This is a genomic window from Pseudonocardia autotrophica (genome assembly GCF_003945385.1).
Lineage (GTDB): Bacteria > Actinomycetota > Actinomycetes > Mycobacteriales > Pseudonocardiaceae > Pseudonocardia > Pseudonocardia autotrophica.
In genome coordinates this window covers 4,501,442-4,616,784 of record NZ_AP018920.1, presented here as the reverse complement: position 1 = coordinate 4,616,784, position 115,343 = coordinate 4,501,442, and the positions used below count along the sequence as shown (strand labels likewise).

The window sequence follows — 115,343 nt, the reverse complement described above, 5'->3', positions numbered from 1 at the left end:
TTCGCACGGGGTCGGACTTCGTGCGGATGCAGCGAACCCGTGCGAACGATGCTCGGTCGCGTGGCCGGTCCCGTGGTGGGGCGCCTCCCCGTGTCGGGTGGCTGCCGGTGCAGCGTCGCAGCGTCCGCACCGGTCGACTGCGTCCGCACCGGTTGGCTGTGTTTGGGCAGGTCGACGGCGTCCGCACGGGTTCGCTGCGCTCGCACGAGATCCGACCCCGTGCGAGCGCAGCGAACCCGTGCGAACACTGCCCGTGCCCGTGCCCGTGCCCGTGCCCGTGCCCGTGCCCGTGCCCGCTGCTGGGGCGGGGCTGCGCGGAGCCGGCGCCCGAGGCTCGGCAGGGCACCCGCCGGTGTGGGTTTGGCCTCTGCGGCGACTCCCGGAGGCGTTCCGGTCGCTATCCTCGACCGCCGCCGTCGCACGGGAGCCGGGGGCTCGCCGGACCGGGCAGGCATCGCCCGGGAACGGTAGGCAGCGCCGGGGAGGGCACACCGCGGCCGGGAGAGGAACGTCGTTGAGCGCGCAGCACGAGCAGTACCTGGTCGGCCTGGACCTGTCCGGCCGTCGTGTCGTCGTGGTCGGTGGAGGACAGGTCGCCCAGCGGCGGGTCGCCCGGCTGATCGCGGTCGGGGCGCTGGTCGAGGTGGTGTCCCCCGAGGTCACCCCGGCCGTCGAGGGGATGGTCTCGGCCGGTGAGATCACCTGGACCGCCCGCCGCTACGCCGAGGGTGATCTCACCGGCGCCTGGTACGTGATCGCCGCGACCGACGACGCCGCGGTGAACGAGACGGTCACCGCCGATGCGGAGCGGGATCGGGTGTTCTGCGTCCGCGCCGACGACGGCTCGCGGGGCACCGCCGTCACTCCGGCGACCGGGGCGCACGACGGGCTGACCGTCGGCGTGCTGGCCCGCGGCGCGCACCGCCGCTCGTCCGCGGTCCGGACGGCGCTGGTCGAGGCGTTGCAGTCCGGCGTCGTCGACGAGAACGCCGAGCCGCCGCAGCCGGGCGTCGCGCTGGTCGGTGGTGGCCCGGGCGACCCGGAGCTGATCACCGTTCGCGGGCGTCGGCTGCTGTCGCGGGCCCAGGTCGTCGTCACCGACCGGCTCGGTCCCCGTGACCTGATGGACGAGCTCTCGCCCGATGTCGAGGTCATCGACGCCTCCAAGATCCCCTACGGCCGTGCCATGGCCCAGGAGAAGATCAACGAGCTGCTGGTGGAGCACGCCAGGGCCGGGAAGTTCGTGGTGCGCCTCAAGGGCGGCGACCCGTTCGTCTACGGGCGCGGGTTCGAGGAGGTCCAGGCCTGCGCCGCGGCGGGGGTGCCGGTCACCGTCGTCCCGGGCATCACCAGCGCGTTCGCCGCGCCCGCTGTCGCCGGTACTCCGGTGACCCACCGGGGGGTGGCGCACGAGATCGTCGTCGTGTCCGGGCACGTCGCCCCGGAGGATCCGCGCAGCCTCACCGACTGGGCCGCGCTCGGCCGGATGACCGGCACGATCGTGCTGATGATGGCGGTGGAGCGGCTCGCCCGGTTCGCCGAGGTCCTCGTCGAGCACGGCCGCGACCCGCAGACCCCGGTGCTGATCGTGCAGGACGGCACCACCCGGATCCAGCGCACGGTGCGCGCGACGCTGGAGACGGCCGGGCGGGTCGCCGCCGAGGAGGACGTCAACCCGCCCGCGATCGTGGTGATCGGCCCGGTCGCAGGTCTGGAGGCACCCGTCGGGTCGTGACGGCCCGCACCGGCACAGTGCGTTCGGTGCGCGCCCGGCACGGTGCGTTCGGTGCGTGCCCGGCACGGTGCGTTCGGCGTGTGCCCGGCACGGTGCGGTCGGCGCCGGGCCGGCAGGGTGTGATCGGCGCCTGACCGGTACAGCGTGATCTGTGCTGGACGGGCGCGGTGTGTTCGGTGCCGAACCGGCAGGGTGTGTTCGGCGTCTGACCGGCCCCGGCCGGGCGGGGCCCCACCCCTCGGGCAGGCGTCACCGTCACCCGTTGTTGACCCCCCGACCGGCACGTGATGGGCTGACCGGGACGACGGTGCAGGAAGCCGGTGCGAGTCCGGCGCGGTCCCGCCACTGTCATCGGGGAGCGCTCCCCACCCCGTAGCCACTGCCCGGCAAGGGCGGGAAGGCGGGGGAGCGCGACGATCCGGAAGCCAGGAGACTGGCCGTCGTCGCAGGAGTTTCCACTGTTGAGGGCGCGGACCCTCGAGGAGGACATAGCGATGAGCGTCGACCCGCGCCCCGCACTGGTCGTACTCGGCACCGAGCAGGGCGGGCCTGCGGTCGGCTCCGGGGGCGAGGATCTGCTCGCGGAGGCCGACACCGTCTTCGCCTTCCCGGGCGAGCCCGAGTCGGTGGCCCTGTTCTACGCCGAGGCGTGGCGGGTGGAGCGGATCTCCCCGCGTGACGGCGTCGCCCGGCTCACCGGATGGGCCGCGGGTGGGCCCGCCGCGAACGGGGTGCTGCTGGTGGCCGGGGACCCGACCGCGGACGTCGCACTGATCGCGGTGCTCGACGGCCTCGCCCGCACGGCCCCCGATCTCGACGTCCGGGTCGTCGCGGGCACCCGGGTCGCCCCGCCGCATCGCAGTCCGCTGATCGGCTGAGACCCGGCCCGGGCGGCTGAGACCCGACCCGGGCGGTCGGCCAGTCGGTCAGTCGGTCAGTCGGCCGGGCGCCAGCTCCGGAGCGGATCGGCACGGGTCAGCTGCGGATCGGTGGCATCCAGCGTGCGGGTACGACCGGGGCCGGTCAGCGCGGTCTCGAACCGGACGGTGACCCGGCCGTGTCCGGCGCCCTGTACCCAGCCGTGGCCGTGCTCGGGATGGGTGGCGTCGTCACCGGCCCGCCACGGCCGGTCGGCGTCGTCGGCCGGTGGGTCGGGGCGCTCCTCGGCCGTCGCCGGGGGGATCACGTGCTCCTCGACGGCCACCGGTGCGCCGGCATGCCCCCGCAGCTCGGCCCCCGGGTCTCCTGCTCCCGGGCTCACCGCCGCCGGGCTCCCGGTTCCCGGCACCCCGGCGACCGCCGGTTCGGCCGGGGCCGCCCGCCACCCCTGTGCCGAGGGCACCGCGTCGAACAGGGCCAGCGGCGGCTCGTCGCCGAATCCCGACACCGACACCCCGAGCAGCCGCACCCCTCCCTCACCCACCGCGGTGTCGGTGAGCCGGCGGGCCACCGCGACGAGCGTGGCGAGATCCCGGCTGGGGAACGGTGTCGTCTCCGACCGGGTGTGGGTCACGAAGTCCCCGGTGCGGGCCTTGACCGTCACCGTGCGCGCGGCGCGGCCGTCGGCGACCAGCCTGCGGTGCACGGCAACGCAGATCGACTCGACGGCCGTGTGCACCGCGGACATCGCGGTCAGGTCGGTGTCGAACGTGGTCTCGGCGCTGATCTGTTTCGCGGCGCCGCGCGGGGCGACCGGCCGGTCGTCGATCCCGCGGGCGAGGCGGTGCAGCTCGGTGCCCATCGCCGAGCCGAGCACCCCGGTGACCTCGCGGCCGTCCATCGCGGCGAGCTGGCCGACCGTCTCGATGCCGATCCGGCGCAGCGCCTCGCCGGACACCGGCCCGATGCCCCACAGCGAGCGCACCGGCAGCGGGCCCAGCACGTCGTCCTGATCGGCGTGCGCGACGACCCGCAATCCGTCCGGCTTCGCCAGCTCGGACGCGATCTTGGCGATCTGCTTGCCGGATCCGGCGCCGACCGACGCGGGCAGCCCGGTCCGCTCCCGGACCGCAGCACGCAGCCGGGTACCGAACTCGCGCACCGTCTCCGGGGAGGCGCCGGCCAGTACCGGGGGCTCGATGAAGGCCTCGTCCACCGAGACGGGTTCGAGCACCGGCGAGAACTCGGCGAGGACGCCCATCACCTCGTCGGAGATCGCCTTGTACAGCGGGAAGCGGGGCGGCAGCACGGTCGCGTGCGGGCAGCGCCGCCGCGCCTGCCCCATCGGCATCGCCGAGCGGGCCCCGAACACCCGCGCCTGGTAGCTGGCCCCCGCGACGACGCCGCGCGGCCCCGCCCCGCCTACCAGCACCGGCCGGTCGGCCAGGGTGGGCCGGGTCAGCTGCTCGACGGCGGCGAAGAACGCATCCATGTCGAGGTGCAGCACCCAGCGCGCTCCGGCCGCGCCCGGCCGGTCCGGCGAGCTCACCCGCCCATGGTGCCCCGGACCACCGACAGGACCGCATCGCCGTCCGCGACCGTGATCGGCGGCACGTCGGTGCCCGCCCCGGCGACGGCGCCGGGATGGTCCGGGTGCGGGGTGTCGACGTCGGCGAGCCACCACGATCCGGTGGCCTCCGGCCAGTGCAGCACCCGCGCCGGGGTGCCGGGGGAGGACAGCGTGATCGCGTCCATCGGAGCGGACAGTCCGTCACCGGTGGCCTTGAGCAGGGCCTCCTTGCGGGTCCAGGTGACCAGGAACCCGGCCGGGCCGGGCACTCCGAGCTCGCGTTCGGCGGGGGAGAGGGCGTGCCGGGCGAGCCCGTCCAGCCCGGACAGCTCGCGATGCTGCTCGACGTCGACGCCCACCGGGCCGGGGCCAAGCGCCACCCCGACCAGCGCGCCGGAGTGGGTCAGCGAGAAACCAGGGGCGTCCCCGTGCCCGGCGAGACGGGGCTTGCCGTGCGGCTTCCCGCAGCGGCAGGTGCGGTCCATGTCGATCGACGCCGGATCGGTGTCCAGGTGCGTCGCCAGCACGAGCCGGGCCAGCGCGTGCGCGGCCAGGTAGCGGGCCCGGTCCTCGGCACGGCGCAGCGCCGACATCCGTTCACGCTCGTGCGAGTCGAGCAGTGTCACGAGATCGGGCCGATCACCGGGATCGGTCGGGGCGGCCCACCAGACGGTCACGGTCACGGCGTCCACCCTCGCACGTGACGGGCGGCCACGGTTCGCCGAACCCGGAGGATCACGCTGTGCGTGTGTCCGGTCCGGCGAACCGTGGCCACGGTCGGGCTCAGCCGGTGCGGCGGGCGGCGAAGTCCGTGCGGACGTGCACGGGCTTCACGTGCGGCGCCGGGCCGGAGCTGCGCGGTGCGGCCGCACCGGTGGCGGTGCCATCGGTGGGCCGGCCGCGGCGCGCGGCGCGGCGCTCGGCCCGGTTGGCCGGCTGCGGTGCCTGGTCGGTGGTGGACGGTCGGGGCGGGGTGGTGCGCACAAGGGCCTCCTGCGGGATCGGTGTCGGCACGGGTCGGAACGGACCGAGGGGCCGGTGACGGTCGGAGCAGGCATGCCGGTGCGACGCGCAGCATCGGTTCCGGGCCTGCGTGCACGAGAGGTCACGGGCCGGCGGGGGCGCGGACGGTCGTCCGCGGGCCGCTCAGAGGAACCGGATCAGCATGACGACGACGGTAGACAGCGGCCGCCCGGGGCGCCACCGGTTTTTCGCGGCTACCGTCGCGCCGGTGGAATCGCATGACACGGACCTGGTGGTGATCGGCGGCGGGATCGCCGGTGTCTCGGTGGCCTACGAGCTGGCCGCGCACGACCGCGTCCTGTTGCTGGAGGCGGAGGTGGACATGCCGGTGCACTCCACCGCACGGTCCGCGGCGACCTACATCCCCGGCCACGGGTCCGGCCCGTTCCGCGCGCTGATCGACGCCTCCGGCCCGCGGTTCGCCGCGCTGCAGACCGAGCTGGACACCCCACCGCTGCTGTCCGCGCGCCCGGTGCTGCACCTCGGGGACGACGACGAGGGTGCCGCCGGGATCGTCGCGATGCTGGCGGAGCAGCGCGGTGAGCCGAACGCGCCGGTCGCACTGGACCCGGTGCAGGCGTGCCGGTACGCACCCGTGCTGCGCCGCCCGCCCCGGGCCGCCGCCTGGACCTCCGGCTCGGCCGACATCGACGCGATCGCCCTGCACGACGGCTACCGGCGCGGCCTGCGCGCCCGCAGCGGCACCGTGCTGCGCGGCGCCAGGGTGTCCGCGATCTCCCGGGACGGCAGCGGCTGGCTGGTGCGCACGGCGGCCGGGCACCGGGTGCGCGCCGCGGCCGTCGTCGACGCGGCCGGGTCCTGGGCCGACGAGGTCGCCGCACTCGCCGGGGTGCCCCGGGCCGGGCTCACCCCGCTGCGCCGGACGATCGCGGCCTGCCCGGTGCCGGACCCGTCCGTACTGCGGGTGGACGGCAGCCCGCTCCCGCTGATCGCGGACGCCGCCGAACGCTGGTACCTCAAGCCGGAGGCCGACACGGTCCTGGTCTCGCCGGCCGACCGGACCCCGCAGGCACCCGGCGACGCCCGGCCCGACGAGCTGGACGTCGCGCTCGGGCTGGACCGGATCGGCGAGGTGACGACGCTGGGGCTGCGCTCGGTGCGGACCGCATGGGCCGGGCTGCGGACGTTCGCCCCGGACCGGGCCCCGGTGCTGGGGGAGTGGCCCGATCATCCCGGGTTCCACTTCGTCGCCGGCCAGGGTGGATCCGGTATCGAGTCGGCTCCGGCGCTGGCCGCGCTGGCAGCGTCGATGATCGTCGGGCGGCCGGCGCCCGCCGATGTCGCGCTCGATCCCGCTGTGTGCTCGGTCACTCGTCTCCGGTGACGTAAGCGCGCGCTTACGTCGCGCTGGCACGATGGGGCCCATGGCGCTGACCACCACCGGCACCGAGCAGCACGACCTGTTCTCGGGCACCTTCTGGCAGAACCCGCATCCCGCCTACGCGGCACTCCGTGCCGAGGATCCGGTACGCAAGCTCGCGCTGCCGGACGGGCCGGTCTGGCTGCTCACCCGCTACGCCGACGTGCGCGAGGCGTTCGTCGATCCGCGCCTGTCGAAGGACTGGCGCCACACGCTGCCCGAGGACCAGCGGGCGGACATGCCGGCCACGCCGACGCCGATGATGATCCTGATGGATCCGCCGGATCACACCCGGCTGCGCAAGCTGGTCGGCAGGTCGTTCACCGTCCGCCGGATGAACGAGCTGGAGCCGCGGATCACCGAGATCGCCGACGGCCTGCTCGCCGGCCTGCCCACCGACGGCCCGGTCGACCTGATGCGCGAGTACGCGTTCCAGATCCCGGTACAGGTGATCTGCGAGCTGCTCGGGGTGCCCGCCGAGGACCGCGACGACTTCTCCGCGTGGTCGTCGGTGCTGGTCGACGACTCGCCGGCCGACGACAAGAACGCGGCCATGGGCAAGCTGCACGGCTACCTGTCCGACCTGCTGGAGCGCAAGCGCACCGAGCCCGACGACGCGCTGTTGTCGTCGCTGCTGGCGGTGTCCGACGAGGACGGCGACCGGCTCTCCCAGGAGGAGCTCGTCGCGATGGCGATGCTGCTGCTGATCGCCGGGCACGAGACGACGGTCAACCTGATCGGCAACGGCGTCCTCGCCCTGCTCACGCACCCCGACCAGCGGAAGCTGCTGGCCGAGGACCCGTCGCTGATCAGCTCGGCGGTCGAGGAGTTCCTGCGGTTCGACTCTCCCGTCTCGCAGGCCCCGATCCGGTTCACCGCGGAGGACGTCACCTACTCCGGCGTGACCATCCCGGCCGGCGAGATGGTCATGCTCGGGCTGGCCGCCGCCAACCGGGACGCCGACTGGATGCCCGAGCCGGACCGGCTCGACATCACCCGGGACGCCTCCGGCGGGGTGTTCTTCGGGCACGGCATCCACTTCTGCCTCGGTGCCCAGCTGGCCCGGCTGGAGGGCCGGGTCGCGATCGGACGGCTGTTCGCCGATCGCCCGGAGCTGGCGCTCGCGGTCGGCCTCGACGAGCTGGTCTACCGGGAGTCGACGCTGGTCCGGGGGCTGTCGAGGATGCCGGTGACGATGGGGCCGCGCAGCGCCTGATCCCGTTCGCGGACGGGCCGGGCGGCCCGTCCGCGAGTACGGTCAGCCGCTCAGTGGTGCCCCGGTCTTCTCCCGCACCTCGTCGGCGGTGACGCCGGGAGCGGTCTCGACCAGCGCGAGGCCGCCCGGGGTGACGTCGATGACGGCGAGATCGGTGACGATCCGGGTGACGCAGCCCAGCCCGGTGATGGGCAGGCTGCACGACTCGACGATCTTGGGCGTGCCGTCGCGGGACACGTGGTCCATCATCACGATGACGGTGCGGGCGCCGTGCACGAGGTCCATCGCGCCGCCCATCCCCTTGATCATCTTCCCGGGCACGGCCCAGTTGGCGAGATCGCCGTTGGCGGCGACCTGCATGCCGCCGAGCACGGCGACGTCGAGCTTCCCGGCGCGGATCTGGGCGAAGCTGTCCGAGGAGCCGAAGTAGGCGGCGCCGTCGTTGACGGTGACGGTCTCCTTGCCCGCGTTGATCAGGTCGGGATCGACCTCGTCGTCGGCCGGGTAGGGGCCGACGCCGAGGATCCCGTTCTCCGAGTGCAGGATCACCGTGCGGTCGGCCGGGATGTGCCCCGGGACCAGGGTGGGCATGCCGATGCCGAGATTGACGTACGAGCCGTCGGGCAGCTCGTCGGCGACCCGGGCGGCCATCTCGTCGCGTGTCAAGGCCATGACTACCTCACCGTCCGGAACTCGACCGGCTTCTCGACGCCGGGTACGTGGAGCACCCGCTGGACGTGGATGCCGGGGGTGTGCACGTGATCGGGATCGAGCTCGCCCGGCTCCACCAGGTGCTCGACCTGGGCGATCGTGACCCGCCCGGCCGCGGCGGCGTCCGGGTTGAAGTTCCGCGCGGAACGCCGGTAGACCAGGTTGCCGTGCCGGTCGCCCTTCCAGGCGTGCACCAGGCCGAAGTCCGGGGTCAGCGCGCGCTCGAGGACGTAGGAGACGCCGTCGAACTCGCGGACCTCCTTGGCCGGTGACATCACCGCGACCGACCCGTCGGATGCGTAGCGCCACGGCAGCCCGCCGTCGGCGACCAGGGTGCCGACCCCGGCAGGGGTGAAGAACGCCGGGATCCCGGCCCCGCCGGCACGCAGCCGTTCGGCCAGGGTGCCCTGCGGGGTGAGTTCGAGTTCCAGTTCGCCGCCCAGGTACTGGCGGGCGAACTCCTTGTTGTTGCCGACGTAGGAGCCGATCGTGCGCCGGATCCGGCCGGCCGCGAGCAGGGTGCCCAGGCCGAACCCGTCGACGCCGAGATTGTTCGAGATCGTCTCCAGGTCGGTCGCGCCCTGCTCCAGCAGCGCTGCGATCAGCACCGTCGGAACCCCGGACATGCCGAACCCGCCGACCGCCAGCGACGCGCCGTCGCCGATGTCGGCGACCGCCTCCGCAGCGGATGTCACCACCTTGTCCATCACGCACCTCCGTCGAGAGCCACGCTACCGCTACGTTCGTCTTACGTACAAATGTTCGTTCTGCGAACACAGCTCGGCATGCGAGCGGACCCCTCGCGGGCCGACACCGGCGAGAGGTCCGTTCGTGCGGGTGGGATCAGCCGGCGACCGGATCGGAGTGCTCGTCGCCGACCGTGATCTCTCCGTCGGTCACGACGTCGGCGTACACCCCCGCACACGCCCACACCCCGCCGATCTGCGGGATCTCGATCCGGTTGTGCTTCGCGATCGTGCGCAGAGTGTCGGCGTCCCGCTCGAGGTCGCCCTGGGCGAGCGTGGTCATCACGCACCGCATGGTGGCGAACGAGTACCGCACCCGGACCCCGCCGATCAGCGACTCCCGGCCCGGCCAGTCGTTCTCGACGAACCCGGTGTCGGCCCCGCGCAGCACGACGTTCGGCCGGTACCTGCGCGCGTCGAAGCCGGCGTCCGGGGCGAGCTCGCGCAGCCGGTCCAGGGTGGACTCGGTGAGCACGTGCAGCGTCGAGAGGTCGAAGAAGGTGCCGGGCGCACCGAACATCGAGACGTCGAACCGGCTCACCCGCTCGCCGGTCGCCTCGTGCCGGGCGGTGGTGCCCTCGATCAGCTGCTCGGGTGCCAGCTGGTCGATGGGCAGGCCCTCGATCTCCGGCCACACCTCCTCGAACTGGCTGCCCTCGGGCGGCTCGGCGATCAGCCGCACCTCCCGGCCGAGCGCGCTGGAGAGCGCGGTGTCGATCCCGGCGTCGTCGGAACGCAGCATCGACCCGTCCGGGAACCGGATCTCGACCTCGGGCAGCGGCCGTCCCGGTTCCGGATCGGCGGCGAACCGGGCGGAGAAGTCCAGCAGCCCGGCCCACAGTCGCGGGACCTTGGCGCTGGCGACGGTGCCGGACTCGACGTCGTACACGGCCAGCGCGCGGTCCCCGAGCAGGCCGCGCGCGGTCACGGCGGCCCGGTCGAGGCTCTCGCCGAGCATGGATTTCACGGGGTACCGGTGCAGGGAGACGACGCTCATGGCGGTGTGTCTACCGGTCACGAACCGGGCCCGACCAGGAGTTCCTCAGCCGAGGAGAGCAGTGCGCAGTTCGTCCGCGGATGCGTACACCGTGGTGGCTCCCGCGGCCTCCAGTTCGCCCGGCTCGGCGTAGCCCCAGCCCGCGCCGACGCAGCGCAGGCCGTGCTCGGCCGCGCCCTCGACGTCGTGCAGCCGGTCGCCGACCATCAACGGCTCGTCGGCACCGGTCGGCCCGCCGAGCCGGCGCAGCGCCTCGGCGACGACCGCGCCCTTGGTCGGACGGTCCGCGGTGCGGGTGTCGCCGACGATCTCGGCGAACAGGTCGGTCCAGCCGTGGTGGGCCAGGATCTTGCGCGCCGAGGGCTCGGCCTTGCTGGTCGCGAGCGCCATCGTCACGCCGGCCCCGGACAGCGCGCGCAGCAGCTCCTCGATGCCGGGGTAGGGCGTGGAGTCCAGGCAACCGCCCTCGTCGCCGTAGATCCGCCGGTAGAGAGGCAGCACGCGGGCGGTGCCCTCGTCGCCCAGGATCGGCGGCAGCGAGCGGTAGAGCGGCGGGCCCAGCAGGTGGGTGCCCAGTGCGGATTCGGGTACCTCCAGGCCCGCCTCGTCGATGGCGCGGCGCATCGAGCCGAGGATGCCGGGGGCGGAGTCGACGAGGGTGCCGTCGAGATCGAGCAGGATGTGGGTCAGCACGCCCCCATTGTCCCTGTGCGGAGTCCGTACACTCGTCCGCATGTCGAACAGTCTCTTCGGGCCGCTGTCCGGCACCGCGCGCGTCGACACCCTGCTCGACGACGCGGCCTGGATCGCGGCGCTGCTGGAGGTCGAGCTGGCGCTCTCGGCCGTCGCGGCCGAGCAGGGAGCCGTCGACCCGGACGACGCCGACGGCGTCGAGCGGGCCGTCGCCGCCGTCGCCGGGGTCGATCCGGCCGCGCTGGCGGCCGAGTCGGTCGAGGGAGGCAACCCGGTGATCCCGCTGGTCAAGCGCCTGAAGGCGGCCGCGGCGCGGATCCAGCCGGGCGCCGAGCGCGCGGTGCACCCCGGCGCGACCAGCCAGGACGTGCTGGACACCGCGCTGATGCTGCTCACCCGCCGTGCCGGGCACCGGATCGCCGAGGACCTCGCCGCCTGCGCCGACGCCGCCGCCGCGCTCGCCGCCGCGCACCGGGACACCCCGTGTGCGGCCCGCACGCTCGGCCAGCAGGCGTTGCCGAGCACCTTCGGCCTGGTCGCCGCCAACTGGTGCGCCGGGCTGGACCGGGCCGGTGGCCGGCTGTCGATGCTGCTCGCCGAGCTGCCCGTGCAGTTCGGCGGTGCCGCCGGCACCCTCGCCGCCTCGCACCCGCACGGCCCGGCCGTCGCCGACGCGCTGGCGACCCGGCTCGGGCTCGCCGGGCAGGGCGTTCCGTGGCACACCGAACGGACCCGGATCGGCGAGCTCGCCGGGGCGCTGGGCGTCGCCGCCGGGGCCTGCGGCAAGCCGGCGACCGACGTCGTGGCGCTGTCCGGGACCGAGCTCGGGGAGGTGTCCGAGGCCGCACCGGGCGACTCGTCGTCGATGCCGCACAAGCGCAACCCGGCCGCCGCGGTGACCGCGCGCGGCGCGGCCCGGCGGGCACCGGGCCTGGTCGCGACGCTGCTGGCGAACGCCGATCACGAGTTCCAGCGGGCCGCCGGTGCCTGGCACGCCGAGTGGGGGACGCTCACCGAGCTGCTGCGGGTGACCGCCGGTGCCGCCGCCCGGCTGCGGGTCTGCCTGAGCGGGTTGCAGGTGCATCCCGAGGCGATGGCCCGCAATCTCGCGCTGGCCGCCGGCACCCAGGGCACCGGCAGCGGGCACGCCGCCGAGCTGGTGGACCGGGTGCTCGCCGGGCGGGCCGGGTGAGCGAGGAGCGCCGCGAGCAGGTCCGCTCGCTGGCCCGCGGGCTCGCCGTCATCCGGTCCTTCGACGCCGAACGGCCACAGCAGACACTCTCCGACGTCGCGCGGTCCACCGGTCTGACCCGCGCCGCCGCCCGCCGGTTCCTGCTCACCCTGGTCGAGGAGGGCTACGTCCGCACCGACGGCAGGCTCTTCGCACTGACCCCGCGGGTGCTGGAGCTGGGCTGGTCCTACCTGTCCGCGATGGGACTGCCCGAGGTCGCGGCGCCGCACCTGGAACGCCTGGTCGCGACCGTCCGGGACTCGGCATCGGTGTCGGTGCTCGACGGCGACCCGGCATCGGGCTACGACGTCGTCTACGTCGCGCGGGTGCCCACCTCCCGGATCATGACGGTGACGATCACCATCGGCACCCGGTTCCCGGCGTACGCGACGTCGATGGGCCGGGTGCTGCTCGCGGCGCTCCCGCAACCCACCCTGGACAGCTACCTCGACGGGCTGCGGCCGGAGACGCTGACCGAGCACACGGTGGCCGGCGCCGATCCGCTGCGTGCCGAGCTGGACCGGGTGCGCGGCGACGGGCACTGCGTCGTCGACCAGGAGCTGGAGGCCGGGCTGCGGTCGATCGCGGTGCCGGTGCACGACCGTTCCGGACGGGTGACGGCGGCGGCGAACGTCTCCACCCACGCCTCCCGCCGGGACGCCGCCGCGCTGCGCTCCGAGGTCCTCCCGGAGCTGCGGGCCTGCGCGGCCGCGATCGAGCTGGACCTGCGCGCATCGGGCTGAGGCGCGGCGGCCGGGGGAACATCGGGGCGGCGACGCCGGTTGGCCACGACGAGATGGTCACGTGGCACGAGCGCACGAGCATTGCGGAGGCATGGTGAGCGGACGTCTGCACCTGGCGGTCGAACTCGGCGCTGCGGGCCGGCACCCCGGCGGGTGGCGGCTCGGGACCGACGCGGAGCGGCGCATCGGCACCGACGCGGAGCGGCGCATCGGCACCGACGCGGAGCGGCGCATCGGCACCGACGCGGAGCGGCGCATCGGCACCGACGCGGAGCGGCGCATCGGCACCGACCCGGAACGTCTCTTCGGCGCCGAGCACCACGTCGAGCTGGTGCGCACCGCGGCCCGCGGCGGACTGGACCTGGTCGCGCTGCCGGACTCGCTGCTCCCACCGTCGGACGACCCGGCGTCGCTGCCCGGGACGCTCGACGCCGTCGGCATCGCCGCCCGGGTCGCGCCGGTCGTGCCGGGGATCGGGATCGTGCCGACCGTGACGGTCACCCACACCGAGCCGTTCCACCTGTCGAAGGCGATCGCCACACTCGACTTCGTCGCGACCGGACGGGCCGGCTGGCAGCCCGAGGTGTCCAGGACCCTGGCCGAGGCCGAGCTGTTCGGCCGCACCTCCGACCCACGCGAGCCCGGCTCGTTGTGGCGGGAGGCGGGCGAGGTCGCCGAGGTGGTCGCCCGGCTCTGGGACTCGTGGGAGGACGACGCCGAGATCCGGGACGCCGCGACCGGCCGGTTCGCCGACCGGGAGAAGCTGCACCACATCGACTTCACCGGCGAGTTCTTCTCGGTGACCGGGCCGTCGATCACGCCGCGGCCGCCGCAGGGCCACCCGCTGACGGTGCTGCGCGGCGACGAGCCGGCGGCGCTGGCGGTGGCCGGCCGGTACGCCGACGTCGTCCGGGTCCGCGCCGACGGCATCGCCGCCGCCGCCGAGGCCCGGGACCGGGTGCGCACCGCCGTCGCCGACGCGGGCCGCGATCCCGAGCAGGTGGCGGTGCTGCTCGACGTCGAGACACTGCTCGGGCCCGGCGCCGCGGACCGGCTGGCCGAGCTGGATCGGCTCGCCCCCGCCGGGGCGGACATCTCGGCGTCGACGCTGCGGCACGTCGGCGACCCGGCGGAGCTGGCCGGGCTGCTGCGCGACGCCGCCGAGGAGCGCGCCGCCGACGGGTTCGTGCTGGTCCCGCTGGCGCTGCCGACCGGCGTCGGCGAGATCGTGGACGGCCTGCTGCCCGCGCTCGGCGACGCCTGGGCCCCCGCGCCCTACGACGGCACCCTGCGCGACCGGTTCGGCCTGGGCCGACCGGCGAACCGGTACACCTCCCCGGTGGCCTGACCGGCAGACTCCGCGGGGTGCGAGTGCTCACCGCGGATGACAGCCTGCGTGCCCTGCTGGCCCGCCAGCTCCTGCTCGAACGGGCCGAGCTCCCGGTGCCGCGCGCCCTGGAGCGGCTGTGCGGGCTGCAGACCCAGCACGCGCCGTCGGGTTATCTCGGTCTGCACGCCCGGCTGACCGGGTTCGACCGCGCCGAGCTCACGGCGATGCTGCACGACGGCCGGGTCGTGCAGGCGTGGGCGATGCGCTCGACGATCCACATGCTCGCCCGGCGCGACCACCCGGCGTTCACCGCGGCGGTCCGTGCCGAGCAGCGGGCGGACTGGCTGCGGCTGCGCCGCGAGCTCACCGCGGACGACATGGCGGCGGCCGCCACCGCCGTCGCGGAGCTGCTCGCCGACGGTCCGCTGCGGCAGGCGGAGATCACCGCCGGGCTCACCGCCCGGGCGCTGCCCGCGGGCGCCTTCCCGGGCGTGCAGCACTGGATCGACCTGGTCCGGGTCCCACCGGCCGGCACGTGGGACTCGCCACGGGCGCACGTCTACGGCCTCGCCCCGGCCGGGCGCACCCTGGCGGAACCCGATCCCGCCGCGGCCCGCGCCGAGCTGGCGGGTCGCTATCTGCGGGCGTTCGGCCCGGCCTCGGCCCCGGACGTCGCCCGGTTCGCCGGCTGGCCGGTCGGGGTCGCCAGGGCCGCGCTGGCCGGGTCGGCACCGCGCCGGTTCACCGGCGAGGACGGCGCCGAGCTGTTCGACGTCGCCCGGGCGCCGCTGCCCGATCGGGGCACCCCGCTGCCGGTGCGCTTCCTCGGCCCGTTCGACGCGGTGCTGCTGCTGGGGCACGCCGCCCGCGCCCGGATCCTGCCGCGCGAGCACCGCCACCACGTCTTCGCCACCACCCGGCCGCGGTCGGCGCCGACCTTCCTGCTCGACGGGCGGGTCGCCGGCACCTGGACCCATCGGGACGGGCGGATCGAGACGGTCCCGTTCGCGGAGCTGCGTGCCGCCGACGCGCGCGCGGTGGCCGAGGAGGCCGAGCGGCTGGCTGCCTGGCACGCCTCCTGAGGGGCGGACCGGCCGGATCCCGACGGTCGACGGCAGGATCTCGCTGGACCGGGCGTTCCTGCCGTCCTACCGTCGGTTCATGCTGCGCAGCGTCTCGGTGCTCGTGCTCGACGAGCTCGCCGTCTTCGAGTTCGGGGTGCTCTGCGAGGTCTTCGGGCTGGACCGCTCGGACGACGGCCTGCCGGTCCTGGACTGGGCGGTCTGCGGGATGGCGGCCGGTCGGCCGGTCACCACCGGAAACGGTTTCACGATCACCCCGGAGCACGGTCTCGACGCGCTGCCCGGTGCCGACCTGGTCTGCGTCGCCGCGACCGCGCTGCGCGAGTTCCCGCCCGCCGCGCTGGACGCGTTGCGCGAGGCCCGCGCCCGCGGCGCGACGATCATGTCGGTCTGCTCGGGGGTGTTCGTGCTCGGCGCCGCCGGGCTGCTCGCCGGCCGGCGCTGCACGGTGCACTGGAAGCACGCCGCCGAGCTGCGCGTCGCCCATCCCGAGGCGCTGGTCGAGGACGACGCGCTCTACGTCGACGACGGCGACCTGGTTACCGGTGCCGGCACCGCAGCGGGGATCGACGCCTGCCTGCACCTGGTCCGCCGCGAGCTCGGCGGCGCCGTCGCCAACGGCATCGCCCGCCGGATGGTCGTCCCGCCGCAGCGCGAGGGCGGGCAGCGCCAGTTCGTCGAGCTGCCGGTGCCCGAGTGCACCGCGGACTCGCTCGCCCCGGTGCTCGCCTGGCTGCTGGAGCACCTCGACGCCGAACACAGCGTGGCCGCGCTCGCCCGGCGGGCGGCGATGTCCGAGCGGACCTTCGCCCGCCGCTTCGTCGAGGAGACCGGCACCACCCCGCACCGGTGGATCTCCGCGCAGCGGGTGCTGCACGCACGCACCCTGCTGGAGGAGACGGAGCTGGGGATGGACGCCGTCGCCGCCCGCACCGGGTTCGGCACCGCGGCCCTGTTGCGGCACCATTTCCGGCGTGCGCTGGGGGTCTCGCCCGCGGACTACCGGAGCACCTTCCGGTGCAACCGCGACGAGCAGCAGCCCGCGTGACCGACCGCACAGCCGTGCGCGGTCCTGCGAAACGTGTCCGTATCGCACGATGACGGGATGACCGGACCGGCTTCGACGTCCACCACCACCCGGGAGCGGATGCGCCGCGCCCCGGTCGAGACCGGACTGGGCATGGCGCCCGATCCGGCGTCCACCCGCGAGGACATCCGGCTGCGGCTGCCGCTGCACGACGGTGTCCGCGACGCGGGCGGGCGGGTGCTGCCGCTGCTGCCGGCGCTGCTCGCCGACTCCGGCATCGGCTACCTGGTGTTCTCGACCGGGAAGCTGACCGCCGGCGCGCCCACGGTGGAACTGCGCCTCGATCTCGCCGCGACGCCCGCGCCGCACGCCGCCTGGCTCACCGCCGGGCTGACCCTGCTGCACCTCGACGACGAGATCGGTGTCGGCCGGGCCGAGATCCGCGACGACACCGGTGTCCTGGTCGCCCACGCCGTCGTCAGCATGGCGGTCACCGGTGTCCCGGACCGGCCGGGCGGGCTCGCCCGGGCCGGCGGGCCGATCGATCCGAGCGCCGGCGGTTCCCGGGACGGCGCCGCCGGCACCGGCCTCGGTACAAGCAACGGCCTCGGTGCAGCCACAGCCACAGCCACAGCCACAGCCACCGACACAGCCACAGCCACAGCCACCGACACAGACACAGACACAGACACCGATTTCCGCTCGGCGCTCCCGCCGTTCGACCCGCAGCGGCTGCGGCCCGATCGCCTGGAGTTCGATGGCGCCGACGCGGTGTTCACCCCCGGGCCGTCCACGGTGAACCTCAACGGCACCACCCACGGGGCGGTGCTGAGCGGGTTCGCGGCCGCCGCGCAGGCCGCGCACCTGGGGGAGCCGGCGGCTCGGCCGTTGTCGCTGACCGTCGAGTTCCTGCGCCCGGTGCACGTCGACGTCGCGCTGCGGGCGCGCACCACGACCGTCCGCGACGGCAGACGGTTCTGGGCGATGCGCACCGAGCTGCTGCTGCCCGACGGGCGCGCCGCGGTCCGCGCGACAGGATCGGGACTGCGGCCCGGTTCGTGATCGCCCGGACGGCGGACGGCTGTTAGCGTCGTCACCACCCGTTCACGGAGGTGCGATCGTGACGTCCGCGCAGGTGCCCACCCCCCGCCCGTACCGGGTGGCGGTGATCGGCTCCGGCCCGTCCGGGCTGTACACGGCGGAGGCCCTGCTGGAGGGGGATCCGGGCATCCACGTCGACATCATCGACCGGTTGCCCGCCCCGTACGGCCTCGTCCGTTACGGCGTCGCCCCGGACCATCTGAAGATGAAGTCGGTGATCCGGGCGCTGGTCACCACGTTCGACGACGCCGACCGGGTCCGCTTCCTCGGCAACGTGCACGTGGGGGAGGGCGGCATCCCGGGGGAGGCGCTGCGCGAGCACTACCACGCCGTCGTGCACGCGACCGGCAGCGCGGTGGATCGCGATCTCGGTGTGCCGGGGGAGGAGCTGACCGGCTCGGTCGGGTCCGGTGCGTTCGTGTCCTGGTACTGCGGGCATCCGGACGCGAGCGGCCCCGGCCCGGCGCTGGACCGGCCCGGGGTGGTGGTGGTCGGCGCCGGGAACGTCGCGATCGACGTCGCCCGGGTGCTCGCCCGCCCGGCCGAGGACCTGGCCGCCACCGACACCCACGACGCGGTGCTCGACGAGCTGCGCGGCAGCGCCGTCACCGATGTGCACGTGCTCGTGCGCCGCGGCCCGCAGCACGTCAAGTTCACCCCGGCCGAGCTGCGCGCACTCGCCAAGCTCGACGACGTCGAGATCCGGGTGCACGACGACGGCCTGCTCGCCGCGGGCGTCCCGGAGCCCGAGGAACGGCGGATGCGGCAGGTCGTGGAGACCCTCACCGAGTGGGCCGGCACCCCGCCGGGGGCGGGCGGCCGTCGCCGGCTGCACCTGCGCTTCCTGCGCTCCCCGGTCCGGCTGCTCGGCGCCGACGGTCGGATCACCGGCGTCGAGGTCGAGCGCAACGAGATCACCGCCGACGACCGGATCCGCGGTACCGGTGAGACCGAGGTGCTCGACGCCGGCCTGGTCGTACGGGCGATCGGCTACCGCGGCGAACCGATCGGCGGCCTGCCGTTCGACGCGGCGACCGGCACCGTGCCGCACGCGGCCGGCCGGGTCGTGCTCGGCGGCGAACCGCTGCGCGGCAGCTACGTGGCGGGCTGGATCAAGCGCGGTCCGACCGGCGTGATCGGCACGAACAAGGGCGACGGCGCGGAGACCGCGGGGTCGGTGCTGGCGGACCTGCCCGATCTCGGGACACCGCCCCGCCCGGGCGGTGACGCGGTGCCGGACCGGTTGCGCGAGTACGGGATCGAGCCGGTGCTGTGGGAGGACTGGCTCCGCCTCGACGCCGCCGAGATCGGGCTGGGCGCGCGCCGCGGGGGTACCGACCGGGTGAAGATCGCCGACCGGGCGCTGATGCTCGACGCCGCCCGCGGGACGGGTGCCCGCTCCTCCTGATCCCGCTCACCCCGGCGGGGCGCCCCCGGCGGGCGGCAGCAGCGGCTGCAGCCGCAGGCGGAGCGACCGTTGCAGCAGTACGGGCCAGGCGTGCACGGTCAGGCCGCCGAGCAGGACCCACAGCACGCCCCATCCGTACCCGGCCGTCGCGGCCGTGACGGTGAGTCCGACGTGGACCGCGAATCCCGCGGTGTGCGCGACGAGGCTCCCGGACCGCCCGGTCGAGCGCCGGGAGGGCGGCGCGTGTCCCGTCGCAGCCAGGCCTCGGGTGTGCGCCGGGTGAGCGGCTCACCCAGCACGGCGCCGAGCGGGAGCGTCCAGGTGGTGGCGACCGGGGCGAACAGCGGATGATCCGGCCCGATCACGACCCAGAACACGGCCGGCACCGCCGCCACCACGACGGATCCGGCGACGGCCAGGAGGTCCCTGGTGGTCGGGGAGGGGACCTCCGGCGGAGCGGCGCTCAGTACGGGTCGACAGCGAGGACGCCGGGGAGTGCGAGCATCCGGCTCTCGAACTCGTCGGCCTCGGCCGGCGTCATCGACATGGTGCAGGTGACCGAGCTGTACGCGACGCCCTCGCGGACGTCGACGGAGAACTCCCGCAGCGTGCGGCCACAGGTCTGCAGTGCCGTCGCGAGCTGCATGACGCCGTCGATCCCGTCGCCGGTGACGACGGTGTGCCGGCGCGGCATCCGGGCGGCGATGTCCGCGGGGCCACCGGAGGTGGTGGGGAAGCTGAAGGTGGTGGGGCGATCGGCGGTGATGCTCATGATGGAAGGGCTCCGTGCGTTGCGCGAGTGATGATGCTCAGAACGCGAGCCAGGTCTCGACCGTCGTGACAGTGGACGGGAGGGGGTGCGCCTGGATGGGGCGCGGCGCGTCGGCGGCCTGGATCAGCCGACGCGCAGTGCTACTACCGCGGTAATTCGTGCTGCGGGCAGCGCTGCGGCCGGAGCAAGGATGTGCTCGACGGGGCGCATGACGATCACAGTAGCAAGCGGGTGCGGTATGCGCCACACGGGCGCTGCCTCACGGGAGTTCCGATGCGACCCGCCGTACCGCCACTCGCGTGCGGTGTCACCGGACGGGCCGCCTGCCCGGTGCCGCGGTCGGTCGGTCAGTCCAGTCCGATGGCGAAGGCGGCTTCGGTGTCCGCCTTGGAGTACGACCGGAATGCGATGTGCGTGTCCGTGCCGATCACCCCGTCGACCCGGCTGAGCTGGCCGGCGATGATCTCGGCGAGCTGCTCGTGCTCGCGGACCTTCACGATCGCGATGAGATCGACATCGCCGGCGCAGGAGTACACCTCCGCGACCCCGTCGAGATCCGCGATCGCCTGCGCGGTCTCGGGGATCCGGTCGGCAGCGGTGTGCACCAGGACGATCGCGGTGATCACGGCGGGGCTCCCCCTCGGGTCGGGACCGGTGGTCGCGTTCAGGCTAGACGGTGCGGTGACCCGCGCCGAGGCGGCGGCCGCCGGGCCTGGTGCGCCGCTGGTGGCGCACCTCATACTGCTCCGGTGCAGTGGCCGGGAGGCACCGCGTCGTTCATCGGCCGGGAGGCCGAGATGGCGGCCCTCACCCGGCACGCCATGGCCGGTGACGGTGGGCTGACGTTGCTGACGGGGGAGGCCGGATCGGGGAAGTCCCGCCTGCTGGCTGAGCTCGGAGACCGTGCCGAGGCGGCCGGTCTGCGTGTCCTCCGCGGCCGGGCGGTCCCCGGCAGCGGCGCCTTTCGGCCGCTGGCCGAGGCGTTGGTGCGCGCCGCGCCGCCGGCACTCGCGAGGGACGAACGCCTGGCGCCGTTCCGGTCCGTGCTCGCCTGGATGCTCCCGGCGTGGCCGGCCGGGGCGGCGCCGTCGGCTCATCTCGTCGACCCGGCCCTCGTGCTGGGCGAGGCGATCCTCGAGCTGCTCGAGGTCGTCCGGAGTGGCAGTCGGTGCCTGGTCCTCCTCGACGATCTGCACTGGGCGGACGAGGACACGCTGGCGGCACTGCAGTACATCGCGCCGGCGCTGGGCGATGTCCCGGTGCGCATCATCGGTGCCGCCCGCAGTGACGAGCGGCGGCCGGACGGACTCGCCCATCTCCTGACCCGCCGGGAGGCCTCCCACATCGCCGTCCCCCGCATGGAGCGCACCGAACTGGCCGTGCTGGCACGAGTGTGCGCGGGCGACGTGCTCTCCCCGGACCTCGAGTCCTACCTCGTGGATGCGGCCGGCGGGCTGCCGCTGCTCCTCGAGGAGCTGATCGCGCACCTGCTCGGCACCGGAGCGCTGGCCGGCGGACCCGGCGGATGGCGTGCCGTGCGGGACCTCGCCGGCACGGTCCCTCCCGGGTTCGCGGAGATCGTGCACCACAAGGCCGCCCTGCTGGCCCGCGAGCACCGGGAGGTGATCGTCGTCGCGGCGTTGCTCGGGCAGGACATCCGCTGGGAGCTCCTGCCCGCGGCGACCGCGACCGGTCGTGCCCTCGTCGCCGCCTCGATCCGGGCCGGTGCCGAGAGCGGGCTGCTGACCGTCGACGCGGCCGGAACACCACGGTGGAGGCACGCGCTGACCCGGGAGGCCGTGCTCACCCGGCTGTCCGCGCCGGAGCGGGCCGATCTCGCTGCGACGGTCGTCGACCGGCTCGACGGCGCCGGCGCCGTCGAGCGGGAACCTGCTCTGCTCGCCGATCTGCACGCCCGCGCGGGGCGTCCGCACCGCGCCGCCGAGCTGCTCCGTCGGCAGGCCGCGGACCATGTCCGTGCCGGTGCCCTCGCGGCAGCAGCCGACATCCTCGAACGCGCGGTCGTGCTGGCCGCCGGGGACACCGGGCTGGCGGTCGCGGTCCGGGTCGATCACGTCCGGGCCCTCACGTTGACCGCCCGCATCGACGACGCGGTGGCCGGCGGCGATCAGGAGCTGCGCCGGGCCCCCGAGCCCGGCCGGTCGGATCTCGCGGCAGCGCTCGCCGACGCCTGCCTCGCCGCGGAACGGTTCGACGATGCGCAGCGCTACCTGCGCGAGATCGCCGACCCGGCCGGACCCCGCGCCCTGTGCCTGGCGGCGCAGCTCACCCTGGGCCGCGGAGATCCCCGCACGGCGGCCGAGCTGGCCGACCGCGCGGCCGCGGCGGCGGAGCGGACCGATCAGCCGGACCTGCTCTGTGCGTCGCTCGAGGTCGTGGGACGTGCCCGGCGCCGCTCCGACCCGCGCCGCGCGGGGGAGGCGCTGCGTAGCGCACTCCGGACCGCGGAGGAGCACGGGCTCGCCCCGCGCCGGATCCGCGCGCTCTCCGAGCTCGGCGTCGAGGACCTGTTCGAAGCCGGCGACGGGGCAGCGCTGCGGCAGGCCGAGGCACTCGCCGTCGAGGCGGGGATGCTCGGCACCGCGCTGGGACTCGCCCTGCAGCAGACAGCCCTGGCCGCGAGCACCGAGGGCATCGTCGATGCGGCGGCGCGGGCGCAGCGGTGTGCCGACCGGGCGACCCGGCTGCGGCTCGACGGGATGCGTGGGCACGCGTTGATGTGGGTGGCACGAGGTCGCGTCTTCGCGGACCGCCGGGACGAGGCCGGCGCGATCCTGGACGACGCCCTCCGCCTCTCGGTCAGCCCCGTGCACATCCACGCCGCGCGCCACCAGCTGGCAGGTCTGGACGCCTGGCTCGACGACGACACCGATGGCGCGGTCGCCGGGCTGGGGCGCGCCGTCGGCACCCTCCGCGGGGCGCCCGGGGCCAACGCCACCCCGATCTGGGGCGAGTGGGCCCTGCTCGCGACGATCGCGGACCCCGCCGACGGACGGGCGCGCGAGGAGCTCCGGTCGTCGGACGTCGGTGTGCAGGTGATCAACCGGGCGGCCCAGCAGCTGGCCGACGCGGTCGCCGCCCATCACGCGGGAGACGCCGATCTCGCCGCCCGGTTCCTGGCCGACGGCCGCGCTCTCCTGGTCCGAACCCCCTTCCACCGGGCCCTGTTCGAGTCCTTCCTCACCACGGCGGACGGTCTGGTCGACCCGATCGCGACCCTGAACTCCGCGCTCGCCTGGCTGGCCACCACCGATGAGGTCCGTATGGTCCGCCGGTGTCGGGTCCTGCTGCGTCGCGCCGGGGGTGCCGTCCCCCGCCCCGCCCGCGACCGCGGACCGGTCCCCGTGCACCTGCGCGCACGCGGGGTGACCGGCCGTGAGTTCGAGGTGCTCGGTCTCGTCGCCGAGGGCTTGGACAACCCCGGGATCGCGCAGCGCCTGCACCTGTCCCGGCGCACCGTCGAAACCCACGTCGGCAGGCTTCTCGCCAAGACCGGCGAACGGAGCCGGGGGACCCTCTCGCACTGGCTCGCGCCGCGACCCGACTAGATCCGTGAGCCATACGGATTCGCGCGGCCGCGACGCCCGCGATCGTCGTGGCCATGACCTCCACACCGAACAGCAGGACACCCGGCTCCGGACTCGTCGACGCCGGCGACGACGTCCGCATCCACTACGAGGAGCGCGGCACCGGCGACACCGTCCTGCTGGTGCACGCCGGCCTCTACGGGGACTGGTTCGCCCCGCTGCTCCGGGAGCCCGCCCTCGACGGCCACCGGGTCGTCCGCACCCACCGGGCCGGCTACGGCGCGAGCCCGCGGGTGGATCGTCACCTCACGATCGCCGACCACGCCCGGCACTGCGCCGCCGTGCTCGACCGGCTCGGCGCCGACCGGGCCTGGATCGTCGGGCACTCCTCCGGCGGCATCATCGCCCTGCAGGCTGCGCTCGACCGGCCCGATCTCGTCGCGGGACTGATCCTGATCGAGCCCGCTCCCAGCCCGTCCGGTCCCGAGGGAGCCGACCTCGGTGAGCGGGTCGTCGGACCGGCGCTGGCCGCGCTGGGCACCGACGGCGTCGCCGCGGCCGCGACGATCTTCCTCGACGGTGTCTGCGGTGAGCACTGGGCGTCGCTGCCGGTGCTGCGCAACGGCGACGGCGCCCGGGCGCAGCTGATGTCCGATGCGGCCCACTTCTTCGACGACGAGATCCGGGCCGCCATGGAATGGCACCTCGATCCCGGCGATGCCGCCACCCTGGCCCGACCGGTCCTGATCGTGCACGGGGCCCGCAGTCCCGAACGCACCGGCGCCTACGCGGAGACCGCCGCGCTTCTGCGGGACATGCTCCCGGACGCGCGCTGCGTCGAACTCGCCGATCTCGGCCACGCGATGCCGCTGGAGGACCCGGCCGTGGTCGCCGAGCTCGTCCGCGCGACGGTCGCCGGTGGGTCCGGTGCGGCACCGCGACCGTCCCGGCTCGGCACGCACCGGGCGGAGCCACACTGACCGCCGGGCGTCAGCCCGCCGCGAGCTCGGTGGACAGCGCCGCCCAGCGGGCCAGCAGATCGGCGCCGGCACCGGAGTCGATCGCCTGCGCGACCGTGTCCAGCGCGTCGCCGATCGCGGTGGTGAGGTCGTCGCCGATCCCGCGGTGCGCGGCCAGCGCACCGGCGGCGTTGAGCAGTACCGCGTCACGCACCGGCCCGGTCTTCCCGGCCAGCAGGTCGCGCACCACGGCGGCGTTCACGTCGGGGGTGCCGCCGAGCAGGTCCTCGCTCGTCGCCGGGCGCACACCGAGATCTGCCGGGTCCAGCCGATCGCGACGGACCGTGCCGCCGTCGGCGATCCAGACCGAGCTGGACGTGGTCGTGGTCAGCTCGTCCAGGCCGTCGTCGCCGCGGACGACCAGCACCGACTTGCCGCGCCGGGCGAAGACCTCGGCCATCGTCGAGGCGTGCTTCGGGTCGGCGCAGCCGATCAGCCCGGTAGCCGGCTGTGCCGGGTTGGACAGCGGCCCGAGCAGGTTCATCGCGGTCGGAACGCCGAGCTCGCGGCGGACGCCGCCGGCGAAGCGCATGGCCGGATGGAACGCCTGCGCGAAGCAGAACCCGATGCCCAGCTCGGCGACGCACCGCTCGACGGCGGCGGGGCTCAGCTCGATCGCGACGCCCAGCGTCTCCAGCACGTCCGCCGTCCCGGACTGGGACGACGCGGCCCGCCCGCCGTGCTTGACCACCGGCGCACCGGCGGCCGCGACGACGATCGCCGACATCGTGGAGATGTTCACCGTGTGCGCCTGGTCGCCACCGGTACCGACCACGTCGACGGCGCGACCGGGGACGTCCACCCGCAGCGCGTGCGCCAGCATCGCGTCCGCCATGCCGGAGATCTCGGCGGCGGTCTCGCCCTTCGCGCGCAGCGCGATGAGGAAGCCGGCGAGCTGTGCCGGTGTCGCCTCGCCGGAGAACACCCGGCCCATCGCCCAGGTGGCCTCCTCGGCGCTGACGTCCTGGCCGCTCACCAGCCGGCCGATCACGGAGGGCCAGGTGGGTGCGCTCGCGCTCACGCGGTGTGTCCTTCTACTTCTGCGAGGTCAGGGTGCCGGCGCGGTGGTCGCGCAGCACCTGCGCGATCACCTCGGCGGACTCGATCGGGTCGAGCGGGTGCACGAGCACCGCGTCGGCCTCCGACCAGGTGGCCAGCCACCGGTCGTCCCGCCGCCGGACGGTGAGCACGATCGGGGGACAGTCGACGATCTCGTGCCGCAGCTGCTTGGCGACACCCATCCCGCCGGTGGGCTGCGCCTCGCCGTCGAGCACCAGCAGATCGGCCTCGCCGGCGTCGCAGGCCGCGAGCACCTGGCCGATGCCGCTCGCCTCGACGTAGGTCACCCGGCCGACGTCCGGCGCCGGCCGCCGCCCGACCGCGTTGATGATGCCCTCGCGTACCTCGGGACGGTGGCTGTAGACCAGCACCGTGCTGGTGCCGCTCACCGTTCCACCGGCCGCTCCGCCGATCTCTGCCGCTGCTCCGCTCGCCACCCGTCGGATAGTAGTCGGTGTGCCGTGGTGGGCCGGGTGGCCGGGCGTCGGGAACTCCGCGGGGCTCCCGCTCGTCCCACTGTTGCGGTGTGCCCGTGGTGGGCCCGCGGCGTGGCCCGGCTCTCCTCCCGGCGGAGAACCGCTGATCACGGGCACCGTTCGCCGATCGGGACGCTCCGATGGGTATCCCGACAAGCCGTAGAAGTTCGGCTCGGGTCATAATGCCCGGCGTGACGACAGCGGCCCCCCACATCAGCGCGCGGATCCATTCGCTGAACCGCCCGAACCTGGTCAGTATCGGCACCATCGTCTGGCTCGCCAGCGAGCTGATGTTCTTCGCCGGGCTGTTCGCGATGTACTTCACCGCGCGGGCGCAGAACGACGGACCATGGCCTCCCGCGCCCACCCATCTCAACGTCCCGTACGCGTTGATGATCACCACGGTGCTGGTCGCGTCGTCGTTCACCTGCCAGTTCGGCGTGTTCGCCGCCGAGCGGGGCGACGTGTTCGGGCTGCGTCGCTGGTACCTGCTCACGCTGGCGATGGGGACCTTCTTCGTCATCGGCCAGGGGTACGAGTACTACCTCCTGGTCGAGGAGGGCACGACCATCGCGTCCAGTGCGTACGGGTCGGTCTTCTACATGGCGACCGGCTTCCACGGCCTGCACGTCATCGGTGGCCTGGTCGCGTTCGTCTACCTGCTCATCCGGACCAAGCTGAGCAAGTTCACCCCGGCACAGGCCACTGCTGCGATCGTCGTGTCCTACTACTGGCACTTCGTCGACGTGGTGTGGATCGCGCTGTTCGCCGTCATCTACTTCATCCGTTAGCCGGCTGACCCCCATGACCGCACCCGCCACGACGTCGAGGTTGGAAGACCCCCAGCGATGACCGAGAATCCCGAGGGCGCTGACAGCGCAGCCCAGAACCCACCACCGGGCGGCCGGCCCGAGCAGAAGGCCGGACGCCGATCCCGCCCGCACGGCAAGATGCACCGCCGGATCGCGGGTGCCCTTGCCATCGGTCTCAGCCTGGTGACCGTCGGCTTCCTCTACACCGCACTGGCGCCGCAGCCGCAGGTCGCCCAGGCGCAGCCGGACGCCGCGCTGGTCGCGAAGGGTGAGCAGCTCTACAACAACACCTGCATCACCTGCCACGGTGCGAACCTGCAGGGCGAGCAGGACCGCGGGCCGAGCCTGATCGGCGTCGGCGACGCGGCGGTGTACTTCCAGGTGTCGTCGGGCCGGATGCCGATGGCCCGCCAGGAGGCACAGGCCGCCCGCAAGCACCCGCTGCCGATCTTCGACCCGGAGACCGCCGAGGGCCGCGCGAACCTGGAGGCGCTGGGCGCCTACATCCAGGTCAACGGCGGCGGCCCGGTCACCCCGGCCGAGCGGGGCGAGGCGCTGCGCGGTGAGGACCCGGGCCGTGGCGGCACGCTGTACCGGCTGAACTGCGCGTCCTGCCACAACTTCACCGGTGTCGGCGGTGCGCTGTCGTCCGGCAAGTACGCGCCGGCGCTGGCGCCGGCCAGTGAGTCGCAGATCTACACGGCGATGCAGACCGGTCCGCAGAACATGCCGCGGTTCTCCGACCAGCAGCTCACGCCGGAGGAGAAGCGCGACATCATCGCGTACATCAAGTCGGTCAACGAGACCAACGACCCGGGCGGCTACTCCCTGCTGGGCCTCGGCCCGACGGCGGAGGGCGTGTTCGTGTTCGTGTTCGTCATGTCCGGGCTGGTCGGATTCGCGATCTGGTTGGGGGCGAAGAGTTGAGCAGCGAGGTCAGCACCGGGGCGGACAGGCGTCCGACCCGTGAGGAGCTCGACGAGATGTCGCCCGAGCAGCTGGCCCGGTTGGCCGGCGAGCTCGACGAGGTCGAGGTCGTGCACAACACGCCCAAGTTCCCGATCGCGGGGACGCGGGCGGAGAAGCGTGCCGAGCGCACGGTCGCGCTGTGGTTCGTGATCTCGGCGCTGTCCGGGCTCGCGTTCGTGATCGCGTTCATCTGGTGGCCGTGGGAGTACGTGAACGTCGGCGAGCCCGGCTACACGATCTACTCGATGTACACGCCGGTGATCGGCTTCACCTTCGGGTTCGCGATCCTGGCGATGGGTATCGCCGTGATCCAGGCCGTCAAGAAGCTGTTCCCGGACGAGGTCTCGATCCAGCAGCGGCACGACGGTCCCTCCGACGAGCTGGACCGCCGGACCCTGGTCGCCCAGCTCACCGACGCCGGGAACGGCACCACCCTCGGGCGGCGGAAGCTGATCATCCGCAGCGCCGGGCTGGCGGCCACCGTGGTCGGTATCGGCACCGGCGTGGTCGCGCTCGGCGGCATCATCCGGAACCCGTGGGCCGAGGGTGACGAGGCTCCGCTGTGGCACACCGGATGGCGCCCGGAGAACGGCGAGACCGTGTACCTGCGCACCGATACCGGTATCCTCAGTGAGATCGCGCGCGTGCGGCCCGAGGACATGGAGCCCGGATCGATGATGACGGTCTTCCCCTACCGGGAGAGCGAGCGCGGGCACGAGGAGGAGCTGCTGCACGCGCAGCGCGCCTCCGACGCACCGGTCATGCTGATCCGCCTCCGGCCCGGCACCGTGGTCAACGCGCGCCCCGGCCAGGAGGACTTCAACCACGGCGACTTCTACGCCTGGTCGAAGGTGTGCACGCACGTCGGTTGCCCGACGTCGCTGTACCAGGCACAGGACAACCGCATCCTGTGCCCCTGCCACCAGTCGCAGTTCCTGGCGACGGAGGACGCCCGGCCCGTCTTCGGACCGGCGGCCCGCCCGCTGCCTCAGCTGCCGATCACGGTGAACGATGAGGGCTACTTCGTCGCGGTGAGCGACTTCGTCGAGCCCGTCGGACCTGCGTTCTGGGAGAGGCCGAAGACGACATGAGTTCGATCACCACTCCGACGTCATCCCCGGGAGGGGGTGCGTCCAAGGCCGCAGGAGCACTGGACCAGCTCGACCAGCGCTTCCATCCGGCGGCGGGACTGCGTAAGCAGTTCAACAAGGTCTTCCCGACGCACTGGTCGTTCATGCTCGGTGAGGTCGCGCTCTACAGCTTCATCATCCTGTTGCTGTCGGGCACCTACCTCGGGCTGTTCTTCGATCCCTCGATGGAGGAGATCGTCTACAACGGCCCGTACGACCCGCTGCGTGGCGTGCACATGTCGCGGGCCTACGAGTCGGCGCTGGAGATCTCGTTCGAGGTCCGCGGCGGGCTGTTCATGCGCCAGGTCCACCACTGGGCCGCGCTGCTCTTCGTCGCGTCGATGATCATCCACATGCTCCGGGTGTTCTTCACCGGCGCGTTCCGCAAGCCGCGTGAGACGAACTGGATCATCGGCATCGTCCTGATCCTGCTGGGCACCTTCGAGGGCTTCACCGGCTACTCGCTGCCGGACGACCTGCTCTCCGGTGTCGGCCTGCGGATCGCCTCGGGCATCACGCTGACCGTGCCGGTGATGGGCACCTGGGTGCACTGGGCGCTGTTCGGCGGGGAGTTCCCGGGGACGGACATCATCCCGAGGCTCTACATCATCCACGTGCTCGTGCTGCCCGGGATCATCCTCGCGCTGATCGCGGTGCACCTCGGGCTCGTCTGGTACCAGAAGCACACCCAGTTCCCGGGGCCGGGCCGGACCGAGAGCAATGTCGTCGGTGTGCGGATCATGCCGCAGTTCGCGGCGAAGGGCGGCGCCTTCTTCGCCGTCACCGCCGGTGTCATCTGCCTGATCAGCGGCTTGTTCCAGATCAACGGCATCTGGCATCTGGGCCCCTACGACGCCGCGCACATCTCGGCGGGTTCGCAGCCGGACTTCTACATGCTGTGGTCCGAGGGGATGGCCCGGATCTTCCCGCCGTGGGAGTTCTACCTCTTCGACACGTACACGATCCCGTCGGCGTTCATCCCGACGGCGGGCTTCCTTCCGGTGCTGTTCCTGGTGGCGGCCGCCTATCCGGCGATCGAACGCAGATTCACCGGGGACGACGCGATCCACAACCTGCTGCAGCGTCCGCGCGACGTGCCGGTGCGCACGGCGCTCGGCGCGATGGCGGTCTCGTTCTACCTGTGGCTCGTGATGTGCGGGTTCAACGACTGGATCGCGCTGTTCTTCCACATCTCGCTGAACGCGACGACGTGGGCGGGCCGCCTGGGTCTGCTGATCGTGCCGCCGATCGTGTACTGGGTGACCTACCGCTGGTGCCTGGGCCTGCAGAAGTCGGACCGGGCCGTGCTGGAGCACGGCATCGAGACCGGCATCATCAAGCGGCTTCCGCACGGCGAGTTCATCGAGGTGCACCAGCCGCTGGCCGGTCTGGACTCGCACGGGCACCCGATCGAGCTGGAGTACCAGGGCACGTCGGTCCCGAAGCGGATGAACCAGCTGGGCTCGGCCGGCGTGCCGGTCCCCGGTTCATTGCTCACGCCGGACCCCTCGGACGAGACCCGGGCGCTGGCCCAGGCCCGGCACGAGGCACACGAGCGGGAGATCGCCGAGCGCGACGAACGTGCGGCGGCCCGGCGGGAGCTCGAGTCCCGTCGTGAGGAGCTGTCCGGCCGGCCGGACGACGGCGGCCGGCCGCAGCAGCCGGGTGACTGACGGCAGCTGAGCACGTAGTTCGACAGGTACGACCGGAAGGGCCCCGCCATCGGCGGGGCCCTTCCGCGTGCGATCGCCCACGGTGGTGCGCGGGAGCCCGATCCGCGCGGCGCGGTGTAGAACCGCGGCGATCACTGCCTGGATTCGATGAGGCGGCGGGGTCTCTCGGCGACGTGATTCCCGCGGTGCGCCTGGAGCCCGACCGGCGTCGTGGGCCGGCGGACGATGCGGGTCGGGCGGACGCTGTCGGCGGATGGCAGCGGCCTGTTGGCCGCGGCGAGGGTCGGGTGACCGGCTCCACCGGTACCGGCTGCGCGACGTCCCCGCTACCCCGTCCGTGTCCGCGGGCGGGGCGGTTTCTGACCCCAGGGCACCCCGTAGGCTGACCGCCGCCGCTACATCATCGGTGCCTCAAGGCCCCGGCCGCGCAGCGCGACATGGGCTGGGGAGCCGGTCCTGCGCCTTGGGGTCGAACACGTGGAGCCGGTTGGTAGAACAGCGGCTTACTCGGCCCCGGACCGGAGCGCCTCCGCGATCTTCTCAACCTCGGCTAGCTGCCCCGTGGCCACAGCCAGCGCCAGGTCAACGGCGTCATCGTTCGACATCGTGAGCCGGTGCCCGTTGAGCTGGAGGAACGCGTAGGTCGCCGCGAGAGCGGTCCGTTTGTTGCCGTCCACGAGCGCATGGTTCGTTGCGAGGGACTGGAACAGCGCGGCCGCTTTCGTCCAGATGTCCGGGTAGGCGTCCTGACCGAACGCGGTGGCCTGCGGCCGGTGCAGCGCGGACTCGACGAGACCGACGTCCCGGACCGCGACGGCACCACCGACCGCCTGGCCGGCGAAGTAGAGGAACTGCTCGATGGTCAGGTACCGGATCACAGGTCGCGGAGGCGCTCGAGCGCCGGGGTGTAGTCCCGGAGCAGCGCGGCCGCGATCGCCTTGTCCTCGTCGCTGATCCCGCGCACCTCGTCAGTGCCGACCGCGGTCAACCCGGGTGCTGGCGTGCCGCCGTGGAAGCCGACGTCCTGCAGGGCCGGCGTGAACGGGGCGTGCTCGGCGAGCTCCTCGGGTGTGCGGTCGATGTGGGCCATGCCGGTAAGGGTACCGGGAACGGCGACGGCCCCCGCCTACTCGGACAGGGCCAGGTCCGCGAGCTCAGATACATGGACCCGCGTAGATCACTGGTTCATTGCGTGGCTCACGGCGGCTCCTCGCCGGTGCGGTGCGCCGCCTCCTTGGCCCGCTCCGCCCAGGACCGCCACGGGCCGCCGCCGTGGGCGGGCTCGGCCCACGGCGGATCGCTGCGCACCAGCCTGGTCCCGCCGCCGGTGAGCCAGCGGTGCAGCAGCCGCACCTCCTCGGCGTGTGCCCCGCGCAGCGGGCCGGGCTCCGGCAGCACGGTCTGCGCGCTGCGCCGCAGCGACTCGATCTCGGGCATCGGCCGGACCCCGCGCGGCGCGTTCCCGGCGGCGGCCAGCCTGCCGTGCCGGACGACGGCGAGCTCCCAGCCGCCGGCGCCGTCGGGCCGGGCGCCGACCACCTCGTCGAGCTGGGCGAGTGCGGACAGGGTGCCCGCGCGGTCGATCCCGGCGGCGAGATCGGCCAGCCGGTCCCGGGCGCGGCCTGCGGCCTCGTAGAGCCCGGCGGCGGAGCGGGTCTCGACCTCGGCGGCCAGTGCCCGCAGCGGAGCGTCGTCGCGGCCGTCGACCAGGTCGTGCCAGGTCTGCACCGCCGGCCGGTACTCCTCGGCGGGCTGCAGCCCGGCGCACGGGGCGGCGCAGCGCCCCAGCTCGTGCAGGGCGCACGGGGTGGCCGTGGGGTTGCGGGCGGGGATCCGGATCGTGCACCGGCGCAGCGGCACCGCGTCGAGTGCGGCGTCGAGCACCGCGGTGGCGCTGCGCTGTGAGGTGAAGGGCCCGAGTGCCCCGGGGCGTGGGGTGGCGACGACCGAGAGCCGCGGGAACGCCTCCGCGGTGGGCACCACCCACCAGGCCCGGCCGGGATTGCGGGACCGCCGGTTGTAGCGGGGACGATGTGCCGCGATCAGCCGCAGTTCCCGTACCGAGGCCTCCAGCGCGTGCGCGCAGACGACGGTGTCGACCCGCTCGGCCTGGGCGACCATGTCCCGCACCCGGCGCCGGCGCTCACCCGCGGTGAAGTAGGAGCGGACCCGGCGGTGCAGGTCGCCGCTGGTGCCGACGTAGAGCACGTCGCCGCGGGCATCCCGGAACAGGTACACGCCGGGGGCGGCGGGGACGTCGTTCGCGAGGTGCCTGCGCCGCCGCTGGGCGGTGGTCGGGCGGTGCGGTGCGCGGTCGCGCACCAGCTGGAGCAGCTCCTCGATGCTCTGCACGCCGAGATTGCCGATCCGCTCCAGCAGGTGGTGCAGCACCTCGACGGTGGCTCGGGCGTCGGTGAGGGCGCGGTGGTCCGGGGTGGTGGTGCAGCCGAAGTGGGCCGAGAGCGCGCCGAGCCGGACGCTCGGGCACTCGGAGTGGGGGAGCACGGCGCGGGCCAGCCGGGCCGTGCACAGCACCGGCGGTGACGGCCACGGGCGCTCCTGCTGTTGGCACGCGGCCCGCAGGAAACCGGTGTCGAACGGCGCGTTGTGGGCGACCAGTACCGATCCGCGCAGGTGATCGAGCACGCCGGGCAGCACGGCGCCCAGCGGTGGCGCGCCGGCGAGCATCGCATCGGTGATCCCGGTCAGCCGGGACACGTCGGGCGGGACCGGGGTGCCGGGGGCCACCAGGGTGGACAGCTCGGCCAGCCGTTCGCCGCCGCGCACCGAGACCAGCCCGACCTCGGTGATCGCATCCTTGCGGTGGCTGCCACCGGTCGTCTCGAGATCGACGACGCAGAACGTGACGTCGCGCAGCGGGGTGCCCAGCTCGTCGAAGGTGAGCTGCGGGGAGCAGGTGGTCACGGTCGGCACGGTAGCGCCGGGGTCCGACAGTATGTTCGAGTGTGCCGGCCCACGGTCGCCGAACCGCAGCAGGGTCGGGTCCCGCCGATACGGGGAAAATGGTCGATCACGAACGTGGATCCGGGTGGTCGGCCCCCTCAACGCCGATTTCGCGGTGACGTCCGCGGACCTTCGATCGGGCACGGTCGACCGCCGGCGCGGCGCGGGCGACGGCGACCCGGCACGGTCGGGGATAGCCTGGACAGATGGCGCACAACGACGGAGAGCAACCGGAGCCCGCGGGCTGCGGCGGCCCGTCGGGTCCGGAGCCCGCCGACTCCCCGGGCGCCGGCTCGGACTCCCCGGCTTCCCGCGGCGCCGGGTCGGACACTCCGGCCGGCCACGGCGCCTCGGGCGCGTCCGGGAGCGCGGCCGGCTGGCCGCCGCTGACGGCGCCGTTGCGCTCCCGGCTCGCCGAGATCGCCGGAACCGCCCTGGCGGGGATGCCGGCGGCCGACGTCCCCGGTCCGCTGCGCCGGTTCGCCCGGTTCACCCCGGCGAAGCGGGCCCGGCTCGGCGGCCAGGCACTGGTCGCCCGTCTCGAGCAGGATGCGGCGTTCCGGGCGGCTGTGGTCGCCTGGTGGGCCGAGAACCGCGCCGGCGAACTGGAGCTCCCGCCGGAGGAAGCCGGTGCCGGTCATGCGGCGCCCGGGGGCGAACCGGCGGCACCCGGCGGTCCAGCAGGGAACGGACCGGTCGGGAACGGGGCGCCGGGGAACGGGGCTGCCGGAAACGGGGCTGCCGGAAACGGGGCGACCGGGAACGCACCGCCGCTACCCGCCCCGGTCGACAAGCTGGATGCCGCGGCGGTCGCCCTGCTCACCGGCGATCCGCTGGCGGCCCGGCGGGTCGCCGAGGCCGAGCAGACCGGTGACCTGTCCTCGCTGCGGGCCGAGCGCGACGAGGCCATCGCGAAGGTCGACAAGGTCACCGCCGAGCTGGAGCGCGCTCAGGCCGAGCTCGTCGAGGAGCGCGAGCGGGCCCGGTCGGTCGTCGCCGAGCAGCAGGCCGAGTACCAGCAGATGCGCCGCCGGGTCAGCGAGCAGGGGGCCCGCCTGCGCACCGCGCTGGACACGCGGGCCGAGCTGGAGACCGAGGTGGCGGCCCTGCGTGCGGGAGCCGACGAGCGGCTGGCCGCGGCACGTGCGGACGCCGAGCGGGAACGGGAGCGCGCCGACGCCGAGCGCCGGCGGGCGGATGCCGCGGCGCGCGAGGTCGCGGCGGCGCGGCAGGCGGCACGCGAGGCCCGGCGTGGCGACGAGGTGCGCCTGGAGCTGCTGCTCGACACCGTCGGCGGCGCGATCGCCGGGCTGCGCCGCGAACTCGACGTCGGCGCGGGTGGCCCGCGGCCGGCGGATCTCGTGGCCGGCACGGCGACGGCGGACCCCACCGGCGGGGCGGTGAACGGCCGTGCCGGACTGCCGGTGGACGGCCTCGCGGCCCTGGACACGCTGCTCGCGATGCCCTCGGTGCACGTGATCGTCGACGGTTACAACGTCAGCAAGACCGGCTACCCGGACCTGCCGCTGGCCGACCAGCGGACCCGGCTGGTCGGGCAACTCGGGGCGCTGGGTGCGCGCACCGGGGCCGAGATCACCGTGGTGTTCGACGGGGCGGCGGTCAGCGCGGCCCCGCTGCGCGGTGGCCGCGGGGTGCGGGTGCTGTTCAGCGAGGCCGGGGTGATCGCCGACGACGTGATCCGTGATCTCGTCGCGGCCGAGCCGCTCGGCAGGCCGCTGCTCGTCGCGACCTCCGATCAGGAGGTCGTCCGCTCGGTCCGGCGCCGCGGAGCGCACTCGGTGCCCTCCACCGTGCTGTTGCGCCGGCTCCGCGGCTGACGACCGCGCCGCACCCGCGACCGGCCACGGCCCGCCCGGAGCCGGCGAGCGCTCAGCCCACATCGCGCTGCCGGGGCGGCACCACCGGGATCGGCAGCATCGGACGGGCGGGCTGCTCCACCCGCCCGGCCCCGGCCTCGACCAGCCGCAGGTGCGGGATCAGGCCCTGCTCGGCGAGGACCTGCAGCGCGCGGCGCTCCGGCTCGGAGAACTCCAGCGGCGCGCTCGCCGGCGGGCCGGGCTGCTCGAGCCGCGGCAGCGTGCCCGGCAGGTCGACGGGAAGATAGGGGATCGGACGGTCGATCTCGGGCACATCCATGAGCACCCCGATCACACAGTCGCCACAGGCCGTGTCCCGCACCTGGCAACGGTCGCAGTCGACGATCATCGTGCCTCCTTCTGGGGAAGTGGAGTTGGATTCAGCGGAGCAACCGGTCGTCGTTCGATCACGGCGGACGCTAGGGGAGGGGTCCGACAGAAACGGGCCGCGGGACCGCCACGACGGCCCGGCGAAGTTTTTTCGTTGCCGATCCGTAACCGGCGGCGTTCCCGCTCGTTCACCTGAACAGCACGACCTTCTCACCGGCCGTGCCGACGGATGGTCCCCCGCCACCCGGTCGGCCGAGTCGCGGAGCCCACCCCCGAGGGCGACACGACGGACCGGTGCGGAGTGCGGTTCGTCCGCTCCCCGAGAGACCGGACGGCGGCCCGCATCCCCGACGCGTCCCCCGCGTGCGGTGCCGCCGTCCAGGTCCTCCCGGGCGTGCACGACCTGGCCCGGACGCCCGGGATACCGTCGTGGGTGTGCCGCGCACGCTGCTGGTGACCAACGACTTCCCGCCGCGCACCGGCGGTATCCAGAGCTACCTGCACGATCTAGCCCGCGCGCTGCCGTCCGGTGAGCTCGCCGTCTACGCGCCGGACTGGCCCGGAGCGGCGGCCTTCGACGCGCTCGCGCCGTTCCCGGTGCACCGGCATCCGGGCCGGCTGATGCTCCCCGGCCCGGACGTCGCCCGCCGGGCGGCCCGGCTCGCCCGCCGGCACGGCGCCGACACGCTCTGGTTCGGCGCCGCCGCGCCGCTCGGCCTGCTCGGGCCGCAGCTGCGCGAACGGGCCGGGATCAGCCGGGTCGTCGCGAGTACGCACGGGCACGAGGTCGGCTGGTCGATGCTCCCCGGGGCCCGGCAGGCGCTGCGCCGGATCGGGACGGACTCCGACGTCGTCACCACCGTCTCCCGCTGGACCCGGGACCGGATCGCGGCGGCCTTCGGGCCGGACGCCGCGCTGGAGCCGCTGCCGCCACCGGTCGACACCGGCCGGTTCGCGCCGGACCCGGCGGCACGGGCGGAGATCCGGGCCCGGTACGGGCTGGGGGAGGCGCCGGTCGTCGGCTGTGTGTCCCGGTTGATGCCGCGCAAGGGCCAGGACGTGCTGATCGCGGCGCTGCCGTTGCTGCGGCGCCGGGTCCCCGGCACCCGGCTGCTGCTCGTCGGCGGCGGCCCCTACCGGGACCGGCTGCACCGGCTCGCCGCCCGGCACGGGGTGACCGACGCCGTGGTGTTCACCGGCCGGGTCCCGGCCGAGGAACTCGCCGGGCACCACGCGGCGGGTGACGTCTTCGCGCTGCCCTGCCGGACCCATCTCGGCGGGCTGGACGTCGAGGGGCTGGGGATCGCGCTGCTGGAGGCGGCGGCCGGCGGGCTACCGGTGGTCGCGGGCGACTCCGGCGGTGCCCCGGAGACGGTCGAGGAGGGCGTCACCGGTCATGTCGTGCCGGGCCGCGACGTCGCGGCCGTGGTGGACCGGATCGCAGCGCTGCTCGCCGATCCCGCCCGGGCCACGGCGATGGGCCGGGCCGGGCGGGAGCGGGTACGACGGATCTGGGGTGGCCGGGCCCCGGTGGACCGGCTGTACGCCCATCTGGGCGGACGGCCGGCGGCGGATCAGCCCCGCTCGGCGGAGGCTCCGGCGTAGAGCGCCTCGATCTCGCCGGAGTAGGTGTCGACGACGACCTTGCGCTTGACCTTCATGGTCGGCGTCAGCTCACCGCCTGCCTCGCTGAAGTCCGCGGGCAGGATCCGGAACTTGCGGATCTGCTCGGCCCGCGACACCGCCTGGTTGGCCTCCTCGACCGCGGCGGCGATCTCCCCGCGCAGCTCCGGGTCGTCGATCAGGTCCGAGGCGGACCCGCCGGCGCCCTCCGGCTTGCCGTTGCGCTCACGCCAGCCGGGCAGCGCCTCCGGGTCGATGGTGACCAGCGCCGAGATGAACGGCTTCTGGTCGCCGACCACGATGCACTGGCCGACCAGCGGGTGCGCCCGCAGCCGGTCCTCGAGCACCGCCGGGGCGACGTTCTTGCCGCCGGCGGTGACGATGATCTCCTTCTTGCGACCGGTGATGGTCAGGAAGCCCGCGTCGTCGAGCTCGCCGATGTCGCCGGAGTGGAACCAGCCGTCGCTCTCCAGGGACTCCTTCGAGGCGTCCTCGTTGTGCCAGTACCCCTGGAAGACGATGTCGCCGCGGAGCATGACCTCGCCGTCCTCGGCGATCCGGACGGCGCAGCCCGGCACCGGGCGCCCGACCGAGCCGACCCGCTGGGCGTCGAGCGTGTTCAGGGTGATGCCGGCGGTGGTCTCGGTCAGGCCGTAGCCCTCCAGCACCGGCAGTCCGATGCCGCGGAAGAAGTGGCCGAGCCGGGCACCGAGCGGCGCCGAGCCGGACACCGCGGCGGTGACGTTGCCGCCGACCGCGGCCCGGAGCTTGCCGTAGACCAGCTTGTCGAACAGTGCGTGCTTGGCCTTGAGGACGAACCCCGGCCCGCCGGAGTCGATCGCCTCGGAGTAGGCGATCGCGGTGTCGGCGGCGGCGTCGAAGATCCGGGCCTTGCCGTCGTTGTGCGCCCGCAGCCGGGCGCCGTTGTAGACCTTCTCGAACACCCGCGGCACCGCGAGCAGGAAGGTCGGCTTGAACTCGGCCAGATCGGGCAGCAGGTTCTTCACGTCCGGGCTGTGCCCGACCACGGTGCGGGTGGTCAGCGCGCCGCACTGGATGGCCTTGCCGAACACGTGCGCGAGCGGCAGGAACAGCAGCACCGAGCCGCCGTGCGAGAGCAGGTCCGGGATCGTCGAGGCGATCGTGCGGCACTCGCTGAGCAGGTTGCGGTGGGTCAGCTCGCAACCCTTGGGGCGGCCGGTGGTGCCCGAGGTGTAGATCAGCGTGGCGAGGTCGTCGGCGCGCACGGCGTTGCGGCGCTCGTGCACCACGTCGTCGGCGGTGTCCGAACCGAGCCCGCTCAGCTGCTCGATCGCGGACGGGCTGTCCGGCGCCGCTGCCGAGGGGTCGATCTGCCAGATGTGCCGGAGCTCGGGCACGTCGGCCCGGACCTTCTCCACCGACGCGGTGTGCTCGGCCGTCTCGACGACGATCCCGACGGCGCCGGAGTCGGAGAGGATCCAGGAGATCTGGTCCGGCGAGGACGTCTCGTAGATCGGGACGGTCACCCCGCCCGCGGCGAGGATCGCGTAGTCGAACAGGGTCCACTCGTAGCGGGTACGGGACAGCAGTGCGATCCGGTCACCCGCCTGCGTCCCGGCCGCGATCAGGCCGGCGGCGACCCGGGTGACCTGCTCGGCGAACTCGGCGGCCGTGATGTCGCTCCACGCGCCGTCGGCACCCTTGCGGCGGTAGAGGACCTCCGCGGCATGTTGCGCGGCGTTCTCGAAGACGGCATCGGAGACCGACTCGTCGGCACCCACGGACACCGTGGCGGGGACGCTGTACTCACGCACGGGGATCGACCTCCTGGCGGCCTCGACAGGCATAGTGCGGTCGGCTGGCACGCGTGCCGACCTGCTGGGACCCGAACCTACCGCCAAGTAGGGTTCGAGTACATCGACTCGGGCATAACGGATACGGAACGGACCCGTCCGGCCGTATCGACGGCGGCACGGTACCCCTGTCGGTGGACCGTGGGGAGAGTGGCACGCTGATCTCGTGCCGAGCGCGTCACCAGTGCAGTCAGGGGCGGCCGCGCCGCCGTCGGTGGACGTCGTCGACGAGACGTTCCTGGCCGTCCCCCGGGAGCGGGTGGCGGCCGAGTTCGCCGATCCGGGCCGCTGGCCGTCCTACTGGCCGGATCTGAGCCCGCAGATCGCGCACGACCGCGGTCCGGCCGGGATCCGCTGGACCGTCACCGGTGCGCTCACCGGGACGATGGAGGTCTGGTGCGAGCAGGTGCTCGACGGCACCGTGCTGCACTTCTTCCTACGTGCCTCGCCCGAGCCCGCGGCCGGCCCGGGCCGGAGCCGGAGCAGGAGCTGGGGTCGGAGCCGGGCCGAGTCGGACCGGCGGCACCGCGAGTTCAAGGCGCACGCGTTCGCGCTGAAGCGCCGGCTGGAGGCCGGGCGCCGGGCCGGGGTCGCTCCGGACGGGGGTCGCTGAGTGCGGTTGCACGTCGTCTCCGACATCCACGGGAACACCCGCGCACTGGCCCGCGCCGCCGCCGGGGCGGACGGCCTGCTCGTGCTCGGCGACCTGCTGGAGTTCGTCGACTACCGGGACCCGGAGAACGGGATCATCTCCCGGCTGCTCGGCTCCGGGATCGCCGCCGAGTTCGGCCGTATGCGCCGGATCGGCGCCCCCCGCGCCCAGGTGCAGGGCCTGCTCGAACGGTCCTGGAGCCGGTTCGCCGATCCGGCCGCCGCCGTCACCGAGGCCGTCGCCGAGCAGTACGCCGAGATCTTCGGGGTGCTCGGCGCCCTGGACGTCCCGGTCTGGGCGATTCCCGGCAACGTCGACATGCCGCACGCCTGGCCGGACGTCGACGGGGTGGTGCGCGCGGACGGGCGGGTGATCGGGATCGGCGGGCGCCGGATCGGTTTCCTCGGCGGGGTGCCGCTCCCGCCCGGCGTCGACCCGCGCCGGAGCGGGCCGTGGCAGCCGTACTTCCTGCGGCACGAGGACTGGACCGCCCGGCTCGACGCGCTCGGCCCGGCCGACCTGCTCTGCACCCACGTCCCGCCGGACGTCCCGGTGCTGACCTACGACGTCGTCACCCGGCGGGGCGAGATCGCCAGCGCCCCGCTGGCCGCGCGGATCCGCGCCGAACAGCCGACGCACGCGCTGTTCGGGCACGTCCACCAGCCGTTGCACCGGCGTACCCGGATCGGCCGGACGGAGTGCGTCAACGTCGGCCACTTCCGCGCTCTCGAGCAGCCCTGCGTGCTGCACCTGTGAGCACGGGATAGCCTCCCGCCATGGCCGACGCGACCACGTCCTCGATCCACATCGGTGCCCCGCCGGACCAGGTGATGGCGGTGATCGCCGACTTCGCGTCGTACCCGGAGTGGACCGATCAGATCACAGCGGTCGAGATCCTCGACCCGGGCAGCGGTGACCGCGCCTCCCAGGTGCGGTTCTCGATGGACGCCGGCGCGATCAAGGACTCGTACACGCTGGACTACACCTGGGCCGACGACGACCTGTCGGTCTGGTGGACCCTGGTCAAGGGCGGCATCCAGAAGGCGCAGGACGGCGTCTACCGGCTGGAGCCGGAGGGCTCCGGGACGACGGTCACCTACGAGCTGTCCGTCGAGGTCAACTTCCCGATGATCGGGATGCTCCGCCGCAAGGCCGAGAAGGTGATCATCGACGCGGCGCTGAAGGGGCTGAAGCGGCGGGTCGAGAAGGGCTGACGCCCGCTCCGCCGATCCGCTTCGGCGGGTCAGCCGGAGCACGCGCCGCGCCGATCGTTACGCTCCGCGGCGTGCGCGTCGTGCTGTTCACCGGCAAGGGCGGGGTCGGCAAGACCACCCTCGCCGCAGCCACTGCCGCGCTGCTCGCCGGGGCCGGCCGGTCGGCGCTGGTCGTGTCTACCGATCCCGCGCACTCACTGGGCGACGCGCTCGACGCCGAGCTGGGCTCCGACCCCACTCCGGTCGCGGAGAACCTGTGGGCGGCACACATCGAGGCCCGGCACCTCCTCGAGGGCGCCTGGGGTGAGCTGCAGGGGCACCTGCGCACCATGCTGGCCGGTGCCGGGGTGGACGAACTGGTCGCCGACGAGCTGACCGTGCTGCCGGGCGTCGAGGATCTGCTCGCGCTGGTCGAGGTGCAGCGGTTCGCCGACTCCGGGGAGTACGACGTCGTCGTCGTCGACTGCGGGCCGACCGCGGAGACGCTGCGTCTGCTCACCCTGCCCGAGGCACTCTCGGGTTACCTGGAGCGGCTGTTCCCGGCGCACCGTCGGGCGGTCCGCGGGCTGGTCGCGAACCTCGCGGGTGCGAAGAACGACGGTGCGGGCTGGGAGCGCACGGTCGCCGCGCTGGGTGCGCTGGCCGACCAGCTCGCCGGGCTGCGTGCGCTGCTCGCCGACCGCTCCCGGACCTCGATCCGGCTGGTGCTCACCCCGGAGCGGGTGGTCGCCGCGGAGACCCGCCGCACGCTGACCGCGCTCGCGCTGCACGAGCTCCGGGTGGACGCGCTGATGGCGAACCGGGTGATGCCCGGCCCGCCGCGGTCGCTGCGCGGGCCGGCGGCCCGCTGGCTGCGCGAGCGGGCCACCGAGCAGCAGGTGGTGCTGCGCGAGCTGGAGCAGCTCGCCGCGGACGTGCCGGTCACCGCGGTCCGCTACACCGCCGCCGAGCCGACCGGCGTCGGGGCGCTGCGCGAGCTGGCCCGTTCGATCTACGGCGACCGGGATCCGGCCGGGGCGGCCGAGGAGACCGCGCCGCGGCCGCTGATGGAGCTGCGCCGCACCGCGGGACAGGGCGTCTCCGCCGACACCGAGTTCGAGCTGGACGTCGCGCTCCCCGGCGCCGAGGACGCACCGCTGGACCTGGCCCGGGTCGGTGACGACATGGTCGTCGGCATCGGTTTCTCCCGGCGGATGGTCTCGCTGCCCTCGGTCCTGCGGCGCTGCGAGGCCACCGGCGCCCGGCTGGAGGGGACCGGCGCGCAGGCCCGCCTGGTGATCACCTTCGTGCCCGATCCCGGTACCTGGATGACGTCGTGACCGCCGGCTCCTGCGGTGCCCACAGCGGATTCCCGGACGACCTGCGGGAGACCGCGCTGCATCTGCTCGACCGGCTGCGGGGGGCACTCGAGCCGCTCGCCGGTGGCACCGGCCGGCAGCCGGACCCCGGGAGCCCCGGTGCCTGCCCGGCCTGCCCGGTGTGCGCGCTGGTCGCGGTGCTCCGCGGGGAGCGCTCGGAGTTGGCCGAGTCGCTGGCCGTGCACGCGAAGGGGCTGCTCGCCGTGCTGGTGGCGGTGCTGGAGCAGGACGCCGCCCGGGCCCCGGACACGGCGGCGCCACCCGGGCCGGGCAACAACGGGCCGGGTCATGACAGTCACGGCCACGACGGGCACACCCGGAACGGTCAGAGCGGCAGCCGGACCCACGGCGGCCGTTCGGTGCAGCGGATCGTGGTGCACCGGACGTGACCCGCCCCCTCACCGTCGGGGTCGACGTGGGAGGGACCAGCGTGCGGGCCGGGATCGTCGGCGACGACGGCGACGTCCTGGACACCGTCTCGGCTCCCACCCCCGGCACCGACGACGCGCTGGAGGCCGCCATCGCCGGCGCGGTCGACGAGCTGCGCCGCAGGCACCCGGTGTCCGCGGTCGGGCTCGCGCTGGCCGGCTTCGTCGACGCCGGACGCGGCCTGGTCCGCTACGCCCCGCACCTGTCCTGGCGGGACGCCCCGGTCGCGCAGCGGATCTCGGACCGCCTGGGCGGGCTTCCGGTCGTCGTCGAGCACGACGCCAACTCGGCCGCGCTGGCCGAGCGCCGCTACGGGGCCGCGGCGGGCGCGTCCGCCGCGGTGGTGATCGCGCTCGGCACCGGGATCGGCGGGGCCCTGCTGCTCGACGGCGAGCTGTACCGCGGCGCCTACGGCGTCGCGCCCGAGCTGGGGCACCTGCGCGTCGTGCCGGACGGCCGCTCCTGCCCGTGCGGCAAGCGTGGTTGCTGGGAGCGCTACTGCAGCGGCACCGCGCTGGCCGCGACCGCTCTGGAACTGATCTCCGGCGCGCATCCGCCCGGTCCGTCGGCGCTGGTCAGGGAGGCCGCACAGGATCCGGGCCGGATCACCGGCAGGCGGGTCGGTGCGGCGGCCCGGGAGGGCGACCCGATCGCCAAGGCCGCGATGGTCGAGCTGGGCCACTGGCTGGGGGAGGGATTGTCACTGGTCGCCGACGTGTTCGATCCGGACCTGGTGGTGATCGCGGGCGGGGTGTCGGTGTCGGCGCCGCAGTTCCTCGACGCGGCCCGCGAGCACTACGCCCGGATCGCCACCGGCGCCGGCAACCGGCCGCTCGCCCGGATCCGTACCGCGCAGCTCGGCGCCGCCGCGGCGGTCGTGGGTGCTGCGACGCTGGCCCGGGAGGCCTTCGGCTGATCGTGCGCCGTCAGAGCCGCGAGCCGTCGTCGTGCGGATCCGGTCCGCCGTCGCCGGGCTCGCCGGTCCACAGCCGCAGCACCAGCCAGGCCAGGCCGGCCGCCATCAGCACGAGGCCGAGCGGGAGCGGCCAGCTGCCGCCCGCGCCGATCAGCCCCGGTGAGATGCACAGCACAAGGCCCAGCCCGATCAGCCCCCCGCCGACGACGGCGGGTGGGCCCGGCCGTGGCAGCGGCGGCGGCTCGGGCGGGTGGTAGTGGTCGTCGTCCTCGGTCTCGGCCGACGGGCCGGGCCGGTGCACCGGCCGCTCGCCGGGCTGCACCGAGGGTTCGGCCGGTTCGGTGCGCTCGCCGGGCCAGTCGGGGACCGAGCCCTCCTCGCGCCAGTCCGCGATGATGGACTCGAAGTCGTCCTCCGGTCGGTCTCCCCGGCCGCGTGCTGGGTCCATGCCCGTCCTTCCCGGCCGCACCGGCGCATGCCGGATCATCCTGTCACGCTCCGGCACAGCGTTGCACCGGCCCGCCCGGGCGTGGGCACGGCCCCGTTGTGGGGAGTACCGACGGCTCCGTAGGCTGTCGCCGGAAGTCGTAGGGGAGGCAGCGCAGGGTGCTGTACTGGTGGTCCAAGTTCGTGCTGCTCGGCCCGCTGATGCGGGTCTTCTGCCGACCCGAGATCGTGGGTGCCGGAAATGTGCCCGAGAGCGGGGGCGCGATCCTCGCCAGCAACCACCTCGCGGTGGCCGACTCGTTCTTCCTGCCGTTGATGTTGCCGCGGCGGGTCACGTTCCTGGCCAAGCGCGAGTACTTCACCGAGCCCGGGATCCGCGGCTGGTTCAAGAAGCAGTTCTTCAGCGGCGTCGGCCAGGTCCCGGTGGACCGCTCCGGCGGCTCGGCCGCGCGGGCCGCGATGGACACCGCCGTGCGGCTGCTCGGTGAGGGCAAGCTGCTGGGCATCTACCCGGAGGGCACCCGCTCCCCGGACGGGAAGCTCTACAAGGGCAAGACCGGCGTCGCCCGGATGGCCCTCGAGGGCGGCGTCCCGGTGATCCCGGTCGCGATGGTCGGCACGGACAAGGTCAACCCGATCGGCTCGAAGATGTGGCGGCCGCGCAAGGTCCGCATCGTGATCGGCGAGCCGATCGACTTCTCCCGCTACGAGGGCATGGCCGGCGACCGGTTCATCGAGCGGTCGATGACCGACGAGATCATGTACAACCTGATGGAGCTCTCCGGCCAGACCTACGTCGACCTGTACGCCGCGTCGGTCAAGGAGCGCGCGGCGACCGGTGCGCCGGCCCCCGCACCCGCCCGGCCCGGCACCCGCCGTCCGGACGCGAACGTGCCCGACTCCCGCGCCAGCTGAACGGACGGGCACACCGGCGGACCGACCGCGGACCGCGGACCGCTGAGTCCGGTGCCGGGCCCGCGTGCAGGCGCCGCCCGGGTGACCTCTGCCGTACCGTCGGAGACGACGATGCTCCTGCGGCGGCCAGGGCCCGGGGGCGTGGCCCGAGGAGCGCTCGGACATGGGTGACGGTCCCGACCTGATCGGCCGCAGGCTCCGCGAGGTGCGGGCCTGGCGCGGGCTCTCGCTGCGAGCGACCGCCGAGCTGGCCGGGTTGTCCGCGTCGTACCTGTCCCGGATCGAGCGGGGCGAGCGCCCGGTGGAACGACGGTCCACGGTCGAGGCGCTCGCCGGCGCGCTGCGGGTCGCGCCGACCGAGCTGACCGGCCGGCCGGTCGCGCCGCACACGCCCGGTGAGTCCGAGGGGCACGCGGCGGTGGAAGACCTGCGCGGCGCGCTGCGCGACATCGAGCTGGACGCCGTCACGCCGGAGTCGACCGGCGGGCTGCGGACGCTGCCGGAGCTCCGGCACGACGTCGATCGGGCCGCGGCGGCGAGCTTCGCCTGCGACTACCGGTGTCTCGGAGCCGTGCTGCCGGACCTCCTGCCCCGCGTCTGGGCCCACGCCGGGCGGATCGACGGCGCCCGGACGCTGCTGATCGAGTGCCTGTTCCACGCGTTCTACCTGGCCAAGGACCTCGGTTACCGAGACGTCGGGTGGTCGATCGCCGGTCACCTGCACCGGGCGGCCGAGGCGACCGACGACCCGGCGTGGGTGGCGATCGCGGACTACATGCGCGCGGAGGCGATGGTCGGGGCGCACGCCCGGACGCGGGCGCTGGAGGCGGTCGTGCGGTCCGCCGACGCGCTCACCCCGGACGCCGGCCCGGCTGGACAGGCTTACGGAATGCTGCGGCTCTCCGCGGCGCTCCAGTCGGCAGCGACGGGCGCGGTCGACGTCGTGCCGGACTACCTCGCCGAGGCGGCCGACATCTCCAGGCACACGGGCGACGGGAACTTCGGCGGCCAGCACTTCGGCCCGCGCAACGTCGCCGTGTGGCGGGTCGCGATGGCGGTCGAGGTGGGCGAGATCGACCGGGTGCCCGAGCTGGCCGAGGCGGTCGACGTCGAGGCGTTGCCGCTGGGCCGGCGTGCGTGGTTCCTCATGGACGTCGGCCGCGGACTGGCCGCCCAGCGGGGGCGTGAGACCGTCGCCGTCGACACGCTGCGCCAGGCCGAGGAACTCGCGCCGCAGCTCGTGCACGCCAACCCGTTCGTCCGCGAGACCGTTGCCGACCTTCTGCGGCGGGCCCGGCGCGACGCCGGCGGCCGGGAGCTGCGCGGCATCGCCTACCGGATGGGCATGGGCGCGTAGCCGCTGAACCGTTCGCCGCGCTGTCGACAGCGTGGCAACGTGTGTGACCTGCACGTTCCTAACGTGCCCGCCCGTGATGTCCGCCGATGGTGATCCGCTGGTCGCGTTCTTCCTCGCCGAGGGTTACGACCTCGACCGGCTCCGGGCCGAGCACGCTGATGACGGGTCGGGGCGGTGCCGGGCGTGTGGCGGCCCGCAGTCCGGCCGGTTCCGGTGGCCGTGCGACACCCGCCGGGCGGCGGACCGGGCGGTGGAGCGGCAGCGCGCCGACCGTGACACGACGTCGTGACGGCCGGTGTGTGGAGCCTCGGAGGCGTGCTGCGGCGCGGCCGGAGTGTGACCCGCGGGGCGGACCGTGACCAGCGGACGGCCCTGCTGCTCGACGGGCTGGTGACGCTCACGTCGGTGCTCGACGGATTCGCTCACCTGGTGACCGAATCCGAGCTGACGGCGCCGGCCGCGATCGGCGCGGGACGCTACGGCGCCCTGTGCGGGCTCCTGGTCGCCCCGACACCGATGGTCGTGCCGGACGGCGCCCGCTGTGCGCGGTGCGCCGAGCTGCGCGGGCCGGGTGCGCGATGAGCGCTGGTCTTGCAGGTCGGCCCGGCAGCGGCCGGTCGGGGCCGTCCCGGGCACGCGTCGGCGGCCGTCATGCTCGGCACGTACGCTCACCTCTGGCCCGACTCGGACTCGTGACGCTGTGTCGGCGGGTGTCGGCTGCGTCGGGTCCCGAGGACCCCGGTGCGGACTCCCCGCGGACCGTGACGAGTCGCACCACCTATGACCAGCAAAAACAGGACTGGAATGCGCTTCTTCTACGACTGCGAGTTCATCGAGGACGGCACCACGATCGACCTGGTGTCGATCGGTGTCGTCGGCGAGGACGGCCGCGAGTTCTACGCCGTGTCCACCGAGTTCGACCCGGACCGGGCCGGGAAGTGGGTGCGCGCGAACGTGCTGCCCAAGCTCCCCTCACCGGCCGACCGGGCCTGGATGTCACGGTCCCGGATCCGGGACGAGCTGCTGGACTTCTGCACCTCCGCACCGGGCGACGTCGAGCTGTGGGCCTGGATCGCCGCCTACGACCACGTCGCGCTCTGCCAGCTCTGGGGTGCCATGCCCGCCCTGCCCAGGCCGATGCCCCGGTTCACCCGGGAGCTCCGCCAGCGCTGGGAGGACGCCGGCCGGCCGGCGCTGCCCCCGCCGCCGCGGGACGCGCACGACGCGCTCGCCGACGCCCGGCACAACCTGCGCCGGTGGGAGGTCATCGCCGAGACACTCGGCACGGGGGCCGGGGCTCCGGCGCCGACCGCGCAGGCCTAGTCTGGGTGTCGTGAACTGGTCCGTCGACGCACCGATCGACGTCCTCCCGGAGCTGCCGCCGCTGCCCGCGGACCTGCGCTCCGCGCTGGACGACGCCCTCTCCCGCCCCGCCCAGCAGCAGCCCGAGTGGCCTGATCCGTCGCAGGTCGGCGATGTCCGGAAGGTGCTCGAGTCGGTCCCGCCGGTGGTGCTCCCGCCGGAGGTCGACCGGCTGCAGTCGCGGCTCGCCGACGTCGCCAACGGCGAGGCCTTCCTGCTCCAGGGCGGCGACTGCGCCGAGACCTTCGTCGACAACACCGAGCCGCACATCCGGGCGACCATCCGGACGCTGCTGCAGATGGCCGTCGTCCTCACCTACGGCGCGTCGATGCCGGTGGTGAAGGTCGGCCGGATCGCCGGCCAGTACGCCAAGCCGCGCAGCTCCCCGGTCGACGCGTCCGGGCTGCCGTCCTACCGGGGCGACATCGTCAACGGGCTCGCGCCGGACCCGGCGGGCCGGATCCCGGACCCGTCCCGGATGGTCCGCGCCTACGCCAACGCCTCGGCCGCGATGAACCTGGTCCGCGGGCTGACCGCGACCGGCATGGCGGACCTGACCAAGGTGCACGACTGGAACAAGGACTTCGTCCGCACCTCGGCGGCCGGCGTCCGCTACGAGGCGGTGGCCGCCGAGATCGACCGCGCGGTTCGCTTCATGGACGCCTGCGGGGTGCGCGACCACAACCTGCACCAGGTCGAGTTCTACGCCAGCCACGAGGCGCTGCTGCTCGACTACGAGCGGGCGATGCTGCGTCTGGACCTGGAGCGCGACCGGACCGGCGGGGAAGCCCCGAAGCTCTACGACCTGTCCACGCACTTCCTCTGGATCGGTGAGCGCACCCGCCAGCTCGACGGGGCGCACGTCGCGTTCGCGGAGCTGCTGGCGAACCCGATCGGGATGAAGATCGGCCCGACCACGACGCCGGACCAGGCCGTCGAGTACGTCGAGCGGCTCGACCCGCACAACCGTCCCGGCCGGCTGTCGCTGATCTCCCGGATGGGCAACGACAAGGTCCGCGACGTGCTGCCGGCGATCGTCGAGAAGGTCACCGCGTCCGGGCACAAGGTCATCTGGCAGTGCGACCCGATGCACGGCAACACGCACGAGGCGTCCACCGGCTACAAGACCCGGCACTTCGACCGGATCGTCGACGAGGTGCAGGGCTTCTTCGAGGTGCACCGCTCGCTGGGCACGCATCCGGGCGGCATCCACGTCGAGGTCACCGGCGAGGACGTCACCGAGTGCCTGGGCGGCGCGCAGCGGATCTCCGACACCGACCTGGCCGGCCGCTACGAGACCGCCTGCGATCCGCGGCTGAACACCCAGCAGAGTCTCGAGCTGGCGTTCCTGGTCGCGGAGATGCTGCGCGGCTGAGCAATGCGACCTCACATAGGACGGTAGTCCTACCGGTCCTGCTGTCCGGTTCGTCCGTCTAGTCTTCCCCGGGTGACGACCTTTCAGCTGGTGCTGCTGGCATTCGCGGGGATCATGGGCTGGCGGGCCTGGACCGCCTTCGGCACGGCCCGCGCGGGGCACGAGCGGTGGACCAGGGGCCTGGGCGCCACGCAGACCGGGGTCGCCGAGCTCGTCGGCATGGCCGACGCGGTCCGGTCCGATCTCGATCCCGGCGCGTTCCGCAAGGTCGTCGCGCTCGCCGGGACGGTCGAGCCGGTCCCGGACGGCGACGGCGACGGCAGCCGCCCGGCGGGTCTCACCGGGACCCCGTCGGTGTGGTTCCGGGTGCTCGAGGTCCGGCTCTCGCGCGGCAACAAGGGCGAGACCGAGCGTCAGACCGTCGGCGACCGGCGGTGGGACCGGCCTTTCCGGCTGCGTGACGGCGACGCGACGGTGATCGTCGACCCGCGGGACGCACGGGTCGAGGTGCGGGCCGCCGAGCAGCGCCAGGACGCCCACGAGCCCGACCCGTCCGACCGGTGGGACTTCGGGGTCTTCCGGATGCTCGATCCGACGCTGAGCCACGAGCGCACCGAGTGGCGGATCGAGCCGGGCAGCCGGCTCACCGTCATCGGTCAGGCCCGGATCTCCGGCGACGACGTCCGGCTGGCGGCCGCGCCGGAGCAGCCGCTCACGCTGACCAGCACCGACCGCAGCGAGCACCTCGAGGCCGGACGGCGCAACAGCGGCTCGGCGATGCGCGGCGCGGTCGGATACGGGGCGGGAGCGCTGCTCGTGCTCGTGCTCGTCGTCCTGCTCTGATCGCGTCGGCGAGGGGTATCCGGGAGTGGCTCGATCATGGATCGACGACTCCCGGGTGCCCCTCGCCCCGTGCCGGACGGATTCAGAGGACGGTCAGGGTGATGGTGTCGCCGGGCTCGGCCTCGGCACCGGCCGAAGGATCCTGACCGACCACCCGCCCGTTGCGGCTGCTGAACGGGAAGCTGCGATCCAGCTCGACGTCGAAGCCCTGGGACTCCAGCAGCTCCTCGGCTTCCTCGCCGCGCATCCCGATCACGAACGGCACTGCGGTGGCGCCGTCGGTGTCGGCGTCGGGCCGGTCGCTGCTCGGTGGCGGCGGCGGTGGGGCCGGTTCCGGGCCGCGGCTGGTCACCAGGGTCACGGCGGACCCGCCGGGCAGCCGGGTGCCGGCAGCCGGGTCGGTCCGGATCACCGCGCCGCTCGGGACCTCGGAGCTGAACTCCTCGGCGGCCGTCGACCGGACCGGGGCGAGCCCGGCCTGCCGGATCGCCTCCTCGACATCGGCGACGGCGCTGCCGGCCGGCACGTCGGGCACCGTGGGCCGCCCGGTGGACACGACGAGGGTGACCGACGAGCCGCGCAGCACCCGGGTCTCCGGTGCCGGATCGACCGAGGCGACCAGATCGGCGGCGACGTCGTCGTCGGCCTGCTCGGTGACCGACGGGGTCAGGTCGGCCTCCGCGAGCAACGCCGTCGCCCGGTCCCGGTCGAGACCGGTGACGGCGGGCATCGTCGTCCAGCGGCCCGATCCGAGCCACCACGCCCCGGTACCGGCCAGCGCCGCGAGCAGCACCAGCAGCACCATCCAGAGCGTGAAGACCCGGCGGCTGCGGCGCCGGTCGGTGCGCAGATCGGCCCGGGACAGCGACTCGGGTTCGCTCGCCGGGGTGACGGCGGTGCCGTGCGCCCCGATCAGGGCCTGCGCCCTGGTCCCACCCGGGCCGCGCGGCTCCGCGCCGGTCGGCCGGTGCCGCCGGGGCCCGGCGGGCAGGGTCGCGCCGTCGTCGATCGCCGGTGGGCCCGGCGGCCGCGGCACGCCGGTCCGGGGCAGCCCCAGCCGGTCGGCGACCTCCAGCAGCTCCTGGCGGAAGTGCTCGGCGTCGACCGGGCGGTCGTCCGGATCGCGGGCGGTCGCCCGAGCGACCAGCGCGTCCACCGCGGGCGGCAGGCCGGGGACCGTGGCCGACGGCGCCGGAACGTCCTCGTTCACGTGCCGGTAGGCCACCGACAGCGGATTGTCCGCGGTGTAGGGCGGGTGGCCGGTGAGCATCTCGTAGAGCACGACGCCCGCGGCGTAGACGTCGCTGCGGCCGTCCGCGCGGCCGGAGACGACCTGCTCGGGGGAGAGGTAGGCCATCGTCCCCAGGATCATCCCGGCGTGGCTGACGCCCGCCTCGGCCGCCGCGGTGAGCAGCCCGAAGTCGGCGACCTTCACCTCACCGGACGCCGAGATCAGCACGTTCTCCGGTTTCACGTCCCGGTGCACCATGCCGAGCCGGTGTGCGCGGGCCAGCCCGGCCAGCACCGGCTCCAGGACCCGGACCGCGGCCGGCAGGCCGAGCGCGCCGCGGGCCCGCAGCACGTCCCGCAGGGTGCCGCCGTCGACCAGCTCCATCACCACGAACAGGCTCGGCTCGCCGAGCGGCCCGGCCGGGACCGTGCCCCGGTCGTACACCGCGACGACCGCCGGATGGTCGATCCGGGCGGCGAGCCGCGCCTCCCGGTCGAAACGGGTGCGGAACGCGTGGTCCCCGGCCATCCGCGGGTCCATCACCTTGATCGCCACGGCGCGCTCGAGGCGGGTGTCGGTGCCGTGGTAAACGGTGGACATGCCGCCCCGGGCCAGTACCGGACCGACCAGATAACGGTCGTCGAGCAGGGCGGGGCCGGGGCCGTCCGCCATCACCGGACCGGCCCCATCCGGCGTGCCGGGATCGACCGGTCCGGACGGTGCGCTCACGCCGGGAAGGCTACTTCAGCGGCCCTCTACCGCCGTCCGGGTGGGTATGGCACGTCGAGCGCTCACCCGCGGACGGTCCGTGTCCGGCCGGGCGCGACACGGGTCGGGTCCCGGAGTGTGGGGCCCCGGCCCCGGATGTGGAACAGTGTCCGTCTGTGAGCGAGACCCTCCCCGCGGCCGTCACGGAGGAGACGCTGACCGTCTCCGACGTCGCCTCCCGGCTGTCGATCCCCGTATCCCGCGTCCACCAGCTGGTCCGGGAAGGCCATCTCCTGTCGCTGAAGCACGGCGGCGAGGTCGTCGTGCCCGCCGTGTTCCTCGACGGGAACGACGTGGTGCGCGGCCTCAGCGGCACGATCAGCGTGCTACGCGACGGTGGCTACGACAACCGCGAGATCCTGACCTGGCTGTTCACCGAGGACGAGTCGCTGCCCGGCTCGCCGATCGGTGCGATCAGCGCGGGCCGGCACAAGGAGGTCAAGCGCCGCGCCCAGGCGATGGCGTTCTGACCGGAGCCCGCAGCCCGGACCGTTCCCGGGCGAGCTCGAGCCCGCGGGAGAGCACTGCCCGGCCCAGGCCGGGCAGTGCGACGGCGGCACGCCGCCGGTTCGGAACCGCGACCCGCCGGTGCAGGATGTCGTAGCCGGCGTCGGCGATCTCGTCGAGGATCCCCGCGTAGAGCGTGCGCGCCGTGCCGACACACGCTCGGGACACCGGCTCCAGCATCGGGATACCCGGATCCGCGCGCCGGTAGGTGGCCCGGGTGCGGGCGACCAGATGTGCGAGCGCGCGCCGCACCCGGCGATCGCTCCGCCCGGTGCGCCGGGACCAGATCAACAGCTCACGATCGACCCCGAACGCGGCCAGCTCGTCCGCCGGGAGGTAGACGCGGCCACGGTCGAGGTCCTCGCCGACGTCGCGCAGGAAGTTCGTCATCTGGAACGCGACCCCGAGCAGTGCGGCGTGCGGCTCGGCCTCGGCGCGCGGAACGACGGTGCCGAGCACCGGCAGGGTCTGCAGGCCGATCACGGCCGCCGAACCGTGCACGTAGACGGCCAGGTCGGCATCGGTGGCGTAGCCGTCGACCGTGAGGTCCATCCGCATCGAGGTCATGAAGTCGCGGAACAGCGACGGATCCAGCGCATGCCGGCGTGCGGTCTCGGCGACGGCGAGCACCTCGGGCCTGCTCCCCGCCAGCGACGCCCCGTCGAGCGCCGCCGTGAGCTGGGCGTCGAGCTCGTCGAGCCGGATCCGCGGGCGACCGCCGCCCGCGCCGTCGGGATCGTCGACGATCTCGTCGGCGTAGCGGGCGAACCCGTAGAGGGCGTGGATGTCGACCCGCCGCTCCGGCGGCAGCAGCCGGGTCGCGAGGTAGTAGGTACGGCCGTGCTCGGCGTGCAGGGCGCGGCAGGCGGTGTAGGCGGCCCGCAGCTCGGGATCGGTCAGCCCGGCGGCGTCGAGCTCGGCTCGACCCGCCCGCTCAGCCTGAATCCACCGATAGTTCGGGGTGGTTCGGCGTGGTGACGGGAAGAGGGTGCTCCTGAGCAGGACGATTGCGGTTCTCACACCAAGCAACGTTCTGGACAAGGGAGCACCCTCTTGGTGCAAGCATCCCACGCGCTCGACCGGATCCAGGTCAGCGCCGACGACGAGTCGTTGATCAACGATGCCGGGCTGCTGCTGCCGGCCACGTTGGGGCAGCGACTCGGCCTGCCAGGCCTGCTCGACAGCCGGGTCACCGCCGGCGCGAACGCGGGGGACAAGTGCCTGAGCGTGATCCACTCGGCGTTGGCCGGTGGGGACTGCATCGACGACGTGAACGCGCTGCGTGCCGGCGCCACCGAGACAGTGCTCGGCCATCGAGCGGTCGCGGCGTCGACGGTGGGTACGTTCCTGCGGTCGATGAGCTGGGGACACGCCCGCCAACTCGACGCCGTCGCCCGAGCTGTCCTGGCCCGTGCCGCCGGGCTCGGGGCGGTCGAGACGACCCCACCCGACGACGCTGCGGTGGTGGTCGATATCGACGCGACCCTGGTCGAGACCTACGGCTTGGACAAGTCCGGGGCCCGGCAGGTGATGCGCACCGGTCGCCGCGGCTACCACCCGCTGCTCGCGGTGATGGCCGGGACCGGTGACGTGCTGCACGCCCGGCTGCGTCGGGGCCGCACCAACGACTCCAGCGGGGCCGGGTCGTTCCTGGCCGAAACGCTGTCCCGGGTCCGGGCCGCGGGCGCAGGCGGGCCGGTGGTGGTGCGCGCCGACACCGGGTTTTACCTCGCCGACGTGCTCACCGCATGTCGTCGTCACCGGGCGGGGTTCTCCGTCGGCGCCCGCATGATCGGCCGCATGCGCGCCACGATCGCCGCGATCGACGAGTCGCAGTGGACCCCGGTGCCCTACTTCGAGCCCGGCGCCGCGGTCACCGAACTCGGCTGGCGCGTGTTCGACCGCGACCACCGCCGCCGCGACGGGCTCCCCGGGCGACACCGCGGCGCCGGGGTCTGGGTCCGGCTGATCGTGCGCCGCACCCCGACCCCACCGGCGATCCGGGACCGCCGCGCCGCCGCCGGACAGCTGGAGCTGTTTCCCGGCTACGACTACCACCCGTTCATCACCGACCAGTCCGGCGACCCCGTCGAGCTCGACCGGTTCCACCGCGCCCACGCCGAGGTCGAACTGGCCATCCGCGACCTCAAACACGGCCTCGCGCTGAGTCACCTGCCCTCGAAACGGTTCGGCGCGAACCAGGCCTGGCTGGTCCTGCAGACCCTGGCCCACAACCTGGGCCGCTGGAGCGCCCGTCTGGCCGGGCTCGCCGCCACACCCCGCCAGACGATCAAGACCCTGCGCCGGCGCTACCTGCGCGTCGCCGCCCGGCTGAGCTCTCACGCCCGCCGCCACCAGCTACGACTACCCGCCCACTGGCCCTGGGTCCACGCCTTCATCGCAGGCCTACACCGACTTCGCGCCCTGCCAGGACCAGCCGGCTGACCTCCGTCACCGACCCTGACCAGCCACGACCCGAGGACCCGGAAACCCCCACTCCAGGCACCCTCATGCCCACACCCGGAATCGAAGATCAACAACTAGGCGAAGATCAATCCGAAGCAGAACCGGTGGATTCAGGCTCAGTCGCGGTCGCTGGCACCGTCGGGCACCGGTGCGGAGCCGGGCGGGCCGGCCGGGGCACCGGCAGCGGCTGCGGGGGCGTGCGTGACCCGGGTGCGGGCCGGGCGCCGGCCGGAACGCAGGCCGAGCGGATCCGGCCGCAGCAGCGAGACGGCGGCCAGCACACCGGCGGCGGCGCAGAGCAGGAGATAGGGCGGTGCGTAGAGCGCGGTCTCGCCGTCCGGGAAGTAGACGATCATCAGCCAGATCGAGCCGAAGACGACCCACTGCAATCCGCGGGCGCTCCATGCGGTCATCGCGAGGATGCAGAAGCCCCAGCTCAGGTACCACGGCAGCGTCGTCGGGGCGAGCACGGCGGCCAGCGCCAGCGCGATCGCGGCGTTGCGGATCGCGATCGTCCCGCCGTCACGGGCCAGCCACCAGAGCCCCACGATGAGCAGGCCCAGCACGCCGGCGCCGATCGCCCGGAAGACCTCGACGAACGCCTGCTGGTTGAGGCCGTCGACGAACATCCCGACAATGGCGTGCGTGACCTGGCCGGCACCGGTCGACCAGGACAGCCAGTTCACGATCATCGACGGCGCGCTGAGCGCCGGCAGCCAGCCCAGCCCGTAGCCGGTGGCCCAGGTGCAGGCGCCGAACACCGCGACGAACACCGCGACCGACGGGAACCCGGCCCGCAGCAGCCGGGACCAGAACGACCCGGTGAGCTTCGCGGCCCAGATCAGCACCAGGAACGGCAGGATCAGGCCGGCGGACGCCTTGACCGCCATCGCGAGTGAGGCGACGACGATCGCCCACACGAACCGGTCCCGCAACGCGAGCAGCGCGGCGAGCGGTAGCAGCCCGACGACCAGCAGATCGTTGTGCACCCCGCCGACCATGTGCACGACCATCACCGGGTTCGCGACCGCGATCCACAGTGCGACCGCCGGTCGCCCGCCGAGCCGCCGGGTCAGCGCCGGCAGCACCGCCACCAGCAGCACCAGGCCGCTGACCAGCATCAGCCGCATCGCGATGACGCCGAGCAGCACGTTCTGGCCGATCAGCAGCACGATGCCCTGCGCCAGCAGGATGAACAGCGGACCGTACGGGGCCGGAGTGTCCTGCCAGAAGAAGTGGACGTTGTCGGTGAAGATCCCGCCCATGGTGTCCGGGCCGAACCGGTACGGGTCGTACCCGGCCAGCGGCAGCGCGCCCTGGGCGAGATAGCTGTACGGGTCCCGGGTGAACAGCGGCGGGGTGACCAGCATCGGGATCATCCAGATACCGGCCGAGGTCAGCACCGCGCGCCCGCCGACCCGGTGGGCCAGGACGTCGCGGCCCAGCCGCACCCATGCCCACACCATCAGGACCAGGCCGGTGTAGACGACGATCCCGGCGATCATCGCCCCGTGGCCGTACCGCCAGAAGGACAGCGATGAGTTGCCGAGGATCGGATCGCGCACCGGGATCCCGCCGGCGCCCGGGGCGCCGAGGAACATCAGCACGGTGCCGGCGAGTCCGAGCAGCACGGTGGACCGTGGCGGAGCGCCCAACCGGGCGGCGAGGGCGGCCCAGCGGGACCGCGGGGACCCGTTGCGCGGGTCGCTCGGGTCACCGGCCGCGGTCACCGTCTCCGGTGCCGCAGGGCGGGGTATCGGGGGCGAGGGCTGGGCGGTCATCGTGGCCGGAATGATTCCACGTGTGGCTCAGCGGGCGACCCGCGACCCCGCACCCGGACCGACCCGCTCGGACGATTGCGGCCCGGTGATCCGTTCCGCCGCCAGCCGGCCGGAGATCAGTACCGGAGGGATCCCCACGCCGGGTGTGGTGCCGCAGCCGGCGAGCACGGCGTTGGACACGCCCCGCACCAGGTTCCGCGGCCGGAACGGCCCGGTCTGCGCGAGCGTGTGCGATGCGGAGAAGGGGGTCCCCGCGGCCATCCCGGCGGCGGCCCAGTCGTGCGGGGTCCACAGCCTGGTCCAGCTCGGGGTGACACCCGGGTCGGCCAGGCCGCGGTCGACGAGCACCCCGAACAGCTCCTCGGCGTAGGCCGGGCCGATCCGGTCCCAGTCGATGCCCGGTGCGACGACGGTGTTCGGGCACGGCGCGAGCACGCTCATCAGCTCCCGGCCGGCGGGCTGCAGCCCGGGATCGGTCAGGCCGGGCCGGGTGACGAGCAACGACGGATCGCTCATCAGTCGTCCGCGGTCGATGATCTCGCGGAACGTGCCCTCCCAGGACCCGCCGAACGAGATCGTGTGGTGGTGCTTCGCGACGCCGGGGGCCGGCGCGGGCATCCCGGCGTGCACGACGACCGCGCTGGGCGACCAGCGCAGCCCCAGCGGGCGGCGCGGCGCCCCGCCGAGCAGGTCGTAGGCGGCGGGCAGCTCCGGGGTGAGGACGACCGCGTCACAGGCGGTCTCGATCTCCTCGCCACCGTCGGCCGGTACCGACCGGACCGCCGTGACGCGGTCACCGGAGCGGACCAGCCGGGTCACCCGGTGGCCGTAGCGGATGTCGGCTCCGGCGTCGGACGCCGCACCGGCCAGTGCGCTGCCCATGGCGCGCATGCCTCCGCGCGGGAACCACACCCCGGCGATGGTGTCCATGTAGGCGATCACGCCGTAGGCCCCGAGCGCCCGCTGCGGGGCGACGCCGGCGTACAGCGCCTGGAAGGAGAAGATCCGGCGGAGCCGCTCGTCGGGCAGGAACCGCTCGATGCGCCGCCCGAGGCGGCCGAACCCGCCGAGTGCGACCAGCCGGGCCAGGTCCGGGCCGACCAGGGAGAACGGTGAGTCGAGATTGGCGTCGATGAAGGAGCCCATCTCGGCCCGGTACAGATCGGTCAGCCAGCGCCGCAGCCGCCGGTAGCCCTGTGCGGAGTCGGGCCCGCAGGTCTGGCGGATCTCGTGTTCCATCGCCGCGGCGTCGGTGTGCACCGCGATCGCCGATCCGTCGGCGAACTCGGCCCGGTACGCCGGGTCGAGCCGCACCAGGTCGAGCCGGTTCGCGGTCGTCTCGCCGACCGCGGCGAAGGCCGAGTCCAGCAGCTCCGGCATGGTCAGCACGGTCGGCCCGGTGTCGAGCCGGTATGCACCGTGCTCGTCGGTGACGTCGAGCCGGCCGGCCCGCCCGCCCGGGAACTCCTCCCGCTCCAGCAGCGTCACCCGGCGGCCGGCGCCGAGCAGATGCAGCGTGGTGGACAGCCCGGCCAGCCCGGCCCCGACGACGACCACGTGGTCGGTGCGGCCGGGCAGCGTCCGCACGCTGCTCACCAGGCCCGCCGGGTGGCCCGCTCGGCCAGCTCGAACAGCCGGGCCCTGGCGGGCTCCAGCACCGGCGCCGCGTCCAGCGCGTCCAGCGCGGATCCGGTCAGCGCGGCGATCCGCTGCTCGACGACCTGCACCGCGCCCAGCTCGGACAGCGCCGCCCGCACCCGGTCGAGTTCCTCGCCGGCGAGCCCCGGGTCGCCGAGCGCGCGGGTGATCACCTCGTGCGCGGCCCGGTCACCGCGCTGCTCGGCACGCTGCAGGGCGGCGGCGACGAGCAGGGTCCGCTTGCCCTCACGCAGGTCGTCGCCCGCGGGCTTGCCGGTCACCCGTGGGTCGCCGAACACGCCCAGCAGGTCGTCGCGCAGCTGGAACGCGACGCCGATGTCGGCGCCGTAGCGGCGGTAGGCCCCGAGCACCGGCGCCTCGGCGCCGGCGATCGCCGCGCCCAGGTGCAGCGGCCGCTCCACGGTGTACGCCGCGGTCTTGAACCGGTCGATCTTCAGGGCGGTCGCCTCCGCCGCGTCGCCCGAGGCCTGGGCCAGCACGTCGAGGTACTGCCCGGACAGCACCTCGGTGCGCATCGCCCGCCACGGCTCGCCGGCCCGCGCGTGCGCGCCCTCCGGCAGCGCCGCGGAGTGGAACATGTCGTCGGCCCATACCTGGGCCAGGTCGCCGACCAGGATCGCGACCGCGGCACCGAACCGGGCCGGTGGCCCCGACCACCCGTTCGACGCGTGCACGCGGGCGAACTCGACGTGCACCGTCGGCCGGCCCCGGCGGGTGGACGAAGCATCCATCAGGTCGTCGTGCACGAGCGCGCAGGCCTGCACGAGCTCCAGCGCGGCGATCGCGCTCAGGACGCCCTGGGCGTGCTCGTCCTGCGGGTCGCCGCCCGCGCCCCGCCAGCCCCACCAGGCGAAGGTGGGGCGCAGCCGCTTCCCGCCGCCGAGCACGAACCCGGCCAGCGCGTCGGCTGCCTGGGCCACGGCCGGATCGATGCCCAGCACATCCGTCCGGCGCCGGTCGAGGTAACCGGCCAGCACCCGCTCGACGTGCTGGGGCAGTGCGTCGTCGAGCGGGACGGGCCCGGCGGTCGTGATGTCGCCGGAGTCGAGCGGGGCGGAGGTGGGGGCAGCGGGATCGACCACGCCGTCAGGCTAACGGTGGCCACCGACACCCACCCGGCGACCGCAGGTGGGAGCGGTGCGGGGTGCCGCTCGGGCTGCCGGCGGTGCTTCGGGGGCCCACAATGCGAGGCTCGCACCGTAAGGTCGTCCGGGTGACGACGACCTCTGCATCCACGGTGACCGAACGGATCAGCGTCGACCGCCCCTTCTTCGCGGTGGAGTTCTTCCCGCCGAAGGACGACCAGGGCGAGGCGGACCTGTGGCGGGCGATCCGCAGACTCGAGGTCCTGGACCCGGCCTACGTGTCGGTGACCTACGGCGCGGGCGGCTCCAGCCGGGACCGCACCGTGCGCACCGTCGAGCGGATCGCGACCGACACGACGCTGTGCTCGATGGCGCACCTCACGGCGGTGTCGCACTCGGTGGACGAGCTGCGGCACGTGATCGGCTCGCTCGCGGCGGCCGGTGTCCGCAACATCATGGCGCTGCGCGGGGACCCGCCCGGGGACCCGCTGGGTGAGTGGATCAGCCACCCGGAGGGGCTGGAGTACGCCGACGAGCTCGTGTCGCTGATCAAGCGGTCCGGGCCGTTCTGTGTCGGTGTCGCGGCGTTCCCCTACGGGCACCCCCGCTCGGCCGACCTGGCGGCCGACACCGATCGCCTGGTCGGGAAGTTCCGGGCCGGCGCCGAGTTCGCGGTGACCCAGCTGTTCCTCGAGCCCGACGGCTTCCTGCGGCTGCGCGACCGGGTCGCCGCGGCCGGGTTCGAGCAGCCCATCCTTCCCGGGATCATGCCGTTGACCTCGGAGAAGACCTTCCACAAGGGGCCGGAGCTCTCCGGCTCGCCGCTGCCGGAGGCGCTCGTCGAGCGGCTCTCCCGGTACTCGGGGGACGCGAAGGCGTTCCGCGCGGCGGGGATGGAGGTGACCGGGGAGCTCTGCGAGCGGCTGATCGCCGAGGGCGTGTCCGGGATCCACTTCTACTCGCTGAACCGGTCGACGGCGACCACCGAGCTGATCGAGCGGCTCGGGCTCGCCGAGCAGCGCGGCACCGCCCGCGGTGGGCGGGTGCCCGCACAGCCGGCGACCGCCTGACCTGCCGGCGGCGGATCCGGTTCCGGGTCCGCCGCCGTCCCGGCACGAGCCGCCCGGCTCAGCGCCGGATCGCCGGGTTCCGGTCCCGCCTGGCGAGGAACACCACGGCACCGGCGGCGACCGCCACCAGGCCGGCCAGCAGCAGCGACCAGCCGACCACGGACGGCGCGTTCGGGTCGGTGGACACCACCGAGGCGTTCAGCTGGGAGACCTCGCCGGGTGCGAACGTCCAGGTGACCGTCCCGCCGTCGGCCTCGCCGTCGGTCTCCACGACCTCGCCGGGGAAGCTCATCGCGAGCCGGACGTCGGAGCGGTCCACCGGCATCGTCGTCAGGTCGGCCCGCCCGCGCACCGCGATCCGCTCACCCACCCGGCGCATCTCCAGGCCGGCCCTGGCCGCGGCCGTTCCGCCGAGCCCTGCGAGTTCGGAGACCTCGGGGAACGTCAGATCCTCGAACGACGCCTTCGAGCCGACGAACCCGTCCTCGTCGTAGGGGGCGAGGTCGACCCTGCCCTCCAGGGCCGGGGGCACCGTGACCTCCGGGCCGCTGCCGTCCGGGGTCGCGATGACGATGGTGCCGTCGACGGTGTCGTCGGGCTGGACGGCCAGCGCGACCTGGATCCGCGCACACCCGGTCAGGGCGAGCAGGGTGAGCACCGCGAGCAGCACCGCGGCCTTCGTGCGCCGCCGGCGCGGAACGGTGGAGCTGCGGGGGAGCGGCATGCCGGACATCGTGCCACCCGGGGGTGGCCGCCCCGGCGTCACTCCGGGTCGTGTCCCGGGTGAGTCGTCGCCGGACCGGACGGCGCGAGCGGAAGCTCCCGGCCCAGCACCGCGAACGGACGCGGATCGCCGGTGAACAGGTGCTCGCGCAGCACGTCCCGGAAGCCGGCGCGGCGGTACAGGCGCCAGGCCCGGCCGGGCGGCTCGGGGCCGTACTCCGGGGTGGAGAGCAGCATCCGGGACCGCGCGGCGTCGCGGGCCAGCGCCCGGAGCAGCGACTCCCCGATACCGGTGCCCTGAGCCCTGGGGTGCACATGCAGCTCGGTGAGCTCGAAGTAGTCGGTCAGCCAGTCCGGGCCGACCCCGTCGGGATCACCCCGGCGGGCCCGCAGACCGCGCCGGACCTCCTCGAACCACCACTGGCCGGGGCCGCCCCAGTAGCCGTAGCCGATCCCGCGCAGCCGGTTCCGCTCGTCCACCCAGCCGACGGAGCGCCAGCCCGGTCGGTACGAGTGCTCCAGCCACAGCGAGCGACGCTGCCGGGCGGTCGACCGTGGGTAGCCCATCGCGGTGACGTAGACGTCGATGGCGTCGGTCAGCCGATCGGCGAAGTCGCTGCGGCTGAGCCCGACCAGGCGGGGCCGCGCGGGTGCGGCGGTCACCGCGGGCCCCTCTCGCCGCGGCGGGCCGCGGGGCCGGCGTCCGCGGCGGGACGGGTGGAGGCACGCATGACCCCATCACATCACGCTCCGGACGCTCCCGCGGCCCGGGTGTACCCGACCGTGGCCGGACCGTCACCGCGGCCGGCCGGGCCACCCGCTCGTCGGACTTGACTGTCGATCGAACACGCGTTCTACTGGACATCGTCGAACGCGCGTTCGACCTCCGGGTGCCCGGTGCGGGATGGGGGAAGCATTCCGTCGCCGGGCGCCCGGGAACCGATGCCGGTGAGCGGGGGCCGAGGCCCGCTCGACCGGGAAGGGGCGTGGTGGGAGTGGGTGGCTTCTCGCGATTGTTCCGTGCGCGGCAGCCGGCGGCCGTCGATGTGCGCTGGCAGAACGGTGAACCGGTCGAGTTCCAGCGGCGCCCGTCGCGCCGCGGTGAGCGGTTCCTGGTCACCGGGGTGCGTGACCAGTGGGTCGAGGAGTCGCCGTGGCCGTTCCCGTCACCGATGCCGATCGGCGGTGACCGGTTGAGCTGCTGGCGGGTGCAGGCGCGGTCGGTGGAGGAGCCGCTCGAGCCGCCACGCGAGGTGGTCCTCCGGATGCGGGCCGGGCCGGGGGTATGGGACCTCGTACAGGTGAACGACTGACGGATGCGGGTGGGGACGGATGGAGGTACCGCGATGAGCACGACGATGGAACTGGACCTGTGGCTGCCGGCCGCGCGGGACGGCCGGGACCCGGAGCCGGAGGCCCGGGCGGAACACCCGGCCGGCTCCCCACCCGTCCCGGCGTCCCGTGTCTGCCGCACGGGTGGGCGCGACGCCGGTGCCTGTGTACCGAGGGGCGGTGTCCCGAGGGCCCGTGTCTCGGGGGGCCGTGGCGCGGCGGCGGCCGGTGGAGCGGGAGCGCCCCCGTCCCGGGATGCGCTCGCGCTGCTCCGGCAGGCCGCCGAGCAGCTGGCGGAGGCCCATCGCGAGCCGGATCCGATGCGCCGCTACCCGGCTGCCTACCTGGCGGCGCTGCGGGCCGGGGCGGCGGTGCTCGCGATGCGGGCCCGGCCGCGTCCGCGCCGGGGCGCACCGCGGGACGTGTGGCGGCTGCTGGCCGAGGTCGCGCCGGAGCTGGAGGAGTGGGCCTCGTACTTCGCGTCCTGCTCGCGGGTCCGGGCCGCGGCCGAGGCCGGGATCGAACGGCTGGTGGATCGGCGCGGCGCGGACGATCTGCTGCGCCAGGCCGAGCAGTTCGTCGAGCGCGTGCAGCTGCTGCTGCCGCGCTGAGCGAGGGTCAGGCCGATGCGGCGGGGCGGTCGCGGGAGCCGCTGCGCAGCACGCGCCCCAGGAGAGAGGTGAACACGGCGGAGATCTCGCGGGCCCCCGGGGTGTCCCAGGCCTGGATCGGGAGGCAGGCACCCTGCGCCTGCTGCACCGCGGACCGGTCCGGCAGCACGCTGTTGAACACCAGCGTGCCGAAGAGTTCGCGGAGCTCGGAGATGCGGAAGTCGTGCTCGGTGTTGCGCGGGCGGACCCGGTTCACCAGCACGCCGAGCGGCTGGAGCCGGTCGTTGGAGCGCTCGCGCTCGGTCTGCACCGCGTCGAAGGCCCGCTGCACGCCGGACACCGAGAACATCGTCGGGTCGGTCACCAGGATCGCGCGGTCCGCGGCGGACAGCGCACTGCGGGTCAGCTGTCCGAGTGAGGGCGGGCAGTCCACGATCACCAGCCGGTAGCGCTCCTCGACCAGACCGTGCGGCTCGTCGGCCGGGTCGGTGATCAGCTCACCGGCCAGCCGCTGGAGCGCCCGGTCCAGGCGGTGCAGCTGGGCGGGGCCCGGGTCCGGATGGTTGTGCCGCTCGGTCTGCTCCGCGCCGACCAGCACGTCGAGGCCCTCGCCCCAGGCCGAAGGGGCGATCGCCCGCTCGACGACGGCGCGCCGCGGCTCGTCGAGCACGTCGGCGACCGTGGCGGTGGTCGGCTCCGGGTCCAGCGCGGTCGTGGCGTTCGCCTGTGGATCGAGATCCACCACGAGGGTGGAGACGCCGTGCCGCTGCGCGGCGCCGGCCAGACCGAGTGCCACCGTGGTCTTACCGACGCCGCCCTTGAGACTCAGAGTGGCGACGACCTGCACCGGTTCAACGTACCGTGTCGTTCCGCGGTGGTGTGTCGCGGAGGGTGTCCGGCCGGGCCGGTGGCGGCCCCGGCGTATGCGCGGGTGGTGGCCGAGCCGGTGACCACTAGGCTGCGGGCGTGGGATCGCCGACACGGGAGCAGGCCGGAGCAGCGCGCGGTGCCGCCGTGTTCCGGGTGTTGGACAGGGAGATCGAGCGGGTTCGCCGGGAGACCGGCGCCGCGCCCCGGGTGCTGGACGTGGGCGGGGGGAGCGGGACCTGGGCGGTGCCGCTGGCCACCGCGGGCTGCGCCGTCACCGTCGTGGACACCAGCCCGAACGCGCTGGCCACGTTGGCCCGCCGGGCGCGCGAGGCGGGTGTCACCGACCGGATCAGCCCGGTGAACGGTGACGTGGACACGCTCGCCGACGTGGTGCCCGCCGACGGTGCCGATCTCGTGCTCGGGCACGGGTTGCTGGAGGTCGTCGACGACCCGGGCCGGGTGCTCACCGCGCTGGCGTCGGCGGCGGCGCCCGGTGGCGCCGTGTCCGTGCTGACGGTCGGCCGTTACGGCGCCTTCATCGGCCGGGTCGCCAGCGGCCGGCTCGCCGAGGCCCGGCAGCTGCTGATCGACCCGGACGGGCGGACCGGCCCGGAGGACCGGCTGCTCCGCCGGTTCGACGCGGGACTGCTGCGTGAGCTCACCGCGGACACCGGCCGGCTGGACGTCGAGGTGCTCCAGGGCGACGGCACCCTGGAGACGTGGTTGCCCGGCCCCGGCCAGGACGCCGAACCGGCCGGAAGGGACGAGCGTGACGAACTGGACGCGCTTGCGTCGGCGGTTCCCGCCCTGGGTGAGGTCGCTCCGCGGTTGCATCTGCTCGCTCGACGGTTCTGAATCCGGATTCTGCGGCTTCCCGGCGACAATCCGACGGCCCCGCCCGGCCAGCGGACGGTCGCCGACGGTGACCGTCCTCCCGTCGTCCACCTGCGGATCCGCGGCCGTCCGGGTGGCGTTGTCCCCACGAGGGTGACCGGCGACACGCCGCGCCACGCCGCCCGCTCGACGATCAGCGGTGCAGGTTGCCCGGTCCGGGTGGTCGCAGCACGATTCGCCTCGTACTCTTATGGCCAGACGCCCAGGTGGGGCGCCCGTCGTGCCGATCGGGGCCGGGAAGTCCGGGTCGGGGCGACCTACCGTCCGATTTCGTGTTCCGGAGGTGAAGGCATGCCGCTCTCCGAGCACGAGCAGCGCCTGCTCGAACAGATCGAACGGGCCCTCTACCAGGAGGACCCGAAGTTCGCCTCTTCTGTGAGCGGCACCCGGATGAGCAAGCCTGCTCGCCGGCGCCGGATCCAGGGGGCCGTCGTCTTCGTGCTGGGCCTCGTCCTGCTCGTGGCAGGGATTCCGTTCCAGGCGTTGTACCTGGGCGACATCCCGGTGCTCAGCGTTGTCGGATTCCTCGCCATGCTGGGTGGTGCGCTGCTCGCGGTGACCTCCATCGGCGCCAGGGGCAAGGACGCCGCCGCAGCCGAGGGAGGTGCCGAGTCGCCCAAGGATCCCAAGTCCGGTGGCGACAACGGCGGCTTCACCGGCCGGATGGAGGAGCGCTTCCGGCGTCGCTTCGAGCAGGAGTGACCCCACCGATACCCCACGACGGCGGGGCGGGACATCAGCACGATGTCCCGCCCCGCCGTCGTCGTGTGCTGGGTGATCGGCGCCTGGTGGTCGATCGGTGCCGCCGGCGGCACCGATCCACCACCGGCCGCTGATCATGGCGGGGGCCCGGCCGGCTCCGCCTGCTCGGCTGGTCCGCTGCTACGCCGCCCCGCTGTGGTCGTGTGGTGGGTGATCGGCGCCTGGTGGTGGTTCGGTGCCGCGGGTGGCACCGATCCACCACCGGCCGCTGATCACCGCCGACCCGGCCAGCCCGGCTGGCGCGGCCGGTCCGGCTGGCTCCCGCCCGCCCGGCTCAGTCCCGGGCGGCCGCCGGATCGGCCTGGTCGGCCTCGGCGGCACGGCCCCGCCCGGCCGACGGCACCACTGACGGCGGCAGCATCCGGGAACGCAGCGAGGCGCCGCCGGCGGCGATCGCCGTCCGGACCTCGTCGACCAGGCCGTCGAGGGTCTCCGGCCCGGGGAGCACCCCGCCGTACCAGCTCGCCTCCACCCGCTCGGCGAGCTCGGCGAGCGCCTCGGCCGGGCGCCCGCTCAGATCGTGCCGGTCGGTGATCCGGGCGGCGGCCGCGCGGACGGTGTCCTCGGGCGGCACCGGGACACCGTGGTCCCGGGACGCGGCCAGGATCTCCTCCCACGCGGCCGCGGCGGCACCCGTCCCACCGGCGCGGGCGATCCCGGCCCGGCGGGCGTACTGGCGCCGCCGCCACAGCCCGGGCGACAGCGCGAGCAGCACCAGCCCGGCCACCAGCGCCGCGACGACGATCAGTGGGCCCCACAGTGAACCGGTCCCGGCCGTCGTCCCCGGCTGTGCCTCGGCCGGCGGCGGGGGCTCGGGTGCGGCGTCCCCGCCGTCCGCCGGGGGAGCGGGAGCGGGTTCCGGCGCGGGCTGCTCCTGCGCCGGGGTGCCGCCGTCCTGCTCCTGCGCCTGCTGGACGTAGCCGGGCTCGATGGTCTGTCCGTCGGTCAGCGGTGTCGGGTCGAACGTCATCCAGCCGTAGCCGGGGAACCAGGCCTCGACCCAGGCGTGCGCGTTCTCGGTGGAGATCGTGCGGCCGTCCGCCCCGTCGGTGCCCGCGGTGAATCCGACCGCCACCCGGGCCGGTATGTCGACGGCCCGCAGCATCACCGCCATGGCCGAGGCGTACTGCTCGCAGTAGCCGGTCCGCCCGACGGTCAGGAAGTCGACCAGCGCGTCGTCGCCGGCGCCCGGCGCGGTCGCGAGGCTGTAGCTGAACAGCGAGTCCGGGCCGGTGAAGTGGTTCTCGATCGCCATCGCCCGGTCGAACGGGTTCGCCGCGGCCGCGCTGACGTCCCGCGCGATCTGCGCCACCCGCGGATCGACGCCGGTGGCATCGAGATAGGCGCTGTCGACGGTGACCGGCCCGGAGGCGGTGCGCAGCTGCTCGGCGGAGGGCTCGGGCAGGCGCATGGACTGCGACCACCCGTCCTCCTCGCGCGGGCGTTCGCTGTAGGCGATGCCGCCCTCCGCGTCGTAGGCCCAGCCGTCCGGGCCGACGTCGATCGCGGTCGGATCCCCGAACACCGGCAGCCAGTAGTCGCGGAACCCCAGGTTCTCCACCTGGACCGTCTGCTCGGTCGCCGGCCCCGTGGTGGACGGCGGGAGCGGACCGGTCAGCGGGATGCCGGGCCGTGGCCTGCCCGCGGTCCAGCCCTCCTGCGGCACGTAGGTCTGCAGGGTCAGCGCGCGCAGGTAGGAGGGGTTCTCCATGCCGCGGACCCGGAACAGCTCGCGCGGCTCGCTGCGGGTCAGCTGACCGCGCAGCGAGGTGAACGGGCTCAGCCCGATCGACCCGTCGGCGCCGCCACCGGCACCGGCGCCCCCGGCCGCGTCGAACCGGCCCGCGGTGCCGACGGCGGTCGTGGCGGTCCCGACCAGCAGCGCCCCGGCGACCGCGACGGCGACCACCGCCACGCCCGCCGGAGCCTGCCGCAGCCGGTCCGGCCGCAGGAGCAGCAGCACACCGAACCCGGCGGCCGCGGCGACCAGCGACCACCACGGCAACAGATCGGACTGCAGCGCGACCGGCACCGCGAACACCACGAGCAGCGGCACACCGGCCGCGGCGGGTGCGCCGATCGTCACCGCGAGCCCGAACACCGCGATCGTCAGCGCGCCGAACCCGAGCGTGACCAGCAGCAGGATCTCGGGCGTCGCGGCGACCGGTGGGATCCCGGCGTCGATCTGGGTGCCCGCGCCACCGAGCAGGGTGGCCAGCTCGTCGAGCGCCGCCGGGCCCGGCAGCACACCGAACACACCGCTGCCGGTGAACAGGCCGGTGCCGAGCAGCACCAGCGCGACCAGCTGACCCGGTGCGGCGAGCCACGGCCGGACCGCCAGCAGCAGCCCGCCGGTGGCGGCGGTCACCACGACCGCGAGTGCGGCGTACCCGAGCCAGCCGAGGCCTTCGACGACCGCGCCGGTGGCCGAACCGGCGAGCAGCACCGCGAGCCCGGACGCCGCGGGCCCCAGCAGGGCACTCCCCGGCGGTGGGGCGGGCGGGCTCCCCTGCGCGGGGGTGGCCGCCGTCGGCGGGATCGTCGTCGGGGCGCTCACCGGGGGCCTCCGGGCGCGGTCCGGGTCCCGCAGGCGTCGGCCCAGGCGCCCTGCACGCTCGTGCCACCGGGGACCACCGTGGCCTGCCAGCCGGCCCGGCGAAGGGCCGCCGCGGCGAGCGTGGCGGGCCGGCCGGGGGAGGTGCCCGACGACCAGTCGTCGACGTCGAGCAGGATCGCGTGCCCACCCCGCGGCCACGCCGCGATCAGGGCCGTCACGTCCTGCGGGGCGGTGGCGCCGAGCACGGCGAGCACGCCGTCCGGCTGCCCGGTGCCCGGATCGGGGGCACCACCCAGCGCGTCGGTCGCCGAGGGCCGGAGCACGGCCAGCGTCTCGAGTCGCTGCGGGACGGCGTCCTCCCCGGAGATCGGGTCCAGCGCGCCACCACCGTCGTCGAGCCGGGTGCCGGACTCGTCGACCAGGGTGACGGCCTCGCCCCGGCGCAGCAGATGCACGGTGACGCTCGCGGTGAACTCGACCGCCCACTCCAGGCTGGAGCGCGCGCCGTGCCCGCGGTGCGCGGCGTCCCGGCGGTCGAGCAGCAGGGTCACCCCGGTCGGGTCCGGCCGGTCGTCGAGCCTGACCATCAGCTCGTCCCGCCGGGCGCTGGACCGCCAGTGCACGCGGCGCAGCTCGTCGCCCTGCCGGTACGGCCGGATGAGGACGTCCGGGGTACCGGCTCCCGGCTTGCTGCCGCCCTCGGCGCCGCGGCCGGCCGCGGTGGAGCTCAGCGACGGACGCCCGGTGAGCGCGGTGACCCGGGGCAGCACCAGCCAGCGGTCGGCGGCGAGCACGTCGTGCCGGAACTCGGCGAGGCCGAGCGCGTCGGTGCCTCGGCCTCGCAGCGGGCCGATCCGGTAGGCGCCGCGGATCGCCGGGCGCAGCGGGTAGCCGACCCGGGCGCCACGGCGGCCGAGCCGGTGCACGGTGAAGCGCGGGGGATAGCGGTCCGACGGGCCGGCGGCGTCCGGGACGGTGTCGGCGATCCGGAGCGAGCCGAGCAGGGAGCCACCGGCGATCCGGAGCAGTGCGGTGCCCGACTCGCCGGCCTGGATCCGGGCCGGGTCCAGGGCTCGGGTGACCTGCAGGGTGCGCCGTGACCGCAGGGCGACCAGCAGCGCGAGCAACGGCAGCAGCACCACGAACGCCCCGACCCGCACCAGGTCGCGCTCGTCCAGCACGACCGCGCAGACGATCATCGCCAGGCCACCGGCGAGCAGGCTGCGCCCGCGCACGGTCAGCCCGGCCGGTCGTTCCTTCCGGACGGTGCCGGGGACGTCGGCGAGCGGCCCGGGGGCCGGGTCCGGCCGGTCGCCGGGCGGCGCGTCCCGGGCGGCGGGCACGGCGGCCGCTCCCACCGGCGGACGGGCGGGAGCGCGACCGCCGGCGGGCCGGGCCGTCGGCGGGCCGGGGGACACCGACACGTCAGCTCCGCGGCGGGGACGGAACCGCGACCCGTCCCAGGGCGCCGCGCACCAGGTCGGCGGTCGACCGGCGGGCGGCGACCCCCTCCGGGCCGAGGATCAGCCGGTGCGCCAGCACCGGCACGGCGACGGCCTGGACGTCGTCCGGGATGACGTAGCCGCGCCCGGAGGTGGCCGCCCAGGCGCGGGCCGCGCGCAGCAGGTGCAGCGTCGCGCGGGGGGAGGCACCCAGCCGGACCTCGGGCAGCCGCCGGGTCGCGCCGACGATCTCCACGCAGTACCGGCGCACCTCGGCCGCGGTGTGCAGGGCACGGGTGGCGGCGGTCATCGAGCGCAGCGTGCGCAGATCGGTGACCGGCCGCATCCGCTCCAGCGGCTCGTCGGTGCCGTGCTCGTCGAGCATGGCGAGCTCGGCCGCCGGGTCCGGGTAGCCCACGCTGATCCGGATCGTGAACCGGTCGCGCTGGGCCTCGGGCAGCGGGTAGGTGCCGTCCATCTCGACCGGGTTCTGGGTGGCGACGACCATGAACGGGTCGCCGAGCGGGTAGGTGCCGCCGTCGGCGGTCACCTGCTGCTCGGCCATGCACTCCAGCAGCGCGGACTGGGTCTTCGGGGACGCCCGGTTGATCTCGTCGGCGATCACCACGTTCGCGAAGACCGGCCCGGGCCGGAACTCGAACTCGGAGGTCTGCCGGTTGTAGATCGAGGTGCCGGTGATGTCGCCGGGGAGCAGGTCCGGGGTGAACTGGATGCGGCTCACGGCGCCGTCGACGGACCGCGCGAGTGCCTTCGCCAGCGAGGTCTTGCCGACGCCGGGCACGTCCTCGACGAGCAGGTGCCCGTCCGCGAGCATGGCGACCAGCGCGAGCCGGATCGCCTCCGGCTTGCCGACGATCACCCGGCCGACGGCTCCCGCGATCCGGCCGGCGACCTCGGCGACCGCGCCGACGTCGAGCTGGTCCGAGCCGTACCCGGGGGCGGCGCCGGTGGGATCCGGGCGGCGGCCCGGTGACCCGGGCTGCGGGGACGGCACTGACGGCGCAGAGGGTGCGCTCGAGGACAACGGGCCTCCTCATGGGATGACGGGGCACCGCCAGTCTGTCAAACGTCGCCCGATCGTGATCGGCCGCCGCCGTCCGGACGCCGGTGTGCGGCCGGACGGCCGCATCCGGCCCGGCCCACCGGCGTCCCCACCGGGCTCCCCACCGCTCCCCACCGAAGCCCCCACCCGCTCCCACCGGGCTCCCCACCGCTCCCCACCGACGACGCCCTCCGGGGCCGGGAAAGCCACTCCGACCAGCGACGACGCAGGTGGGGGAGCAGAACGGGCGATGTCGCCGCCGAGGCCCGGATTCGGCCCGTGGGCGTCGCGCTACCGGGTGGCTCCCCACCACCCACCACCGCCTCTCACCTGCGGAAACGTTCGATGAACAACAGATGCGGGGACTGTCTCGGGTTGACGGTGGGTCGTTGTGGGGTAGTGTGGAGATCGCTGGGGCGAACAGGTGCTCCAGGTGGAGGTGGGGTCGGTGTTCCTCGGCACCTACACCCCGAAGCTGGACGACAAAGGGCGGCTCACGCTGCCCGCGAAATTCCGCGACGAGTTGCGAGGCGGCTGCATGATCACGAAAGGGCAGGACCACTGCCTCTACGTGTTCACCCGTGACGCCTTCACCGAGATGGCGCGCAAGATCGCCGCGGCTCCGCTGACCAACGAGTCGGCACGGGTCTTCCAGCGGAACCTCTTCTCGGGCACCGACGAGCAGAACCCCGACGGCCAGGGCCGGATCGCGATCACGTCCGAGCTGCGCCGGTACGCCGGACTGACCAAGGACTGCGTGGTGATCGGCGCGTTCACCCGTGCCGAGATCTGGGACGCGCAGGCCTGGCAGGAGTACCAGGACCAGCACGAGGACGAGTTCGCGAAGGCGCAGGAGGAGGTTCTGCCCGGGCTGTTCTGACCCCCGCTGGCGGGCGGGTCGAGGAACGGCGTCGCAAGCAACACGACGGACGGCATCACCGTCGCCGTCCCGACCCGGGTGCCGTGATCGGCGGCCCTGGCACACCTTCCCCGGTGCCAGGTCCTCACCGGCACGGCCCCCGGGTGGGGACGGCGCCGGCGCCCACCCCGACTGGGGAGTTCGGGTGGCGGGATGACGACCGTTGTCCACAGGCGCATCGCAGGCCGGTTGTGGGAACCGGTGTGAGCGGTGCACCCAAGGACTGGTCCGACCGGTTCCGGCCCGAACGGGCCGGGACCGGCACCGGCAGACCGGACGGCCACGGGGGACGGACGGCACGCACGACTCGGGGGTGGGACGTGGCAGATACTCCCGACGGCGACCGCAACGCCCGCGGCGACCGGGACGACCGGATGGCGGCCGGTGACCGGCACGTGCCGGTACTGCTCGACCGTGTCAGCGAGCTCCTCGGACCGGCGCTGGACGCGCCCGGCGCGGTGCACGTGGACGCCACCCTCGGCATGGGCGGCCACGCCGCCGCGCTGCTCGCCGCGTACCCGCAGCTCACCCTGGTCGGGCTCGACCGGGACCCGCAGGCCCTGGAGATCGCGGGCCGGCGACTGACCGCCTACTCCGACCGGTTCCATCCGGTGCACGCCGTCTACGACCGGATCGGCGACGTGCTCGCCGACCTCGGGACCGACGGTGTCGTCGGCGATGGTGGTGTGCAGGGCATCCTGTTCGATCTCGGTGTCTCATCGCTGCAGCTCGACGAGACCGCCCGCGGTTTCTCCTACTCCCGCGACGCCGATCTCGACATGCGGATGGATCCGACGACCGGGCCGACCGCCGCCGACATCCTCAATTCCTACTCCGCGCCCGAGCTGCGCCGGATCCTGCGCGAGTACGGCGAGGAGCGGTTCGCCGGGCCGATCGCGAACGCGATCGTCCGCAACCGCGCGAGCACGCCGTTCACCCGCAGCGCACAGCTCGTCGAACTGCTCTACGGGGTCGTCCCGGCCGCGTCCCGCAGGACCGGCGGGCACCCGGCGAAGCGAACCTTCCAGGCGTTGCGGATCGAGGTCAACGCCGAACTGGAGGCACTGCGCGACGCGCTCCCGGCGGCCCTCGACGCGCTCGCGCCGGGTGGCCGGATCGTCGTCCTGTCCTACCACTCGCTGGAGGACCGGATGACCAAGCGGGCACTCGCCGAGCGCACCCGATCGCGCACCCCGCTCGACCTGCCGGTCGAGCTGCCGGGGCACGAGCCGGAGTTCCGGCTGCTGACCCGCGGCTCCGAGACGGCGACCGACGCCGAGACCGAGCGCAACCCGAGGGCCGCCCCGGTGCGGCTGCGGGCGGCGGAACGGGTGGCCTCATGACCACCGGCAGGACCGGCACCACCAGCGGCAACGCACGGCGGAGAGGCAGGAACCGATGAGCACACCCGTCATCGAACGCCCGGGGACACCCGGCAGCCGGCCGCGCCCGCAGACCCGCCGGTCGGCGGCGCCGCCCCGGATCCCGGCACAGCGCGGGCCCGGCGAGAACCGGCGTGCCCAGGAGCAGCGGCGCACCCGCGCCGTTGCCAGGGAGAACACCGGTCGCGCGAAGTTCGTGCTGGTCGTGATGGTGCTGCTGGCGGTGGGACTGATCGCCACGCTGTGGCTGTCCACGGCCGCGGCCGCCGACTCGTACCGGCTGCAGGACGCCCGGCAGCAGACCGCGGCGCTCACCGAGCGCTCCGAGGCCCTCCGCAAGGAGGTCACGGTGCTGCAGAGCCCCGGCTCGCTGGCCCAGCGGGCCTCGGCCCAGGGCATGGTCCCGGTCGCCGACCCGGCCCGGCTGGTCGTCGGTCCGGACGGGCAGGTCGAGGTCATCGGCGAACCGCGGGCCGCAGTGCCCGCCGCGCCGCCCGCCCCGGCACCGGACCCGGCCGACCCGGCCGCACCCGCCGACCAACCCGATCCCGAGGCCGTGCCGCCTCCGGCCGCCCCGACCGGCGGCACCTCCGACCCGCAGGCCGAGGGCGGTGACGCCGCGGCGTCGGCCGGCGCCGAGGCCGGTGCGGAGATCGACCAGCAGGAGGGAGCCGACTCCGAGGCCCCGGCCGACGCCCGTGCGGCGGGCGGTCAGGACTGATGACCTACGCACCACCCCGGGGCCGCCGTCCCGGGTACGGCGGTGGGCCACCCCGTGGCGGCCCACCGCGTCGCAGGCGCTCGGCCGCCGACGATCCGCGCTTCCGGCTCCGGCTGGCCTGGGTGCTGCTCGCCGCGCTGCTGCTCGTCTCCGGCGCGAAGCTGGTGGTGGTGCAGACGGTCCAGGCCGGGTCGCTGGCGGCCGACGCGGAGAAGCAGCGCGCGAGCCGGATCGTCATCCCGGCCGAGCGCGGCTCGATCACCGACCGGGACGGCAACGTGCTCGCCTTCTCCACCGAGTCGAAGGCGATCGTCACCAACCCGAGGCTGATCGACCGGAACCGGGGTGCCGAGGCCCTCGACTACAAGAACGCGATGGCCGACGCGGTCGCCGCGGTCACCGGCGGCGACCCGGAGGAGCTCAAGCGGGCCCTGTCCCGGGATCGCGGCTACGTCGTGCTGGCCACCGCAGTCGATCCGGCACCGGCCCGTGACCTGCGCGAACGGTTCCCGGAGATCGCCGAGGAGAGCCGGGAGGCCCGCCAGTACCCGGGCGGGAACCTGGCGTCGAACATCATCGGCGCGGCGACCTGGAGCGCCGACGCCCAGAAGCTGGTCGGCCGGATCGGGATGGAATCCGCCGACGACGACCTGCTCGCCGGCCAGGACGGCTTCCAGATCGCCGACACCGCCGAGCGCAGCCGCACCGTCATCCCGGGCAGCGTGCGCTCCGAGCAGCCCGCCGTGTCCGGCTCCGACGTGCAGCTGACGATCGACTCCGACCTGCAGTTCCAGGTCCAGCAGATGCTGGCCGGCTACGCCGCCGAGTCCGGCGCCCGCAGCGGCTCGGCGGTCGTGCTGGACCGGGAGACCGGCGAGGTGCTGGCGCTGGCCGACAACACCTCGTTCGACCCGGGGAACCTGCTGGAGTCCGATCCGGCGACGCTGGGCAACAAGGGCGTCACCACACCGTTCGAGCCCGGCTCGGTCAACAAGGTGGTCGCGATGGCGGCCGCACTCGAGGCCGGCGTCGTCCGGCCGGAGGACGTGCTGGAGGTCCCCGGCCAGATCAAGGTCGCCGACCGCACCATCCGGGACGCCTGGGCGCACGGCGTCGAGCGCTACACGCTGACCGGTGTGCTGGCGAAGTCCTCGAACGTCGGCACCCTGATGACCGCCCAGAAGGTCGGCGAGGACGCCTTCTCCGACATGCTCACCAGGATGGGGATGGGGCAGCGGACCGGCATCGGGCTGCCCGGCGAGAGCGCGGGCTCGGTCCCGCCGCGCGCGACCTGGTCCGGTTCCACCTTCGGCAACCTCCCGATCGGGCAGGGCCTGTCGATGACCGTGCTGCAGATGGCCGGGATGTACCAGGCGATCGCGAACGACGGCGTGCGGGTGCCCCCGCGGGTGGTCTCGGCGACCACCGGACCGGACGGCGTGCGGGTTCCCGCCGAGCCGGCCGAGCCGGTGCAGGTGATGTCCCCGGAGACCGCGCAGACCCTGCGCACGATGCTCACCGCCGTCACCCAGAACGAGCGTGGGCAGGCCGGGACCGGCCCGGCCGCCGCCGTGTCCGGCTACGAGGTCGCCGGCAAGACCGGCACCGCGCAGCAGGTCGACCCCGAGACCGGGGCCTACTCGCGGTCCCAGTACTGGATCACCTTCGCCGGGATGCTCCCGGCGCAGGACCCGCGGTTCGTGGTCGGGATCATGCTGGACGCGCCCCGGGGCGGCACCAGCGCGGCGCCGTTGTTCCACGACATCGCGTCCTACCTGGCCCAGCGCGACCGGATCCCGGTGCAGAGCGAGCCGCCGCGGGTGCAGACCCTCCAGGTCCCGTGAACGCCACCGGGTGCGACCGGGGCCCGGCCGGCAGCGCCCGGCGGTCCCGGCGCCCCGCCGTCCGCCGGGGCGTCCGCGACCGCCGCGGAGTGAGCGGAACACGAGCCGTCGACCGGCCAGATGGCTGCGCCGGACGGACGTATCCGGCGTGCCGTACGGCGGCGCGGCGGCGCTCGTCCCACCGTCCGGCGCGGCCCGGTCCATGAGCGGTCGCGGCCCCCGGATCCGGCCGGAGGTCGCGCCCCGGCGGTCGGTAACGTCCCGCGCTGTGCCCGACGTCCACGCTGCGTACGCCTCCCCGGCCGGGAACGTCGACACCGGAGCCCCGGTGACGACCGGGCATCCCGGTGCGCTCCCGGACCGGCCGGAGACGGTGCGCCCGGTCGACGTCGCCCTGCTCGGGCGGCTGGCCGGAGCCGAGCTCAACCCGCGCACCGCAGGCGCGGGCCCCGGCCCGCTGCTCGACGGCGCGGCCGGCCCGCACACCGTGACCGGTGTCACGCTGCGCGCCGGCTCGGTGCGGCCCGGCGACCTGTTCGCCGCGCTGCCCGGTGCGCGGGCGCACGGCGCCGACTTCGCCGCGCAGGCGATCGCCGCGGGCGCGGCCGCCGTGCTGACCGATCCGGCCGGCGCCGACCGGGCCGAGATCCGGCACTCCCGGCTGCCGGTGCTGGTGCACCCGGACCCGCGCGAGGTGCTCGGCCCCGTCTCGGCCGCCGTGTACGGCGAGCCGACGGCCCGGCTGCGGGTGCTCGGCGTCACCGGGACCTCGGGCAAGACGACCGTCGGTCACCTGCTGGAGGCCGGACTGGCCGCCGCGGGGCGGGCGAGCGGGTTGCTCGGCACCGTCCGCACCCGGGTGCGGGTGCCCGGGCACGAGCCGCGGGCGCTGCCCAGCGCGTTCACCACCCCGGAGGCCCCCGACCTGCAGGCACTGTTCGCGGTGATGGTCGAGGCGGGCGTCACCGACGTCGCGATGGAGGTGTCCAGCCACGCGCTGGCGCTCGGCCGCGTCGGCGGCACCCGGTTCGCCGCCGGTGCCTTCACCAACCTCTCCCAGGACCACCTGGACTTCCACCCGACGATGTCGGACTACTTCGAGGCCAAGGCCCGGCTGTTCGTCGGCGGCGGCGCCGGTGTCGAGCCCGCCCGGCACGGCGTCGTCTGCATCGATGACGAGTGGGGCCGTCAACTGGCCGTCCGCCGGCCGGACGCGGTCACCGTGAGCTCGGCCGGTGACGGCACGCACGCCTCCTGGACGGTGCGCGATCTCGCCGCCCACCCGGACGGCACCCAGACCTTCACCGCGATCGGGCCCGGTGGCCTCGCCCAGCCGGTGACCCTGGCCCTGCCCGGCCGGTACAACGTGGCGAACGCGCTGGTCGCGCTGGCCTGCCTGGACGCCGACGGGATTCCACCGCAGGTCACCGCCGAGGGCTTCGCCCAGCTGTCGGTGCCGGGGCGGATGCAGCGGGTGGACGCCGGCCAGCCGTGGCTGGCCGTGGTCGACTACGCGCACAAACCGGCCGCCGTGGTGGCGCTGCTCGACGCGCTGCGTGCCCAGGTGCGGCCGCACGCGCGGGTGCTCACGGTGCTCGGCTGCGGCGGCGACCGGGACACCGGGAAGCGATCTCTGATGGGCGCCGCCGCGGCGATCCGCTCCGATCTGCTGGTGATCACCGACGACAACCCGCGCAGCGAGAACCCGGCGGCGATCCGGGCGGCGATGCTCGAGGGCGCCGTCCACGAACCCGCCAGGGGGGACGTGATCGAGATCGGTGACCGGCGGAGTGCGATCGTCTACGCCGTGCGCTCGGCTCGCCCCGGCGATGCGGTGGTGATCGCCGGCAAGGGGCACGAGACCGGGCAGGAGGTGCACGGGGTCAAGTACCCGTTCGACGACGCGGACGAGCTGGTTGCGGCGATCCGGGCGGCCTCATGACGACGTCGGGTGCCATGGCAGGAGGACGGACCGAGCCGGTGGAGACGAGCGGGCGATGATCGAGATGACGCTGGCCGAGGTCGCCACGGTGACCGGCGGCAGGTTGCACCGGCTGACCGAGGCCGAGGCCGCCGCGACCGCGGTGACCGCGGTCGAGTTCGACTCCAGATCCGTCGGACCGGGCGGGTTGTTCCTGGCGCTGCCCGGGGAACGGGCCGACGGCCACGACTTCGCCGCCGCCGCGGCCACCCGGGGTGCGACCGTGCTCGCCGGGCGTGAGGTCGACGCCCCCGCCGTCGTCGTGCCCCCGGCCGGGGCCCGCGACGCGCAGACCTACCTGGGCGCCGTCGACCCGGACGGGCACGGTGCCGCGGTGCTCACCGGGCTGGGCAGGCTCGCCCGGCACGTGCTGGGCGCGCTGCCCGGGCTCGCCGTTGTCGGGGTCACCGGCAGCGCCGGGAAGACCTCCACCAAGGACCTGCTCGCCGCGGTGCTGGCCCCGCTCGGGCGCACCGTCGCCCCGCCGGAGTCGTTCAACAACGAGCTCGGCACGCCGTGGACGGCGCTGCGCGCGGACGCCGCGACCCGGCACCTGGTGCTGGAGTTCTCCGCCCGCGGGATCGGGCACATCGCCGCGCTCTGCGCGGTCGCCCCGCCCCGGATCGGAGTGGTGCTCAACGTCGGCTCGGCGCACCTGGGCGAGTTCGGTTCGCGTGCCGGGATCGCGGCCGCGAAGGGCGAGCTGGTCGAGGCACTGCCGCCGGGTGGCCTGCCGGGCGACCGTGGTGGCGTCGCGGTGCTGAACGCCGACGACGACGCGGTCGCCGCGATGCGTGACCGCACCTCGGCCAGGGTGGTGCTGTTCGGCCGCTCCGCCGACGCGGACGTGCGCGCCGAGCAGGTCGTCCTGGAGGCAGGGCGCGCGTCGTTCCGGCTGGTCACACCGGCCGGGTCGGCGCAGGTCCGGCTGCAGCTGGTCGGCGAGCACCAGGTCGGGAACGCGCTGGCCGCCGCCGCCGTCGCGCTGGAGCTGGGTGGCACCCCGGAGCAGATCGCCGCCGCGCTGTCGGCGGCCACCCCGGCGTCGCGCTGGCGGATGGAGGTCACCGACCGGGCCGACGGCGTGACCGTCGTCAACGACGCCTACAACGCCAACCCGGAGGCGATGGCGGCCGCGATCTCCGCGCTGTCCTCGCTCGCCGGAGCCGACCGCAGGGCCTGGGCGGTGCTCGGGCCGATGGCCGAGATCGGCGACGGGGCGGCGCAGGAGCACGCGTCGACGACCCGGCGGGCCCGGGACACCGGTGTGCGCCGGGTGGTCGCCGTCGGCGCCCCCGACTACGGGCCGGACGCCGAGCACGTCGACGACGTGGACGCCGCGCTGGCCCTGCTGCGCGCGGAGATCGAGCCGGGTGACGTGGTGCTGGTGAAGGCGTCCCGCAGCGCGGGGCTGGAACGGGTCGCCGCCGGGCTGCTCACGACCGACGGGCTGGTGCACCGGTGAGGGGAGTCTTCCTGGCCGCGGGCCTCGCGCTCGCGGTGTCCATCCTGCTGACGCCGTACCTGATCCGCTTCTTCGCCAAACAGGGCTTCGGGCAGGAGATCCGCGAGGACGGGCCGCAGAGCCACCAGTCCAAGCGCGGCACCCCGACGATGGGCGGCGTGGCGATCCTGATCGCCATCTGGGTCGGGTACCTGGGCTCGCACGCCTTCACCCGGGAACCGATCACCGCATCCGCGCTGCTCGTGCTGTTCCTGACCACGGCGCTGGGCCTGGTCGGCTTCATCGACGACTTCCTCAAGATCCGCCGCCAGCGCAACCTCGGGCTGAACAAGACGTCCAAGATCGTCGGTCAGGTCCTGACCGCGACGATCTTCGGCATCCTGGCCGTCCGGTTCGCCAACGAGCGGAACCTGACCCCGGCCTCGGAGAGCCTGTCGTTCGTCCGGGACATCACCATCCTGAGCTTCGGCGTGGTCGGGTTCGTGCTGCTGTGCAACCTGATCGTCGCGGCCTGGTCGAACGCGGTGAACCTGACCGACGGGCTGGACGGCCTGGCGGCCGGTACCGCCGCGATGGTGCTCGGCACCTACGTGATCATCGCGTTCTGGCAGTTCCGCAACAGCTGCGCGATCGCGGCGTCGGCCGGCTGCTACGAGGTACGGGACCCGCTCGACGTCGGCCTGGTCGCCGCCGCCGCGATGGGCGGCTGCATCGGCTTCCTCTGGTGGAACGCCGCGCCCGCCCGGATCTTCATGGGCGACACCGGATCGCTGGCGCTGGGCGGGCTGCTCGCCGGCCTGTCGATGGTGACCAGGACCGAGCTGCTGCTGGTCGTCATCGGCGGTGTGTTCGTGGTCGAGGCGCTGTCGGTGTCGCTGCAGATCGTGGTGTTCCGCACGTCCCGGCGCCGGCTGTTCCGGATGGCGCCGTTCCATCACCACTTCGAGCTGGCCGGCTGGGCCGAGACGACGGTCATCATCCGGTTCTGGCTGCTCGCCGCGATCTGCGCGGCGATGGGGCTGGGCATCTTCTACAGCGAGTGGCTCGCGGCCTCGGGTTCGGCGTGAACGAGCCGGTGACCGGAGGGCCGGTGCTCGTCGCGGGGGCCGGCATCTCCGGTCTGGCCGCGGCCGTCGCGCTGCGCGACGCCGGGACCCCGGTTTTCGTCTCCGACGACCGTCCGTCGGCGCTGGCCGAGCTGCCCGACGGCGTGCGCGCCTGGACCGGGACCGGGCTCCCGGACGGGGTGACCACGGTCGTCACCTCGCCGGGGCGGCGCCCGGACCATCCGCTGGTCGCCGAGGCCGCCGCGGCAGGCGCCGAGGTGATCGGCGAGCCGGAGCTGGCGTGGCGGCTCGGGGCACTCGGCGGCAAGCCCCCGGCCTGGCTGGTGATCACCGGCACCAACGGCAAGACGACCACGACCGAGATGCTCGCGGCGATCCTGCAGGGCGCCGGGCTGGACTCGGTGGCCTGCGGCAACATCGGCTATCCGGTGGTGAGCGCGGTCGCGGCGGGCCACGAGGTGCTCGCCGTCGAGCTGTCCAGCTTCCAGCTGCACTGGTCACCGTCGGTCCGCCCGCTGGCCGGGGTGGTGCTGAACGTCGCCGACGACCATCTCGACTGGCACGGCGGGGCCGACGGCTACGCCGCCGCGAAGGCCGCCGCGCTGGTCGGGGACGTGGCCGTCGCCGGGGTGGACGATCCGGTGGCCGCCCGGCTGCTGGCCGCCGCTCCCGCGCCGCGCCGGATCGGGGTGACCCTCGGCGAGCCGGGACCTGACCAGCTGGGCGTGTCCGGCGGGATGCTGGTCGACCGCGCGTTCGGGGGCGGGGAGCTCGTCGCCGCCGACGCCGTCGTCCCGCCGGGACCGCCCGGGATCACCGACGCGCTCGCCGCGGCCGCGCTGGCCAGGGCCTACGGGGTCGCGGCCGAGCGGATCGGGACGGTGCTGACGTCGTTCACCCCCGGGCCGCACCGCAGCGCCCCCGCCGGGGCCCACGCCGGCGTCGACTACCTCGACGACTCGAAGGCCACCAACCCGCACGCGGCCGCGGCGGCGCTGGCCGCGATCGGTGCCCGGCGCCCGGACGCGCGGGTGGTGTGGGTGGTCGGTGGGCTACTCAAGGGCGTCGCGCCGGACGCGCTCGGCGAGCTCGCCGCCGCGCACGCGACGCAACTGGCCGGGATCGTCGTGATCGGGACGGACCGGGCGCCGATCGTAGAGACCCTTGCGCGACACACCCCTGATCTCCCGGTCGCCGAGGTCCAGCAGGGTCACGATGGCGCAATGGTGCCGTCCGACCAGCAGAATCCCATGCCCGAGGCGGTCCGGCGGGCGGCCTCGATCGCCCGGCCGGGCGACGTCGTACTGCTCGCCCCGGCCGCCGCGTCGATGGATCAGTTCCGCGACTACGCGCACCGCGGTGACGCGTTCGCGGCGGCCGTCGCCGCGCTGGACGGCGGCCGGTGAGCCCGGCGGTACCGGGGCCCGGACCGCGCCGGACGGCGGGCGCGCTGCTCGTCACCGGGATCCGCGGCGGGTCACGCCGGCTGCGGCGCTGGCTGCGCCGCCCGCTCACCTCACTGCACCTGATCCTCGGCGTCTTCGGCCTGCTGACGCTGTTCGGCCTGGTCATGGTGCTCTCGGCGTCCGCGGTGTCGGCCGGCGGCTCGTCGTACTCGGTGTTCACCCGGCAGCTCATGTTCTGCGGGGTCGGCCTGGTGCTGTTCTACATCGGGTTGCGGGTGCGGCCGGCCACGCTGCGGTCCGCGGCGCCGGTACTGCTGATCGTGGGCCTCGCCGCGCTGATCGCGGTGCTGATCCCTGGGATCGGTGTGGTCCGCGGTGGTGCCCGCTCCTGGTTCGCGATCGGGCCGGTGTCGCTGCAGCCCTCCGAGGCGATCAAGATCGCGCTGACGCTGTGGGGGGCGCACGTCCTGGTCGCCCGGCGGGCGGTGATGCACCGCTGGAAGCACGCGCTGAACCCGGTCGTCCCGGTCACCCTGTTCGTCTTCACGCTGCTCGTGCTGCAGCCCGATCTCGGCATGACGATCTCGATCGGCATCGTGATGCTGGCCCTGCTCTACTTCGGCGGCGCCCCGGTGAAGCTGCTCGCGCTGATCGCCGGCGGCGGGCTGGTCGGCGCCGTCGCCCTCGGGCTGACCGCGGGATACCGGGCGAGCCGGATCACCGCGTTCCTCTCGCCCGGCACCGCCGACCCGCTGGGCCCGGCCTATCAGGCGACGCAGGCGCTCTACGCGCTGGCCGACGGCGGCCTGTTCGGGGTCGGGCTCGGGCAGGGCCGCGCGAAGTGGGACTACCTGCCGAACGCGCACAACGACTTCATCTTCGCGATCATCGGCGAGGAGCTCGGGCTGGTCGGCGCGTTCGCGGTGCTGGCACTGTTCGCGACGCTGGCCTACACCGGGATGCGGATCGCCGCCCGGAACACCGATCCGTGGCTGCGGATCGTCGTCGCGACCTCGACCACCGGCCTGGTGGTCCAGGCCGCGATCAACATCGGATACGTGGTGGGGCTGCTCCCGGTGACCGGGCTGCAGCTGCCGCTGATCTCCTCCGGCGGGACATCGCTGGTGGTGACCATGTTCCTGTTCGGGCTGCTCACCAATGCCGCCCGGCACGAACCGGAGGCCGTGGCGGCCCTCCGCAAGGACGGGCAGGGCCGGGTGGCGAAGCTGCTGCGGCTGCCGCTGCCGGAGCCCTACCGGGCGCCGGGGCCGTCGTCACGATGGGCGGCACGATGAGAACGCTCCTGCGGGCCGGGAGCAGATGAAGTCGGACGACGCGAGGGGCACGAGAGCGTGACGGGCACGGATCAGACCGGCGGTAACCGCGGCACCGGCGGACCCGGCGCGGGTCGGGACGGCCACGGCGCCGACCCGACCGCCCGGGGCGCCGCCGACGGCCCGCCCCGGCGGCCGACGATGGGACGTCCGGCGCAGTCCGGGCCGGTCGAGCCGGACGGGGTGGTGTTCGGCGCCCCGGGCGGCGCTGACCGGGAGGGCTGGTCAGTGCCGGCCCGGCCCACCGACGGCGAACGGCGGACGGTGCGGCTGGAGGCGTCCGGTCCCGGCCGGTCCACCGGTTCCGGTGTGCCGGCCTCGGACGACGTCCGGGACGCGCCGGGCGCCCCTGGGTCGGGCGCCCCCGCGTCGGATGCCCCCGTGTCGGATGCCTCTGTGTCGGATGGCTCTGTGTCGGATGGCTCCGGGGCGGGCGCCCACCTGCCGGGCGGCGGCACTGAACCGGCAGCCGGTGCAGCGGCGGCGCCCGGCTCCCGGGCGGATGACGGTGCGGCCTCCGGGCCGGGGGAGACCGGCGCACCGGGTTCCGCGGCCGACGACCCGGCCGCTCCGAGTGCTCAGGGTGCCGCGACCGCCCAGGACCCGACCGCCACCCCGGGTTCCGCGGGCGTTCCGGGAGCGGCCGCAGGTGCCGCCTCCGCGCCGGGGGAGCCCGCGCCGTCGGAGGGGTCCGGCGACACGGAGCGGACCCGCACGCAGGCCGGGCCGGCATCCGGTGCGGCGTCGACCGGCGGTGCGAGCGACGGCGGATCAGGGACCCCACCGCGGGACGCCACCGGCGCCCGCGGACCCAGCCGGCTGCCGTCCACCGGCTGGGACCCGCACACGCACGGCAACCGGACGTCGTTCCGGCCGGGCCCGGCAGACCATCCGGCGACCGCCGGCGGGCCGAACGGGACCGCACGCAACGGCGCACCCCGCAACGGCGCCTCCCGATCCGACGAGCCGGAGCGGCAGGACAGCCCGCGTCCGCCCCGCGGCGATGCCGGTGGCCGCCCGGACGGGCAGTGGCCCGGACCGGGTTCGCCCGCCCAGAACTCGCCCGGCCAGGCCTCGGCCGGACCGGGCTCGCCCAACCAGAACCTGCCCGCCCAGAACTCGCCCGGTCAGAACTCATCCGGCCAGGCCTCGCCCGGTGCGATGCCGCCCGGCCCCACTCCGCCCGGCGCGATGCCCCCCGGCGGGCTGTTCACCCCGACCGGGCCGCGTTCCCGCGGACCCGAGCCCACCGGCCCGGGCCGCCCCGGGCCGCAGGGCCCCGACGCGGGCGGTCCGGGCAGGGCCCCAGCACCCGGAGCACCCGGAGCACCCGGTGGTGCGCCGGGAACTCCCGCGAACCCCGGGCAGGACCCCGGCCGCCGCACCGGTGACCCGGTAGCCACCCCGCCCAGCGGTGTGCCGCAGGACAGCAGCACCCCGCCCGCCGGCACCGCCGTGTCCGGTGGCCGGGACACCACGAACTCGTCCGCCGGCGACCCGCCGGCGATCGGGATCCGGGACACCCGGTCCGGCGACGTGCCCACCGGGCAGGGCGAGCCGAGCGGCGTCTCGGCGACCGGTCCGCAGGGCGGAGCCGCGCTGTCGGCGTCCGGTCCGCGGGGTGCCGTCCCGCCGGCCGGTCCGGCGCCCGGTGGCACCCGTCCGGGTGGGCCGCCGCCCACCGGCGGGCCCGCGGGCCCGGCCGGACACCGGCCGGGCGGACCGGTGCACCCGGGCCGGCAGCCCGGTGTCCCGCAGCCGATCGACGGCGCACCGCGGCGTGGCGGACCACAGCCACCCGGGATCCCGCCCGCCCCGGCGCACCCGCAGGTGCCGGGTGCGCAGCAGATGCCGGGAGGCCCGCGCGGTGCACAGCCACCGTTCGGCGGGCACCCGGCCGGTGCACCGAACCGTCCGGGCCCCGGACAGCCGCCTCAGCAGCATCAGCCGGGCCCCGGCCGGCCCGAACAGGGCCGCGTCCCGGGACCGGGCCAGTTCGCCCGGCAGCCGGGTCAGGCCACCGTGCCCGGGCTCCCGGACCAGCCGGTGCGCCCGGCGCAGCTCGGTCAGGCACCGGGACAGGGCAACCAGGGACAGGGCAACCAGGGACAGCCCGTGTTCCCCGCCCGCCCGGACGGCCGGGGAGCGCCGGGGGCACAGCCGCCGGTGAACCTCGCCGAGCCGGGAACCCCCGGCGGCCACGGCCGCCCCGGTGCGCCCGGTGGTCCCGGCGCACCTGGTGGCACCGGCGGCCCCGGTGGCGGTCCGGGTACCCCCGGTCCCGACGGGACCAGGGCGTACCCACCCGCCACGTCCCGCCCGGCCGGGGAGCAGGCCGGGCCCGCGGTGCCCGGTGCGCTGTCGGTCGTCGTCGCCGGTGGCGGCTCGGCCGGGCACATCGAGCCCGCGCTGGCCCTCGCCGACGCGATCCGCAGGCTGGTGCCCGGCGCCCGGGTCACCGCGCTCGGCACCGAGAAGGGGCTGGACACCCAGCTCATCCCGGCCCGCGGCTACCCGCTCGAACTGATCCCGCCGGTGCCGCTGCCCCGCAAGCCCACCGCCGACCTGCTGAAGCTGCCCGGCAACGTCCGTGGCGCGGTCCGCAGGGTTCGCGAGGTGCTGGACTCGGTGCAGGCCGACGTCGTCGTCGGGTTCGGCGGGTTCGTCTCGCTGCCGGCCTACCTCGGCGCGCGCGGACGGGTGCCGATCGTCGTGCACGAGGCGAACGCCAGGGCCGGGCTGGCGAACAAGGTCGGCGCCCGCTTCGCCGCGGCCGTCGCCACCGCAGTCCCCGGCACCGGGCTGGCGAACGAGCAGGTCGTCGGCATGCCGCTGCGCCGCTCGATCACCACGCTGGACCGGGCCGCGCTGCGGCCGGAGGCACGCACCTACTTCAACGTGCCCCCGCACGCGCCGCTGCTGCTCGTCTTCGGCGGATCGCAGGGCGCCCGCACGCTCAACGACGCCGTCGCCGAGTCGCTGCCCGCCTTCACCGAACGCGGGATCTCGGTACTGCACGCATACGGGCGCAACGGGACCCCGGCCGATCCGCGACCCGGCTACTTCCCGACGCCCTACATCGAGCGGATGGACCTGGCCTACGCCGCGGCCGACGTCGTCCTCGGCCGGTCCGGGATGACGACGGTCGCCGAGCTGACCGCGGTCGGGCTGCCCGCCGTGTACGTCCCGCTGCCGCACGGCAACGGCGAGCAGGCACTCAACGCCCGCCCGGTCGTGCAGGCGGGCGGCGGCAAACTGGTTCCCGACGAGGACATGAACGGCGAACGCGCCGTCGACGAGTTGATGCCGATGCTCACCGACCCGGATCTGGCACTGGCCATGGGCCGGCGGGCCCGGGCGGCGGGCCACGGTGAGGCGGACGAGAAGCTCGCCCGGATCGTGATGGAGGTGGCTCGGCGGTGAGCGCCCCGAACCTGCTCGGAACACATGTGCACCTGATCGGCATCGGCGGGGCCGGGATGAGCGGCATCGCCCGCATCCTGCTGGCCCGCGGGATCGCGGTCTCCGGGTCCGACGCCCGCGAGTCGCGCACCGTCACCGCACTGCGCGCGCTCGGTGCCCGCGTCGAGGTCGGGCACGACGCCGCCCACCTACGGCGCGACGGCGAGGACGCACCCACCGTCGTCGTCTCCACCGCCATCCGGGAGACCAACGCCGAGCTCGCGGCGGCGCGCGAGCAGGGCCTGCCCGTCGTGCACCGGGCGGTCGCGCTCGCGGCACTCACCGAGGGCCGCAGGCTGGTCGCGATCGCGGGAACACACGGCAAGACCTCGACCACGTCGATGATCACCGTCGCCCTCCAGCACACCGGCGCCGATCCGTCGTTCGCGATCGGCGGCGACCTCTCGATCTCCGGCAGCGGGGCGCACCACGGCAGCGGCGAGGTGTTCGTCGTCGAGGCCGACGAGAGCGACGGTTCGTTCACCGCGTTCGCGCCGTCGGTCGCGGTCGTCACCAACGTCGAGCCGGACCATCTCGACCACCACGGCGACGCCGAGACCTACTTCGCGGTGTTCGAGCGGTTCCTCGACCGGCTGGTCCCCGGTGCCGTGCTGGTCACCTGTGCCGACGACCCCGGCGCCGAGACGGTTGCGGTCGCCGCGGAGCGGGCCGGTGTCCGGGTGCTGCGCTACGGCCGGTCCGCGGCGGGGGCGCTGGACGCCCGGCTGCTCGACTTCACCCCCGACGGCACCGGCTCGCGGTCGCTGTTCCGGCACGCCGGGGCCGAGCGGGAGCTGCGGCTCAGCGTGCCCGGCGAGCACATGGCGCTCAACGCGCTCGGCGCGTTCCTCGCCGCGGGGGAGACCGGCGCCGATCCGGAGACCCTGCTCGACGGGCTCGCCGGGTTCGGCGGGGTGCAGCGCCGGTACGAGTTCAAGGGCCGGGTCCGCGGCGTCTCGGTCTACGACGACTACGCCCACCACCCCACCGAGGTGGCCGCCACCCTGCGGGCGGCGCGGGAGGCCGCGCCGACCGTGCACGGCCGGCGCGGCCGGGTGCTGGTCGCGTTCCAGCCGCACCTCTACTCCCGGACCCGGCTGTTCGCCCGCGAGTTCGGCGAGTCGCTCTCGCTCGCGGACGAGGTCGTGGTGCTCGACGTCTACGGTGCCCGGGAGGATCCCGAACCCGGGGTCGGTCCGGCACTGATCACCGACGAGGTGCGGCTGCCCGCCGAGCGGGTGCACCGCGCACCGTCGTGGGAGCAGACCCCGGCGGCCGTCGCGGCGCTCGCGGTCGACGGTGACACGGTGATCACGATGGGTGCCGGGGACGTCACGGCACTCGGCCCGGAGATCCTGCGCGAACTCGCCGGGGGCGACCGGGAATGACCCGGGGGCCGTACGCACCCCGGTGTGGACGACGGCGGTGTGGACGACGGCGGAGGGGCCACGCGATGAGCAGGGGCGACGACAGCGGCGACGGAACCGGCGACGGAACCGGCGACGGAACCGGCGACGGCACCCGGACCGGCGGCACCGCGCGTCGCACCCCGGAGCAGGAACGGCAGGCGGCCGAGCGGGCACGCCGGATCCGGGCACGCCGGGCGGCCGATCGGCCCACGGGACCGACCGACACCGGCGCCCGGAACACCGGGCGGGCGCGCCGGGGGTCCCGGTCCGCCGACCCGGCCGGCTCCGGCGACCCGGACACCGGCGGCTCCCCGGACACCGATGAGGACCGGGACCGGGCGGCCACCCGTGAACCGGCCGGGGCCGGGACGGGCCGGGGGACCGGCGGCGGCGACCGCCCCGCCCACCGGGACACCGCAGGCGCGGCCCGCGACCGGGCCGCCGCGCGGACGGCGGCCCGGGACCGGGCCGCCGATCCACGGCACCGGCGCCGCCGGCTGGTCGCGCTGCTCGCCACCGTGCTGGTGGTGCTGATCGGGCTGTCCGCCGCCGGCTGGTGGGCGCTCGGCCGGTTCGGACCGCCGGTGTCCGCCGTCGAGGTCGTCGGCATCCGGCAGATCCCGGTGCACGACGTCGAGGCCGCCGCCGATGTCGGCACCGGAATCCCGCTCGCCGCGGTGGACACCGGCGCCGTCGCGGCCCGGGTGTCGGCGATCCCGGGCGTCGCGAACGTCGACATCGGCCGGACCTGGCCGGAGACGCTGACGGTGACGGTCACCGAACGCACCCCGGCCGCGCTGGTGGAGACCCCCGACGGGCTGCAGCTCGTCGACGTGACCGGCTTCGCCTACCGCGAGGCGCCGCCCGATCTCCGGCTGCCCCGGCTGCAGCTGCCCGACGTCGATCCGGAGGACCCGGCGACCCTCGCCGCCGTCTCCGCCCTGCAGGCGCTGCCGGAACCGGTGCGCGACCAGGTGGAGACGCTGTCCCTCGGCGCCGGTGGGAGCACCTTCGAGCTGGGACTGACCGGCGACCGGCGGGTGCTGTGGGGGCCGTGGGCGGACAGCGCCTCCGTCGCGCACCGGGCGGAGGTCCTCGGGCCGCTGCTGGAACGGGAGGGCACGGTCTACGACGTGTCCAGCCCGGCCCTGGTGACGGTCCGTCGCTGATCGGACAAGCACGCACGAACGGGACGCGACGCCACCCGAACGGCCGTCGCGCCGCTCCGGCCGATCTCTCCGGCCACCCGGGGCCGGGCGAGCCGGTGCGGGCGCGATCCCCGCCCTACCGAGGGCGAGGTCGGCGGAGCGTGACCGGATGGCGACCGTGTGCGTTTCACGTGACCGGAACGGTGAACCACCCGGGCGGGGTGTTGTCCGCGCGCGGCGCGCCTGCTGGACCCGGGCCGGGGCGGCGACTTAGCGTCTCGCCCGAAGGCCCGGGGTACCCGGAGCTGGACCGGACCCCCGAGCGACTGGAAGGTGCCGCGCATGACGCCCCCGCACAACTACCTGGCCGTGATCAAGGTCGTCGGCATCGGTGGCGGCGGCGTGAACGCCGTCAACCGCATGATCGAGGTCGGCCTCAAGGGGGTCGAGTTCATCGCGGTGAACACCGACGCCCAGGCCCTCCTGATGTCGGACGCCGATGTGAAGCTCGACATCGGCCGTGAGCTGACGCGCGGTCTCGGTGCCGGCGCCAACCCCGACGTCGGTGGCAAGGCCGCCGAGGACCACGCCGAGGAGATCGAGGAGGTCCTCAAGGGGGCCGACATGGTCTTCGTCACCGCGGGCGAGGGCGGCGGCACCGGCACCGGCGGTGCGCCGGTCGTCGCGTCGATCGCCCGCAAGCTCGGCGCGCTGACGATCGGTGTGGTCACCCGCCCGTTCACCTTCGAGGGTCGCCGTCGCGCCGGCCAGGCCGAGGACGGCATCCAGGCCCTGCGCAACGAGTGCGACACCCTGATCGTCATCCCGAACGACCGGCTGCTGCAGCTCGGCGACGTCGGCGTCTCGCTGATGGACGCCTTCCGCTCCGCCGACGAGGTGCTGCTCTCCGGCGTCCAGGGGATCACCAACCTGATCACCACCCCGGGCCTGATCAACCTGGACTTCGCCGACGTCAAGTCGGTCATGTCCGGTGCCGGCTCGGCGCTGATGGGAATAGGGTCCGCGCGCGGTGAGGGCCGGGCGGTGCAGGCCGCCGAGAAGGCCATCAACTCCCCGCTGCTCGAAGCCTCGATGGACGGCGCGCAGGGCGTGCTGCTCTCCATCGCGGGTGGTTCCGACCTGGGTCTGTTCGAGATCCACGAGGCGGCGTCGCTGGTCCAGGAGGCCGCGCACCCCGAGGCCAACATCATCTTCGGCACCGTGATCGACGACTCGCTCGGTGACGAGGTGCGGGTCACCGTGATAGCAGCCGGCTTCGAGGGCGGAACCCCGACCCACAAGAAGCTGGAACCGGCCGTGTTCAGCCGCGGCGCCCAGAAGGCGTCCGAGCCGGCGGCCGGAGCCGCCGCGACGGGACAGCCCCCGGCGCAGCCCGCGCAGCCTGCCCAGCCCGCCGCGCCGCAGCAGAACCCGGCCGGCTACGGCTCGGGGGCCGGTGTGGCACAGACGACGCCGGACCTGCCTGCCTCGGTCCCGTCCTCGCCGGAGCGGACCGGTGTGCTGCCGCCCGCGCAGCCCAGCGCCCCCGCGCCCCGGCAGCCGGACCTCCGCCAGGAGGCCCCGGCCGGCACCGAGCACACCCCGGCGCCGCCCTCGGGCAACGTCCACGGCAACGGTGCCGCCCCGGCGGCCCGGCCGGCCGACCCGGTCGACGACGAGGTGGACGTCCCGCCGTTCATGCGGCGCTGAACATGACGCAGGCCGACTCGCCGCCGCTCCGGGTCCGGCGGGTCACGACGACCCGGGCGGGCGGCCGGTCGACCGGTCCGTTCTCCCGGTTCAACCTGTCGCTCGGAGTCGGTGACGACCCGGCCGCGGTGAGCGCGAACCGGGCCCGGATCGTGCGCGAGCTGGGCCTGGCCGGGCTGGTCTTCCTGCGCCAGGTACACGGCCGCGAGGTGGCCGTCCTCCGGGAGACGCCACGTGCCCGGCCCGGTACCGGCGGGGTCGCCCCCGACCTGCCGGACGTCGACGCGGTGGTGACCGACGTGCCGTTGCTCGGCATCGCGGTGCTCGCCGCGGACTGCGTCCCGGTGCTGCTCGGTGACCCGGTGGCCGGGGTGGTCGGGGCGGCACACGCCGGCCGGGTCGGCGCCGCGTCCGGGGTACTGGACGCCGTGATCGACGAGATGACCGCACTCGGGGCCACCGTGGACCGGCTCGAGGTGCTGCTCGGGCCCGCGGTCTGCGGACGCTGCTACGAGGTCCCGCGGGCGATGCGCGACGAGGTGGAGGCCGCGCTGCCCGGCAGCGCGTCGACCACCCGCACCGGCACCGCCGGGCTGGACCTGCGGGCCGGTCTCTCCCGCCGGCTCGCCGATCTCGGGGTGAGCCGGGTCGGCACCGATCCGCGCTGCACCATCGAGGACCCGGACCTCTACAGCCACCGCCGCGAGGGCCGGTGCGGCCGCCAGGCCGCGATCACCTGGCTCGACCCGCGTGACGTGCGCAACTCTCGCAGCGCCGGTGTCCGCGCGGCACGATGACCGGTGTGGCCGAGCCCGACACCCCGGAACGCACCGCCGAACTGACCGAACGCCTCGCCGCGGTCCGCGAACGCCTGGACGCCGCCTGCCGCGCCGCGGGCCGTGATCCCGCCGAGGTCTCCCTGCTGGCGGTGACCAAGACCGTCCCACCGGCCGACGTCGCCGCTCTCCTCGATCTCGGGCTGGTGGAGTTCGCCGAGAACCGGGCCCAGGAACTGGCGGCCAAGGTGCACGACGTGGCCACCGCCCGCCCCGGTGCGGCGCCCCGCTGGCATTTCGTCGGTGGCCTGCAGCGCAACAAGGTACGCATGGTGCTCCCGTGGGTGAGCGGAATCCAGTCCGTCGACTCGTCCCGGCTGGCCAGGACGATCGACAAGGAGGTCGCCCGGCTGCGCGAGACGGGACAGGGGAGCGGACCGCTGCCGGTGCTCCTGCAGTACAGCGTGGACGGTGACCCCGGGCGCGGCGGCGTACCCGCCGACGGCCTGGAGGCACTCGCCGACCTGGTCGCGGAGCTGCCCGGGCTGGAGCTGGCCGGCCTGATGGCGGTGGCGCCACTCGGCCCGGAGCCCGCCGAGTCGTTCGCCGCGATCGCCGAGGCGGCCGGCCGGGTCCGGGAACGGCACCCGTCGGCCCGCACGTTGTCCGCCGGAATGAGCGGTGACCTGGAGATCGCGGTCGATCACGGTTCGACAGTGGTGCGTGTCGGTACGGCCCTTGTGGGGGACCGGCGGATAACCTCCGAGTAATCGCTGGTCGGTGCGGGTATAGGCCATCGGCGAGACCGTCGCCAGAACGCGGGTGCGCGCGAGGTGAGTGCGTACGGAGTCGAGCAGTACTGCGAGGGGACAGCGGATGAGCGCGATGTACCGGCTGAAGGCGTACTTCGGCATGGTCCCGGCCGATGAGATGGACTACGTGGATGATCCGGGCCACTACCGGGCGGCCCACGAGCACTCTTCGAGCGGTCGCGGCGACCGCTGGGCGACCGCTTCGGGTCGGTTCGCCGACCAGGACGGTTACGGCGACGAACGATACGACGCCCCCACGGGCTACGACGACGGCTGGGGTCCCCGCACGGCGCGGGACACGCCCCGTCCGGCGCGCGGTGTGCGGCCCGATCTGCGCGGTGAGCGGGAGCCGAATGATCATCTCGGCCGGGTCTCGCCGATCGGTGGGGCCGCCGGAGCGGCTGTCCGCGGGTCGCTCGCGATGGATCCGGACGCCTTCCGGAGCCCCTCTCGGGAACCTCAGCGCGAGGAGCGGCCGACGCCGATCGCGCCGGCGCCGGTGCCCTCGGCGGTGCCCGAGCAGCGCGACCGGACGGCCGTCGCGCCGGCCTCGATCACGACGCTGCACCCCCGGAGCTACAACGAGGCGCGCACGATCGGCGAGCGCTACCGCGACGGTGTGCCGGTCATCATGAACCTCACCGATCTGGACGGCGCAGCCGCGAAACGCCTGGTGGACTTCGCCGCAGGCCTGGCATTCGCGCTGCGCGGATCGATCGACAAGGTCACCGACCGGGTGTTCCTTCTCACCCCGGCGGACGTCGAGGTGTCCGCGGACGACGCGCGCAGGCTCGCCGAGCGCGGGGCTTTCCGACAGGATTGACGCGTGTCCACCGCCATCGGCTTCTTGATCTATTACGTCCTGTTCTTCTTCTGGCTGCTGCTCGCGGCCCGGATCGTCGTCGAGATGGTCCGGTCGTTCGCGCGCCAGTGGCGCCCGGCCGGAGCCCCCGCGGTGGCGCTCGAGGTCGTCTTCACCGCGACCGACCCTCCGGTCAAGTTGCTGCGGAGAGTGATCCCCGTCGTCCGTATCGGAGGCGTAGGACTGGACCTGTCGATTATGGTGCTGTTGCTGGTGGTGTTCATCTCGATGAGCGCCGTCAGATCACAGCTCCTGGGTTGAGCCCCAGTCACCCAGGAGTGCCGCCGAGGACCGCATGAGGTGATCCGATGCCGCTGACGCCCGCCGACGTTCACAACGTCGCGTTCAGCAAACCCCCGATCGGGAAGCGGGGGTACAACGAGGACGAGGTCGACGCCTTCCTCGATCTGGTCGAGGCCGAACTGGCCCGGCTGATCGGGGAGAACGACGACCTACGAGACCAGGTCGCGCAGCTCGAGCAGCGCCTCGGCGATGCCGAGGCCGACCTGGACGAGGCCCGCAACCAGCCGGCCCCGGCACAGACGCAGGCGCTGCAGGCGTCTCCGTCGCCGCTGGGCCGAGGTGGCGGCGCCCCTGCCCCCCAGCTCGCCGGTGTGGGGGGATCCGCCGACGCCGACGGTGGTGACCACCACGTGCAGGCGGCCAAGGTCCTGGGCCTCGCCCAGGAGATGGCCGACCGGCTCACGGCCGAGGCGAAGAACGAGGCCGACACGATGCTGTCGGATGCGCGGACCAAGTCCGAGCAGCTCCTCTCCGACGCCCGGACGAAGGCGGACGGCCTGGTCAACGACGCGCGCTCGCGTGCCGAGACCATGCTCAACGACGCGCGGACCCGCTCCGAGACACTCGAGCGCCAGTCCCGCGACAAGGCATCCGGCCTGGTCAGTGATGCCGAGCGCAAGCAGAACGAGATCATGGGTGCGATCCAGCGGGACAAGTCCGTGCTGGAGAAGAAGATCGACGAGCTCCGCACCTTCGAGCGCGAGTACCGCACCCGGCTCAAGACCTATCTGGAGTCGCAGCTGCGCGACCTGGAAGGACGCGGCTCGGCTGCGCCGACGGACAACTCGGCCAACGCGAACCGATCCGGTTCGAACGGTGGCTACGCCGCCTCCGGCTACGGCCAGCGGGCCGACACCGGGAGCTGATTCCCGCCGCGCGACGAACGCGCGGCGGGAAGTCCGACGACGATGGGGTAGCGGCCGGGTGCCACTGCCGACCGACGGAGTTCGCCGATGTTGATGCTGGTGCTGGTGCTGGTAGCGATTGCGCTGGCGCTCTGGCTTGCCGGATGGTTCCTGCAGGTCGTAGCCCTGTTCTGGACGTCGGTCGGCGTCTGCCTGATCGCCGGTCTGGTGCTGTTCTACGACTGGTGGCAGACCCGGTCCGCGGTGCGGGCCGGCGACCGGTCGGAGAGCACCGGGGCCGGACCGGCGCCGGAGCATTCCGGCCCGGCCCGGAGCCAGGGACCGGACATCGAACCGGCCACCCAGATCCTGCCGGTCGTCCGGCCTGAGACGGGTGGAGCGGGTCGCCCCGGCGGACCGGCTGCGGCCGGTCCGGGGGGCACCGGGGGAGCGCCGGAGGCGTTCGACGCGTCCGACGCGACCATCCAGATCCCCGTCATCCGGCCGTCCGGCTCTGAGGATGGACCGCCCGCCGTTTCCCGATCGGGTGGTTCATTGTCACGCTCGGTGACCGAAAGCGAGGCGCCGGCCGCCGAAGTGCTGTCCGACGGTCGCCCGTCCGAGACAGGTGGCGAGACGGTGGCAGTGGGCGCGGCTGCGTCACCCGACGCACCGGACGGTTCCGGACCGGCCGCAGGGAACGACGCGGGTCGTGGCGGCGACCCCGGGCGTTCCGGCGAGCCGCCGTCCGGAGACGGCCGGCCTGCCGGAGTGACGGGTGCGGGGCAGTCCGCCCCGGAGGGCGCGACCGGCGTCCCACTCCAGGGATCCGACCGGCCGCCGGCCGGCTCCGCTGGGGTGAGCCGGCGCGACGAGAACACGACGGCCACCGACGCGGGCTCGCGAGCCGGTGCGGGCGAACCGGGCTTCGGCTCCGGATCACCGCCGGCGGGCACCCCCGGGTCCGGTGACACCGGACGCCCCGGCACAGCAGCGCCGGGAGCCGAGGCCGACGGTGCCGTCCCGGCGCCGCCGTCCGACCGGCCCGGTATGCCGGGCGAGCCGGTGCACGGCGAGGCCGGCCGGACGACCAGAGCGGGCGCCACCGAGTTCTCGGCCGCGGCCGTTCCACCCGGCGGCAGCCCGCCGCCGGGAGCGGACGACCGCAGCGGGGCATCCGCCGCCGGGAACGGTGGCGCGGCCGGAGCGGCTCAGGTCGCCGGCGCCGCAGCGGCCGGTGCCGACGCCGGGCGGGCACCGTCCGACGGAGGTCCGGCTGGTGCGGCCGGCTCCGAGCAGCAGCCGGTCGCCGACGATGCGCCCGAGGAGCCGCGCGATCCGACGCTGGCGGGCCTGGTGGCCCGGCTGCCGGACGAGGTGCTCGTGATCGACGAGCACCCGCGCTACCACGTGCAGACCTGCCGGGCGCTGCCCGGCAGGGCGGTGATCCCGCTGCCGGTCAGCGAGGCCGTCGAGCTCGGGTTCACCCCGTGCGGCTGGTGCTCGCCGAACCGGTCGCTCGGTGAGCGGCACCCGGCCCAGGTCCGTTAGCGGGTATCCGCGGCGCCGGGCTGCGGAATAACCGGGTGGGCGCCCGCGCTACCCTGGTTCCACAGGCACCGATCCGGCCATCACCGGGGAGCCTCCGGAAGAAACGACCCGCCCCGTGCGGGCCGGAGTAGAACCGGACGGGTGCGGCCCGTCATCGCCGTCGAACGAGTGGCGCACGTGAGCCAGGGTGCGCAAGCGGGGTGGTACCGCGGCACGGCCTCCACGGGGCGTCGTCGTCCCCGTGCGAACCGACATTCGCACGAGGAGCCCGCCATGAGCGACACCGGTTACCCCGAGGTCCCCGCACATCCCACTTTCCCCGCGCTGGAGCGCGACGTTCTGGCCTCCTGGGAGGCCGACGACACGTTCCGCGCGTCGGTCGAGCAGCGTCCCGCCGGTGAGAACGGCGCCGACGAGTTCGTGTTCTACGACGGCCCGCCGTTCGCCAACGGGCTGCCGCACTACGGCCACCTGTTGACCGGCTACGTCAAGGATGTCGTCCCGCGCTACCGGACCATGCGCGGCAACCGGGTCGAGCGCCGCTTCGGCTGGGACACCCACGGACTGCCCGCCGAGGTCGAGACCGAGAACCAGCTCGGGATCAAGCACAAGTCCGAGATCGAGGAGATGGGCGTCGCCGCCTTCAACGAGGCGTGCCGTACCTCGGTGCTGCGCTACACCGGCGAGTGGCGCGACTACGTGACCCGCCAGGCCCGCTGGGTCGACTTCGACAACGACTACAAGACGCTCGACCTGGACTACATGGAGTCCGTCATGTGGGCGTTCAAGTCGTTGTGGGACAAGGGTCTCGTCTACTCCGGATTCCGTGTGCTCTGGTACTGCTGGCGGTGTGAGACGCCGCTGAGCGCCACCGAGACGAAGATGGACGACGTCTACCTCGACCGGCAGGACCCGGCCGTCACGGTCGGGCTGCGGCTCTCGACACCGGACCGGCCGGAGACCGACGGGGCGCTCGCCCTGGTCTGGACGACCACTCCGTGGACCCTGCCGTCGAACCTCGCGGTGGCCGTGCACCCCGACGTCGACTACGTGGTGGTGGAGGCCGCCACGACGGAAGGCGGCGCTGCGGAGCGCTGGCTGCTCGCCGAGGCCCGGGTCGCCGCCTACGCCCGCGAGCTGGGGGAGGAGCCGCCGGTCGTCGCGCGGGTGACCGGGCGCGACCTGCTCGGCGCCACCTACACGCCGCCGTTCGACTTCTTCACCGGCCGGGAGAACGCCCACCGGGTGCTGGCCGCCGACTACGTCACCACCGAGGACGGCACCGGCCTGGTGCACATCGCCCCCGCCTTCGGTGAGGAGGACAAGGAGGTCACCGACGCGGCCGGCATCGAGGTCGTGAACCCGGTCGACTCCCGCGGCGAGTTCACCGTCGAGGTCCCGCCCTACGCCGGGATGCAGGTGTTCGACGCGAACCCGCAGATCATCCGGGACCTCAAGGAATCGAACGCCCACGTCCAGGGCGTGCTGCTGCGGCACGAGACCTACGACCACCCGTATCCGCACTGCTGGCGCTGCGGCAACGCGCTGATCCAGCGCGCCGTGGACTCCTGGTTCGTGCGCGTCACCCGGTTCCGGGACCGGATGGTCGAGCTGAACCAGCAGATCGACTGGACGCCGGCACACGTCCGGGACGGCCAGTTCGGCAAGTGGCTCGAAGGCGCCCGCGACTGGGGCATCTCCCGCAACCGGTACTGGGGCAGCCCGATCCCGGTGTGGCAGTCCGACGACCCGCGCTACCCGCGCACCGACGTCTACGGCTCGCTCGACGAGCTGGAGCGCGACTTCGGCGTGCGCCCGACGGACCTGCACCGCCCCTACGTCGACGAACTGACCCGGCCGAACCCGGACGACCCGACCGGCAACTCGACCATGCGCCGGGTGCCCGAGGTGCTGGACTGCTGGTTCGAGTCCGGCTCGATGCCGTTCGCCCAGGTGCATTACCCGTTCGAGAACGCCGACTGGTTCGAGCACCACTACCCGGGTGACTTCATCGTCGAGTACAACGGCCAGACCCGCGGCTGGTTCTACACGCTGCACGTGCTGGCCACGGCGCTGTTCGACCGGCCCGCGTTCCGCAACTGCTCGGCGCACGGCATCGTCCTGGGTGACGACGGCGCCAAGATGTCGAAGTCGCGCAAGAACTACCCGGACGTCAACGAGGTCTTCGACCGGGACGGCTCGGACGCCATGCGGTGGTTCCTCATGGCCAGCCCGATCCTGCGCGGCGGGAACCTGGTGGTCACCGAGCAGGGCATCCGGGAGGGTGTCCGGCAGGCGATCCTGCCGCTGTGGAACACCTGGTACTTCCTGTCGCTCTACGCCGGTGACGGGCGCGGGACCTTCCGCACCGACAGCCCGCACGTGCTCGACCGGTACGTGCTGGCCAAGACCGCGGACCTGGTCGACGGCGTCACCGCGGCGATGGACGCCTACGACATCGCGGGTGCCTGCGAGCGGATCCGGGAGCACGCCGAGACGCTGACCAACTGGTACGTCCGCCGGTCCCGGGAGCGCTTCTGGGCGACCGGCTCGGCCGATGCCGACGCAGCGCGGCGCGACGCCGTCGACACCCTGCACACCGTGCTGGAGGTGACCTGCCGGGTCGCGGCGCCGCTGCTGCCGCTGACCACGGAGGCGATCTGGCGTGGCCTGACCGGCGGGCGCTCGGTGCACATGACGGACTGGCCCGATGGTTCCGACCCGTCGGTGTCCACGACCGCGACGGCGGCCGACCTGCCCCGCGACCCCGAGCTGGTCGCCGGGATGGACCGGATCCGCCAGGTCGCCTCGGCGGCGTTGTCGCTGCGCAAGTCCGCCAAGGTGCGGGTGCGCCAGCCGCTGCCCGGGCTCACCGTGGCGGCGGCCGACGCCGCGGCGCTGGAGCCGTTCACCGAGCTGCTGCGCGACGAGGTCAACGTGCGCTCGGTCGAGCTGACCGGCGACGTCGCCGCGCACGGCCGCTTCGAGCTGGCGGTGAACGCCCGGGTCGCCGGGCCGCGCCTCGGCGGTGACGTGCAGAAGTGCATCCGCGCGGTGAAGGCGGGCGAGTGGAGCCAGGAGGCCGACGGCACCGTCCTCGCCGCCGGGATCGCGTTGCAGCGCAGCGAGTTCACCGAGAAGCTCGTCGCCACCGACCCGGAGCACACGGCCGCGCTCCCCGGCAACGCCGGCCTGGTCGTGCTGGACACCGCGGTGACCCCGGAGCTGGCGGCCGAGGGCACCGCCCGCGACGTCGTCCGGGTGGTGCAGCAGGCGCGCCGGGACGCCGGGCTCGCCGTCGCGGACCGGATCGCGCTGACCCTCGACGGGCCGGACGCGGTGCTCGACGCGGTGCGCGCGCACGAGGCGTTCGTGGCGGGCGAGGTGCTGGCGACCTCGGTGTCCTACGCCGCCGCCGCGGGCGCGTCCCCGGGTCAGGTCGTCGCCCCGGACGGGACGCCGGTCGAGCTGCGGGCGGCGGTCGCCCGGGTCTGAGCCGGAGCCCGGTCAGCCGACCGGCAGGGTGATCCGGGCGCGGTACCCGGCGTCGGAGTCCCGGGTCACCTCGACCGCCACCGACGAGGTGTCGCCCGGGCAGCTCGCCGTCCCGCCGACCGGCACCGGGTCCGGCGGGCACCGCCGGGGGAGGTGCCCGGTGTCCAGGCCGACCGACAGCAGGGCCGGGCGCGCGACGGACAGCAGTGCGGCCCCGAGGAGGTTCTCGGACGGGGCGCTGAACTCGACCTCGGCGACCCCGTCCGGGCCGACCGGGAAGTCCCAGTCGGTCCGGGTTCCGTCGGCCCGGTCGGTGGTGGTCCGGTAGGGCACGCCGCCCAGCACCCGGTGCTCGGTCGAGGTCGATCTGGTGATCCGGGTCTCGGACCAGCCGTGCCGCCCGTCGGCGTCGCGCAGCCGGCAGCGGACGAAGCGGTCGTCGTCGGAGGTGACGTCGTGGCAGGTGGCGGTGACGCCCTCGTGCTCCCCGGACCGTTCCGCCGCTCCGGCGACGGCCACCGCCACCTCCTCCGGGGTGCCGAGCGGGTCGTCGGCGGTGGCGACCGCGAACGCGACGATGCCGACCACGACCAGGACGAGGAACCCGAAACCGGCCCAGGTGGGCAACGGGAACGAACGACGCATGACGGACATCATCCGGCGTCCTGGCCGGGGACGGAAGCAGCCGGCCCGGCCACCCCGCGACACCGGTGATCGACGATCCGGCCCGGTTCCCGGCCACCGAGGATCGCAGCGACCGCCCGCTCGGTGCTCATCGTGGGGTGACCGTCAGCCGGATCCGGTGCTCGCCGCCGGGTCCGGGACGGTGCACCTCGACGGCAGCCGGGATCCCGGTGACGGCGCAGTGCACGGTGCCGCCGGGCGGCAGGTCCGGGCAGCGCGGGAACGTCGGCGCGCCGTACCCGGCGGCGCGCAGCGAATCGTGCAGGACGAACGCGAGCGTCGCGCCGAGCGTGCTCCCGCCGGTCGGGCCCGGGCCGGTGCCGGGCACCGTGGCGTCGAGCTCGGCGACGCCCTCGGAGGACACCGGGAACTCGTGACGGCGCAGCACGACGTCGGTCCGGTGGGTGCCGCGGTACCCCTCGACCCGTCCGGTCCCGATCTTGACCGTCCCCCAGCCGTACCGGCCCTCGGCGTCGCGCAGCCGGCAGCCGAGCACCTCCTCGTCACCGGACCCGACGACCCGGCAGGCCGCGGTGACCCCGGACCAGCCCTGGGCCTGCGCGTCGGCGGTCAGCAGGGCCTCGCCCTCGCCCGGTGACGGCAGCGGTTCGTGCTGCGCCCACAGCACCAGCGCGACCGGCACCGCGGCGAGCACGACGGCGAGGACGGTCCACCGGCGGGACCGGGAGCGGACAGGCGGCACGGGTGCAGTCTTCCCCGGCCGGCGCCGCCGCGTCCCGGGTGGAACCACGCAGATCGGGCGGGACACGGCGGCGCCGCAGCCGGGTACCCCGGCCGGCCCACTACCCTCGCCGCATGGGTGTGGCGGCGCAGCGGTGGCGGGATCGTCAGGCCGCACGCGGGATCCCGGAGGAGATCCTGCGGTCCGCCCCGGCGGATCCGTGGACGCACTCCGCGGCCGACTTCGCCCCGCCCGCCGAGCCGGCCGACACCCCGTCCCGTGCCGCGGCCAGAGCGCTCGCCGAACGCGCCGCGGCCTGGAGCTGCGCAGGCGCATCGGTGCTCGACGTCGGTTGCGGGGGCGGCGACGCCGCGTTCGCCGCCGCCCTGCCCGATCCGTCGCCGGTGGCCCGGGTGGTCGGGGTGGACCGGCAGGCCGACATGCTCGCCGTGTTCACCGCCGCGGCCCGCGAGCGCGGGATCCCGCACGGCACCGTGCAGGGGTCCTGGCCGGACATCGCGGGCGAGGCGGGCCGGCACGACGTCGTCGTCTGCCATCACGTGCTGCACAACGTCGTCGAGCTGCCGCCGTTCCTGGCCCCGCTGCACGCCGCGGCCCGGGGCGGGGCCGGTGGCGTGGTGATCGAGATGCTGCCCGAGCACCCGATGGCCTGGCTGGATCCGCTGTGGGCGCGCTTCCACGACCTGCACCGGCCGCCGAGCGCCACCGCCGACGACGCCGTCGCGGTGCTGCGCGAGGAACTCGGCATCGAGCCCGAGGTACGCCACTGGGAGCGGGACCGGCGGCTTCCGCACGACGCGGAGTGGGTGGCCCGCCGGTTGTGCCTGCCGGCCTCCCGGATCACCGAGGTCGACGCCGCCCTGGGTGACGTACCGCCCCGCCGCACCGACGTCGTCACACTCGTCTGGTCGCCCTGAGCCCACGACACGCCCGCACCCGGACCGCCGGGACGGTCGCCGGCGCCGCTCGTCATACTCGGGGGGTGAGCTCCGATCCAGCTGCCGACGAGGCACCCGTCGATCCCGTCCTACGGCGGCGCGGGGTACTCCTGCTGGCCGGGATCGCCGCGGTCGTGCTCGCCATCGACCTGGCCACCAAGATCGCTGCCGTCGCGACGCTCGAGGGCCGCGACCCGGTCACGGTGATCGACGGCTTCTTCTACCTGACGCTGCTGCGCAACCCGGGCGCCGCCTGGTCGATGGCCACCGGGTACACCTGGGTGCTGACGATCGTCGCCGTCGTCGTGGTCGGGGTGATCATCCGGATCGCGCGCAAACTGGCCTCCGTCGGCTGGGCGATCGGGCTCGGCCTGGTGCTCGGCGGAGCGCTCGGGAACCTGATCGACCGGTTCTTCCGCTCGCCGGGGCCGATGCGCGGGCACGTGGTGGACATGCTGGCCGTCTTCTCGCCGGACGGCAGCGTCTTCCCGGTGTTCAACATCGCCGACTCCGGCATCGTCTGCGGCGGGATCCTGCTGGTGCTGATGGCACTGCGCGGAGTGGAGATCGACGGACGGGTGGGTGGCTGAGACATGGGTGACCTGAGGAGCATGCCCGTCCCGGACGGCCTCGACGGCATGCGGATCGACTCCGGCCTCTCCCGGCTGCTGGGCCTGTCCCGCACGGTCGTCGCCGGGCTGGCCGAGACCGGCCGGATCCAGGTGGACGGCAGCCTCGCCGGCAAGTCCGATCGGCTGCTCGGCGGGGCGTGGCTGGAGATCGAGCTGCCCGACGCCGAGGCCCCCGAGCCCGTCATCGCGGGCCCGGCCGAGGTCGTCGCCGGGCTCACCGTGCTGCACTCCGACGACGACATCGTCGTCGTCGACAAGCCGGTCGGCGTCGCCGCGCACCCGTCGCCGGGCTGGACCGGGCCGACCGTCACCAGCGGGCTGGCCGCGCTCGGGTTCCGGCTGTCCACCTCCGGCGCCGCGGAGCGGCAGGGGATCGTGCACCGGCTCGACGTCGGCACCACCGGTGTCATGGTGGTCGCGACCTCGGAGCACGCCTACACGGCGCTGAAGCGGGCGTTCAAGGAACGCGTGGTGGACAAGCGCTACCACGCGGTCGTCCAGGGGCACCCGGATCCGTCGTCGGGCACCATCGACGCGCCGATCGACCGGCATCCCCGGCACGACTACCGGTTCGCGGTCATGCAGAGCGGCAAGCCGAGCGTCACGCACTACGACACGATCGAGGCGTTCCGCTCGGCCAGCCTGCTCGACGTGCACCTGGAGACCGGGCGGACCCACCAGATCCGGGTGCACTTCTCCGCGCTGCGCCATCCCTGCGTCGGTGACATGACCTACGGCGCGGACCCGACGCTCGCCAAGCGGGTCGGGCTGAGCAGGCAGTGGCTGCACGCCAGGACGCTGGGCTTCACCCATCCCGCCGACGGCCGGCACGTCGAGTTCACCAGCCCCTACCCGGACGATCTGGCCGCGGCGCTCGAGGCCCTGCGCGACCCGTGACCGGGCTGAGCACCCGCGGGCTGTGGGTGGTGGTCGCGGTGCTGGCGCTGCTGGCGTTCGGGGCCGTGTGGGTCGCGGGCTCCGGCCCGCCGCCCCCGGCGACCACCTCCACCGGCTCGATCCGGCTCGGTCCCGAACCCGGGCAGGACGTCGAGGACTACCTCGCGTCGCTGCCCGCCCAGCTGCCGCAGCCGGGGCCCGCCGTCCCGGCCCTGGTCCAGCTCGATCGTCCGCACGACGTGCCGGGCGCCGCTGCGCTCACCGGCACCGGCACGGTCGGCACCGCGATCTTCCGGGTGCCGCTGGAGCGGGTGCAGACGGCCCTGCGGTTCGAGCACGTGCTCGGCACCGGGGATCCGGCCGCGGCGATCGACGTGGCCCGAGAGCAGGCCGCGTTCCGGGCCGAGGCCGAACTCGACCGGGCCGGGCGGGCGGAGACCCCGGACGCCGGTGCCGTCGCGACCCGGCGCGCCGAGATCCTCGCCGTCGAGGCACGCAGGCTCGCCGACCGGGGATGTGCCTGCGTGATCGGGCTGGTGGTCACCGCCGACCGGGCCGGGCTCGAGGAGATCGCCGGCACCGACGGGGTGCGTGCGGTGCACGCGGCCCCGCCGGGATCGAGCGCGGCTCAGCTGGCGCTCGCACCGCTGCTCCCCGAGCAGCGCAGCGCGGCGACGCCACCCCCCGACGACGGCCCGGTACCCACCGGCTGAGGCCGGTTCAGCCGAGCACGTCGCGTTCGCGCAGCAGCCGGACCGCGGCCGCCGCCCCACGCCAGAGATGGGCGTCCCAGCCGTGCGCGACGGCGGCGCGGACGTTGTCCATCCGGTCGTCGAAGAACACGACCTGCTCCGGCGAGGTGCCGAACTCGACGTCGGCCCGCCGGTAGATGTCCTGGGACGGCTTGGCCAGGCCGATGTCGGCGGAGAACAGCATCCGGTCGAACGGACCGCTCCAGGCGGCCGCCCGTACCGCGGCGGCCAGCCCGCGCGGAGCGTTGGACAGCACGGCCGTGCGCACCTTCGCCCTGGCGAGATCGGCGAGCAGCATCGAGGAGGTCGGGGGCAGCGCGGACCAGAAGGTCACGTCCAGCCGTTCGGCGGTGTCCATCCGGTCCGGGTCCGGCGCGAGACCGAGATCGGCGAACACCGCCGACCAGTAGCGGTGCGGCGGATCGCCCAGGTCGTAGCGGTGGCGGTGGGCCCAGTAGGCGATCCGCAGGTCCGCCTCGGTGACGCCGAGCTCGGCGCAGAGCCGCCGCTCCAGCCCCTGCGACGGGACGAGCACCTCACCGAGATCGAACACCACCGTGCGACGGACCGGGACAGCGTCATCATGGCCGGTGGGCCCCGCTCCGGTGGTGGGCGTGCGGTCCTCGCGCGGCGTCTGCTGATGCATCGTCGGGCGAGCCTAACCCGCCGAGCGGTCCGTACGGGGCGTCGTGCACCACCGTGGACCACTCCGGGGAGGGCGCCCGGATCTCCCCGCAGCGCCCGCCGACACGCCGTCGGCGGGCGTCGGATGCCGGTGAGCAGGACCGATGCGCCGGGGGCCGCCGAGGACCCCCACGGTCGCCGGAACTGTCGTACCCCGCGGCTAGTCTGAGGCCCTCACCGATCCGGTCGGCCCGGCCCCGCGGCAGGAGTCCCACCGGCACCCTCGCGGCCCCCGCCAGGAGCTGCCCCCGGGTGTCGCCCGACGCGCCGCCGGTCGCCGAGATCGGTGAGTGAGTGGTACGGCACGGTGCGTCCCGGCAGGCGCGCACCGAGCGGCACGGGGAGCACCGCGTCACCCCAGGACGCGGGAGAGGAGCGCGGAACTCACATGGCCGGCGGCACATCCGGAACAGGCTCCTTCGTCCATCTGCACACCCACACCGAGTTCTCGATGCTCGACGGCGCCGCCCGGCTCGACGACCTCTTCGCCGAGGCCGCCAAGTACGAGATGCCGGCGGTCGCGATGACCGACCACGGCAACGTCTACGGCGCCTTCGAGTTCTGGCGCAAGGCCAAGGCGCACGACATCAAGCCGATCATCGGCATGGAGGGCTACCTCGCGCCCGGGTCGCGGCACGAGCGCAAGCGCACCGCGCTGGGAAACGGCAGCGAGAACAACCCCGACCTCATGTACACCCACATGACGCTGCTCGCCGAGAACACGGAGGGGATGCACAACCTCTTCCGGCTCTCGTCGCTGGCCAGCCTCGAGGGGTACTACTACAAGCCGCGGATGGACCGCGAGCTCCTGGAGCAGTACGGCAAGGGGCTCATCGCGACCACCGGCTGCCCGTCCGGCGAGGTCGCCCGGCTGCTCCAGCAGAACGACTTCGACGGCGCCTGCCAGGCCGCGAGCGACTACCGGGACATCTTCGGGAAGGACAACTTCTTCCTGGAACTGATGGACCACGGCATCGAGATCGAGAAGCGGGTCCAGGAGGACCTGTTCCGGCTCAAGGACAAGCTCGACCTCCCGGGCCTGGCCACCAACGACCTGCACTACACCTACCCGGACGACACCAAGGCGCACGAGGTGCTGCTCTGCGTCCAGACCGGGAAGACCCTCGCCGACCCGAACCGCTTCAAGTTCGACGCCCAGGACTTCTACCTCAAGCCCGCGCACGAGATGCGCGCCCTGTGGGACCCGATCCACCCCGAGGCCTGCGACAACACGCTGCTCGTCGCCGAGCGCTGCAACATCGACTTCACGACCGGCCAGGACCTGCAGCCCAAGGCGCCGGTGCCCGAGGGGGAGACCGAGGAGTCCTGGCTGATCAAGGAGGTCGAGCGGGGACTGGCCATGCGGTTCCCGAACGGCGTCACCGAGCGGTACCGGCAGCAGGCGAACTACGAGGTCGGCGTCATCATCAAGATGGGCTACCCCGGTTACTTCCTGGTGACCGCCGACCTCATCCAGCACGCCAAGTCGGTCGGCATCCGCTGCGGCCCCGGCCGTGGCTCCGCCGCCGGGTCGCTGGTCGCCTACGTCCTGGGCATCACCGATCTCGACCCGATCCGGCACAAGCTGATCTTCGAGCGGTTCCTCAACCCGGACCGCGTGTCCATGCCCGACATCGACATGGACTTCGACGAGCGCCGGCGCGGCGAGATGATCCGGTACACCACGGAGAAGTACGGCGAGGACCGGATCGCCCAGATCATCACCTACTCCACGATCAAGGCGAAGGCCGCGATCAAGGACTCGGCGCGGGTGCTGTTCGGCCAGCCCGGCTACTCGGTCGCCGACCGGATCTCCAAGGCCATGCCGCCCGCGGTGATGGGCAAGGACATCCCGCTGTCCGGGATCTTCGACCCGTCGCACAAGCGCTACTCCGAGGCCACCGAGGTCCGTGCCCTCTACGAGGCGGACCCGCAGGTCAAGGAGATCGTCGACACCGCGCGGGGTCTGGAGGGCCTCAAGCGCCAGTGGGGCGTGCACGCGGCCGGCGTGATCATGTCGTCGACGCCGCTGATCGACGTCATCCCGATCCAGCGCCGCGAGTCCGACGGCGCCATCATCACCCAGTTCGACATGGGTGTCTGCGAGACCATCGGTCTCCTCAAGATGGACTTCCTGGGGCTGCGCAACCTCACGATCCTCGACGACGCCCTGGAGAACATCGAGCTCAACGGGAAGCCCGCGGTCGATCTCGACCATCTCGAGCTCGACGACGCGAAGACCTACGAGCTGCTCTCCCGCGGTGACACGCTCGGCGTGTTCCAGCTCGATGGCGGCCCGATGCGGGACCTGCTGCGCCGGATGGCGCCCAGCGAGTTCGAGCACATCTCCGCGGTCGGCGCGCTGTACCGCCCGGGCCCGATGGGCGCGAACGCGCACAACGACTACGCCGACCGCAAGAACGGGCGCCAGGAGGTCACGCCGATCCACCCGGAGCTGGCGGAGCCGCTCAAGGAGGTCCTCGGCGAGACCTTCGGCCTGATCGTCTACCAGGAACAGGTCATGTCCATCGCCCAGGTGCTGGCGGGCTACTCGCTGGGCCAGGCGGACCTGCTCCGCCGCGCGATGGGCAAGAAGAAGAAGGAGATCCTGGACAAGGAGTACGTCACCTTCGCCGGCGGGATGAAGGACAACGGCTACTCCGAGGCCGCCGTCAAGACGCTCTGGGACATCCTGCTCCCGTTCTCCGACTACGCCTTCAACCGCGCGCACTCCGCGGCCTACGGGGTGGTGTCCTACTGGACGGCCTACCTCAAGGCGAACTACCCGGCCGAGTACATGGCCGCGGTGCTCACCTCGGTCCGCGACGACAAGGACAAGGCCGCCGTCTACCTGGCCGAGTGCCGGCGGATGGGTATCACGGTGCTCCCGCCGGACGTCAACGACTCGGTGCGCAACTTCGCCCCGGTCGGGACCGACATCCGGTTCGGCCTCGGCGGCATCCGCAACGTCGGGCACAACGTGGTCGACGCGATCGTCGCCGCGCGCCGGGAGAAGGGGAACTTCGTCGACTTCTCCGACTTCCTGCGCAAGGTCGACGCGGTGGTCTGCAACAAGAAGGTCGTCGAGTCGCTGATCAAGGCGGGCGCGTTCGACTCGCTGGGGCACTCCCGCAAGGGGCTGCTGCTGGTGCACGCCGACGCGATCGACGCGGTGATGAGCACCAAGAAGGCCGCCTCGATGGGGCAGTTCGACCTGTTCGGGTCGATGGACGGCTCCTCCGAGGGCGGCGACGAGCTGGGCGGGATCTTCGACGTGAAGGTCTCCGACGAGGAGTGGGACTCCAAGCACAAGCTCGCCGTGGAGCGGGAGATGCTCGGCCTCTACGTGTCCGGGCACCCGTTGCAGGGCCTCGAGCAGGCCCTCGCCGCGAAGTCCGACACCTCGATCGCCGACATCGTCGAGGGCACGGTGTCCGAGGGGGCGCAGGTCACCGTCGGCGGGATCCTCGCGAACGTCAACCGCCGGGTGAACAAGAACGGCGAGCCGTGGGCGTCGGCGCAGATCGAAGACCTCGCCGGCGGTATCGAGGTGCTGTTCTTCCCGCGGGCCTACCAGGTCGTCGGGGTGGACGTCGCCGAGGACGCGATCGTGCTGGTCAAGGCGCGGGTGAACAAGCGCGACGACCGCGTCTCGCTGATCGCCAACGATCTCGCGGTGCCCGAGCTCGCCGCGGCGGGCGAAGCCGGCCTGCCGATCCGGGTGTCGCTGCGCACCGACCAGTGCACCCCCGAGCGGGTCGCGAAGCTCAAGGAGGTGCTGACGCACCACCCGGGGACCTCCGAGGTGCACCTGTCGCTGGTCTACGGCAAGAAGATCACCGCCCTCAAGCTGGACGACTCGCTCAAGGTGCTGCACACCTCGGCCCTGATGGGCGACCTGAAGGCCCTGCTCGGCCCGGGCTGCCTGGGCGGCTGATTCCGCACCCGTCCGGGCGGGAGGCGGCTCGGCGGGGGCCGTGTCGCATCCCGGCGGGCCGCATCCCGGCGGGCCGTGCCCGGGGGCGGCCGGGTCGCGGTGCGGCGGCTCAGGGACCCTCGGCGAGGGCCGCCCAGGCCGCGCGGGCGTCGGCGTCCCACCGGGCGTGCAGGGTGCTGAACAGGTCGGCGGCCCGGGCGCCGGCCCACGGGTCGGGGAGCAGCTCGGCGGGCAGCTCCGGATCGAGGAACGGGAACCGGCGCCAGGCGTGCACGAGCCGCACCTGCCGGGCCAGCACCCCCTGGCCGGCGGCCGGGTCGGTGCGGCGGCCGGGATCGAACTCGTCGAGGAACTCCTGGTAGGCCTGTTCGACCCGGTCCAGGTCCCAGGCCTGCGCGACGATCTCGGACGGGCGCCCGATGCCGCCGTAGTGCCCGACGAACGAGCTGCTCATGCCACCCAGGTCCAGCTCGTCGAGGACGGCGGCGACCTGCGGTTCCTTGCCAGGGTCGGGGGAGACCCACACCCCCGGTGCCGGGGAGCCGAGCCCGGCCCAGGCGAGCCGGGTGCGGAGCCGGTGGCGCAGCCGCCTGCGGGACTCCGGCACGCTGGCCAGCAGGACCAGCCACCGGCCGTCCCAGCCGGTCGCCGGCCTGCCGAAGGCGTAGATCCGGGCGGCGCCGTCGGACAGCAGCCGGTGGCCGGGCCCGGTCAGCGACCAGCGGACCCGGCGGCCGTCCCGGTCGGAGGTGAGCAGGCCCTCGGCGGCGGTGCGGGCCAGCGCCTGACGTGCCGACTTGGACTCCACCCCGAGCTCGCCCAGCACGTCGAGCAGCGCCCGCGTCCACACCGGTGCGCCGGAGGGCAGCACGAACTCGCCGAGGACGGTGAGCAGCAGCGACCGGGCCGAGGTCTGGCCGAGCTCGCGGCGGCGCAGCGCCGAGTCGTCGGTGTCGGCGACGAGCTCCGATCCGGCGGGGCAGGGGTCACGGAATGGGGTGGCCATGGTCGGGTCAGCCTAGAACCCGGTACTACCGTGGGGGCCGTGACCGCCCCCGGATCCGACCACAGCCCGGGGGCGACCCCGTACGGCACCTCCGGACTGCTCGCGACCGACCGGTCGCACGTCTGGCACCCGTATGCCCCGATGCCCGCGACGACGACCCCGATCGTCGTCGAGTCCGCGTCCGGGGTGCGGCTGCGGCTGCCCGACGGCCGGGAGCTCGTCGACGGGATGTCGTCGTGGTGGTCGGCGATCCACGGCTACCAGCACCCGCGGCTGGACCGGGCGGTGCAGGACCAGCTCGGCCGGATGAGCCACGTGATGTTCGGCGGGATCACCCACGGGCCCGCGGTCGATCTGGCCCGGTTGCTCGTCGAGATCACCCCCGACGGCCTGGACCACGTCTTCCTCGCCGACTCCGGTTCGGTGTCGGTGGAGGTCGCGATCAAGATGTGCCTGCAGTACTGGCGGTCCCGCGGGCGACCGGGGAAGCACCGGCTGATGACCTGGCGGCGCGGCTACCACGGGGACACCTTCGGTGCCATGAGCGTGTGCGACCCGGACGGTGGCATGCACTCGCTGTGGAGCGACGTGCTGCCCCAGCAGGTGTTCGCCGACGCCCCGCCGGAGGACTTCTCGCACGCCTACGTCGCGCACCTGGCCGAGCTGGTCGAGACGCACGCCGACGAGCTCGCCGCGATCGTCGTCGAACCGGTCGTGCAGGGCGCCGGCGGGATGCGCTTCCACGATCCGCGCTACCTGCACGTGCTGCGCGAGCTGTGCCTGGCCCACGACGTGCTGCTGGTGTTCGACGAGATCGCCACCGGCTTCGGCCGGACCGGCGAGCTGTTCGCCGCCGACCACGCCGGCATCGCTCCCGACGTCATGTGCCTGGGCAAGGCGCTGACCGGCGGATACCTGACGATGGCCGCGACACTGTGCAGCTCCCGGGTGGCCGCGGGTATCAGCGACGGCGAGGCCGGGGTCCTCATGCACGGTCCGACGTTCATGGGCAACCCGCTCGCGGCATCGGTGGCGCACGCCTCGGTGAGCCTGCTGCTCGAGCGCGACTGGCGGCGCGAGGTGAAGGACATCGCCGCCGGGATGCGGGCCGGGCTCGCCCCGGCGCGCTCGCTGCCCGGGGTGCGCGAGGTCCGGATACTCGGGGCGATCGGGGTGATCGAGCTGGACGGCGAGGTCGACGTCCCCGCCGCGACGGCCGCCGCGGTGGTCGCCGGCGCCTGGCTCCGGCCGTTCCGGAACCTGGTCTACGCGATGCCGCCGTTCATCTGCTCGCGCCCGGACATCGCCCTGATCACGGCCGCGATGCGCGCCGCTGCCCTTGCCGGGCAACAGGATCGGCCCAGGCAACAGGGTCGGCCCAGGCAAGAGGGTCGGCACTGACCGCCGGCCGCCACCGGTCCGAGTGGATCATGGGGTGATCCGGGTCACGTTACGCTCCGGTGAACGGTCCTGACCGGGCGTTTCGTCGTGGGCGACCGAATCGATGAGAACAGCTCTCATCGCGGTCCGATTGCGTGAGGAGCTGCAACGCCGGCCGGGTCACGAGCCCCCCGGCGTCGCTCCGGCACAGCCGTACAGCCGTGCAGTGACCGCATCGTCGCGGTCCGCCGCCCCCAACGGACCGATCTCGGAGGATCCGGTGCATCCGCACAATCACTCCAGCAACACCAGCAACACCAGTCACACCAGTTCCGCTCGAGCCACCCAGGACGAGCACGCCCCCGCCGAGTCCGGCCGGGGTGAGCACTCCCCGCCCGGCGACGGCCGGTTCGTTCGGATGTTCCCGCACGCACGGGCGGATCTCTCCGCGTCGGTCGTGGTCTTCCTGGTCGCGGTGCCGCTCTCGCTCGGCATCGCCGTCGCCTCCGGCGCGCCGATCCTGGCCGGGCTCGTCGCCGCGGTCGTCGGCGCCGTGGTGGCCGGACTGCTCGGCGGTTCACCGCTGCAGGTCTCCGGCCCGGCGGCCGGGCTCACCGTGATCGTCGCCGAGCTGGTCAACCGCTTCGGCTGGGAGGTCACCTGCCTGATCACGGCCGGCGCCGGTGTGCTGCAGGTCGCCTTCGGGCTGACCCGGCTGGCCCGGTTCGCGCAGGCCATCCCGCCCGCCGTCGTGCACGGGATGCTCGCGGGCATCGGCGTCACCATCGCCGTCTCCCAGCTGAACGTCGTGTTCGGCGGCGAGTCGCGCACCGGGGCGGTCGACTCGCTGCTCGCGCTGCCCGGCTCCGTGGCTGCACTCTCGCCGGCGGCGCTGCTGCTCGGAGCCCTGGTCATCGCGCTGATGCTGACCTGGCCGCGGCTGCCCCGGCCGGTGTCCGCGGTGCCCGGCGCGCTGATCGCCGTGCTCGCCGCCACGGCACTCTCGCTCACCGTCCCCGCCGCCGCCGGCGTCGTCCGGGTCGAGCTGGGGGGCTCGTTGCTGGATGCGCTGTCGACGCCGGTGCTGCCCGAGTCGGACTGGGCCGGCGTGCTCGGCGGGATGCTGACGGTGGCGCTGATCGCCAGCGTGGAGTCGCTGCTCTCGGCGGTCGCGGTCGAACGGATGCGACCGGGAACGCGCACGAACGCCGACCGGGAGCTGGTCGGCCAGGGCGCCGCCAACACGGTCTCCGGCATGATCGGCGGGCTGCCGGTGACCGGCGTGATCGTCCGCTCGTCGGCGAACGTCCGCGCCGGCGCGCAGACCAGGGCGTCGGGTGTGCTGCACGGCGTCTGGATCGCGCTGTTCGCGATCGTGCTGATCGACGTCGTCGAGCTCGTCCCCATGGCCGCACTGGCCGGACTGCTGGTCGTGGTCGGCCTGCAGCTGGTCAAACCGGCGGACATCCGCACCGCCCGCACCCACGGGGAGCTGGCGATCTACCTGGCGACGCTGGCCGGCGTCGTCGTGCTGAACCTGCTCGAAGGTGTGCTGATCGGGCTCGCGCTCGCCGGTCTCATGCTGCTGTGGCGGGCCGTCCGCTCGCGTCCGCACCTGGAGCAGCACGCGGACGGTCGCTGCGAGCTCGTCGTCGAGGGGACGCTGTGCTTCCTCTCGGTGCCCCGGCTGTCGAGGGAGCTCAACAGCGTCCCGCGCGGGGTCGACACCACCGTCCGGCTGGTCACCGACTACCTCGACCACGCCGCCTACGACCACCTGCTCGCCTGGAAGGCGCGGCACGAGGGCACCGGCGCGACGGTCACGGTGATCGAGCCCGACGCCGCCCGGCCGGCCCCGACGGCGTCCTACGCGACCTGGACGCAGTGGCAGTCGGTGCAGCCGGTCGATCAGGAGCCGCGCGAACCGCTGATGGCCGGTGTCGCGGCATATCACGAGAACACCCGGGAGCGGATCCGTCCGACGATGTCCGGGCTGGCCGACGGCCAGGCCCCGTCCGCGATGATGATCACCTGCGCCGACTCGCGGGTGCTGCCGCACGTGATCACGCACAGCGGGCCGGGTGACGTGTTCACCGTCCAGAACGTCGGCAACCTCGCGGTCGGGCCGGGCACCGCCGCCGCGGTCGAGTTCGCGACCTCGGCGCTCGACGTCCCGCTCGTCGCGGTCTGCGGGCACTCCGGCTGCGGCGCGATGAACGGGCTGCGTGCCGGGCTGGCCGGCTCCGAGGGCGATCTCGGACGCTGGCTGCTCGAGGCCCGTCCGGTGCTGCGGGCCTTCGAGCGCGGGCACCCGGTCGGCGTCGCGGCCGCCGCCGACGGCTTCGACGAGACCGACCAGCTGGCCATGGTCAACGTGGCGATGCAGTTGGAGATGCTGCGCGCCAAGCAGTCCGGTCCGGCGCTGATGGGCCTGTTCTACGACATCGGCAGCGCAGCGGTGCTGGTGTTCGACGAGGACGCCCAGCGATTCGTCCCGATCCGTCCCGATGACGCGGCGTCCGGCTCCGGCCTGGACCGGATCGCCGCCGGGCACGGGCACGGGATCGTGACGATCGGCGCAGCGGCCGGCACGGGTGTGAGGTGATCGTCCCGGCGCGGACCGATCGGGTGGTCCGCGCCGGGAACATCCGGCGGTATCCGGTCGTTGGATCCGGGCATGGCCACCGTGGAATTGACCACCGACAACTTCAACGACGTCGTGGGCGCGCCGGGGACGACCGTCCTGATCGACTTCTGGGCGTCCTGGTGCGGCCCGTGCAAGCAGTTCGCCCCCGTCTACGACGCCGCGTCCGACAACCACCAGGACGTGACGTTCGGGAAGGTCGACACCGAGGCGCAGCAGGAGCTGGCCGGAGCGTTCGGAATCTCCTCGATCCCGACCGTGATGGCGGTCCGCGACGGGGTCGTCCTCTACTCGGAGCCGGGCGCGCTGCCCGCCGAGGCACTGGAGGACCTCATCGGCCAGGTGAAGGCGGTCGACATGGACGAGGTCCGCGCGGCCGTTGCCGAGCAGGAGAAGCAGGCCGGCGGCGAGGCCCCGCAGGCCTGACGCGCGAACGCCGGAGCGGCCCCGCACATCCCGGTGTGCGGGGCCGTTCGCCGTCCCGGACCCGTTGCCTAGGCTCCGGAGTGTGATCCACCCCGCCGCACACCCGTTGGCCTGGCTCGACGAGCGTGCCGCCGCCCGCACCGACGCCGGGCTGCGCCGCCGGTTGCGTCCCCGCGGCCCGTCCGGCGCGGACACCCCGATCGACCTCGCCGGCAACGACTACCTCGGCCTCTCGGACGACCCGCGGGTGGTCGCGGGCGGGATCGAGGCGCTGCGGGTGTGGGGCGCGGGCTCCACCGGATCGCGGCTGGTCACCGGCAGCACCACGCTGCACCGGGACCTCGAGACCGAGCTGGCCGGGTTCTGCGGGTTCACCGATGCGCTCGTCTTCTCCTCCGGCTACACCGCGAACCTCGGCGTCGTCACCGCGCTGACCGGGCCCGGGGCGCTGATCGTGTCGGACGCCGCGTCGCACGCGTCGCTGGTGGACGCCTGCCGGTTGTCCCGGGCGCGGGTGGTGGTCGTCCCGCACGCCGATCCGGACGCGGTCGCCGGCGTGCTCGCCGCCCGCACCGAGGAGCGGGCGCTCGTGGTGACCGACACCGTCGGCTCCGCCGACGGCGATCTCGCGCCGCTGCGCGCCCTGCACCGGGCCTGCCGGGCGCACGGCGCCGTGCTGCTGGCCGACGAGGCGCACGGCCTGGGGGTGCGCGGCCCCGGCGGCCGCGGTCTGCTCGCCGAGACCGGACTGGCCGGGCAGGACGACGTCGTCGGCACGGTCACGCTGTCCAAGGCGCTCGGCAGCCAGGGCGGTGCGGTGCTCGGCCCGGCCGCGGTGATCGCGCACCTGGTCGACGCGGCGCGCTCCTTCATCTTCGACACCGGTCTGGCGCCCGCGGCGACCGGCTCCGCGCTCGCCGCCCTGCGGGTGCTGGCCGCGGAGCCGGAGCGGGCCGCCGACGTGCTGCGGGTGGCGGCGGTGCTCGCCACGGCCGCGGGCGCCGCGGTCCCGGTCTCGGCGGTGGTGCCGGTGGTACTCGGCGAACCCGGCCCGGCGCTCGCCGCGGCCACGGCCTGCCTCGCCCGCGGGGTACACGTCGGGTGCTTCCGGCCGCCGTCGGTGCCGCCCGGGACCTCACGGCTGCGGCTCACCGCGCGGGCCGGGCTGCCCGAGGCCGACCTGCGGCGGGCCACGTCGGTACTGACCGAGGTGCTCGACGGCGTCCGCGCCGGGAGCGCCCGATGAGCGACCGGACGGCCGGCCGGATCGTGGTCGTCACCGGGACCGGGACCGGCGTCGGAAAGACCGTCGTGACGGCCGCGCTGGCCGCGGTCGCGCTCGCCGGCGGGCTGCGGGCCGCGGTGCTCAAGCCCGCCCAGACCGGCGTCGGGCCGGACGAGCCGGGCGACGCCGACGTGATCGCCGGACTGGTCCCGGGGATCACCGTGCGCGAGCTGGCCCGCTACCCGGATCCGCTGGCCCCGGCGACGGCGGCCCGCCGGGCCGGGCAGGCGCCGG

The 115,343-nt window shown here is 74.3% G+C and carries 102 protein-coding genes and 1 riboswitch (1 of these 103 cut by a window edge); of the genes, 69 read left to right on the top strand and 33 right to left on the bottom strand.

Going from position 1 to position 115,343, the window contains the following annotated elements; genetic code table 11:
* The first annotated feature begins 514 nt into the window (after positions 1–514).
* Entirely contained in the window at positions 515–1,735 is a 1,221-nt protein-coding gene (gene cobA, locus Pdca_RS21580) for a uroporphyrinogen-III C-methyltransferase (protein WP_085914677.1), read from the top strand.
* Between the two features lie 288 nt (positions 1,736–2,023).
* Positions 2,024–2,191, top strand: a riboswitch (cobalamin riboswitch).
* Positions 2,192–2,229: 38 nt separating this feature from the next.
* Positions 2,230–2,613, top strand: coding sequence for a hypothetical protein (locus Pdca_RS35695; protein WP_085914678.1), 384 nt, complete (start codon positions 2,230–2,232; stop codon positions 2,611–2,613).
* Between the two features lie 56 nt (positions 2,614–2,669).
* Here Pdca_RS35695 and Pdca_RS21570 read toward each other — a convergent pair whose 3' ends face one another.
* The 3 genes from Pdca_RS21570 to Pdca_RS21560 form a co-directional block, all read right to left on the bottom strand.
* Entirely contained in the window at positions 2,670–4,163 is a 1,494-nt protein-coding gene (locus tag Pdca_RS21570) for a DNA polymerase IV (RefSeq protein ID WP_269462811.1), read from the bottom strand.
* Positions 4,160–4,867: a 4'-phosphopantetheinyl transferase family protein gene (locus Pdca_RS21565; RefSeq protein WP_232021104.1), complete on the bottom strand. Its 708-nt coding sequence runs from the start codon at positions 4,865–4,867 to the stop codon at positions 4,160–4,162. The genes Pdca_RS21570 and Pdca_RS21565 overlap by 4 nt, the downstream gene beginning before the upstream one ends.
* A 100-nt stretch (positions 4,868–4,967) precedes the next feature.
* The gene (locus Pdca_RS21560; protein ID WP_085916813.1) at positions 4,968–5,168 is read right to left on the bottom strand and encodes a hypothetical protein; all 201 of its coding nucleotides are present in this window, start codon (positions 5,166–5,168) and stop codon (positions 4,968–4,970) included.
* A 247-nt stretch (positions 5,169–5,415) separates the two neighbouring features.
* Between Pdca_RS21560 and Pdca_RS21555 the strand changes: the two genes are divergently transcribed.
* A complete protein-coding gene (locus tag Pdca_RS21555) occupies positions 5,416–6,552 on the top strand; it encodes an NAD(P)/FAD-dependent oxidoreductase (RefSeq protein WP_158092385.1) in 1,137 nt (378 codons plus the stop codon).
* A gap of 40 nt (positions 6,553–6,592) precedes the next feature.
* On the top strand, positions 6,593–7,804 hold the full coding sequence (locus Pdca_RS21550; RefSeq protein WP_085916811.1) for a cytochrome P450 family protein: 1,212 nt from the start codon (positions 6,593–6,595) through the stop codon (positions 7,802–7,804).
* A 42-nt stretch (positions 7,805–7,846) separates the two neighbouring features.
* On the opposite strand, the gene Pdca_RS21545 is transcribed toward Pdca_RS21550, so the two are convergent.
* The 4 genes from Pdca_RS21545 to Pdca_RS21530 all read right to left on the bottom strand — a co-directional run bounded on the left by Pdca_RS21545 (position 7,847) and on the right by Pdca_RS21530 (position 10,951).
* Positions 7,847–8,476, bottom strand: coding sequence for a 3-oxoacid CoA-transferase subunit B (locus tag Pdca_RS21545; RefSeq protein ID WP_085916810.1), 630 nt, complete (start codon positions 8,474–8,476; stop codon positions 7,847–7,849).
* A 2-nt stretch (positions 8,477–8,478) separates the two neighbouring features.
* Complete coding sequence (locus Pdca_RS21540) at positions 8,479–9,222, bottom strand: CoA transferase subunit A (RefSeq protein WP_085916809.1); 744 nt, start codon at positions 9,220–9,222, stop codon at positions 8,479–8,481.
* A gap of 136 nt (positions 9,223–9,358) precedes the next feature.
* Positions 9,359–10,258 carry an MOSC domain-containing protein gene (locus Pdca_RS21535; RefSeq protein ID WP_085916808.1) on the bottom strand — a complete coding sequence of 300 codons (900 nt, stop codon included), beginning with the start codon at positions 10,256–10,258 and terminating at the stop codon, positions 9,359–9,361.
* A 45-nt stretch (positions 10,259–10,303) separates the two neighbouring features.
* Positions 10,304–10,951 (bottom strand): HAD hydrolase-like protein, encoded by a 648-nt coding sequence (locus tag Pdca_RS21530; RefSeq protein ID WP_085916807.1) that lies wholly within the window; start codon positions 10,949–10,951, stop codon positions 10,304–10,306.
* Positions 10,952–10,991: 40 nt separating this feature from the next.
* On the opposite strand from Pdca_RS21530, the gene Pdca_RS21525 reads away from it, so the two are divergent.
* The 7 genes from Pdca_RS21525 to Pdca_RS21495 all read left to right on the top strand — a co-directional run bounded on the left by Pdca_RS21525 (position 10,992) and on the right by Pdca_RS21495 (position 18,873).
* Positions 10,992–12,143 carry a lyase family protein gene (locus Pdca_RS21525; protein WP_085916806.1) on the top strand — a complete coding sequence of 384 codons (1,152 nt, stop codon included), beginning with the start codon at positions 10,992–10,994 and terminating at the stop codon, positions 12,141–12,143.
* On the top strand, positions 12,140–12,925 hold the full coding sequence (locus Pdca_RS21520) for an IclR family transcriptional regulator domain-containing protein (protein WP_085916805.1): 786 nt from the start codon (positions 12,140–12,142) through the stop codon (positions 12,923–12,925). The genes Pdca_RS21525 and Pdca_RS21520 overlap by 4 nt, the downstream gene beginning before the upstream one ends.
* A gap of 94 nt (positions 12,926–13,019) precedes the next feature.
* Positions 13,020–14,273, top strand: coding sequence for an LLM class flavin-dependent oxidoreductase (locus tag Pdca_RS21515; protein ID WP_197719790.1), 1,254 nt, complete (start codon positions 13,020–13,022; stop codon positions 14,271–14,273).
* A gap of 17 nt (positions 14,274–14,290) precedes the next feature.
* The gene (locus Pdca_RS21510; protein WP_085914943.1) at positions 14,291–15,337 is read left to right on the top strand and encodes a winged helix DNA-binding domain-containing protein; all 1,047 of its coding nucleotides are present in this window, start codon (positions 14,291–14,293) and stop codon (positions 15,335–15,337) included.
* Between the two features lie 79 nt (positions 15,338–15,416).
* Positions 15,417–16,385: a helix-turn-helix domain-containing protein gene (locus tag Pdca_RS21505; protein WP_085915002.1), complete on the top strand. Its 969-nt coding sequence runs from the start codon at positions 15,417–15,419 to the stop codon at positions 16,383–16,385.
* Between the two features lie 57 nt (positions 16,386–16,442).
* Positions 16,443–17,426, top strand: a complete 984-nt coding sequence (locus Pdca_RS21500) for a PaaI family thioesterase (protein ID WP_085914944.1) — start codon at positions 16,443–16,445, stop codon at positions 17,424–17,426.
* A 58-nt stretch (positions 17,427–17,484) separates the two neighbouring features.
* Positions 17,485–18,873, top strand: coding sequence for an FAD-dependent oxidoreductase (locus tag Pdca_RS21495; protein ID WP_085914945.1), 1,389 nt, complete (start codon positions 17,485–17,487; stop codon positions 18,871–18,873).
* A gap of 463 nt (positions 18,874–19,336) precedes the next feature.
* Here Pdca_RS21495 and Pdca_RS21490 read toward each other — a convergent pair whose 3' ends face one another.
* A complete protein-coding gene (locus tag Pdca_RS21490) occupies positions 19,337–19,645 on the bottom strand; it encodes a hypothetical protein (protein WP_085914946.1) in 309 nt (102 codons plus the stop codon).
* 347 nt (positions 19,646–19,992) lie between these two features.
* Entirely contained in the window at positions 19,993–20,271 is a 279-nt protein-coding gene (locus Pdca_RS21485) for an Lrp/AsnC family transcriptional regulator (protein ID WP_085914947.1), read from the bottom strand.
* A 123-nt stretch (positions 20,272–20,394) separates the two neighbouring features.
* Between Pdca_RS21485 and Pdca_RS21480 the strand changes: the two genes are divergently transcribed.
* Positions 20,395–23,214 carry an ATP-binding protein gene (locus tag Pdca_RS21480; protein WP_085914948.1) on the top strand — a complete coding sequence of 940 codons (2,820 nt, stop codon included), beginning with the start codon at positions 20,395–20,397 and terminating at the stop codon, positions 23,212–23,214.
* 53 nt (positions 23,215–23,267) lie between these two features.
* Positions 23,268–24,173, top strand: a complete 906-nt coding sequence (locus Pdca_RS21475) for an alpha/beta fold hydrolase (protein WP_085914949.1) — start codon at positions 23,268–23,270, stop codon at positions 24,171–24,173.
* Positions 24,174–24,183: 10 nt separating this feature from the next.
* Here Pdca_RS21475 and trpD read toward each other — a convergent pair whose 3' ends face one another.
* Positions 24,184–25,233 (bottom strand): anthranilate phosphoribosyltransferase, encoded by a 1,050-nt coding sequence (trpD, locus tag Pdca_RS21470; protein WP_085914950.1) that lies wholly within the window; start codon positions 25,231–25,233, stop codon positions 24,184–24,186.
* 13 nt (positions 25,234–25,246) lie between these two features.
* A complete protein-coding gene (locus tag Pdca_RS21465; protein WP_197720095.1) occupies positions 25,247–25,642 on the bottom strand; it encodes a response regulator transcription factor in 396 nt (131 codons plus the stop codon).
* Between the two features lie 287 nt (positions 25,643–25,929).
* Here Pdca_RS21465 and ctaE point away from each other — a divergent pair, with 287 nt between their 5' ends.
* The 4 genes from ctaE to qcrB all read left to right on the top strand — a co-directional run bounded on the left by ctaE (position 25,930) and on the right by qcrB (position 30,331).
* On the top strand, positions 25,930–26,538 hold the full coding sequence (ctaE, locus tag Pdca_RS21460) for an aa3-type cytochrome oxidase subunit III (RefSeq protein WP_085914952.1): 609 nt from the start codon (positions 25,930–25,932) through the stop codon (positions 26,536–26,538).
* 159 nt (positions 26,539–26,697) lie between these two features.
* The gene (gene qcrC, locus Pdca_RS21455) at positions 26,698–27,486 is read left to right on the top strand and encodes a cytochrome bc1 complex diheme cytochrome c subunit (RefSeq protein WP_232021710.1); all 789 of its coding nucleotides are present in this window, start codon (positions 26,698–26,700) and stop codon (positions 27,484–27,486) included.
* Positions 27,483–28,619, top strand: a complete 1,137-nt coding sequence (gene qcrA, locus Pdca_RS21450; protein ID WP_085914954.1) for a cytochrome bc1 complex Rieske iron-sulfur subunit — start codon at positions 27,483–27,485, stop codon at positions 28,617–28,619. The genes qcrC and qcrA overlap by 4 nt, the downstream gene beginning before the upstream one ends.
* Positions 28,616–30,331 carry a cytochrome bc1 complex cytochrome b subunit gene (gene qcrB / locus Pdca_RS21445; protein WP_085914955.1) on the top strand — a complete coding sequence of 572 codons (1,716 nt, stop codon included), beginning with the start codon at positions 28,616–28,618 and terminating at the stop codon, positions 30,329–30,331. Before qcrA ends, qcrB begins: the two co-directional genes overlap by 4 nt.
* Before the next feature lie 503 nt (positions 30,332–30,834).
* Here qcrB and Pdca_RS21440 read toward each other — a convergent pair.
* The 3 genes from Pdca_RS21440 to Pdca_RS21430 form a co-directional block, all read right to left on the bottom strand.
* The gene (locus Pdca_RS21440) at positions 30,835–31,209 is read right to left on the bottom strand and encodes a type II toxin-antitoxin system death-on-curing family toxin (protein ID WP_166665847.1); all 375 of its coding nucleotides are present in this window, start codon (positions 31,207–31,209) and stop codon (positions 30,835–30,837) included.
* Positions 31,206–31,421, bottom strand: coding sequence for a hypothetical protein (locus Pdca_RS21435; RefSeq protein WP_085914956.1), 216 nt, complete (start codon positions 31,419–31,421; stop codon positions 31,206–31,208). The genes Pdca_RS21440 and Pdca_RS21435 overlap by 4 nt, the downstream gene beginning before the upstream one ends.
* Positions 31,422–31,528: 107 nt before the next feature.
* Complete coding sequence (locus tag Pdca_RS21430) at positions 31,529–33,256, bottom strand: DEDD exonuclease domain-containing protein (protein ID WP_085915004.1); 1,728 nt, start codon at positions 33,254–33,256, stop codon at positions 31,529–31,531.
* A gap of 245 nt (positions 33,257–33,501) precedes the next feature.
* Between Pdca_RS21430 and Pdca_RS21425 the strand changes: the two genes are divergently transcribed.
* Complete coding sequence (locus tag Pdca_RS21425) at positions 33,502–35,133, top strand: NYN domain-containing protein (protein WP_232021103.1); 1,632 nt, start codon at positions 33,502–33,504, stop codon at positions 35,131–35,133.
* A 52-nt stretch (positions 35,134–35,185) separates the two neighbouring features.
* Here Pdca_RS21425 and Pdca_RS21420 read toward each other — a convergent pair whose 3' ends face one another.
* Positions 35,186–35,521 carry a hypothetical protein gene (locus Pdca_RS21420; RefSeq protein ID WP_232021102.1) on the bottom strand — a complete coding sequence of 112 codons (336 nt, stop codon included), beginning with the start codon at positions 35,519–35,521 and terminating at the stop codon, positions 35,186–35,188.
* A gap of 416 nt (positions 35,522–35,937) precedes the next feature.
* Between Pdca_RS21420 and Pdca_RS21415 the strand changes: the two genes are divergently transcribed.
* Positions 35,938–37,107 (top strand): glycosyltransferase family 4 protein, encoded by a 1,170-nt coding sequence (locus tag Pdca_RS21415; RefSeq protein ID WP_085914958.1) that lies wholly within the window; start codon positions 35,938–35,940, stop codon positions 37,105–37,107.
* Here the strand turns inward: Pdca_RS21415 and Pdca_RS21410 are convergent.
* On the bottom strand, positions 37,077–38,921 hold the full coding sequence (locus Pdca_RS21410) for an AMP-dependent synthetase/ligase (protein WP_085914959.1): 1,845 nt from the start codon (positions 38,919–38,921) through the stop codon (positions 37,077–37,079). The two genes, Pdca_RS21415 and Pdca_RS21410, sit on opposite strands and share 31 nt — an antisense overlap.
* Positions 38,922–39,144: 223 nt before the next feature.
* Between Pdca_RS21410 and Pdca_RS21405 the strand changes: the two genes are divergently transcribed.
* The 6 genes from Pdca_RS21405 (at position 39,145) to Pdca_RS21380 (ending at position 43,529) form a co-directional block, all read left to right on the top strand.
* Positions 39,145–39,573, top strand: coding sequence for a polyketide cyclase / dehydrase and lipid transport (locus Pdca_RS21405; protein ID WP_085914960.1), 429 nt, complete (start codon positions 39,145–39,147; stop codon positions 39,571–39,573).
* Complete coding sequence (locus tag Pdca_RS21400) at positions 39,574–40,368, top strand: metallophosphoesterase family protein (RefSeq protein WP_085914961.1); 795 nt, start codon at positions 39,574–39,576, stop codon at positions 40,366–40,368.
* A 20-nt stretch (positions 40,369–40,388) separates the two neighbouring features.
* Entirely contained in the window at positions 40,389–40,826 is a 438-nt protein-coding gene (locus Pdca_RS21395) for an SRPBCC family protein (RefSeq protein ID WP_085914962.1), read from the top strand.
* 71 nt (positions 40,827–40,897) lie between these two features.
* Complete coding sequence (locus tag Pdca_RS21390; protein WP_085914963.1) at positions 40,898–42,145, top strand: ArsA family ATPase; 1,248 nt, start codon at positions 40,898–40,900, stop codon at positions 42,143–42,145.
* Positions 42,142–42,573 (top strand): hypothetical protein, encoded by a 432-nt coding sequence (locus Pdca_RS21385; RefSeq protein WP_085914964.1) that lies wholly within the window; start codon positions 42,142–42,144, stop codon positions 42,571–42,573. Before Pdca_RS21390 ends, Pdca_RS21385 begins: the two co-directional genes overlap by 4 nt.
* A complete protein-coding gene (locus tag Pdca_RS21380) occupies positions 42,570–43,529 on the top strand; it encodes an ROK family protein (RefSeq protein ID WP_085914965.1) in 960 nt (319 codons plus the stop codon). Before Pdca_RS21385 ends, Pdca_RS21380 begins: the two co-directional genes overlap by 4 nt.
* Positions 43,530–43,539: 10 nt before the next feature.
* Here Pdca_RS21380 and Pdca_RS21375 read toward each other — a convergent pair whose 3' ends face one another.
* Positions 43,540–43,977 carry a hypothetical protein gene (locus tag Pdca_RS21375; RefSeq protein ID WP_085914966.1) on the bottom strand — a complete coding sequence of 146 codons (438 nt, stop codon included), beginning with the start codon at positions 43,975–43,977 and terminating at the stop codon, positions 43,540–43,542.
* A 158-nt stretch (positions 43,978–44,135) separates the two neighbouring features.
* On the opposite strand from Pdca_RS21375, the gene Pdca_RS21370 reads away from it, so the two are divergent.
* The 7 genes from Pdca_RS21370 (at position 44,136) to Pdca_RS21340 (ending at position 49,828) form a co-directional block, all read left to right on the top strand.
* Complete coding sequence (locus Pdca_RS21370) at positions 44,136–44,891, top strand: lysophospholipid acyltransferase family protein (protein WP_085914967.1); 756 nt, start codon at positions 44,136–44,138, stop codon at positions 44,889–44,891.
* A 163-nt stretch (positions 44,892–45,054) separates the two neighbouring features.
* Positions 45,055–46,248 carry a helix-turn-helix domain-containing protein gene (locus tag Pdca_RS21365; RefSeq protein ID WP_085914968.1) on the top strand — a complete coding sequence of 398 codons (1,194 nt, stop codon included), beginning with the start codon at positions 45,055–45,057 and terminating at the stop codon, positions 46,246–46,248.
* 73 nt (positions 46,249–46,321) lie between these two features.
* Positions 46,322–46,537 carry a hypothetical protein gene (locus Pdca_RS21360; RefSeq protein WP_085914969.1) on the top strand — a complete coding sequence of 72 codons (216 nt, stop codon included), beginning with the start codon at positions 46,322–46,324 and terminating at the stop codon, positions 46,535–46,537.
* 26 nt (positions 46,538–46,563) lie between these two features.
* Positions 46,564–46,830 carry a hypothetical protein gene (locus tag Pdca_RS21355; protein WP_125911504.1) on the top strand — a complete coding sequence of 89 codons (267 nt, stop codon included), beginning with the start codon at positions 46,564–46,566 and terminating at the stop codon, positions 46,828–46,830.
* 222 nt (positions 46,831–47,052) lie between these two features.
* Positions 47,053–47,571 carry a polyadenylate-specific 3'-exoribonuclease AS gene (locus tag Pdca_RS21350; RefSeq protein ID WP_085914971.1) on the top strand — a complete coding sequence of 173 codons (519 nt, stop codon included), beginning with the start codon at positions 47,053–47,055 and terminating at the stop codon, positions 47,569–47,571.
* A 10-nt stretch (positions 47,572–47,581) separates the two neighbouring features.
* Complete coding sequence (locus Pdca_RS21345; protein ID WP_085914972.1) at positions 47,582–48,985, top strand: class II 3-deoxy-7-phosphoheptulonate synthase; 1,404 nt, start codon at positions 47,582–47,584, stop codon at positions 48,983–48,985.
* Positions 48,986–49,057: 72 nt separating this feature from the next.
* Positions 49,058–49,828, top strand: a complete 771-nt coding sequence (locus Pdca_RS21340; protein ID WP_125911503.1) for a GIDE domain-containing protein — start codon at positions 49,058–49,060, stop codon at positions 49,826–49,828.
* An 82-nt stretch (positions 49,829–49,910) separates the two neighbouring features.
* Here the strand turns inward: Pdca_RS21340 and pknB are convergent, their stop codons facing one another.
* Complete coding sequence (gene pknB / locus Pdca_RS21335) at positions 49,911–51,788, bottom strand: Stk1 family PASTA domain-containing Ser/Thr kinase (protein ID WP_232021101.1); 1,878 nt, start codon at positions 51,786–51,788, stop codon at positions 49,911–49,913.
* 155 nt (positions 51,789–51,943) lie between these two features.
* On the opposite strand from pknB, the gene Pdca_RS21330 reads away from it, so the two are divergent.
* Positions 51,944–52,297: an Rv2175c family DNA-binding protein gene (locus tag Pdca_RS21330; RefSeq protein WP_085914974.1), complete on the top strand. Its 354-nt coding sequence runs from the start codon at positions 51,944–51,946 to the stop codon at positions 52,295–52,297.
* On the opposite strand, the gene Pdca_RS21325 is transcribed toward Pdca_RS21330, so the two are convergent.
* Complete coding sequence (locus tag Pdca_RS21325; protein WP_125911682.1) at positions 52,266–53,279, bottom strand: phytoene/squalene synthase family protein; 1,014 nt, start codon at positions 53,277–53,279, stop codon at positions 52,266–52,268. The two genes, Pdca_RS21330 and Pdca_RS21325, sit on opposite strands and share 32 nt — an antisense overlap.
* Before the next feature lie 111 nt (positions 53,280–53,390).
* Here Pdca_RS21325 and Pdca_RS21320 point away from each other — a divergent pair, with 111 nt between their 5' ends.
* On the top strand, positions 53,391–54,779 hold the full coding sequence (locus Pdca_RS21320) for an IS1380 family transposase (protein ID WP_125911460.1): 1,389 nt from the start codon (positions 53,391–53,393) through the stop codon (positions 54,777–54,779).
* Between the two features lie 137 nt (positions 54,780–54,916).
* On the opposite strand, the gene mptB is transcribed toward Pdca_RS21320, so the two are convergent.
* From mptB to Pdca_RS21305, 3 genes are read right to left on the bottom strand one after another with little or no spacing between them, the layout of a single operon-like run.
* Entirely contained in the window at positions 54,917–56,581 is a 1,665-nt protein-coding gene (gene mptB / locus Pdca_RS21315) for a polyprenol phosphomannose-dependent alpha 1,6 mannosyltransferase MptB (protein ID WP_232021100.1), read from the bottom strand.
* Positions 56,582–56,608: 27 nt separating this feature from the next.
* On the bottom strand, positions 56,609–58,168 hold the full coding sequence (gene crtI, locus Pdca_RS21310; RefSeq protein WP_085915008.1) for a phytoene desaturase family protein: 1,560 nt from the start codon (positions 58,166–58,168) through the stop codon (positions 56,609–56,611).
* A 5-nt stretch (positions 58,169–58,173) separates the two neighbouring features.
* The gene (locus Pdca_RS21305; protein WP_166665970.1) at positions 58,174–59,274 is read right to left on the bottom strand and encodes a polyprenyl synthetase family protein; all 1,101 of its coding nucleotides are present in this window, start codon (positions 59,272–59,274) and stop codon (positions 58,174–58,176) included.
* A gap of 179 nt (positions 59,275–59,453) precedes the next feature.
* Here Pdca_RS21305 and Pdca_RS21300 point away from each other — a divergent pair, with 179 nt between their 5' ends.
* Positions 59,454–60,395, top strand: a complete 942-nt coding sequence (locus Pdca_RS21300; protein WP_373865470.1) for a methylenetetrahydrofolate reductase — start codon at positions 59,454–59,456, stop codon at positions 60,393–60,395.
* A 58-nt stretch (positions 60,396–60,453) separates the two neighbouring features.
* On the opposite strand, the gene Pdca_RS21295 is transcribed toward Pdca_RS21300, so the two are convergent.
* Positions 60,454–61,119: an LppM family (lipo)protein gene (locus tag Pdca_RS21295; RefSeq protein ID WP_085914977.1), complete on the bottom strand. Its 666-nt coding sequence runs from the start codon at positions 61,117–61,119 to the stop codon at positions 60,454–60,456.
* Between the two features lie 38 nt (positions 61,120–61,157).
* Complete coding sequence (locus tag Pdca_RS21290; RefSeq protein ID WP_085914978.1) at positions 61,158–61,781, bottom strand: GNAT family N-acetyltransferase; 624 nt, start codon at positions 61,779–61,781, stop codon at positions 61,158–61,160.
* Between the two features lie 323 nt (positions 61,782–62,104).
* On the opposite strand from Pdca_RS21290, the gene Pdca_RS21285 reads away from it, so the two are divergent.
* Complete coding sequence (locus Pdca_RS21285) at positions 62,105–62,431, top strand: hypothetical protein (RefSeq protein WP_232021099.1); 327 nt, start codon at positions 62,105–62,107, stop codon at positions 62,429–62,431.
* Positions 62,432–62,464: 33 nt separating this feature from the next.
* On the top strand, positions 62,465–63,061 hold the full coding sequence (locus tag Pdca_RS21280; RefSeq protein WP_085914980.1) for an SAV_6107 family HEPN domain-containing protein: 597 nt from the start codon (positions 62,465–62,467) through the stop codon (positions 63,059–63,061).
* Between the two features lie 7 nt (positions 63,062–63,068).
* On the opposite strand, the gene Pdca_RS21275 is transcribed toward Pdca_RS21280, so the two are convergent.
* The gene (locus Pdca_RS21275; RefSeq protein WP_085914981.1) at positions 63,069–63,908 is read right to left on the bottom strand and encodes a ParA family protein; all 840 of its coding nucleotides are present in this window, start codon (positions 63,906–63,908) and stop codon (positions 63,069–63,071) included.
* A 119-nt stretch (positions 63,909–64,027) separates the two neighbouring features.
* Here Pdca_RS21275 and Pdca_RS21270 point away from each other — a divergent pair, with 119 nt between their 5' ends.
* Together Pdca_RS21270 and Pdca_RS21265 are read left to right on the top strand one after the other, a co-directional pair.
* Complete coding sequence (locus Pdca_RS21270) at positions 64,028–64,786, top strand: class I SAM-dependent methyltransferase (RefSeq protein WP_232021098.1); 759 nt, start codon at positions 64,028–64,030, stop codon at positions 64,784–64,786.
* A 330-nt stretch (positions 64,787–65,116) separates the two neighbouring features.
* Positions 65,117–65,527 (top strand): DUF3040 domain-containing protein, encoded by a 411-nt coding sequence (locus tag Pdca_RS21265; RefSeq protein ID WP_085914982.1) that lies wholly within the window; start codon positions 65,117–65,119, stop codon positions 65,525–65,527.
* 334 nt (positions 65,528–65,861) lie between these two features.
* Here the strand turns inward: Pdca_RS21265 and Pdca_RS21260 are convergent, their stop codons facing one another.
* Genes Pdca_RS21260 through Pdca_RS21250 form a run of 3 tightly spaced genes read right to left on the bottom strand, consistent with a single transcriptional unit; the run spans position 65,862 to position 70,631 of the window.
* Complete coding sequence (locus Pdca_RS21260; RefSeq protein ID WP_085914983.1) at positions 65,862–68,144, bottom strand: transglutaminase TgpA family protein; 2,283 nt, start codon at positions 68,142–68,144, stop codon at positions 65,862–65,864.
* On the bottom strand, positions 68,141–69,568 hold the full coding sequence (locus Pdca_RS21255; protein WP_085914984.1) for a DUF58 domain-containing protein: 1,428 nt from the start codon (positions 69,566–69,568) through the stop codon (positions 68,141–68,143). The genes Pdca_RS21260 and Pdca_RS21255 overlap by 4 nt, the downstream gene beginning before the upstream one ends.
* A gap of 1 nt (position 69,569) precedes the next feature.
* The gene (locus Pdca_RS21250) at positions 69,570–70,631 is read right to left on the bottom strand and encodes an AAA family ATPase (protein WP_232021097.1); all 1,062 of its coding nucleotides are present in this window, start codon (positions 70,629–70,631) and stop codon (positions 69,570–69,572) included.
* Between the two features lie 466 nt (positions 70,632–71,097).
* On the opposite strand from Pdca_RS21250, the gene mraZ reads away from it, so the two are divergent.
* The 20 genes from mraZ (at position 71,098) to ileS (ending at position 99,141) form a co-directional block, all read left to right on the top strand.
* Positions 71,098–71,529, top strand: a complete 432-nt coding sequence (gene mraZ, locus Pdca_RS21245) for a division/cell wall cluster transcriptional repressor MraZ (protein ID WP_085915011.1) — start codon at positions 71,098–71,100, stop codon at positions 71,527–71,529.
* Positions 71,530–71,942: 413 nt separating this feature from the next.
* On the top strand, positions 71,943–72,911 hold the full coding sequence (gene rsmH / locus Pdca_RS21240) for a 16S rRNA (cytosine(1402)-N(4))-methyltransferase RsmH (protein ID WP_085915012.1): 969 nt from the start codon (positions 71,943–71,945) through the stop codon (positions 72,909–72,911).
* A gap of 55 nt (positions 72,912–72,966) precedes the next feature.
* Positions 72,967–73,671 carry a cell division protein FtsL gene (locus Pdca_RS21235; RefSeq protein WP_085914985.1) on the top strand — a complete coding sequence of 235 codons (705 nt, stop codon included), beginning with the start codon at positions 72,967–72,969 and terminating at the stop codon, positions 73,669–73,671.
* Positions 73,671–75,515: a peptidoglycan D,D-transpeptidase FtsI family protein gene (locus tag Pdca_RS21230; protein ID WP_085914986.1), complete on the top strand. Its 1,845-nt coding sequence runs from the start codon at positions 73,671–73,673 to the stop codon at positions 75,513–75,515. Before Pdca_RS21235 ends, Pdca_RS21230 begins: the two co-directional genes overlap by 1 nt.
* A 328-nt stretch (positions 75,516–75,843) precedes the next feature.
* Positions 75,844–77,457 (top strand): UDP-N-acetylmuramoyl-L-alanyl-D-glutamate--2,6-diaminopimelate ligase, encoded by a 1,614-nt coding sequence (locus tag Pdca_RS21225; protein WP_085915013.1) that lies wholly within the window; start codon positions 75,844–75,846, stop codon positions 77,455–77,457.
* A 55-nt stretch (positions 77,458–77,512) separates the two neighbouring features.
* Positions 77,513–78,961, top strand: a complete 1,449-nt coding sequence (locus Pdca_RS21220; RefSeq protein WP_085914987.1) for a UDP-N-acetylmuramoyl-tripeptide--D-alanyl-D-alanine ligase — start codon at positions 77,513–77,515, stop codon at positions 78,959–78,961.
* Positions 78,958–80,028: a phospho-N-acetylmuramoyl-pentapeptide-transferase gene (mraY, locus tag Pdca_RS21215; RefSeq protein ID WP_085914988.1), complete on the top strand. Its 1,071-nt coding sequence runs from the start codon at positions 78,958–78,960 to the stop codon at positions 80,026–80,028. Before Pdca_RS21220 ends, mraY begins: the two co-directional genes overlap by 4 nt.
* A complete protein-coding gene (gene murD, locus Pdca_RS21210) occupies positions 80,025–81,434 on the top strand; it encodes a UDP-N-acetylmuramoyl-L-alanine--D-glutamate ligase (RefSeq protein WP_085915015.1) in 1,410 nt (469 codons plus the stop codon). The genes mraY and murD overlap by 4 nt, the downstream gene beginning before the upstream one ends.
* Positions 81,431–82,729, top strand: a complete 1,299-nt coding sequence (gene ftsW / locus Pdca_RS21205) for a putative lipid II flippase FtsW (protein ID WP_174824267.1) — start codon at positions 81,431–81,433, stop codon at positions 82,727–82,729. Before murD ends, ftsW begins: the two co-directional genes overlap by 4 nt.
* 2,385 nt (positions 82,730–85,114) lie before the next feature.
* Complete coding sequence (locus Pdca_RS21200) at positions 85,115–86,191, top strand: UDP-N-acetylglucosamine--N-acetylmuramyl-(pentapeptide) pyrophosphoryl-undecaprenol N-acetylglucosamine transferase (RefSeq protein ID WP_085915016.1); 1,077 nt, start codon at positions 85,115–85,117, stop codon at positions 86,189–86,191.
* Positions 86,192–86,247: 56 nt separating this feature from the next.
* Positions 86,248–87,618, top strand: coding sequence for a UDP-N-acetylmuramate--L-alanine ligase (gene murC, locus Pdca_RS21195; RefSeq protein WP_232021709.1), 1,371 nt, complete (start codon positions 86,248–86,250; stop codon positions 87,616–87,618).
* 65 nt (positions 87,619–87,683) lie between these two features.
* Complete coding sequence (locus Pdca_RS21190) at positions 87,684–88,808, top strand: cell division protein FtsQ/DivIB (protein ID WP_125911502.1); 1,125 nt, start codon at positions 87,684–87,686, stop codon at positions 88,806–88,808.
* Positions 88,809–89,129: 321 nt separating this feature from the next.
* On the top strand, positions 89,130–90,497 hold the full coding sequence (ftsZ, locus tag Pdca_RS21185) for a cell division protein FtsZ (protein ID WP_085914991.1): 1,368 nt from the start codon (positions 89,130–89,132) through the stop codon (positions 90,495–90,497).
* Positions 90,498–90,499: 2 nt separating this feature from the next.
* On the top strand, positions 90,500–91,294 hold the full coding sequence (gene pgeF / locus Pdca_RS21180) for a peptidoglycan editing factor PgeF (RefSeq protein WP_085914992.1): 795 nt from the start codon (positions 90,500–90,502) through the stop codon (positions 91,292–91,294).
* Positions 91,291–92,043 (top strand): YggS family pyridoxal phosphate-dependent enzyme, encoded by a 753-nt coding sequence (locus Pdca_RS21175; RefSeq protein WP_085914993.1) that lies wholly within the window; start codon positions 91,291–91,293, stop codon positions 92,041–92,043. The genes pgeF and Pdca_RS21175 overlap by 4 nt, the downstream gene beginning before the upstream one ends.
* Before the next feature lie 106 nt (positions 92,044–92,149).
* Complete coding sequence (locus tag Pdca_RS21170; RefSeq protein ID WP_085914994.1) at positions 92,150–92,908, top strand: cell division protein SepF; 759 nt, start codon at positions 92,150–92,152, stop codon at positions 92,906–92,908.
* 3 nt (positions 92,909–92,911) lie between these two features.
* On the top strand, positions 92,912–93,208 hold the full coding sequence (locus Pdca_RS21165; RefSeq protein ID WP_085914995.1) for a YggT family protein: 297 nt from the start codon (positions 92,912–92,914) through the stop codon (positions 93,206–93,208).
* A gap of 47 nt (positions 93,209–93,255) precedes the next feature.
* A complete protein-coding gene (wag31, locus tag Pdca_RS21160; protein WP_085914996.1) occupies positions 93,256–94,116 on the top strand; it encodes a DivIVA-like cell division protein Wag31 in 861 nt (286 codons plus the stop codon).
* 87 nt (positions 94,117–94,203) lie between these two features.
* On the top strand, positions 94,204–95,646 hold the full coding sequence (locus Pdca_RS21155) for a hypothetical protein (RefSeq protein ID WP_085914997.1): 1,443 nt from the start codon (positions 94,204–94,206) through the stop codon (positions 95,644–95,646).
* 273 nt (positions 95,647–95,919) lie between these two features.
* Entirely contained in the window at positions 95,920–99,141 is a 3,222-nt protein-coding gene (gene ileS, locus Pdca_RS21150) for an isoleucine--tRNA ligase (protein WP_085914998.1), read from the top strand.
* 12 nt (positions 99,142–99,153) lie between these two features.
* Here ileS and Pdca_RS21145 read toward each other — a convergent pair whose 3' ends face one another.
* From Pdca_RS21145 to Pdca_RS21140, 3 genes are read right to left on the bottom strand one after another with little or no spacing between them, the layout of a single operon-like run.
* On the bottom strand, positions 99,154–99,786 hold the full coding sequence (locus tag Pdca_RS21145) for a hypothetical protein (RefSeq protein WP_125911501.1): 633 nt from the start codon (positions 99,784–99,786) through the stop codon (positions 99,154–99,156).
* A gap of 8 nt (positions 99,787–99,794) precedes the next feature.
* Complete coding sequence (locus tag Pdca_RS37605; protein WP_269462810.1) at positions 99,795–99,917, bottom strand: hypothetical protein; 123 nt, start codon at positions 99,915–99,917, stop codon at positions 99,795–99,797.
* Positions 99,914–100,528 (bottom strand): hypothetical protein, encoded by a 615-nt coding sequence (locus tag Pdca_RS21140; RefSeq protein ID WP_085915000.1) that lies wholly within the window; start codon positions 100,526–100,528, stop codon positions 99,914–99,916. The genes Pdca_RS37605 and Pdca_RS21140 overlap by 4 nt, the downstream gene beginning before the upstream one ends.
* A gap of 113 nt (positions 100,529–100,641) precedes the next feature.
* Between Pdca_RS21140 and Pdca_RS21135 the strand changes: the two genes are divergently transcribed.
* From Pdca_RS21135 to Pdca_RS21120, 4 genes are all read left to right on the top strand, one after another.
* Positions 100,642–101,445, top strand: coding sequence for a methyltransferase domain-containing protein (locus Pdca_RS21135; protein WP_085912966.1), 804 nt, complete (start codon positions 100,642–100,644; stop codon positions 101,443–101,445).
* Positions 101,446–101,510: 65 nt separating this feature from the next.
* Positions 101,511–102,056: a signal peptidase II gene (lspA, locus tag Pdca_RS21130; protein WP_218031412.1), complete on the top strand. Its 546-nt coding sequence runs from the start codon at positions 101,511–101,513 to the stop codon at positions 102,054–102,056.
* A gap of 3 nt (positions 102,057–102,059) precedes the next feature.
* On the top strand, positions 102,060–102,995 hold the full coding sequence (locus Pdca_RS21125; protein ID WP_085912968.1) for an RluA family pseudouridine synthase: 936 nt from the start codon (positions 102,060–102,062) through the stop codon (positions 102,993–102,995).
* The gene (locus Pdca_RS21120; protein WP_085912969.1) at positions 102,992–103,708 is read left to right on the top strand and encodes a hypothetical protein; all 717 of its coding nucleotides are present in this window, start codon (positions 102,992–102,994) and stop codon (positions 103,706–103,708) included. The genes Pdca_RS21125 and Pdca_RS21120 overlap by 4 nt, the downstream gene beginning before the upstream one ends.
* A 7-nt stretch (positions 103,709–103,715) precedes the next feature.
* Here the strand turns inward: Pdca_RS21120 and Pdca_RS21115 are convergent, their stop codons facing one another.
* Positions 103,716–104,393: an HAD-IA family hydrolase gene (locus tag Pdca_RS21115; protein ID WP_085912970.1), complete on the bottom strand. Its 678-nt coding sequence runs from the start codon at positions 104,391–104,393 to the stop codon at positions 103,716–103,718.
* Between the two features lie 426 nt (positions 104,394–104,819).
* Here Pdca_RS21115 and dnaE point away from each other — a divergent pair, with 426 nt between their 5' ends.
* The gene (gene dnaE / locus Pdca_RS21110; RefSeq protein WP_085912971.1) at positions 104,820–108,368 is read left to right on the top strand and encodes a DNA polymerase III subunit alpha; all 3,549 of its coding nucleotides are present in this window, start codon (positions 104,820–104,822) and stop codon (positions 108,366–108,368) included.
* A gap of 109 nt (positions 108,369–108,477) precedes the next feature.
* Here dnaE and Pdca_RS21105 read toward each other — a convergent pair whose 3' ends face one another.
* Positions 108,478–109,374: a PaaX family transcriptional regulator gene (locus Pdca_RS21105; RefSeq protein ID WP_085912972.1), complete on the bottom strand. Its 897-nt coding sequence runs from the start codon at positions 109,372–109,374 to the stop codon at positions 108,478–108,480.
* Between the two features lie 39 nt (positions 109,375–109,413).
* Here Pdca_RS21105 and Pdca_RS21100 point away from each other — a divergent pair, with 39 nt between their 5' ends.
* From Pdca_RS21100 to bioD, 5 genes are all read left to right on the top strand, one after another.
* A complete protein-coding gene (locus Pdca_RS21100) occupies positions 109,414–110,775 on the top strand; it encodes an adenosylmethionine--8-amino-7-oxononanoate transaminase (protein WP_085912973.1) in 1,362 nt (453 codons plus the stop codon).
* A gap of 259 nt (positions 110,776–111,034) precedes the next feature.
* Complete coding sequence (locus tag Pdca_RS21095; RefSeq protein ID WP_085913098.1) at positions 111,035–113,359, top strand: SulP family inorganic anion transporter; 2,325 nt, start codon at positions 111,035–111,037, stop codon at positions 113,357–113,359.
* Between the two features lie 72 nt (positions 113,360–113,431).
* Positions 113,432–113,824, top strand: a complete 393-nt coding sequence (gene trxA / locus Pdca_RS21090; RefSeq protein ID WP_085912974.1) for a thioredoxin — start codon at positions 113,432–113,434, stop codon at positions 113,822–113,824.
* Positions 113,825–113,906: 82 nt separating this feature from the next.
* Positions 113,907–115,070 carry an 8-amino-7-oxononanoate synthase gene (locus Pdca_RS21085; RefSeq protein WP_197719788.1) on the top strand — a complete coding sequence of 388 codons (1,164 nt, stop codon included), beginning with the start codon at positions 113,907–113,909 and terminating at the stop codon, positions 115,068–115,070.
* Positions 115,067–115,343, top strand: the start of a protein-coding gene (bioD, locus tag Pdca_RS21080; protein ID WP_085912975.1) for a dethiobiotin synthase. 440 nt of this gene lie beyond the right edge of the window; the window shows 277 of its 717 coding nt (coding positions 1–277); it begins with the start codon at positions 115,067–115,069; its stop codon lies off the right edge, out of view. Before Pdca_RS21085 ends, bioD begins: the two co-directional genes overlap by 4 nt.

Bases quoted from the DNA above. Each gene is read 5' to 3' on its own strand.
- Pdca_RS35695 (WP_085914678.1), top strand. From the start codon at position 2,230: ATGAGCGTCGACCCGCGCCCCGCACTGGTCGTACTCGGCACCGAGCAG.
- Pdca_RS21550 (WP_085916811.1), top strand. From the start codon at position 6,593: ATGGCGCTGACCACCACCGGCACCGAGCAGCACGACCTGTTCTCGGGC.
- Pdca_RS21545 (WP_085916810.1), bottom strand. From the start codon at position 8,476: ATGGCCTTGACACGCGACGAGATGGCCGCCCGGGTCGCCGACGAGCTG.
- Pdca_RS21540 (WP_085916809.1), bottom strand. From the start codon at position 9,222: ATGGACAAGGTGGTGACATCCGCTGCGGAGGCGGTCGCCGACATCGGC.
- Pdca_RS21535 (WP_085916808.1), bottom strand. From the start codon at position 10,258: ATGAGCGTCGTCTCCCTGCACCGGTACCCCGTGAAATCCATGCTCGGC.
- Pdca_RS21525 (WP_085916806.1), top strand. From the start codon at position 10,992: ATGTCGAACAGTCTCTTCGGGCCGCTGTCCGGCACCGCGCGCGTCGAC.
- Pdca_RS21505 (WP_085915002.1), top strand. From the start codon at position 15,417: ATGCTGCGCAGCGTCTCGGTGCTCGTGCTCGACGAGCTCGCCGTCTTC.
- Pdca_RS21500 (WP_085914944.1), top strand. From the start codon at position 16,443: ATGACCGGACCGGCTTCGACGTCCACCACCACCCGGGAGCGGATGCGC.
- Pdca_RS21490 (WP_085914946.1), bottom strand. From the start codon at position 19,645: ATGAGCATCACCGCCGATCGCCCCACCACCTTCAGCTTCCCCACCACC.
- Pdca_RS21475 (WP_085914949.1), top strand. From the start codon at position 23,268: ATGACCTCCACACCGAACAGCAGGACACCCGGCTCCGGACTCGTCGAC.
- ctaE (WP_085914952.1), top strand. From the start codon at position 25,930: ATGCCCGGCGTGACGACAGCGGCCCCCCACATCAGCGCGCGGATCCAT.
- qcrC (WP_232021710.1), top strand. From the start codon at position 26,698: ATGCACCGCCGGATCGCGGGTGCCCTTGCCATCGGTCTCAGCCTGGTG.
- qcrB (WP_085914955.1), top strand. From the start codon at position 28,616: ATGAGTTCGATCACCACTCCGACGTCATCCCCGGGAGGGGGTGCGTCC.
- Pdca_RS21435 (WP_085914956.1), bottom strand. From the start codon at position 31,421: ATGGCCCACATCGACCGCACACCCGAGGAGCTCGCCGAGCACGCCCCG.
- Pdca_RS21425 (WP_232021103.1), top strand. From the start codon at position 33,502: ATGGCGCACAACGACGGAGAGCAACCGGAGCCCGCGGGCTGCGGCGGC.
- Pdca_RS21420 (WP_232021102.1), bottom strand. From the start codon at position 35,521: ATGATCGTCGACTGCGACCGTTGCCAGGTGCGGGACACGGCCTGTGGC.
- Pdca_RS21395 (WP_085914962.1), top strand. From the start codon at position 40,389: ATGGCCGACGCGACCACGTCCTCGATCCACATCGGTGCCCCGCCGGAC.
- Pdca_RS21375 (WP_085914966.1), bottom strand. From the start codon at position 43,977: ATGGACCCAGCACGCGGCCGGGGAGACCGACCGGAGGACGACTTCGAG.
- Pdca_RS21365 (WP_085914968.1), top strand. From the start codon at position 45,055: ATGGGTGACGGTCCCGACCTGATCGGCCGCAGGCTCCGCGAGGTGCGG.
- Pdca_RS21350 (WP_085914971.1), top strand. From the start codon at position 47,053: ATGCGCTTCTTCTACGACTGCGAGTTCATCGAGGACGGCACCACGATC.
- mptB (WP_232021100.1), bottom strand. From the start codon at position 56,581: ATGACCGCCCAGCCCTCGCCCCCGATACCCCGCCCTGCGGCACCGGAG.
- Pdca_RS21295 (WP_085914977.1), bottom strand. From the start codon at position 61,119: ATGCCGCTCCCCCGCAGCTCCACCGTTCCGCGCCGGCGGCGCACGAAG.
- Pdca_RS21280 (WP_085914980.1), top strand. From the start codon at position 62,465: ATGAGCACGACGATGGAACTGGACCTGTGGCTGCCGGCCGCGCGGGAC.
- Pdca_RS21265 (WP_085914982.1), top strand. From the start codon at position 65,117: ATGCCGCTCTCCGAGCACGAGCAGCGCCTGCTCGAACAGATCGAACGG.
- rsmH (WP_085915012.1), top strand. From the start codon at position 71,943: ATGGCGGCCGGTGACCGGCACGTGCCGGTACTGCTCGACCGTGTCAGC.
- Pdca_RS21235 (WP_085914985.1), top strand. From the start codon at position 72,967: ATGAGCACACCCGTCATCGAACGCCCGGGGACACCCGGCAGCCGGCCG.
- Pdca_RS21230 (WP_085914986.1), top strand. From the start codon at position 73,671: ATGACCTACGCACCACCCCGGGGCCGCCGTCCCGGGTACGGCGGTGGG.
- Pdca_RS21220 (WP_085914987.1), top strand. From the start codon at position 77,513: ATGATCGAGATGACGCTGGCCGAGGTCGCCACGGTGACCGGCGGCAGG.
- murC (WP_232021709.1), top strand. From the start codon at position 86,248: ATGAGCGGCATCGCCCGCATCCTGCTGGCCCGCGGGATCGCGGTCTCC.
- Pdca_RS21190 (WP_125911502.1), top strand. From the start codon at position 87,684: ATGAGCAGGGGCGACGACAGCGGCGACGGAACCGGCGACGGAACCGGC.
- ftsZ (WP_085914991.1), top strand. From the start codon at position 89,130: ATGACGCCCCCGCACAACTACCTGGCCGTGATCAAGGTCGTCGGCATC.
- pgeF (WP_085914992.1), top strand. From the start codon at position 90,500: ATGACGCAGGCCGACTCGCCGCCGCTCCGGGTCCGGCGGGTCACGACG.
- Pdca_RS21175 (WP_085914993.1), top strand. From the start codon at position 91,291: ATGACCGGTGTGGCCGAGCCCGACACCCCGGAACGCACCGCCGAACTG.
- Pdca_RS21170 (WP_085914994.1), top strand. From the start codon at position 92,150: ATGAGCGCGATGTACCGGCTGAAGGCGTACTTCGGCATGGTCCCGGCC.
- wag31 (WP_085914996.1), top strand. From the start codon at position 93,256: ATGCCGCTGACGCCCGCCGACGTTCACAACGTCGCGTTCAGCAAACCC.
- Pdca_RS21155 (WP_085914997.1), top strand. From the start codon at position 94,204: ATGTTGATGCTGGTGCTGGTGCTGGTAGCGATTGCGCTGGCGCTCTGG.
- ileS (WP_085914998.1), top strand. From the start codon at position 95,920: ATGAGCGACACCGGTTACCCCGAGGTCCCCGCACATCCCACTTTCCCC.
- Pdca_RS21145 (WP_125911501.1), bottom strand. From the start codon at position 99,786: ATGCGTCGTTCGTTCCCGTTGCCCACCTGGGCCGGTTTCGGGTTCCTC.
- Pdca_RS37605 (WP_269462810.1), bottom strand. From the start codon at position 99,917: ATGAGCACCGAGCGGGCGGTCGCTGCGATCCTCGGTGGCCGGGAACCG.
- Pdca_RS21135 (WP_085912966.1), top strand. From the start codon at position 100,642: ATGGGTGTGGCGGCGCAGCGGTGGCGGGATCGTCAGGCCGCACGCGGG.
- Pdca_RS21125 (WP_085912968.1), top strand. From the start codon at position 102,060: ATGGGTGACCTGAGGAGCATGCCCGTCCCGGACGGCCTCGACGGCATG.
- Pdca_RS21115 (WP_085912970.1), bottom strand. From the start codon at position 104,393: ATGCATCAGCAGACGCCGCGCGAGGACCGCACGCCCACCACCGGAGCG.
- dnaE (WP_085912971.1), top strand. From the start codon at position 104,820: ATGGCCGGCGGCACATCCGGAACAGGCTCCTTCGTCCATCTGCACACC.
- Pdca_RS21105 (WP_085912972.1), bottom strand. From the start codon at position 109,374: ATGGCCACCCCATTCCGTGACCCCTGCCCCGCCGGATCGGAGCTCGTC.
- trxA (WP_085912974.1), top strand. From the start codon at position 113,432: ATGGCCACCGTGGAATTGACCACCGACAACTTCAACGACGTCGTGGGC.